Annotated in this window: 107 protein-coding genes, 6 tRNA genes, 1 other RNA gene and 1 pseudogene (2 of these 115 cut by a window edge); 89 read left to right on the top strand and 26 right to left on the bottom strand. The window is 42.9% G+C overall.

Annotated features, from left to right (window positions below):
* The 5 genes from ACOXXR_RS08815 to ACOXXR_RS08795 all read left to right on the top strand — a co-directional run.
* A tRNA-Tyr gene (locus ACOXXR_RS08815) sits at window positions 1-32 on the top strand; it begins 49 nt to the left of the window's first position.
* Between the two features lie 6 nt (window positions 33-38).
* A tRNA-Trp gene (locus ACOXXR_RS08810) sits at window positions 39-109 on the top strand.
* Window positions 110-121: 12 nt separating this feature from the next.
* A tRNA-His gene (locus tag ACOXXR_RS08805) sits at window positions 122-194 on the top strand.
* A 13-nt stretch (window positions 195-207) separates the two neighbouring features.
* Window positions 208-279, top strand: a tRNA-Gln gene (locus tag ACOXXR_RS08800).
* Window positions 280-288: 9 nt separating this feature from the next.
* Window positions 289-372: transfer RNA gene (locus ACOXXR_RS08795), tRNA-Leu, on the top strand.
* A gap of 85 nt (window positions 373-457) precedes the next feature.
* On the opposite strand, the gene ACOXXR_RS08790 is transcribed toward ACOXXR_RS08795, so the two are convergent.
* Genes ACOXXR_RS08790 through ACOXXR_RS08770 form a run of 5 tightly spaced genes read right to left on the bottom strand, consistent with a single transcriptional unit; the run spans window position 458 to window position 3,948 of the window.
* The gene (locus ACOXXR_RS08790; protein WP_009732034.1) at window positions 458-1,591 is read right to left on the bottom strand and encodes a tyrosine-type recombinase/integrase; all 1,134 of its coding nucleotides are present in this window, start codon (window positions 1,589-1,591) and stop codon (window positions 458-460) included.
* 3 nt (window positions 1,592-1,594) lie between these two features.
* Complete coding sequence (locus ACOXXR_RS08785) at window positions 1,595-1,789, bottom strand: DUF3173 domain-containing protein (protein WP_000598356.1); 195 nt, start codon at window positions 1,787-1,789, stop codon at window positions 1,595-1,597.
* A 59-nt stretch (window positions 1,790-1,848) separates the two neighbouring features.
* On the bottom strand, window positions 1,849-2,235 hold the full coding sequence (locus ACOXXR_RS08780) for a hypothetical protein (RefSeq protein WP_009732035.1): 387 nt from the start codon (window positions 2,233-2,235) through the stop codon (window positions 1,849-1,851).
* Between the two features lie 2 nt (window positions 2,236-2,237).
* Window positions 2,238-3,434: a replication initiation factor domain-containing protein gene (locus ACOXXR_RS08775; RefSeq protein WP_123159906.1), complete on the bottom strand. Its 1,197-nt coding sequence runs from the start codon at window positions 3,432-3,434 to the stop codon at window positions 2,238-2,240.
* A gap of 40 nt (window positions 3,435-3,474) precedes the next feature.
* Entirely contained in the window at window positions 3,475-3,948 is a 474-nt protein-coding gene (locus ACOXXR_RS08770) for a hypothetical protein (RefSeq protein ID WP_123159905.1), read from the bottom strand.
* Window positions 3,949-4,269: 321 nt separating this feature from the next.
* On the opposite strand from ACOXXR_RS08770, the gene ACOXXR_RS08765 reads away from it, so the two are divergent.
* The 10 genes from ACOXXR_RS08765 (at window position 4,270) to ACOXXR_RS08720 (ending at window position 13,714) form a co-directional block, all read left to right on the top strand.
* Window positions 4,270-4,716, top strand: coding sequence for a helix-turn-helix transcriptional regulator (locus ACOXXR_RS08765; protein WP_049518301.1), 447 nt, complete (start codon window positions 4,270-4,272; stop codon window positions 4,714-4,716).
* A gap of 80 nt (window positions 4,717-4,796) precedes the next feature.
* Window positions 4,797-5,468, top strand: coding sequence for a type II CAAX endopeptidase family protein (locus ACOXXR_RS08760; RefSeq protein ID WP_154859144.1), 672 nt, complete (start codon window positions 4,797-4,799; stop codon window positions 5,466-5,468).
* A gap of 198 nt (window positions 5,469-5,666) precedes the next feature.
* Entirely contained in the window at window positions 5,667-6,284 is a 618-nt protein-coding gene (locus ACOXXR_RS08755) for a tetratricopeptide repeat protein (protein ID WP_445278450.1), read from the top strand.
* Between the two features lie 448 nt (window positions 6,285-6,732).
* A complete protein-coding gene (locus tag ACOXXR_RS08750) occupies window positions 6,733-7,101 on the top strand; it encodes a hypothetical protein (RefSeq protein WP_445278449.1) in 369 nt (122 codons plus the stop codon).
* A gap of 329 nt (window positions 7,102-7,430) precedes the next feature.
* The gene (locus ACOXXR_RS08745; RefSeq protein WP_445278448.1) at window positions 7,431-9,005 is read left to right on the top strand and encodes an ATP-binding cassette domain-containing protein; all 1,575 of its coding nucleotides are present in this window, start codon (window positions 7,431-7,433) and stop codon (window positions 9,003-9,005) included.
* 604 nt (window positions 9,006-9,609) lie between these two features.
* On the top strand, window positions 9,610-10,047 hold the full coding sequence (locus tag ACOXXR_RS08740) for a zinc-dependent MarR family transcriptional regulator (RefSeq protein WP_048717496.1): 438 nt from the start codon (window positions 9,610-9,612) through the stop codon (window positions 10,045-10,047).
* A complete protein-coding gene (locus tag ACOXXR_RS08735) occupies window positions 10,047-10,751 on the top strand; it encodes a metal ABC transporter ATP-binding protein (protein ID WP_445278447.1) in 705 nt (234 codons plus the stop codon). Before ACOXXR_RS08740 ends, ACOXXR_RS08735 begins: the two co-directional genes overlap by 1 nt.
* Window positions 10,744-11,547 carry a metal ABC transporter permease gene (locus tag ACOXXR_RS08730; RefSeq protein WP_445278446.1) on the top strand — a complete coding sequence of 268 codons (804 nt, stop codon included), beginning with the start codon at window positions 10,744-10,746 and terminating at the stop codon, window positions 11,545-11,547. The genes ACOXXR_RS08735 and ACOXXR_RS08730 overlap by 8 nt, the downstream gene beginning before the upstream one ends.
* 8 nt (window positions 11,548-11,555) lie before the next feature.
* A complete protein-coding gene (locus ACOXXR_RS08725; protein ID WP_236128223.1) occupies window positions 11,556-13,055 on the top strand; it encodes a zinc ABC transporter substrate-binding protein AdcA in 1,500 nt (499 codons plus the stop codon).
* Window positions 13,056-13,168: 113 nt separating this feature from the next.
* Window positions 13,169-13,714, top strand: a complete 546-nt coding sequence (locus ACOXXR_RS08720) for a DUF6287 domain-containing protein (protein ID WP_445278445.1) — start codon at window positions 13,169-13,171, stop codon at window positions 13,712-13,714.
* Between the two features lie 53 nt (window positions 13,715-13,767).
* Here ACOXXR_RS08720 and ACOXXR_RS08715 read toward each other — a convergent pair whose 3' ends face one another.
* Window positions 13,768-15,846: a GH92 family glycosyl hydrolase gene (locus tag ACOXXR_RS08715; RefSeq protein ID WP_445278444.1), complete on the bottom strand. Its 2,079-nt coding sequence runs from the start codon at window positions 15,844-15,846 to the stop codon at window positions 13,768-13,770.
* 193 nt (window positions 15,847-16,039) lie between these two features.
* Here ACOXXR_RS08715 and ACOXXR_RS08710 point away from each other — a divergent pair, with 193 nt between their 5' ends.
* From ACOXXR_RS08710 to ACOXXR_RS08665, 10 genes are all read left to right on the top strand, one after another.
* Window positions 16,040-17,320: a glycoside hydrolase family 125 protein gene (locus ACOXXR_RS08710; protein WP_445278443.1), complete on the top strand. Its 1,281-nt coding sequence runs from the start codon at window positions 16,040-16,042 to the stop codon at window positions 17,318-17,320.
* A 76-nt stretch (window positions 17,321-17,396) separates the two neighbouring features.
* On the top strand, window positions 17,397-20,042 hold the full coding sequence (locus tag ACOXXR_RS08705; protein ID WP_445278442.1) for an alpha-mannosidase: 2,646 nt from the start codon (window positions 17,397-17,399) through the stop codon (window positions 20,040-20,042).
* 84 nt (window positions 20,043-20,126) lie between these two features.
* Window positions 20,127-20,996, top strand: a complete 870-nt coding sequence (locus ACOXXR_RS08700; protein WP_445278441.1) for an ROK family protein — start codon at window positions 20,127-20,129, stop codon at window positions 20,994-20,996.
* Window positions 20,990-22,870, top strand: coding sequence for a beta-N-acetylhexosaminidase (locus tag ACOXXR_RS08695; RefSeq protein WP_445278440.1), 1,881 nt, complete (start codon window positions 20,990-20,992; stop codon window positions 22,868-22,870). The genes ACOXXR_RS08700 and ACOXXR_RS08695 overlap by 7 nt, the downstream gene beginning before the upstream one ends.
* Window positions 22,871-23,081: 211 nt before the next feature.
* The gene (locus ACOXXR_RS08690) at window positions 23,082-24,011 is read left to right on the top strand and encodes an ABC transporter permease (protein WP_126403651.1); all 930 of its coding nucleotides are present in this window, start codon (window positions 23,082-23,084) and stop codon (window positions 24,009-24,011) included.
* A gap of 13 nt (window positions 24,012-24,024) precedes the next feature.
* Window positions 24,025-24,957: a carbohydrate ABC transporter permease gene (locus ACOXXR_RS08685; RefSeq protein ID WP_048717481.1), complete on the top strand. Its 933-nt coding sequence runs from the start codon at window positions 24,025-24,027 to the stop codon at window positions 24,955-24,957.
* A gap of 63 nt (window positions 24,958-25,020) precedes the next feature.
* Window positions 25,021-26,502 carry an ABC transporter substrate-binding protein gene (locus ACOXXR_RS08680; RefSeq protein ID WP_135783139.1) on the top strand — a complete coding sequence of 494 codons (1,482 nt, stop codon included), beginning with the start codon at window positions 25,021-25,023 and terminating at the stop codon, window positions 26,500-26,502.
* Window positions 26,503-26,699: 197 nt separating this feature from the next.
* Complete coding sequence (locus ACOXXR_RS08675) at window positions 26,700-27,311, top strand: YesL family protein (protein ID WP_270616157.1); 612 nt, start codon at window positions 26,700-26,702, stop codon at window positions 27,309-27,311.
* Between the two features lie 2 nt (window positions 27,312-27,313).
* Entirely contained in the window at window positions 27,314-28,960 is a 1,647-nt protein-coding gene (locus ACOXXR_RS08670) for a sensor histidine kinase (protein WP_023027548.1), read from the top strand.
* A 12-nt stretch (window positions 28,961-28,972) separates the two neighbouring features.
* The gene (locus tag ACOXXR_RS08665; RefSeq protein ID WP_445278439.1) at window positions 28,973-30,271 is read left to right on the top strand and encodes a response regulator transcription factor; all 1,299 of its coding nucleotides are present in this window, start codon (window positions 28,973-28,975) and stop codon (window positions 30,269-30,271) included.
* A 71-nt stretch (window positions 30,272-30,342) separates the two neighbouring features.
* Here the strand turns inward: ACOXXR_RS08665 and ACOXXR_RS08660 are convergent, their stop codons facing one another.
* From ACOXXR_RS08660 to tyrS, 4 genes are all read right to left on the bottom strand, one after another.
* On the bottom strand, window positions 30,343-31,230 hold the full coding sequence (locus tag ACOXXR_RS08660) for an IS3 family transposase (RefSeq protein ID WP_081697786.1): 888 nt from the start codon (window positions 31,228-31,230) through the stop codon (window positions 30,343-30,345).
* On the bottom strand, window positions 31,161-31,727 hold the full coding sequence (locus ACOXXR_RS08655; protein WP_023023319.1) for a helix-turn-helix domain-containing protein: 567 nt from the start codon (window positions 31,725-31,727) through the stop codon (window positions 31,161-31,163). Before ACOXXR_RS08655 ends, ACOXXR_RS08660 begins: the two co-directional genes overlap by 70 nt.
* 66 nt (window positions 31,728-31,793) lie before the next feature.
* Window positions 31,794-32,636, bottom strand: coding sequence for a putative RNA methyltransferase (locus tag ACOXXR_RS08650; protein ID WP_445278438.1), 843 nt, complete (start codon window positions 32,634-32,636; stop codon window positions 31,794-31,796).
* 56 nt (window positions 32,637-32,692) lie between these two features.
* Window positions 32,693-33,949 carry a tyrosine--tRNA ligase gene (gene tyrS, locus ACOXXR_RS08645; RefSeq protein WP_445278437.1) on the bottom strand — a complete coding sequence of 419 codons (1,257 nt, stop codon included), beginning with the start codon at window positions 33,947-33,949 and terminating at the stop codon, window positions 32,693-32,695.
* A 208-nt stretch (window positions 33,950-34,157) separates the two neighbouring features.
* Between tyrS and pbp1b the strand changes: the two genes are divergently transcribed.
* From pbp1b to ACOXXR_RS08530, 23 genes and pseudogenes are all read left to right on the top strand, one after another.
* Window positions 34,158-36,608 (top strand): penicillin-binding protein PBP1B, encoded by a 2,451-nt coding sequence (gene pbp1b, locus ACOXXR_RS08640; protein WP_445278875.1) that lies wholly within the window; start codon window positions 34,158-34,160, stop codon window positions 36,606-36,608.
* Window positions 36,609-37,029: 421 nt separating this feature from the next.
* Window positions 37,030-40,599 carry a DNA-directed RNA polymerase subunit beta gene (gene rpoB / locus ACOXXR_RS08635; RefSeq protein WP_023027553.1) on the top strand — a complete coding sequence of 1,190 codons (3,570 nt, stop codon included), beginning with the start codon at window positions 37,030-37,032 and terminating at the stop codon, window positions 40,597-40,599.
* A 150-nt stretch (window positions 40,600-40,749) separates the two neighbouring features.
* Window positions 40,750-44,403, top strand: a complete 3,654-nt coding sequence (gene rpoC, locus ACOXXR_RS08630) for a DNA-directed RNA polymerase subunit beta' (RefSeq protein ID WP_445278436.1) — start codon at window positions 40,750-40,752, stop codon at window positions 44,401-44,403.
* A 387-nt stretch (window positions 44,404-44,790) separates the two neighbouring features.
* Entirely contained in the window at window positions 44,791-45,942 is a 1,152-nt protein-coding gene (wecB, locus tag ACOXXR_RS08625; RefSeq protein WP_445278435.1) for a non-hydrolyzing UDP-N-acetylglucosamine 2-epimerase, read from the top strand.
* 2 nt (window positions 45,943-45,944) lie between these two features.
* Window positions 45,945-46,733, top strand: a complete 789-nt coding sequence (locus ACOXXR_RS08620) for a hypothetical protein (protein WP_023027556.1) — start codon at window positions 45,945-45,947, stop codon at window positions 46,731-46,733.
* Window positions 46,734-46,875: 142 nt separating this feature from the next.
* Window positions 46,876-48,186, top strand: a complete 1,311-nt coding sequence (locus ACOXXR_RS08615) for a glycosyltransferase family 2 protein (RefSeq protein ID WP_445278434.1) — start codon at window positions 46,876-46,878, stop codon at window positions 48,184-48,186.
* Window positions 48,187-48,194: 8 nt separating this feature from the next.
* Window positions 48,195-49,298 carry a glycosyl hydrolase family 8 gene (locus ACOXXR_RS08610; RefSeq protein ID WP_006595140.1) on the top strand — a complete coding sequence of 368 codons (1,104 nt, stop codon included), beginning with the start codon at window positions 48,195-48,197 and terminating at the stop codon, window positions 49,296-49,298.
* A 483-nt stretch (window positions 49,299-49,781) separates the two neighbouring features.
* Entirely contained in the window at window positions 49,782-50,159 is a 378-nt protein-coding gene (locus ACOXXR_RS08605; RefSeq protein ID WP_006595139.1) for a DUF1033 family protein, read from the top strand.
* 105 nt (window positions 50,160-50,264) lie between these two features.
* On the top strand, window positions 50,265-51,206 hold the full coding sequence (gene comGA, locus ACOXXR_RS08600; RefSeq protein WP_445278433.1) for a competence type IV pilus ATPase ComGA: 942 nt from the start codon (window positions 50,265-50,267) through the stop codon (window positions 51,204-51,206).
* The gene (gene comGB, locus ACOXXR_RS08595) at window positions 51,148-52,170 is read left to right on the top strand and encodes a competence type IV pilus assembly protein ComGB (RefSeq protein WP_023022075.1); all 1,023 of its coding nucleotides are present in this window, start codon (window positions 51,148-51,150) and stop codon (window positions 52,168-52,170) included. Before comGA ends, comGB begins: the two co-directional genes overlap by 59 nt.
* Window positions 52,167-52,484: a competence type IV pilus major pilin ComGC gene (comGC, locus tag ACOXXR_RS08590; protein WP_023022076.1), complete on the top strand. Its 318-nt coding sequence runs from the start codon at window positions 52,167-52,169 to the stop codon at window positions 52,482-52,484. The genes comGB and comGC overlap by 4 nt, the downstream gene beginning before the upstream one ends.
* Window positions 52,453-52,878 carry a competence type IV pilus minor pilin ComGD gene (comGD, locus tag ACOXXR_RS08585; protein WP_042507426.1) on the top strand — a complete coding sequence of 142 codons (426 nt, stop codon included), beginning with the start codon at window positions 52,453-52,455 and terminating at the stop codon, window positions 52,876-52,878. Before comGC ends, comGD begins: the two co-directional genes overlap by 32 nt.
* Complete coding sequence (gene comGE, locus ACOXXR_RS08580) at window positions 52,844-53,137, top strand: competence type IV pilus minor pilin ComGE (RefSeq protein WP_006595134.1); 294 nt, start codon at window positions 52,844-52,846, stop codon at window positions 53,135-53,137. The genes comGD and comGE overlap by 35 nt, the downstream gene beginning before the upstream one ends.
* The gene (gene comGF, locus ACOXXR_RS08575) at window positions 53,121-53,573 is read left to right on the top strand and encodes a competence type IV pilus minor pilin ComGF (protein ID WP_040803180.1); all 453 of its coding nucleotides are present in this window, start codon (window positions 53,121-53,123) and stop codon (window positions 53,571-53,573) included. Before comGE ends, comGF begins: the two co-directional genes overlap by 17 nt.
* Window positions 53,539-53,985, top strand: coding sequence for a competence type IV pilus minor pilin ComGG (gene comGG, locus ACOXXR_RS08570; protein WP_006595132.1), 447 nt, complete (start codon window positions 53,539-53,541; stop codon window positions 53,983-53,985). The genes comGF and comGG overlap by 35 nt, the downstream gene beginning before the upstream one ends.
* Before the next feature lie 31 nt (window positions 53,986-54,016).
* Window positions 54,017-54,970 carry a class I SAM-dependent methyltransferase gene (locus ACOXXR_RS08565; protein ID WP_445278432.1) on the top strand — a complete coding sequence of 318 codons (954 nt, stop codon included), beginning with the start codon at window positions 54,017-54,019 and terminating at the stop codon, window positions 54,968-54,970.
* A gap of 48 nt (window positions 54,971-55,018) precedes the next feature.
* On the top strand, window positions 55,019-56,215 hold the full coding sequence (locus ACOXXR_RS08560) for an acetate kinase (protein ID WP_445278431.1): 1,197 nt from the start codon (window positions 55,019-55,021) through the stop codon (window positions 56,213-56,215).
* A gap of 153 nt (window positions 56,216-56,368) precedes the next feature.
* Window positions 56,369-57,043: a CPBP family intramembrane glutamic endopeptidase gene (locus ACOXXR_RS08555; protein WP_224781595.1), complete on the top strand. Its 675-nt coding sequence runs from the start codon at window positions 56,369-56,371 to the stop codon at window positions 57,041-57,043.
* Between the two features lie 159 nt (window positions 57,044-57,202).
* Window positions 57,203-58,159: a dihydropteroate synthase gene (gene folP / locus ACOXXR_RS08550; protein ID WP_445278430.1), complete on the top strand. Its 957-nt coding sequence runs from the start codon at window positions 57,203-57,205 to the stop codon at window positions 58,157-58,159.
* Between the two features lie 16 nt (window positions 58,160-58,175).
* Window positions 58,176-59,480, top strand: coding sequence for a bifunctional folylpolyglutamate synthase/dihydrofolate synthase (locus tag ACOXXR_RS08545; protein WP_445278429.1), 1,305 nt, complete (start codon window positions 58,176-58,178; stop codon window positions 59,478-59,480).
* 1 nt (window position 59,481) lies between these two features.
* Window positions 59,482-60,036 carry a GTP cyclohydrolase I FolE gene (folE, locus tag ACOXXR_RS08540; protein ID WP_445278428.1) on the top strand — a complete coding sequence of 185 codons (555 nt, stop codon included), beginning with the start codon at window positions 59,482-59,484 and terminating at the stop codon, window positions 60,034-60,036.
* 26 nt (window positions 60,037-60,062) lie between these two features.
* Window positions 60,063-60,872, top strand: a pseudogene (gene folK / locus ACOXXR_RS08535) (2-amino-4-hydroxy-6-hydroxymethyldihydropteridine diphosphokinase); the annotation flags it as partial.
* Window positions 60,873-61,124: 252 nt separating this feature from the next.
* Complete coding sequence (locus ACOXXR_RS08530) at window positions 61,125-61,280, top strand: hypothetical protein (protein ID WP_164555426.1); 156 nt, start codon at window positions 61,125-61,127, stop codon at window positions 61,278-61,280.
* 109 nt (window positions 61,281-61,389) lie between these two features.
* Here ACOXXR_RS08530 and ACOXXR_RS08525 read toward each other — a convergent pair whose 3' ends face one another.
* Window positions 61,390-62,874 (bottom strand): DUF1846 domain-containing protein, encoded by a 1,485-nt coding sequence (locus ACOXXR_RS08525; protein ID WP_006595123.1) that lies wholly within the window; start codon window positions 62,872-62,874, stop codon window positions 61,390-61,392.
* Window positions 62,875-63,032: 158 nt separating this feature from the next.
* Entirely contained in the window at window positions 63,033-64,097 is a 1,065-nt protein-coding gene (gene pepA / locus ACOXXR_RS08520) for a glutamyl aminopeptidase (protein ID WP_314837171.1), read from the bottom strand.
* 146 nt (window positions 64,098-64,243) lie between these two features.
* On the opposite strand from pepA, the gene ACOXXR_RS08515 reads away from it, so the two are divergent.
* From ACOXXR_RS08515 to ACOXXR_RS08420, 20 genes are all read left to right on the top strand, one after another.
* The gene (locus ACOXXR_RS08515) at window positions 64,244-64,534 is read left to right on the top strand and encodes a DUF4651 domain-containing protein (RefSeq protein WP_445278427.1); all 291 of its coding nucleotides are present in this window, start codon (window positions 64,244-64,246) and stop codon (window positions 64,532-64,534) included.
* The gene (locus tag ACOXXR_RS08510; protein ID WP_445278426.1) at window positions 64,531-64,848 is read left to right on the top strand and encodes a thioredoxin family protein; all 318 of its coding nucleotides are present in this window, start codon (window positions 64,531-64,533) and stop codon (window positions 64,846-64,848) included. Before ACOXXR_RS08515 ends, ACOXXR_RS08510 begins: the two co-directional genes overlap by 4 nt.
* A 14-nt stretch (window positions 64,849-64,862) precedes the next feature.
* Window positions 64,863-65,489, top strand: coding sequence for a YtpR family tRNA-binding protein (gene ytpR / locus ACOXXR_RS08505; RefSeq protein WP_445278425.1), 627 nt, complete (start codon window positions 64,863-64,865; stop codon window positions 65,487-65,489).
* Between the two features lie 237 nt (window positions 65,490-65,726).
* Complete coding sequence (locus ACOXXR_RS08500; RefSeq protein ID WP_023027578.1) at window positions 65,727-66,122, top strand: single-stranded DNA-binding protein; 396 nt, start codon at window positions 65,727-65,729, stop codon at window positions 66,120-66,122.
* A gap of 221 nt (window positions 66,123-66,343) precedes the next feature.
* Window positions 66,344-67,330 (top strand): substrate-binding domain-containing protein, encoded by a 987-nt coding sequence (locus ACOXXR_RS08495; protein WP_023022091.1) that lies wholly within the window; start codon window positions 66,344-66,346, stop codon window positions 67,328-67,330.
* Window positions 67,330-68,649 (top strand): sensor histidine kinase, encoded by a 1,320-nt coding sequence (locus ACOXXR_RS08490; RefSeq protein ID WP_023022092.1) that lies wholly within the window; start codon window positions 67,330-67,332, stop codon window positions 68,647-68,649. The genes ACOXXR_RS08495 and ACOXXR_RS08490 overlap by 1 nt, the downstream gene beginning before the upstream one ends.
* Window positions 68,646-69,332, top strand: a complete 687-nt coding sequence (locus ACOXXR_RS08485) for a response regulator transcription factor (protein WP_445278424.1) — start codon at window positions 68,646-68,648, stop codon at window positions 69,330-69,332. The genes ACOXXR_RS08490 and ACOXXR_RS08485 overlap by 4 nt, the downstream gene beginning before the upstream one ends.
* A complete protein-coding gene (locus ACOXXR_RS08480; protein ID WP_445278423.1) occupies window positions 69,329-70,636 on the top strand; it encodes an ABC transporter substrate-binding protein in 1,308 nt (435 codons plus the stop codon). The genes ACOXXR_RS08485 and ACOXXR_RS08480 overlap by 4 nt, the downstream gene beginning before the upstream one ends.
* A 134-nt stretch (window positions 70,637-70,770) precedes the next feature.
* Window positions 70,771-71,211 (top strand): PTS sugar transporter subunit IIA, encoded by a 441-nt coding sequence (locus ACOXXR_RS08475; RefSeq protein ID WP_120701339.1) that lies wholly within the window; start codon window positions 70,771-70,773, stop codon window positions 71,209-71,211.
* 17 nt (window positions 71,212-71,228) lie between these two features.
* A complete protein-coding gene (locus tag ACOXXR_RS08470) occupies window positions 71,229-71,723 on the top strand; it encodes a PTS system mannose/fructose/N-acetylgalactosamine-transporter subunit IIB (protein WP_006595112.1) in 495 nt (164 codons plus the stop codon).
* Window positions 71,724-71,787: 64 nt separating this feature from the next.
* Complete coding sequence (locus tag ACOXXR_RS08465) at window positions 71,788-72,630, top strand: PTS mannose/fructose/sorbose/N-acetylgalactosamine transporter subunit IIC (protein WP_023022097.1); 843 nt, start codon at window positions 71,788-71,790, stop codon at window positions 72,628-72,630.
* A complete protein-coding gene (locus ACOXXR_RS08460; protein ID WP_042361448.1) occupies window positions 72,614-73,468 on the top strand; it encodes a PTS system mannose/fructose/sorbose family transporter subunit IID in 855 nt (284 codons plus the stop codon). The genes ACOXXR_RS08465 and ACOXXR_RS08460 overlap by 17 nt, the downstream gene beginning before the upstream one ends.
* A gap of 102 nt (window positions 73,469-73,570) precedes the next feature.
* A complete protein-coding gene (locus ACOXXR_RS08455; RefSeq protein WP_023022099.1) occupies window positions 73,571-73,864 on the top strand; it encodes a hypothetical protein in 294 nt (97 codons plus the stop codon).
* Window positions 73,865-73,991: 127 nt separating this feature from the next.
* Complete coding sequence (groES, locus tag ACOXXR_RS08450; protein ID WP_006595108.1) at window positions 73,992-74,276, top strand: co-chaperone GroES; 285 nt, start codon at window positions 73,992-73,994, stop codon at window positions 74,274-74,276.
* A gap of 23 nt (window positions 74,277-74,299) precedes the next feature.
* Window positions 74,300-75,922 carry a chaperonin GroEL gene (gene groL, locus ACOXXR_RS08445; protein WP_023022100.1) on the top strand — a complete coding sequence of 541 codons (1,623 nt, stop codon included), beginning with the start codon at window positions 74,300-74,302 and terminating at the stop codon, window positions 75,920-75,922.
* A 750-nt stretch (window positions 75,923-76,672) separates the two neighbouring features.
* Window positions 76,673-77,935, top strand: a complete 1,263-nt coding sequence (locus tag ACOXXR_RS08440; RefSeq protein ID WP_042361340.1) for an ABC transporter permease — start codon at window positions 76,673-76,675, stop codon at window positions 77,933-77,935.
* Window positions 77,936-77,950: 15 nt separating this feature from the next.
* On the top strand, window positions 77,951-78,583 hold the full coding sequence (locus ACOXXR_RS08435; protein WP_009731296.1) for an ABC transporter ATP-binding protein: 633 nt from the start codon (window positions 77,951-77,953) through the stop codon (window positions 78,581-78,583).
* A gap of 12 nt (window positions 78,584-78,595) precedes the next feature.
* On the top strand, window positions 78,596-79,972 hold the full coding sequence (locus tag ACOXXR_RS08430) for an ABC transporter permease (protein ID WP_219074917.1): 1,377 nt from the start codon (window positions 78,596-78,598) through the stop codon (window positions 79,970-79,972).
* A 72-nt stretch (window positions 79,973-80,044) separates the two neighbouring features.
* The gene (locus tag ACOXXR_RS08425; RefSeq protein WP_219074918.1) at window positions 80,045-80,698 is read left to right on the top strand and encodes a response regulator transcription factor; all 654 of its coding nucleotides are present in this window, start codon (window positions 80,045-80,047) and stop codon (window positions 80,696-80,698) included.
* On the top strand, window positions 80,695-82,020 hold the full coding sequence (locus ACOXXR_RS08420) for a sensor histidine kinase (RefSeq protein WP_219074919.1): 1,326 nt from the start codon (window positions 80,695-80,697) through the stop codon (window positions 82,018-82,020). Before ACOXXR_RS08425 ends, ACOXXR_RS08420 begins: the two co-directional genes overlap by 4 nt.
* A gap of 179 nt (window positions 82,021-82,199) precedes the next feature.
* Here ACOXXR_RS08420 and ACOXXR_RS08415 read toward each other — a convergent pair whose 3' ends face one another.
* From ACOXXR_RS08415 to ACOXXR_RS08400, 4 genes are all read right to left on the bottom strand, one after another.
* Complete coding sequence (locus ACOXXR_RS08415) at window positions 82,200-82,889, bottom strand: ABC transporter ATP-binding protein (protein ID WP_023022105.1); 690 nt, start codon at window positions 82,887-82,889, stop codon at window positions 82,200-82,202.
* Window position 82,890: 1 nt separating this feature from the next.
* Window positions 82,891-83,994 (bottom strand): ABC transporter permease, encoded by a 1,104-nt coding sequence (locus ACOXXR_RS08410; RefSeq protein WP_445278422.1) that lies wholly within the window; start codon window positions 83,992-83,994, stop codon window positions 82,891-82,893.
* A gap of 607 nt (window positions 83,995-84,601) precedes the next feature.
* Window positions 84,602-85,117, bottom strand: coding sequence for an HdeD family acid-resistance protein (locus ACOXXR_RS08405; protein ID WP_042361342.1), 516 nt, complete (start codon window positions 85,115-85,117; stop codon window positions 84,602-84,604).
* A 222-nt stretch (window positions 85,118-85,339) separates the two neighbouring features.
* Window positions 85,340-85,849 (bottom strand): helix-turn-helix domain-containing protein, encoded by a 510-nt coding sequence (locus tag ACOXXR_RS08400; protein ID WP_023027597.1) that lies wholly within the window; start codon window positions 85,847-85,849, stop codon window positions 85,340-85,342.
* Between the two features lie 207 nt (window positions 85,850-86,056).
* Between ACOXXR_RS08400 and ACOXXR_RS08395 the strand changes: the two genes are divergently transcribed.
* Genes ACOXXR_RS08395 through ACOXXR_RS08380 form a run of 4 tightly spaced genes read left to right on the top strand, consistent with a single transcriptional unit; the run spans window position 86,057 to window position 88,603 of the window.
* Window positions 86,057-86,239, top strand: a complete 183-nt coding sequence (locus tag ACOXXR_RS08395; RefSeq protein ID WP_080551212.1) for a hypothetical protein — start codon at window positions 86,057-86,059, stop codon at window positions 86,237-86,239.
* A gap of 45 nt (window positions 86,240-86,284) precedes the next feature.
* Window positions 86,285-87,271, top strand: a complete 987-nt coding sequence (locus tag ACOXXR_RS08390; RefSeq protein WP_445278421.1) for a replication initiation protein — start codon at window positions 86,285-86,287, stop codon at window positions 87,269-87,271.
* 2 nt (window positions 87,272-87,273) lie between these two features.
* The gene (locus ACOXXR_RS08385; RefSeq protein ID WP_002903611.1) at window positions 87,274-87,462 is read left to right on the top strand and encodes a DUF3173 domain-containing protein; all 189 of its coding nucleotides are present in this window, start codon (window positions 87,274-87,276) and stop codon (window positions 87,460-87,462) included.
* A gap of 1 nt (window position 87,463) precedes the next feature.
* Window positions 87,464-88,603 carry a tyrosine-type recombinase/integrase gene (locus ACOXXR_RS08380; RefSeq protein ID WP_414288795.1) on the top strand — a complete coding sequence of 380 codons (1,140 nt, stop codon included), beginning with the start codon at window positions 87,464-87,466 and terminating at the stop codon, window positions 88,601-88,603.
* Between the two features lie 86 nt (window positions 88,604-88,689).
* Here ACOXXR_RS08380 and ACOXXR_RS08375 read toward each other — a convergent pair.
* From ACOXXR_RS08375 to ACOXXR_RS08365, 3 genes are all read right to left on the bottom strand, one after another.
* Window positions 88,690-88,762, bottom strand: a tRNA-Lys gene (locus tag ACOXXR_RS08375).
* A gap of 2 nt (window positions 88,763-88,764) precedes the next feature.
* Window positions 88,765-88,958, bottom strand: a non-coding RNA gene (gene ssrS / locus ACOXXR_RS08370) — 6S RNA.
* Between the two features lie 66 nt (window positions 88,959-89,024).
* Window positions 89,025-90,296, bottom strand: coding sequence for a replication-associated recombination protein A (locus ACOXXR_RS08365; RefSeq protein ID WP_445278420.1), 1,272 nt, complete (start codon window positions 90,294-90,296; stop codon window positions 89,025-89,027).
* A gap of 114 nt (window positions 90,297-90,410) precedes the next feature.
* Here ACOXXR_RS08365 and ACOXXR_RS08360 point away from each other — a divergent pair, with 114 nt between their 5' ends.
* From ACOXXR_RS08360 to ACOXXR_RS08330, 7 genes are all read left to right on the top strand, one after another.
* On the top strand, window positions 90,411-90,881 hold the full coding sequence (locus ACOXXR_RS08360; RefSeq protein WP_023027600.1) for a DUF3013 family protein: 471 nt from the start codon (window positions 90,411-90,413) through the stop codon (window positions 90,879-90,881).
* 17 nt (window positions 90,882-90,898) lie between these two features.
* Window positions 90,899-91,972, top strand: coding sequence for a site-2 protease family protein (locus tag ACOXXR_RS08355; protein WP_445278419.1), 1,074 nt, complete (start codon window positions 90,899-90,901; stop codon window positions 91,970-91,972).
* A gap of 22 nt (window positions 91,973-91,994) precedes the next feature.
* Window positions 91,995-92,537, top strand: coding sequence for a hypothetical protein (locus tag ACOXXR_RS08350; RefSeq protein WP_445278418.1), 543 nt, complete (start codon window positions 91,995-91,997; stop codon window positions 92,535-92,537).
* A 49-nt stretch (window positions 92,538-92,586) separates the two neighbouring features.
* On the top strand, window positions 92,587-93,021 hold the full coding sequence (locus ACOXXR_RS08345) for an NUDIX hydrolase (protein ID WP_031574864.1): 435 nt from the start codon (window positions 92,587-92,589) through the stop codon (window positions 93,019-93,021).
* Window positions 93,018-93,491 carry a GNAT family N-acetyltransferase gene (locus ACOXXR_RS08340; protein WP_117744950.1) on the top strand — a complete coding sequence of 158 codons (474 nt, stop codon included), beginning with the start codon at window positions 93,018-93,020 and terminating at the stop codon, window positions 93,489-93,491. Before ACOXXR_RS08345 ends, ACOXXR_RS08340 begins: the two co-directional genes overlap by 4 nt.
* Window positions 93,492-93,628: 137 nt before the next feature.
* Entirely contained in the window at window positions 93,629-94,579 is a 951-nt protein-coding gene (prmA, locus tag ACOXXR_RS08335; protein WP_445278417.1) for a 50S ribosomal protein L11 methyltransferase, read from the top strand.
* A 1-nt stretch (window position 94,580) separates the two neighbouring features.
* Window positions 94,581-95,330, top strand: coding sequence for a 16S rRNA (uracil(1498)-N(3))-methyltransferase (locus tag ACOXXR_RS08330; protein ID WP_123159814.1), 750 nt, complete (start codon window positions 94,581-94,583; stop codon window positions 95,328-95,330).
* A gap of 39 nt (window positions 95,331-95,369) precedes the next feature.
* Here ACOXXR_RS08330 and ACOXXR_RS08325 read toward each other — a convergent pair whose 3' ends face one another.
* Window positions 95,370-97,838: a bifunctional 2',3'-cyclic-nucleotide 2'-phosphodiesterase/3'-nucleotidase gene (locus ACOXXR_RS08325; RefSeq protein ID WP_445278416.1), complete on the bottom strand. Its 2,469-nt coding sequence runs from the start codon at window positions 97,836-97,838 to the stop codon at window positions 95,370-95,372.
* A 260-nt stretch (window positions 97,839-98,098) separates the two neighbouring features.
* On the opposite strand from ACOXXR_RS08325, the gene ACOXXR_RS08320 reads away from it, so the two are divergent.
* Window positions 98,099-100,318, top strand: a complete 2,220-nt coding sequence (locus ACOXXR_RS08320; protein ID WP_445278415.1) for a RelA/SpoT family protein — start codon at window positions 98,099-98,101, stop codon at window positions 100,316-100,318.
* A gap of 384 nt (window positions 100,319-100,702) precedes the next feature.
* Window positions 100,703-101,146, top strand: coding sequence for a D-aminoacyl-tRNA deacylase (dtd, locus tag ACOXXR_RS08315; protein ID WP_445278414.1), 444 nt, complete (start codon window positions 100,703-100,705; stop codon window positions 101,144-101,146).
* Between the two features lie 154 nt (window positions 101,147-101,300).
* Here the strand turns inward: dtd and ACOXXR_RS08310 are convergent, their stop codons facing one another.
* Window positions 101,301-101,972, bottom strand: a complete 672-nt coding sequence (locus ACOXXR_RS08310; protein ID WP_445278413.1) for a metal-dependent transcriptional regulator — start codon at window positions 101,970-101,972, stop codon at window positions 101,301-101,303.
* 140 nt (window positions 101,973-102,112) lie between these two features.
* Here ACOXXR_RS08310 and ACOXXR_RS08305 point away from each other — a divergent pair, with 140 nt between their 5' ends.
* The gene (locus ACOXXR_RS08305) at window positions 102,113-103,138 is read left to right on the top strand and encodes a DUF3114 domain-containing protein (protein ID WP_042361347.1); all 1,026 of its coding nucleotides are present in this window, start codon (window positions 102,113-102,115) and stop codon (window positions 103,136-103,138) included.
* A gap of 109 nt (window positions 103,139-103,247) precedes the next feature.
* Here the strand turns inward: ACOXXR_RS08305 and tpx are convergent, their stop codons facing one another.
* The 4 genes from tpx to ACOXXR_RS08285 all read right to left on the bottom strand — a co-directional run bounded on the left by tpx (window position 103,248) and on the right by ACOXXR_RS08285 (window position 106,335).
* The gene (gene tpx / locus ACOXXR_RS08300) at window positions 103,248-103,742 is read right to left on the bottom strand and encodes a thiol peroxidase (protein ID WP_023027611.1); all 495 of its coding nucleotides are present in this window, start codon (window positions 103,740-103,742) and stop codon (window positions 103,248-103,250) included.
* An 87-nt stretch (window positions 103,743-103,829) separates the two neighbouring features.
* Window positions 103,830-104,762, bottom strand: coding sequence for a metal ABC transporter substrate-binding lipoprotein (locus ACOXXR_RS08295; protein WP_445278412.1), 933 nt, complete (start codon window positions 104,760-104,762; stop codon window positions 103,830-103,832).
* An 11-nt stretch (window positions 104,763-104,773) separates the two neighbouring features.
* A complete protein-coding gene (locus ACOXXR_RS08290; RefSeq protein WP_445278411.1) occupies window positions 104,774-105,616 on the bottom strand; it encodes a metal ABC transporter permease subunit in 843 nt (280 codons plus the stop codon).
* The gene (locus ACOXXR_RS08285) at window positions 105,613-106,335 is read right to left on the bottom strand and encodes a metal ABC transporter ATP-binding protein (protein ID WP_048717584.1); all 723 of its coding nucleotides are present in this window, start codon (window positions 106,333-106,335) and stop codon (window positions 105,613-105,615) included. Before ACOXXR_RS08285 ends, ACOXXR_RS08290 begins: the two co-directional genes overlap by 4 nt.
* A 148-nt stretch (window positions 106,336-106,483) precedes the next feature.
* Between ACOXXR_RS08285 and ACOXXR_RS08280 the strand changes: the two genes are divergently transcribed.
* Window positions 106,484-108,379, top strand: a complete 1,896-nt coding sequence (locus ACOXXR_RS08280) for a M13 family metallopeptidase (RefSeq protein WP_445278410.1) — start codon at window positions 106,484-106,486, stop codon at window positions 108,377-108,379.
* 262 nt (window positions 108,380-108,641) lie between these two features.
* Here ACOXXR_RS08280 and ACOXXR_RS08275 read toward each other — a convergent pair whose 3' ends face one another.
* Window positions 108,642-109,418, bottom strand: a complete 777-nt coding sequence (locus tag ACOXXR_RS08275; protein WP_023022128.1) for a glycyl-radical enzyme activating protein — start codon at window positions 109,416-109,418, stop codon at window positions 108,642-108,644.
* Window positions 109,419-109,547: 129 nt separating this feature from the next.
* Between ACOXXR_RS08275 and ACOXXR_RS08270 the strand changes: the two genes are divergently transcribed.
* The 6 genes from ACOXXR_RS08270 to ACOXXR_RS08245 form a co-directional block, all read left to right on the top strand.
* Window positions 109,548-110,291 carry a DeoR/GlpR family DNA-binding transcription regulator gene (locus tag ACOXXR_RS08270; protein WP_023022129.1) on the top strand — a complete coding sequence of 248 codons (744 nt, stop codon included), beginning with the start codon at window positions 109,548-109,550 and terminating at the stop codon, window positions 110,289-110,291.
* Window positions 110,292-110,305: 14 nt separating this feature from the next.
* Window positions 110,306-111,277 (top strand): sugar-binding transcriptional regulator, encoded by a 972-nt coding sequence (locus ACOXXR_RS08265; protein WP_023022130.1) that lies wholly within the window; start codon window positions 110,306-110,308, stop codon window positions 111,275-111,277.
* A gap of 167 nt (window positions 111,278-111,444) precedes the next feature.
* Window positions 111,445-111,768 carry a PTS lactose/cellobiose transporter subunit IIA gene (locus ACOXXR_RS08260; RefSeq protein ID WP_006595062.1) on the top strand — a complete coding sequence of 108 codons (324 nt, stop codon included), beginning with the start codon at window positions 111,445-111,447 and terminating at the stop codon, window positions 111,766-111,768.
* A gap of 10 nt (window positions 111,769-111,778) precedes the next feature.
* The gene (locus ACOXXR_RS08255; protein WP_006595061.1) at window positions 111,779-112,090 is read left to right on the top strand and encodes a PTS sugar transporter subunit IIB; all 312 of its coding nucleotides are present in this window, start codon (window positions 111,779-111,781) and stop codon (window positions 112,088-112,090) included.
* Window positions 112,091-112,101: 11 nt separating this feature from the next.
* Window positions 112,102-113,403, top strand: a complete 1,302-nt coding sequence (locus ACOXXR_RS08250; RefSeq protein ID WP_006595060.1) for a PTS sugar transporter subunit IIC — start codon at window positions 112,102-112,104, stop codon at window positions 113,401-113,403.
* Between the two features lie 141 nt (window positions 113,404-113,544).
* Window positions 113,545-114,834: the 5' portion of a glycyl radical protein gene (locus tag ACOXXR_RS08245; RefSeq protein ID WP_006596971.1), read on the top strand. The gene runs 1,149 nt beyond the window's last position; the window shows 1,290 of its 2,439 coding nt (coding positions 1-1,290); the start codon lies at window positions 113,545-113,547; the stop codon falls past the right edge of the window.

Below are 114,834 nucleotides of genomic sequence, written 5' to 3'. Positions count from 1 at the left end.
CGGGTTCGGGGGTTCGAATCCCTCCCCTTCCATCCTTTACGGGCATAGTTTAAAGGTAGAACTAAGGTCTCCAAAACCTTCAGTGTGGGTTCAATTCCTACTGCCCGTGTATAAGAATATGGCGGGTGTGGTGAAGTGGTTAACACACCAGATTGTGGCTCTGGCATGCGTGGGTTCGATCCCCATCACTCGCCTATTTTATATTATTGGGGTATAGCCAAGCGGTAAGGCAAGGGACTTTGACTCCCTCATGCGTTGGTTCGAATCCAGCTACCCCAGTTATACTTTGCCGGCGTGGCGGAATTGGCAGACGCGCTGGACTCAAAATCCAGTGTCCGCAAGGACGTGCCGGTTCGACCCCGGCCGCCGGTATAGTATTAAAGACAAGGTTTTCGGACCTTGTCTTTTTCTTTTATTTGTTGAATTTGTAACGCTGAGTTACTTAAAATTACTAGTTTTATAACAAATCATCTAATTTATCCGCTAATTTTTGTTGCTTGCTTGGATACAAATGAGAGTATGTATCTATTGTTGTAGTTATAGAAGCATGTCCTAATCTTTCTTTTACGACAAGATAATCTTCTCCTTGGTTTATTAGTAGGGAAGCATGTGAATGCCTGAAGTCATGAATTCTTATTTTTTTTAAAGAACTATCTCTTTGTAATATTTTTTTATATTGTTTTTCGATTGAATCCTTAGTTATCGTAATCGGGCTATTTTGAAATATCTGTAGATCATCTAGGTTGGTTGTAAATTCTTTTAATCTTTCATGCTGTGTTTGCCTCCATTCTTCTAGTGTCTCCACTAGTTTGGTGTTCATGATGATTCTTCGGGTTCCAGCTTTTGTCTTTGTACTACTAATGTGTTCTTCACCTTTTTTAACGTATATTGATTTACTTACATGGATTGTATTTGTAGAAAACTCTATGTCCTTCCACGTTAGAGCAAGAGCTTCTCCGAGTCTTAGACCAGTAAAAAATAGAACTGTGAATAGTAATTTTATATTGTATTCATCGTTGCTAAATAGTGTTAAGAAATGCTTAAATTCTTTTACTGTCCAGAAATTTAATTTTACTTTTTCTATGGGTAATTTTTTCAGTAATCCTACGGGATGTTCCTTGTAAAATCCCTTTCTTAATCCAACATCCAGAATTTTCTTTAGTAAAATTATAATTTTATTAATAGTGTTTGGACTTAGCTTCTTTTCTGAGTTTTGAGTATTTTTATCTCTTAGATGTTCTCTGAATTGATAGATATCTTCATAAGTTAATTTAGCTACATCATCAACTTTTTCAAAATAGTTTTTTATATGCCTGTTATAGTTGTTTTCTTGTGTATCTATATAGCTTTGTTTTCTGTTGTTTATTCTATCCTCTTCTTTTAAGAGATCATAAAGGATATCAATTGATATTTTTGAGTTGAAACTTTTTTCTTTAAGTTCGACACTTCGTAAGTATTGTTCGGCCTCCAATGCTTCTTTTTTAGTTTTGAATCCTTTTCTTACAATTCTACGTTGTTTTAGAGATATTGGATTTATACCATTGGAAACATCAACAATCCAAGTTCCGTCTCTACTTTTACGTAAAGCCATAAGCTACGCTTCTTTCTGGAGTTCAATTCCTAATAGTTCTTCTGCGACACTGGCTGGAATTGTACCAATCCTTTTGTTATCGTAGATGTTAAAACCACGATTCACTAATAGTAATTTGCCGGTATGGATAATCTTTCTTGCAGTTCCTGGAGCAAATCCAAGTTCGATAAGGTCATCTTTTGTTACAGTTTTAATCATGTGATCTCCTTTTCTAATTAGATTAAGTAAGGGGAGGATTAACTCCCCTTGTCTGATATTTATTTTTGTTTTACATCTACTAAATGGATAGCATCTGCCTTGTAATACATTGTCGAACTAATCATAGTAGCTTGTAAATTGTCAAATGTAACTGGTACTTCATCCATTGCTTGGATATAGTCATTATCAACCAAGGCATCTGGATTGTCTACTGAGACTTGGGTTGATTTCTTTTTGAATTGTCCATCCTTAATTGTTACATTGTATTTCCAACCAATGATTCTATCGGTATTAAAACGTCTTTCGCTACCATCTCGGTTTTTGATAATTTCTCCGTTTGCATCTGCTCGGACTTCCGTTTCAAATTTTGGAATAACTTCATCCAATTCAAATTTTGTTCCAATGTTATTAAAATTCCAGTCATTTTGTGAAAGCATTTTTGCCATAGTTAATTTCTCCTTTTGATATTTTCTTTGATTGTAGGGATTAAATCCTCTCTTTTAAAGAGAATTGCCCGTTCTATTAATCCACTTGCTAAATCTGGTGGATATTCCATATTGTTGAGTGCGAGATAGTTAGACTTCTCATACTCATGCAGTAAGTTATTGTCGTATAGAAATTTATACGCTTTTAGAATAGCTCCAGAACCTTTATAGGTAAACCATTCTAATTTTTGTTCTAGTTCTGTTTTTGGTTTTGGAATAATGATAGAGACAGGTTTTGAGTGACCTAAAAACTTTTCCCAAGATCTCAAAGGTTTTGAGAAGTGACTATCACTATAGAACCTCACTTTTTCTTTGAGATATCCCTTGGTAAAGTTGAGAAGATCTATTTCCGAATGCAACCATTCTTGAATGAAGTAGTGAGCTTTTTCTTTCCTAAGTTCTAACTCAGTTCTTATCCAATTTTCTATATACCGCTTGCTGATACCGAGCTTCTCAGCTCGTTCTAAGCGCTTATCGTAAATTCTAAGTCTTTCATCATCATTTGGTTTTCTTAAATATAAGGTCTGACCGATTGTTTCATCTCCATAGGTATTGTAGTAGGTGCTTTTTCCATATATAAAGCGTTTCTTCTGACAGATCTTTAGAAGTTGATTAGGAGTGAAATAGGGTGTTTCATTAAAATCATCTATTGCAATATCAATTCGTCTGATTGAAAAACGATGGAAATTGTAGTAGAGGTTGTCCAGAAACTGTCTTTCGGATAGACTATTTGGATCTAATACCATATCTCTATAGAATTCAAGTGCCTGTCCTGACATGACAAGCATGTAGGACGACTCTTTCGATCCATAGTAGATACGGATATTCCCATAATGAAGCTGGCTATCATAGTTATAGTATTTAAGGCTCCCCTTATTCTCAATAAATAGGTCAAAGTCAAGAAATAGGATATCTTCGATTATTTCTTTTGGTGAAAATTCAGTCTTATCAAACTGAATTTGAATCCAGTCAAATACAGAACGTAAATGCTCATTTTTTGCCATAGATTTTGATTCAACTTTTTGCCTAATTTTGCCACCCTTAAAATCTCCGAAACCCTTGGTAATACTGAATTTTTTCGATGGTACACCTAACTTGCAGAGGGTGGTGTTACTACACACCCTATCGGTCAAAAATGGTCCGTCCGCATCTACGCTCATTTTCGGCTTTCTGCCTCATGGCTCAGCCGAAAACTCGCTATTAGCCGAACCTATTTTTTGACCTCTTCTGAACAAACCCTAATAAGCCGGTTTGCATCGACTCTTCAATATCTTGGATTTTCTTTTTTAGACTGGCATTCTCATTTCTTATCAGTCGTATTTCTCGCTTAAATTCCTGTTTTAAGGCGCTCAGTTCATCGTAGAGCTCATCTATTACTTGGTTTAGGGATTCGTGCTCATTGTCTGCTAGACTCCCAAATACGGCTTGTATAGCCTCTTTTAGACCTATTTCAAGTTTTAGGTTAGCTAACTTTTGAAATTGTCTAAGGTCTTCGTTTGTAAAGTCATAGGCAACTGTATAACTTAATTGATGAGTTCTTGGATTTCTACTGATAGGAATTTTAATTTTTTTAAATTCCTTGCCACTTATCTCTTTAATCAGTTGAATCCAGTTTTTAAGAGTAGAGGTAGAGTTTAGGCCAGAAATTTGATTGACTAACTCTTTATTGGTCATCTTTTTGTGAAACCTCCGAAATTTTCTTGTACAACTGAAGAGTTTTCTGTGGTATAATTGTTACATAATATGTTTTGATCTTGGAACGAACGGCACATTTGTTTCAAGATTTTTTTATTTTGTCGAATCTTACCTCCTTTACTAAATTTTTTTAAATCGAACTACTAGTTACATACGCTTTTACCTCCTTTTATGCTATAATATTCTCAATGGAATATTTAATCTTAAAATAAATATTCCTTATGGAATAATTCTATTTTATACCGTTTAGAATATTTTGTCAAGTAAAAATATACGATTAAGAATATTTATAGGAGACTTATGTATACAGAGGATTATAAATTTTCAGATAGATTAAAAACTCTCAGAAAATCAAAAAAATTAACTCAAGTACAAATATCGGAATTAATTGGAGTTCAACAAGGGACATATTCTCGTTGGGAGAATGGAACGTTAGAACCAGGATTAGAATTCGTTGTAAAGTTAGCAAATATCTTTGGTACTACTACAGATTATTTGCTGGGACAAAAACCTTATTCAATTATCAGTAGTTTACCTCTAGAACAATTAGACCTTACCAATATTGCAAACTTTTCAAAGGATGAGTTTGATATTTTGAAACATTCAATAGCAGTTTCGGTGGCAAGAAATAAAATAAAGGCAACAGAACTAAAAGATAGAGTTATAGAAAAAAATCAGTTGTCAGAAAAAGATGCAGAACTTTTGAATAAGATTTTTGAAGAAGTTAAAACTTATTGGGAAAATTAGAAGGACGCTAGTCTTCAAAATTTCCTCCCAAAATGTGTCTAAAATATTGACGGAATTCCATATAAAGAGGAGAAATATTTATGCTTGATTTTGCTAAAATAGATAAAAAGTCTGTATATACTACGATCATTGGTTTGTTTCTAATGGCAGTATTGTCTTTGACAAAGATAATACCTGAACTTTCTTTGTCAGGTCTCACTGTCCTGATTGGTATTCTCTTTTTCTTTGTTCTTGAACATTTTGATAAAAAATCACATATAGAATCAGGTTTGCGCTTTAAATCATTTTTCGATGATCTGAAAAAACAAGGGGTAATTCTTTTGGTCTTGCTTCCTGTAGGAACCGCTGCAGCAACTTTGCTTGTCGGTGATATGATATTTAAGGGCGCTTTTGCTAGTCATGTTTTGGGAAGAACGGATGGTATGTTATCCTTCGATAAAATACCGCTCCTTATGGTTCAAATAGTAATCGCAGCCTTGGGGGAAGAAATTGCATGGAGAGGTTTCTTTCTTGGTAAGTCAATGAGAATTATACCATTTTGGCTTTGTGCCATTCTATCTTCTTTATTCTTCGCGATAGCCCATATTTCTAGTGGAAGCGTTGGGCTTGTAAGCTACGATATTTTCATGATTTTTGTTGATAGTATCATCTATGCAATGATTTATAAAAAGTCTGGGAATTGTTTGATTTCAACACTTTCTCATATTCTTGGAAATGCAACAGGAATTCTTTTGCTAATGATGTATAGCTAGACAGATTTTAATGTTATCTAGCTAATAAAGGATTTTCATTATAGGGAGGAAATGGTCACTATCAGCAAAAGTGCCCTAGATGACTTGATTTATAAAAGTATGGTTTATTTGATTAAGTTTCAATAGGTAAAGATTAGTATATTATTGTTGAGTGATTTTATTTTATGAAGTTTGTTTATAGTTGAAAGGGGAAAATAGATGGTCTCTAAACTTGATACAGCTTGGGCCTTGTTTCTGGAGGGAAAAACATCAGAAGCTAAAAAGTTGGTTGAACAAGATTTTTCCATTGATACCTGTACAGATTTTAGCCTTTTAAATCTGATGGGGTATTTATTATTGGCAGAAAAAGACTATGCCTCGTGTACCCGTATATTTGAGAAATACATTTTATTAGCTCAACAAAATGAAGATAAAGAAAATGAACACATTGGATTACATCAATTAGCTATGATCTACAGAGATCAGGGTGATTTTCATAAGGCTTTAAAGCTCATTGAAGATGAAGTGAAGATAATTGAAGAGCATTTTCCAAATGATAATCTAAAGAAAGCTGTGAATAACTACGAACAAGGCTATGTGAGATTTAAATTAAACAACCTTGATGAAGCACTTACATTCATGAATCTGTCATTGGAACAATCTTTAGAGACTGATGACGTGATTTCTCAAGGTTGTAGCTATAGAGGGTTAGGTGAAATCTATTTAGCCTTGGAAGATACGGAATTATCCAATAGACATTTCAAACGAGCTATAGAACTTTTCGAAAGTGTTGGAGAGTTTGAAGGGATAAAGGAAATTGAGGAATTGGCCCCTTAAAAGTTTAAAATAGATGAGTTCTGTTAATAAGCAGAGCTCTTTTTTATTTAGAGTTAAAAACTAAAAGTTTATGTACAATTGGTTTAACAAGAGCTAAACCCTTGATACAACTGAATTAGAAGCATAAAGTACATTCTTTAAAAAGTGTACTCTATTTTTGTTTTGTACATTATTCTGGGTTGGAGTTTTGTATGTTTTTAGTACATAATATCCTCTAATCTAAGAAATTGATTTATACATTTTTTTCAATGATAATCAATGTATAATAAAAAATTTAAAGTTCAAATTCTGGAATTAGTTTCACACACAATAAATTGAATTCTAACAAAAGTAATAATATAACGGGGCTGGATGGGGTGGAGGCCTATCCAGTAAAATATAACGATTTTAAAGAAGAAAACAGCTTATTAGTATACTCTTAATAAATAAAAAGAAAGAGGTCTAAAAAATGACTAAAAAAATTTTACCTTTAACATTAACTGTTTTGACTGTAGGATTAATTTCATATGCTTTATTAACCCCTGTTATTGCTAATTCGTTAGGAGCTCAACAAAAAGAAAATCAAACAATTGAAATTTATAAGAACCTTCTAAAAAATAAGTCTGAAAAAGAAATTAATGAATATTTCTCAAACCAACCTGATGACAAATTAATTATTGCGGATAAATCAGGTGGTTTTACGACAAGCTCAACAGATGATTACAGTAGTCCAGTTGAAACTATTGATAAAGATGGCAATAGAGAAGTAAAATCATTTCAAGATAAAACTGTTTCAGCGACAATCGGTGAAATTAAAGAAGCATTAAAGAATAACTAGAGAGTCAACACAATATCCTAGATTATAAGAGTTCTATTTATATGTAGAACTCTTTTTCTGACTAGCTTAATTTTACAAACTGAGGTATAAGAAAATGTACATTTGAAAAAATTTTTAGTTTTCACTTAAATAAAGTACATAATTAAGTATAATTGGCTTAAAATAAATTTTTGGTTACATTAGAAGAACTTTGAATATTCATTGACCAGACTTATTTTTAGATGTATAATGAGCATGTAAAATATATCACAAAGAATAATATGTAATAAAATTTAATGATTACATCTGATATTTCTCAATCATAGGGTTCTTTTTTCTAGGAGAGATTTATGATTAATATCTTTAAATATCTTGATAAAAAAACAAAATACCTAACCATTATTGGGGCACTGGCAAATGGGGGTCTCGCTTTGGGACAACCCTTGGTTGTTGCCAAAGCATTATCGATAGATCAAAATAACCTTACCTATTCTTCTATTTGGAAATTTGCTCTCTTTGGTTTTTCTGTCTATTTCGCTTTGTATAGTCTAATGTTATTTTGTAATCATGCAAATAATGTCTTTCGACGTGAAATTCACATGAATATCCGAACGGCATTGTTTCAGAAGTTAATGGAAGACAGAGAATATAGTGAAGATGAAAAGATTACCATGCTGACACAGGATATGGAATTTCTAGGAGATAACTTTTTTGAACGCTATATGTCTATTTCATGTTGGGGATTTGGAGCACTGATTACGGCGATCTATATCATTGCCCAAAATGTTTTATTGGGTTCTATCTTTGTTTTCTTCACAATCTTACGTCCCATTCCACAATTCTTAATGAATAATAAGCTAAAGAATTCAGGGGATGAAATGTCTCAGGGAAGAACAGCCGTTCATAACCAAATCTCTGATAGTATTCGAGGGGCTCAAACCTTGCGGATGAATCAGGCCTTGCCTGAAAATTCTCAGCGCGTCTGGAATATCAATCTTCGTTATCAACGAGCCATTCAAAAGTTTGCTTTTACCCATAATATTGTTTTCTTTTGTAATGGTTTCATGGTCTTTCTTAGCCAAGTACTCCCCTTGGTATTGGGGTTCTTCCTTGCCATGCATGGTCATCATGTTTCAGTAGCTAGTCTGGTTGCAATGTATATTGCCGCTGGTCAACTGGTAGGTCCTATACAAAATATCATGTATGATGTGGTTGAAGTACAAGGAGCAAAAACAACGGCAGAAAAGATTTTCGGAATTTTAAATCGAGCAGATGATAGTGAATCGGACAATCATTCGATCTCACAAGTAGAAGAACTAGAAATTTCTCATTTAAGTAAATCTTATAACGGTAGAGAGATTATACGCGATCTTAATCTAGCCATTCGACAAGGCGAAAAAGTCCTCATCAAAGGGCCAAGTGGCTGTGGGAAATCAACCCTCTTCCGAATGATCACAGGGGAAGAAAAGCCGGATGATGGGACGATTACTTGTCGGACAAGCGATGGAGCAAAAACAAGTCATTTTATTCGTCAGGTAGGTATCATCAGCCAGCATCCTTTCCTCTTTAATGATACTATTCGCTACAATCTTAGTTTGGGACAAGAGTTTTCAGATCAAGAATTGGAGACTGTTTTGAGACAGGTCAAACTCGACCATGAACTAACTGATGGACTTGATTTTGTAATCACTAATAACGGAGAAAATATTTCAGGCGGACAACGAGTCCGGATTGAACTAGCCCGCTTCCTACTTCGTAAAAAGGATATTTTATTAGCAGATGAGGTAACTGCAGCTCTTGACGTAGAAAATAGCCAGATGGTTAGAGACTTGATTTTCTCACTACCGATGATGGTGTTAGAAATCGCTCACCATATTGATAATGAAAGTCGATACGATCAAGTCATTGAACTAAGAAAAAATTGATTTTGTAATGAACCCAATATGTTGGATAAATAATTTAAGTTAAGGATTTAGTTTCGTATTGCACAGGGCAAAGTCCTTTTTTCTACCATTTATCAGGTATATCAAGGTATTTGATGAAAAATAGTTTGAGTACGATAGTCAAACTAAGAAAATTGTCTTTTTTGTACAAAAAATTATTAAATAATATCTGATGTAGTGTAAACTACTTCACCATTTTTTTATTAGTATTGAGGTTACTATTTGAAGAAGAAAAATGAGTTACCAAAAAGTTACTAAAATTTGAAAAATGAGTCTATTTTGCAAGATTCAAAAGGCTTAAAACCCTATTAAATCAAGGTTGTAAGATTTAAATAATGTAGTTATGGAACTCAAAATCCAGTGTCCGCAAGGACGTGCCGGTTCGACCCCGGCCGCCGGTATAGTATTAAAGACAAGGTTTTCGGACCTTGTCTTTTTCTTTTATTTGTTGAATTTTTGATGCTGAGTTACTTAACAGTTACTAAAAATTGTTTTTATTGTTTTCTGAAAATACTTTGACTATTTTCCTTTACTGTGTTATAATTAACCGGTAAAGTATTTACTGGTTAATAGAAAGGAAGTTCCTATGAAGGTTGCTAATCAGATAGATGAGTTTTTGAATTCTATCTTACTTATTTCTGAGAATCAGCATGAAGTATTGATAGGTTCTTGTACAAGTGGTTTTTCTTTAACCAATACGCAAGAACACATTTTAATGTTATTATCAAAGAATAATTATTCCAATTCTGAGCTTGCTAAATTGCTGAATGTTAGTCAAGCTGCTGTTACTAAGGCTGTTAAACAATTACTTTCTTTTGGGATGTTAGAAGCTCTAAAAGATGAGAAAGATGCTCGCATCGTTTTGTACCGTTTAACAGATTTGGGGCGTCCAGTTGCTGAGGAACATTCTCATCATCATGATCATACTTTGGCTGTTTATAATCAGGTTTTGAGCGAATTTTCTCAAGAAGAACAAATGGTTATTTCTAAGTTTTTATCTCGCTTATTGGAGGATCTTCGTTAATGCGTTATATCACTGTTAAAGATCTTTCTTTTTATTATGATCGAGAGCCTGTTCTAGAAGGTGTGAATTATTACTTGGACAGCGGGGAGTTTGTGACGCTGACTGGTGAGAATGGCGCAGCCAAATCTACTTTGATTAAGGCAAGTCTTGGCATCTTAAAACCAAAAGTAGGGACGGTTGAAATTGCTAAGGAAAATGTAGCCGGTAAAAAATTACGAATTGCCTATCTTCCGCAACAAATTGCAAGCTTCAATGCAGGTTTTCCCAGTTCTGTTTATGAGTTTGTTAAATCAGGTCGTTATCCTCGCAAAGGATGGTTTCGTCGCTTGAATCATCATGATGAGGAACATATTTTAGCTAGTTTAACGGCTGTTGGAATGTTAGAGCATCGAGATAAACCGTTAGGGGCTCTATCCGGTGGCCAGAAACAACGGGCTGTCATTGCACGAATGTTTGCGTCTGATCCAGATATTTTTGTTTTGGATGAACCGACTACTGGGATGGATGCTGGTAGTAAGGATGAGTTTTATGAATTGATGCACCACAGTGCCCATCATCATGGGAAGGCTGTTTTGATGATTACGCATGATCCTGAAGAGGTGAGCCATTACGCGGATCGCAATATTCACCTAGTGAGAAAACAAAACTCTCCATGGCGTTGCTTTAATGTCCATGAGAAAGATGGAGGTGAGGACCATGCTTAGTCTATTTCAGTATGATTTTATGCAACGGGCCTTGTTGGCGATGGTTGCCATGAGTCTCTTCTCCCCTATCTTAGGTGTATTTTTGATTTTGCGTCGTCAGAGCTTAATGAGTGATACACTGAGCCACGTCTCTCTATCAGGGGTTGCTTTTGGCCTCTTCCTTGGTTTCTCTCCAACTATTTCTACAGTCATTGTGGTCATCATAGCTGCGGTATTTCTAGAGTACTTACGAACAGTCTATAAAGATTTTATGGAAATTGGGACAGCGATTCTCATGTCGACCGGCTTAGCCTTGGCTTTGGTGATCATGAAGGGTGGCGGTAAAAGTTCCATGAGTTTGGACCAGTACCTATTTGGCTCTACCTTGACCATTACGGATGAGCAAGTGCTTGCTTTGTTTATCATTGCAGCGATTGTTTTAGTTTTAACGATTCTCTTTATTCGTCCCATGTATATCCTTACGTTTGACGAGGATACAGCTTATGTAGATGGTTTACCCGTGCGTCTCATGTCTATCTTGTTTAATATTGTGACAGGGGTGGCTATTGCCTTGATGATTCCGGCTGCAGGTTCCTTGTTGGTATCTACTATTATGGTCTTACCAGCTAGTATTGCTTTAAAGCTAGGAAAGACCTTCCGTTCAGTCATGATTTTGGCAGTGGTCATTGGTTTTGTGGGGATGGTCAGTGGTCTCATTCTCTCTTATTACCCGGATACACCGGTTAGTGCGACCATTACTCTCTTATTTGTATCCTTCTTTTTGCTCTCAAATCTTTTTGTTAAATTTAGAAAATAGGTGATCTTATGAAAAAACTTGTATGGCTCGTGTTAGCCTTCTGTAGTCTTCTTTTAGTAGCTTGTAGTGGTGGTCAAAATCAGTCAGGGAAATTGAAAGTCATGACGACTTTCTATCCTGTCTATGAATTTACTAAGCAAGTCGTTGGAGACGAGGGAGATGTGGAGCTCTTGATTGGCTCTGGTTCGGAACCCCATGATTTTGAATTGTCTGCCAAGGGTCGCGCAAAAATCCAAGAGTCAGATGTCTTTGTCTATGAGAACGAGAATATGGAAACTTGGGTGCCTCAGTTGCTGAAATCAATGGATGGCAAGAAAACAAAGGTTGTCAAAGCGACGGAGAATATGCTTCTTTTACCAGGTGGTGAAGAAGAGCATGACCATGAGGGAGGGGAAGAACACCATCATGAGTACGATCCCCATGTCTGGCTTTCTCCACAGAGAGCCATTAAAATGGTGGAAACGATTCGTGATCAACTGGTGAAACAGTACCCAGATAAAAAGGCTAGCTTTACAGCAAATGCAGATGCCTATATTGCCAAGTTGAAAAAATTGGATGACAGCTATACGAAGAGCTTATCTGCAGCGAAACAGAAAAACTTTGTCACTCAACACGCAGCTTTCCGTTATTTGGCCTTGGATTATGGCTTGAATCAAGTCTCTATTTCAGGTTTGTCACCAGATAGTGAACCGTCTGCGACTCGTTTGAGTGAATTGACAGAGTATATCAAGAAGAACGACATCAAGGTCATCTACTTTGAAGAAAATGCTTCTAAATCCTTATCGAAAACCTTATCTGCTGAAACCGGTGTGGATCTAGCTGTTTTGAATCCATTAGAGAGCTTGACAGATGAGCAGATGAAAGATGGTGAAGACTACATCTCTATCATGGGAGCTAACCTCAAATCTTTGGAGTTAACAACGACTCAAGCCGGAAAAGAAATTGCTCCAGAAGAGGAAGAAGACACCAAAACAGTGGCCAATGGCTACTTTGAGGACAGTGCTATTAAGGACCGAACTCTTTCAGACTATGTAGGTGATTGGCAGTCTGTGTATCCTTATCTAAAAGATGGAACCTTGGATCAAGTCTTTGACTACAAAGCTAAATTAACCAAGTCCAAAACAGCTGAAGAGTATAAAGCCTACTACACCACAGGTTATAAAACAGATGTCGACCGGATTGTCATTACCGACAAAACCATGACCTTCTATAAGAATGGCGAAGAGAAGAAGTTTGAATACCGCTATGCTGGGAAGCATACGCTAACCTATACAAAAGGGAATCGTGGAGTGCGGTATCTCTTTGAAGCAACTGATCCGAATGCGGGTGAATTCAAGTATGTTCAATTCAGTGACCATCAAATTGCTCCTAATAAGGCAGCTCACTTCCATATTTTCTTCGGAGGGGAAAGCCAAGAAGCTCTTTATAAGGAATTGGAAAATTGGCCTACTTACTACCCAAGTGACCTATCCGGATTCGAAATTGCGCAGGAAATGTTGGCTCATTAATCAATTAGAGAAGGAACCAGTTGGTTCCTTTTTTGATAGTAACAGAAACTTGTCAAATTACTAGAAAAAGGATAAAATTAGGCTTATAGAATAGATTGAATGTGGGGAGATTCATGATGAAAAAGTATCGTTTGCTATTGTTGCTTTCTGCTCTACTGTTTTTCCTTGGAGCCTGTGGTGATAAAAAGCAGAAGACAGGATCTGAAAGTAAAGAAAGTACAGTTCATCAATCGAAGGATAGCTCAGCTACTAGTGAAACAAAGAAAGCTGAGAGTTCGAGTGATAAGAAAGAGAAAACAAAGATGGATATTGAAGCAATCGCTCAAGGGGATTATAGTAGCGTAGCTGGTGTCTGGCAAGATGATAAGGGGAATAAACTCGTCTTTGATCAAAATGGTTTGGTCTCTAACGAATATGAGTCTTATGGTCTTTCCTTGACGGATTATGGAACTGTTTCAGGAGGAGTCTACGGAGGAATCACAGGTGGATTTCTGATGGAATTTATTCCTGCCGGGCTTACGATTGATGACCAAACGGATGAAAATGGAGAAGTCATCTTCCATGATGATTCTGATGCCAGCAAGGATCGTCTCTGGACCGGAACTGGGATGTACAGTTTTACGGAACAAGGTTCTTTCCTTTATAAGGTCGGGGATTAACTAGTATAGGTGTAATGAAAAAGAATGAAGAGTGTCCTACTCTTCATTCTTTTTTAGATTTTAGGGAGCCAAGAAAGGTGGAAGTCTAGCTTCTCCGCTTTCAAGAGCTCTTGGTGGCTCACTCTGTCGATCCTTTTTCCATCAAGAAAAACATCTTGAAGAAAGTGTGCCTGGGCTGTGTGAGCTGTACTATGGATATGAAGCCATTTTTTCTCTTGAGGGAGATAGAGGCGCAAGTGTTTGAAGAGGGGAATTCCTAGGTCATAGACTGGCTTGCCTGGACAAGTTGGATAGAGTCCTAAAACCGACCAGATATACCAAGAGGATAGGCTGCCATTATCCTCATCTCCTGGATAGGCTTTGAAGCTTGGCTGGAAGGCTTCTTTGCGAAGGGCTTGGATCAGGATGCTAGTGTATTCTGGGTGTTGGCTATAGCGGAAGAGATAGGGGATGTGAAAACTCGGTTGGTTTGAAATGGCAATTTGTCCAAAAGGAGCTTGGGCCATCTCACTCATTTCATGAATTTCGTAGCCATAGCCCGTCACTTCATAATGCGGTGCTTGAATGGCTAGTCGAGTTAAGTAATGGGTGAAGCCTCCTTCTCCACCAAAGAGTTGCTTGAGGCCCTCGATGTCGTGAAGGGCGCCTAAGGTTGCCTGAATGGCAGAGCACTCTGCATAGTCGCGTCCCCAACTGATGGGCGAGAAGTCTGGTCTGAAATGTCCCTTCTTATCTTTTGCCCGGATATAACCTGTTTCTGGATCAAAGAGGGTTCGATAGGAAAAACTAGACTGGGTATATTCTTTAGCCAACTCTTCCTTGCCAAGTAGCTGGGCAGTTTGGGCAATACAAAAGTCGCTATAGGAGAAGTCAATGGTATGACTCACGCTTTCGTGATAGTCGGTCGATAGATAGCCTAACTCCTTGTATTCTTTAGCTCCTCGTCGCCCGTAATGACCATTCGGATCTTCCTTCCTAGCTGTATCCAGCATGGCTTCAAAAAGCTCCGTGTGGAGGTCAGGAGCCAGGCCTTTCTGAATGGCATCGGCAATAACCCCATCAATGAGGGTTCCAGGCATCATGCCTCTTTCGTCCGGCGCTAGCCATTTAGGGAGGAAACCGGTATCCCGGTAATGGCTGAGGAAGCCTTCGAGAAATTCTTGGTAGAGCTCAGGATAGACTAGGCTATAGAGAGGGAAGGTAGTCCGAAAGAGATCCCAGAAGCCCAAACTCGTGAAGTATTTCCCTTCTTGAATGCGGTTGTGGGCGAAATCGCGATGGACTGCTTTCCCCTCAGGGGTCACTTCATAACAAGTCTGAGGAAAGAGCAGACTACGGTAGAGACAGTGATCGAAAAAGGTTCGATCCTCTCCGCCCGTATCTAAAATGTCAAATCGGTCCAGTAGCTCTTGCCATTTGCGGCTCGCTTTTTCTTTCATCTCTTCAAAGCTAGCTGTAGGAAGGTGAGATTTGGCCAACTCAGGGTTGATAAAGGAAGTGCCTAATCGAGCTTCTAGCCTAGGGCTGTCAAATTCTAGGATCAAATCCTGTCCTAGCCAGTGAGTGCGAGTGATGGCTTGGTCAAATTCAACATGAAGATAGAAAGGAAAGTCTTGTTGGTCGGTATGATTTTGGTCTAGGATGTGGAAATGTAGATTCGTTTCTCCGAATTCTACTTCAGCTAGTCCATTGGGGCAATGAATGGCCAGTGAAAGTGCAGACGGCCCTCTAAAGTGGAGGATGGCCCCGTAGAGGCTGGGAGTCAGCTCTGTATGGATTTGATAGCGCTCTGAGGTGAGGGCTAAATAATGGGGCTGAAAGACAGCTTCTTGGCCCCGGTAACTGCTCTGTCTGAAATAGAGGTCTTCTTGAGTCGGAATGTCTATTAGAGGAGTGAGGAGACACCAGGAAAAATCTCCAATCCAAGGGCTTGGCTGATGGGTCAAGCGAATGCCTTGAAAGATAGGAAGGTTGGGGTTGAAAAACCAAGCCCCCTGTTCATGTGTCGTCTGTGGGAGAAAATAATTCATCCCAAAAGGAACCCCTGTGTAAGGGAGGGTATTGCCATTGGAATAAGCTGGGTGATTGTCTGTTCCTAAGCGGGTATCAATGTGAGTAATATCGGTCTTCATGCGGGACCTCCTGTGTCATACTAGGGCCTTTAAGCCCTTTTCTTTCTTTATTTTAGCAGAAGCCCCTCAAATGGGAAAGCCTTTTTCAAAACTAGAAAAGTTTGTAGAAAAAGGGCTATAGTTTGCGTATGTATTTCCCATCTGAAATCTTTTATACTGAATAGGAAAGAATCGATACGTGTGAGGAAAAGGAATGACTTATTCAAAAGAAATCGTCAGAGAATGGCTGGACCAAGTAGCAGAACGTGCCAAGGAGTACCCGGAGTGGGTGGATGTCTTTGAACGTTGCTACACAGACACTTTGGATAATACAGTTGAAATTTTAGAAGATGGGTCAACCTTTGTGTTGACAGGGGATATTCCAGCTATGTGGTTGCGTGACTCAACGGCTCAATTGAGGCCCTATCTTCATGTGGCTAAACGGGATCCCCAATTGCGCCAGACCATTGCTGGTTTGGTCAAGCGTCAGATGACCTTGATTCTCAAAGATCCTTATGCCAACTCCTTCAATATTGAGGAGAACTGGAAAGGCCACCACGAAACCGACCACACCGATTTGAATGGCTGGATTTGGGAGCGCAAGTATGAAGTAGACTCACTTTGCTATCCCTTACAATTAGCTTATCTGCTGTGGAAGGAAACTGGTGAGACTAGCCAATTTGATGAAACCTTTGTCACTGCGACTAAGGAAATTCTTCATTTATGGACGGTTGAACAAGACCATAACAACTCACCATATCGCTTCGTTCGGGATACAGACCGTAAAGAAGATACCTTGGTCAATAACGGCTTTGGGCCAGATTTCGCTGTGACAGGGATGACCTGGTCAGCCTTCCGTCCAAGTGATGACTGCTGTCAGTATAGCTACTTGATTCCGTCCAATATGTTCGCAGTGGTTGTCTTGGGTTATGTGCAAGAAATCTTTGCAACATTGAATCTAGCTGATAGCGAAAGCATTATTGCTGATGCCAAACGCCTCCAAGCTGAGATTCAAGAAGGGATCGAAAACTACGCCTACACTACTAACAGCAAGGGTGAAAAAATTTATGCCTTCGAAGTAGACGGTTTAGGAAATGCTAGCATCATGGATGATCCGAACGTGCCAAGTTTGTTAGCTGCTCCTTATCTTGGCTACTGCGCGATCGACGATGAGGTCTACCAAGCTACTCGTCGGACGATTTTGAGCTCTGAAAACCCTTACTTCTATGAAGGGAAGTACGCAAGCGGACTCGGAAGTTCTCATACCTTCTATCGCTATATCTGGCCGATTGCTTTATCCATCCAAGGATTGACAACGACAGATAAAGCTGAGAAGAAATTCTTGCTGGATCAGTTGGTTGCCTGCGATGGTGGAACAGGTGTCATGCACGAAAGTTTCCACGTGGATGATCCAACCAAATATTCGCGTGAATGGTTCTCTTGGGCCAACATGATGTTCTGTGAATTGGTCTTGGATTACTTGGATATTCGCTAATGAGCTGTCGCTCAACAGATTCTGGGAAAGAATCAAAAATATATTTTTAAATTTAAGTTAGAATGAGGTTTTACTCATGGAAAATGTTGTTGTACATATTATTTCTCACAGTCACTGGGATCGTGAGTGGTATTTACCTTTTGAAAGTCACCGCATGCAATTGGTGGAACTATTTGATAATCTCTTTGATCTCTTTGAAAATGACCCTGAATTCAAGAGCTTCCACTTAGATGGCCAAACCATTGTCCTTGACGACTATTTAGAAATTCGTCCTGAAAACCGCGACAAGGTGCAACGTTATATCGACGAGGGCAAGCTCAAGATTGGTCCATTCTACATTTTGCAGGATGATTACTTGATCTCCAGTGAAGCCAATGTCCGCAATACCTTGATTGGACAAGCTGAATGTGCCAAATGGGGCAAATCTACTCAGATTGGTTACTTCCCTGATACCTTTGGAAATATGGGACAAGCTCCTCAAATTCTTCAAAAATCAGGGATTCACGTAGCAGCCTTTGGGCGTGGGGTCAAACCAATCGGCTTTGACAACCAGGTCCTCGAAGATGAGCAGTTTACCTCTCAATTTTCTGAAATGTACTGGCAAGGGGCAGACGGTAGCCGTGTGCTGGGTATTCTCTTTGCCAACTGGTACAGTAACGGGAACGAAATTCCAGTGGATAAAGATGAAGCTTTGGCTTTCTGGAAACAAAAATTGGCAGACGTTCGTGACTATGCATCGACCAACCAATGGTTGATGATGAACGGCTGTGACCACCAACCGGTTCAACGAAACTTGAGTGAAGCTATTCGCGTGGCCAACGAACTCTTCCCTGACGTGACTTTTATTCATAGTTCCTTTGATGACTATGTGCAAGCAGTGGAAAGTGCGCTTCCTGAGCAATTATCAACGGTTACAGGAGAATTGACCAGTCAGGAAACCGATGGCTGGTACACTCTTGCCAATACTTCTTCTTCACGCGTTTACCTCAAACAAGCTTTTCAAGAGAACAGCAATTTGCTAGAGCAAGTGGTGGAACCTTTGACCATCCTTACAGGTGGGCACAATCACAAGGATCAATTGACCTATGCCTGGAAGACACTCTTACAAAATGCACCTCATGATAGTATTTGTGGTTGTAGTATTGACGAAGTTCACCAGGAAATGGAAGTTCGTTTTGCCAAGGTCAATCAAGTTGGAAACTTTGTCAAGACCAACCTTCTGAATGAATGGAAAGAGAAACTAGCGACTCAGAAAGCCCAGAGTGAGCACCTCTTTACAGTCATCAACACTGGCTTGCATAGCAAGGTGGACACTGTCAGCACGATTGTCGATGTAGCGGTTTGTCCATTTAAGGAATTGCACCCGACAGAAGGCTTCAAGAAAATGGCGGCTTTGACTTTGCCAGATTACCATGTAGAGGATTTAGAGGGTCATCTTGTAGAAGCTGAGATTGAAGACTTGGGGGCAAGTTTTGGCTATACCTTGCCTAAGGATAAATTCCGTCAACCTTATATCGCTCGTCAAGTGCGCGTGACGGTGCCAGTTCACCTAGCGCCTCTTTCTTGGACTACCTTCCAGCTTCTGGAAGGAAAAGCTTCCCATCATGATGGTATTTACCAAAATGGGGTTCTCGATACACCATTTATAACCCTCAGTATTGATGATGGCTTGACCCTTTACGATAAGACGACTAACGAAGCTTACGAAGACTTCATCCAATTCGAGGATCGCGGTGATATTGGAAATGAATATATTTACTTCCAACCAAAAGGAACAGAACCCATCTATGCGGAGCTGAAAGCTCATGAGGTCTTGGAAAATAATGCTCGCTATGCCAAAATCTTGCTCAAGCATGACTTGACTATTCCAGTTAGCGCGGATGAACAATTGGATGCGGAGCAAAGAGGTATTATCGAGTTTATGAACCGAGAAGCAGGGCGTTCAGAAGAGCTGACAACCATTCCTCTTGAGACTGAGATGACGGTCTTTGTGGATGACCCACAAATTCGCTTCAAGACGCGCTTCACCAATACAGCGAAGGATCACCGCATCCGTCTCTTGGTCAAAACTCATAACACTCGCCCAAGCAATGACTCGGAAAGCATCTATGAGGTGGTGACACGGCCAAATAAACCAGCAGCTTCTTGGGAAAATCCTGAAAATCCACAACACCAACAAGCCTTTGTCAGCTTGTATGACGACGTTAAAGGAGTGACCGTAGCCAATAAAGGATTGCACGAATACGAAATCCTTGGAGACGACACCATAGCTGTAACCCTTCTGCGTGCTTCAGGGGAACTCGGTGACTGGGGCTACTTCCCAACACCAGAAGCCCAGTGCTTGCGAGCTATCGAAGTTGAGTTTGCAGTAGAATGCCATCAAGCTCAGGATCGTTTCTCGGCCTTCCGTCGTGCCAAAGCCTTCCAGGTGCCATTTACAGCTCTTCAAGTTGCAAAACAAGAAGGTAGCGTCGCTGCAACAGGCAGTCTCTTCAACTATCCAGCCCTCAACTTGCCACAAGTCTGCCCAACAGCCTTTAAAGTTGCTGAAAATGAAGAAGGTTACGTCCTTCGCTACTACAATATGAGCCAAGAAAATGTTCGCGTGTCTGACAAACAACAAACCATTCTTGACTTGCTGGAACGCCCATATCCAGTTCATTCAGGACTATTGGCACCACAAGAAATTCGTACAGAATTGATCAAAAAAGAAGAAATCTAATTTCAAAAAGTAAACATAACAAGAAAGGAGGAGCGACAAAGTAAGAATCGATTGCTGACTCGCTCCTTTTTACAGGTGAAAGCCATGACCCTTGCAACCATTGATATCGGAGGGACCGGCATAAAATTTGCTAGTCTCACACCTGATGGAAAAATTTTAGATAAGGCTAGCACTCCGACTCCAGAGACTCTGGAAGAGTTGCTGGCTTGGTTGGAGCAACGCTTGTCCGAACAGGACTATCGTGGGATTGCCATGAGTGTGCCAGGAGCCGTTAATCAAGAAACAGGAGTGATTGAAGGAATTAGTGCCATTCCTTACATTCATGGTTTTTCTTGGTATGAGGTCCTTGCTCATCACCAACTCCCTGTTCATCTAGAAAATGATGCCAACTGTGTTGGACTGAGTGAACTGCTGGCGCATCCTGAGATTGAAAATGCAGCTTGTGTCGTGATTGGTACAGGGATCGGTGGCGCCATGATTATCAATGGCAAGCTTCACCGAGGTCGCCATGGACTGGGCGGTGAGTTTGGCTACATGACCACCATCGAGCCTGCAGAAAAACTCAACAACTGGTCACAACTCGCTTCCACGGGAAGTATGGTGCGCTACGTCATTGAAAAATCTGGTCAGTCTGACTGGGATGGCCGCAAGGTATACCAAGAAGCGGCAACCGGCAATACCCTTTGCCAGGAAGCTATCGAGCGGATGAACCGTAATCTTGCTCAAGGACTGCTCAATATCCAGTACCTGATCGACCCAGATGTCATTAGCCTAGGTGGCTCTATCAGTCAGAACCCTGATTTTATCAAAGGGGTTCAAAAAGCCGTAGATGCCTTTGTGGAAAGATATGAAGAATATACCATCGCTCCAGTCATTCAAGCTTGCACCTACCAGGCAGATGCCAATCTCTACGGTGCCCTTGTAAACTGGTTACAGGAGGAAAACCAATGGTAAGATTTACAGGACTTAGTCCCAAACAAGCCCAAGCTATCGAAGTATTAAAAAATCACATTTATCTACCAGATGTAGAAGTAGCGGTCGCTCAGTCTGACCAAGCTTCTATCTCTATCGAGGGTGAGAATGGGCAGTATCAACTGACCTACCGCAAACCTCATCAACTCTACCGTGCCTTGTCTGTGCTCGCAACAGCTTTAGCAGAAGGGGACAAGGTAGAGATTGAGGAAAAAGCTGCCTATGAAGATCTAGCCTACATGGCAGACTGTTCGCGCAATGCCGTGCTCAATGTCGCATCTGCCAAGCTGATGATTGAGGTCTTGGCTCTCATGGGCTACTCAACCTTTGAGCTCTATATGGAGGACACCTATCAGATTGAGGGACAACCTTACTTTGGCTATTTCCGTGGAGCTTATTCTGCTGAAGAGTTACAGGAAATTGAAGCCTACGCCCAGCAGTTTGATATGACTTTTGTACCATGTATCCAGACCTTGGCCCACTTGTCAGCCTTTGTCAAATGGAGTGTCAAAGAAGTCCAGCAACTTCGTGATGTTGAGGACATTCTCCTCATTGGCGAAGAAAAGGTTTATGACCTGATTGATGGCATGTTTGCGACGCTATCTAAGCTACAGACTCGCAAGGTCAATATCGGAATGGACGAAGCTCACCTAGTTGGTTTGGGACGCTACCTCATCCTAAACGGTGTGGTTGATCGTAGTCTCCTTATGTGCCAACACTTGGAGCGCGTGCTGGATATCGCAGACAAGTATGGTTTCCACTGCCAGATGTGGAGCGATATGTTCTTCAAGCTCATGTCAGCAGATGGTCAGTATGACCGCGATGTGGAGATTCCAGAGGAAACACGTGTTTATCTAGACCGTCTCAAAGACCGTGTGACTTTGGTTTACTGGGATTATTACCAAGATAGTGAGGAAAAATACAACCGGAACTTCCGTAACCACCACAAGATTAGCCAGGATATCGCCTTTGCAGGTGGTGCTTGGAAGTGGATTGGTTTCACGCCTCATAACCATTTCAGTCGTCTCATCGCAGTCGAAGCTAATAAAGCCTGTCGTGCCAATCAGATCAAGGAAGTCATTGTGACTGGTTGGGGAGATAATGGTGGTGAAACAGCTCAGTTCTCTATTCTGCCAAGCTTGCAAATCTGGGCAGAACTCAGCTACCGCAATGATTTAGAACGTTTATCTGCCCACTTCAAGACCAATACGGGCCTATCCGTTGAGGACTTTATGCAGCTGGATCTGGCCAACCTCTTGCCAGACCTACCAGACAATCTCAGTGGGATCAACCCTAATCGCTATGTCTTTTATCAGGATGTTCTCTGCCCAATCCTTGATAAGCACATGACTCCTGAACAGGACAAACCTCACTTTGCCAAGGCAGCTGAGACCCTTTCTGACATTAAAGAAAAAGCAGGTGCCTATTCTTACCTTTTCGAAACTCAGGCTCAGTTGAATGCTATTTTAAGTAGCAAAGTGGATGTAGGTCGACGCATCCGTGAGGCCTATCACGCAGATGATAAAGAGAGCCTGCAACAAATCGCTAGAGAAGAATTGCCAAAACTCAGAAGCCAGATTGAACACTTCCATGACCTCTTTAGCCACCAATGGTTGAAAGAAAACAAGGTCTTTGGCTTGGATACCGTGGATATTCGTATGGGTGGGCTCTTGCAACGGATCAAGCGCGCAGAAAGCCGCATTGAAAACTACCTAGCAGGCGAAATCTCTCGTATCGACGAACTAGAAGTAGACATCTTGCCATTTAATGACTTCTACGCAGATAAGGACTTTGCAGCAACTACAGCAAACCAGTGGCATACCATTGCGACAGCTTCGACCATTTATACGACCTAATTCAAAAAGGGTGTCTTTAAAGAAAATGCTGTTGAATGAGGAGAAAGATGTCCGATGGAGGCATTTCTTCTCCTTTTTTCTCCATTTTTAAGGCTATGTCATAAATTTGTAGAATTTTTTCTATAATTAGGAGTTTGAAAAAGTTTTCATAGAGTTTTATAATAAAAAATGTAAACGTTACCAAAAATAAAATGACAAAGGGGGGAGTCAGATGAAAAAGTTTGTTAAGACCTTGAGAGAAAACCTTATTTTCTTCTTGATGGTTTTACCAGGTGCAGCGTGGTTGATTTTATTCTTCTACATACCTGTTTTGGGAAACGTTGTCGCATTTAAAGACTATCATATCACCGGAGAGGGATTTATTGATAGTGTAATGAAGAGTAAGTGGGTAGGATTTGATAACTTCAAATTCCTCTTTAGTTCTAAAGATGCTTATATCATTACAAGAAATACCGTCCTTTACAACCTAGCCTTTATTTTCTTGGGCTTGATTGTTTCTGTTGGGATTGCCATTATCTTTAGTGAGATGCGTTCCAAACGGTTGGTTAAAGTGTTTCAAACATCAATGTTGTTCCCCTATTTCTTGTCATGGGTTATCATCAGCTTCTTTACAGATGCCTTCTTAAACGTCGATAAAGGCTTGATTAACCACATCTTAACATCACTTGGGATGAAAGGAATCAACTTCTATACAGAGGTTGCCATTTGGCCAGCGCTTCTCCTCTTCTTAGGAATCTGGAAAGGCTTTGGTTATAGCAGTGTTATGTACTATGCAACCATCATGGGAATTGATCCAACCTTCTACGAAGCAGCAACAGTGGATGGAGCATCTAAGTGGCAGCGAATCCGCCACATTACCATTCCTCAGTTGTCTTCCTTGATTACGGTCTTGACCATCCTTGCCATCGGAAATATCTTCCGTGCTGACTTTGGATTGTTCTACCAAATCCCACATAACTCAGGTGCCCTTTATAGTGTGACAAACGTAATTGATGTCTATGTCTACAACGGACTTGCTAAATCAGGAGATATTGCGATGGCCGCAGCGGCTGGTCTTTACCAATCAGTTGTCGGATTGATTCTCGTTTTACTTTCTAATATTGTAGCACGTCGGATTGATAAGAATGCAGCGCTCTTCTAGAAAGGAGGATACCATGGCAAAATCAAAAATTAAAAAAGAAAAAGTTGATAATGTTGGGATCCACTCCTTCAGTAAGAAAGCAGACATCTTCTTTAGTAGCATCGTCGGCTTGGTTGCTCTATCCTGTATCTTACCCTTCATCTTCGTTGTCATGATTTCCTTGACAGATGAACAAAGTTTGGCAATTCACGGCTTCCAATTTTGGCCTGCTAAGTTTGGTACAGATGGCTATCTTTTCCTTGTTCAATTTAAGGATAAGATTCTTCAAGCCCTCTTCATTACCTTGTTTGTAACGATTGTAGGGACAGCATGTAATGTCTTTATTACAACGACCTACGCTTATGCGATCTCTCGTAGAACCTTTAAGTACAGAAACTTCTTTACTGTCTTTGCCCTCTTGAGTATGCTCTTTAGTGCAGGGATGGTACCAGGATATATCGTTACCACTCAGTTGCTTCATTTAGGAGATACGGTTGGAGCCCTCATCATTCCGATGTTATTGAGTCCTTTTAACATCATCTTGATGCGGACTTTCTTCAAACGGACGATCCCAGAAGCTATTCTTGAGTCTGCTCGGATAGATGGAGCCAGTGAAACACGGATCTTCTTCCAGATCTGTTTACCACTTTCTCTCCCAGGGATTGCAACCATCAGTCTCTTTACAGCCCTCGGCTTCTGGAATGACTGGTTCAACGCTCTCCTCTATATCAAGAGTGAAAACCTCTATCCTCTTCAATACTTGCTGATGCAAATCCAAAATAATATGGATTACATCTCTAAATCCGTCGGTGCATCTAGCCAAATCGCTGGTGCAGTCCAATCCCTTCCTAAGGAAACTGGACGGATGGCCATGGTGGTGGTGGCAACAGTTCCCATCGCTATCCTCTATCCATTCTTCCAACGTTACTTTGTAAAAGGATTGACCATCGGTGGTGTGAAAGAGTAAGCGAACCTTTCTTACCCACCCTTCATAATGTTAATAAAGAAAAATAAAAAAGGAGTTTTTCTCATGAAAAATTGGAAAAAATATGCTTTAGCTTCTGCTAGCGTTCTCGCACTTGGAGCAACTCTTGCTGCTTGTGGTAACTTGACGGGTGATAACCAAAAATCATCTAAGAGTGAAGACGGCAAAACAGTTATCAAAATGTACCAAATCGGTGACAAACCGGATAACTTGGATACCTTGTTAGAAAATGCGAACAAGATCATCGAAGAAAAAGCTGGCGTTAAATTAGACATCCAATACCTTGGTTGGGGTGACTACGACAAGAAGATGAACGTTATCATCTCATCTGGTGAAAGCTACGATATTGCTTTTGCTAACAACTATGTCATCAACGCTCAAAAAGGTGCTTACGCTGACTTGACAGACTTGTACAAGAAAGAAGGGAAAGAGCTCTATGAAGCACTTGACCCAGCTTACATCAAAGGGAATACTGTAAACGGCAAGATCTATGCTGTTCCAGTTGCAGCCAACGTTGCATCTTCACAAAACTTTGCCTTCAACGGACCACTTCTTGAAAAATATGGTATCGACATCTCAAACGTAAAAGACTATGCTTCTCTTGAACCAGTCTTGAAAGCGATCAAAGAAAAAGATCCAAACGTTGTTCCATTCGCAATGAACAAGAGCTATGGTGGACCTTCTGATGACTTCGATTACATCGCAGTAGATGGACTTCCATTCGTTGTCGATTTGCAAGGTGACACAACTAAGATCGTTGACCGTTACACAATCCCACGTTATGTTGAAAACTTGAAGACTCTTCATAAATACTATGAAGCAGGATACATTCCAAAAGACGTAGCTACAAGCGACACTGGATATGACCTTTCTCAAGATACTTGGTTGGTACGTGAAGAAACAGTAGGACCTGCTGACTACGGTAACAGCTTGCTTACTCGTGTAGCAAACCGTAAGATCGAGATCAAACCATTCACTCAACTTTACAAGAAGAACAACACTACTCAAGTTGCAAACTTTGTTATCTCAAACAACTCTAAGAACAAAGAAAAAGCAATGGAAGTATTGAACCTCTTGAATACAAACCCAGAACTCTTGAACGGTCTTGTTTACGGACCAGAAGGCAAGAACTGGGAAAAAGTTGAAGGTAAAGAAAACCGTGTGAAAGTCTTGGATGGATACAACGGAAACACTCACATGTCTGGATGGAACACTGGTAACAACTGGATTCTTTACATCAACGAAAACGTAACGGATGAGCAAATTGCACAATCTAAGAAAGACTTGGAAACTGCAAAAGAATCTCCAGCACTTGGATTCATCTTCAACACTGAAAACGTGAAATCAGAAATCACTGCCCTTACAAACACTTTGAACCAATTCACAAGTGCCATCAATACAGGTACAGTAGATCCTGAAGTTGAAATTCCTAAGATGCTTGAAAAATTGAAATCAGAAGGTGCCTACCAAAAAGTCTTGGATGAAATCCAAAAACAATACGATGAGTACCTTGCTGCTAAGAAATAAGCTAGCATTACTTGCTTAAGTCTATCAAAAGACTTTGAGGTCTTCGCACTTCAAAGTCTTTTCTGTTGATGATTTCGAAATCGAAATCATCAGAGGAAATGTGCTATAATATAGGGTATAATCATCAGTTGTACTAGGGAAACTATACTAACTTGATTGAAGTTCCCCTCTACAGCAAATGAACATGGAGACAAATTATGGGAAGAATGATTGAATTTATTTTTACAAGGGTCTATTTAGCCATGCTGGCAACAGGAATCTTTTGGGCGCTAACTTTTTGTGGAGGCATCCTATTTGGATTTGGGCCTGCTAGTGCAACGATTATGAGTCTATATGCCGAACATGGATCTGATTACAAGCAATATGCTTGGTCTGAAGCTTGGTCGCTCTATAAAGAAAATTTCCGTCGGGCCAACCAGGTTTTCTATACATTTTTTTTGATCGAAGCCATTCTTATTTATGGTATGTATCTGATGGTTCAATTGCCCCACTTGTCCCTGTTTCAGATTTTTATCTTATTGGTCAATTTGATTTTCTTATTGGTGGCTCCCCTGACTTTTGCAGTCTATCTCAAGCTTCAAGTCCATTTTGACTTGTCCTACCTCAACAGCTTGAAGCTGAGCTTTATTGGTGCTTTTCTTGATATTCGTGCAGTGACCAAGTTTCTCTTGGGGACCTTTCTTCTAGGGGTTGTTACCCATTTCGTTCCGGCTTTATTTTTCTTTGTTTTACTGGGCTTGTGGCATTTCTTTGTCAATGATATTTTTCAACCCGTCTATGAAACAATTCGCTCTAAAGTGGTTTCTTAATTATGAAAAAAATATGGTTAGCGACTCTTTTGAAGTTCTATGCCTATATCATGGTGGGGATCATCACGACTTTAGGTGTGACGGTATCGTTGGTCTATTGGCATAATCAACGAGCAGAGACAGATCGAATCGCTCAGTTGATTTCCTCTCGCTTGACTGCTGAGGTGGAGGATATTTATAAGAGATCTTCTCAATGGGGGAAGAGTCTGGTTGAAAATCCAGCCAAACTTGAAGGTGTTTACAAGTATTTTTCAATGACACCTTCTGAATATGAAAGTTGGCGCCTGGACAATTATTTTTCCAACTATATTCAAGTCTCCCTACACCGCAATGTTGAGACTCTTTACTTGGAACACGACGCCCTGGATGAAATTGATTTGGTGTTAAATGACTACACAACGGTCTTTGTCTCCAGTAAAAGTAAAAAAGGAGGGCAACAAGTTCCAGCGGATCAATACGTGGCTAGTTCACAAGCGATTCCGGTTTCCTTGACGGATGTTACGACTGGCGAAGATATTGGACTGGCTTATATTAAAATCAATCCAGCGCTTTTGGATTCTGTTGTCGACAATATTCAAGACACGATTCCAGTTGCCGTCCAGATTTATAATCCCTTGGGGAAGGTTTTTTACCACAGGGGAGACATCAATCCAGAAGATCATAGTCAGTGGATTGTGCGGGATACTGCTTACGGTTATCAAATCTGGGTTGGGATTCCGACCTCTTACACGGTTCGAACAGCCTTATTTAGTTTTACCTGGATGATTTCGGTCGCCTTAATCCTGGTCTTAGTCTTGTATCTCTTGCTTCAACGAATTTTCCGTAATTACCAAAGACAAGTGTTGGATTTGGTAGATACCATGGAAGCCATCAGCCAGGGGGACTCTGAGCGACGGATCAATGTGGATACCAAAGAGCAGGAACTCCTCCTAGTTGCAGAAATGACCAATACCATGTTGGACAATATGGACAAGTCTATTCGGGATATCTATCAGCTACAACTGAGCCAAAAAGATGCCAATATGAAGGCCTTACAAGCGCAGATTAATCCGCATTTCATGTATAATACCATGGAGTTTATTCGCATGTATGCAGTCATGCAGGATCAAGAAGAATTAGCCGATATTATTTACGAATTTAGCAGTCTCCTTCGAAACAATATTTCAGAGGAGAAAGAGACGACCATCGAAAATGAGTTGGAATTTTGTAGAAAATACAGCTATCTCTGTATGGTGCGCTATCCAAAATCAATTGCCTATGGCTTTAAAATTGAACCCGGTCTGGAAGAGATGGTTATTCCGAAGTTTACTCTTCAGCCGCTAGTGGAAAATTATTTTGTTCATGGAGTTGATCACAAACGCAAGGACAATGTCATTAGTATCAAAGTCCGTCGTGTTGGAGAAGCTGTGGAGATTCGTGTTCAAGACAACGGGAGAGGAATGGAACCGAACCAGTTGCAACGGATCCAACAAATATTGAGTCATAGGGATCCTCGAGAAGAAGTAGAAGAGAGTAAGGAACGACAATCAATTGGGATTGTCAATGTCCACGAGCGTTTCCTTCTCTACTTTGGGGATCGTTACCACATTCAAATTACATCAGAAAAAGGAAAAGGTGTTCTCTATACGATTACCATCGAGGACACTTAAGAGGAAGAAATCGTGTATAAAGTCTTATTGGTTGACGATGAATATATGATTACTGAGGGGTTGAAAAAACTGATTCCCTTTGAAAAATGGGACATGGAGGTTGTGTACACAGCAGAGGATGCGGATCAGGCCTTGGCTTATGTTGCGGATTATCCAGTAGATATCGTGATTACGGATGTCAATATGCCAGGAAAAACTGGTCTGGAAATGATTGATCAAATGCAGTCTATTCTTCCCCATGCAGCTTATATCATTATGTCGGGTTACCAAGATTTTGCTTATGTAAAAAAAGCCTTAAACCTCCGGGTAGCAGACTATCTGTTAAAGCCTGTCAATAAGGTGGAGTTGGGGAATATCCTAGAAAAATTATCTCAAACTCTGAAAAAACCAGATCAAGAGACGGCCAATCGGCTCCTTCATGAAGATTGGTCAGAAGAAGAGTTTGAGCAGGCCATCCGAGGAAGAAAGCAACTCTGGATTGGAGTGGATAAGGAAAGGAAAGGCTTTGCCAGTTCGTCTTATCAGGTCTTGGGACAAAATCTTCAACTCTATCTTTCAGATGAGGATGAGGGGGCTTTCCTACAGCGTCGTTTCCAAGCACCTTATAAGGAACATTTTCAACAATTTAAAGAGCTTGTTGAACGAAGTCTATTTTATGGGGATCTCCCTTTGGAAGAAGAAGATGGCGTCTTTAATTACTACGAACCCATCTACCGTGTCATCATCCAGGGGAATATCCAACAGATTTTAGAGGAGTTGAACTGGTTGGAAGAAACCGTGAAAAGCCATACTCCAAAAGTGGCGATAGCCAAGCAACTCTTTATTCAGTTCATTATGGATGTCTTTCATTTATTTGAACACTTGCATGGAGATGACCTGATAGAAGTTGTGAAAACTGTTCATGAGACAACGACTTTCGAGGATCTTGTTACCTGCGTTCGGAACCAATTGGAGAATTTCTTCTCTCAATATCGAATGAACAATAATGTGGCGACTGTCTTGGAAGTTATCGGACGTGACTATCGGAAGGAACTGTCGCTCAAGGATATCAGCAAAGATCTCTATATCAATCCCGTTTATTTAGGACAATTGATTAAACGTGAGACCAATTCTACCTTTGCTGAGCTCTTGAATAAACAACGGATCAAAGCGGCCCAACAGTTACTTTTATCCACAACTGAAAGTATTGAAGATATTTGCTATGAAGTCGGCTACAGTAATGTCGGTTACTTTTACAAGGTTTTCCGCAAGTTGTGTGGCAAGTCGCCCAAAGCCTACCGTCAACAAATCGGCGTAGAGGAAAGTGACTAATCTATAAACATAAAAAAACACCCTCCATTTGTCAATGATATGTACCCAGAATCCTGGACACATGTTATGAACTAAGTGGAACACATGGATGCTATCCTGTACATTACAGGTGGCATCCATTTTGTTTTTCCTTGTATTCTTTCATTGTTGTAATAACTTATGTATTCATCTAGTGCTTTTGAAAAGCTCTCAAATGATTCATATTCTTTCTCGTAGCTGTAGTACATTTCATTCTTTAGACGTCCAAAGAATGTTTCCATAATGCAATTATCTATACAATTGCCACGTCTAGACATTGATTGGATAATTCCCCTGTTTTTTAGTTCCTGACGATAGTAGTTGTGTTGATATTGCCATCCTTGATCTGAATGAAATATTAATCCTGTAAGTGATTTGAACTTTTTAAACGCCATCTCTAGCATTCTCTTGATTTGATTTAGGTTTGGACTCATCGACAAGTCATATGAAATAACTTCATTTGTGTACATATCAATTATCGGAGAAAGGTAACACTTTCCCCATGAAAAGTTAAACTGAGATACATCAGTTGTCCACTTCTGAAGTGGTGCTGTTGCTGTAAAGTCTCTATCTATTATGTTTGGTGCTACTTTACCTACTTCACCCTTGAATGAGTGATACTTTTCTTTAGGTCTTTTGCCTTGCAATCCAAGTGAATGCATGATACGTTGTACTCTTTTATGATTGACAGAATTTCCACGTCTTAAGAGCTCTCTATACACTCTTCTCACACCATATCTACCTTTATGCTGGCTAAATATTTTCTTGATTTCTTCAGTGAGCTTAATATTTCTAAAGTCTACAGTATCAACTTTACTGATTTCGTAGTAGTAAGTTGATTTAGGCATATTTAAACCTTTTAGTAGGTGCTTTAATTGGTATCCTTCTTCTCTGAGCGCTTTGATGATTGCTGCTTTTTCGCCTTGAGTTGCGCAGCCCATCTTTCTTGCCTCAAGGCGATCCTTTTTTTTACTACTTCAATCTCCGCTTTCATTGCCGCAATTTCTTCTCTTAGTCTGATTAACTCTTCACGTTCTGATTCAGTTAAAGGTTTGGGCTTAATCGTTTTCTTTTTCATAACAGGGTTCTTACTCTTGCGACCTTTCTTTTTATTCACAAGACCATTGTAACCTAATTCTTTGTATTTGCGAACCCAGGTATATAGCATTCCATTATTTATACCTGCAGAAACAGCAACTGACTTGTTGGATTGTCCTGCTAATACTTTAGCAACTAATTCATATTTCGCTTCAGGGGTCCACACTTTGTTATTACCTAAGTGCTTTAATGCATCTGGTCCATTTTCTTCTTCGATACGAGCCCAGTATCGAACCATTAGATGAAAGTTTGATGTTTTTATTCCTTCTGGTGTTTCAGGCCATATTCCTTTTCTATATAGCTCAATACACTCTAACTTATACTCATGACTGTAACGCATGAAAATACCCTCCTTACTGGGTGTCCAGTAAAGAGGGTACATATCACAATCAATGGAGGGTGTTTGTTAGTTGTTTCTTCCAACCAAAATAGTGGCAGAAATCGTGATGTGAGTCAAATCACTCCAGTCGATTTGAGATGCATCGACATGAAAGAGGAGAGGCGTCATGCTCAGAAGAGCCTCCCGCAATGCTGGTGTGAGTTCGAAAGTTTCCTGGCAATGGAGGCTTTGTTCAACCGTAAAATGATCAGAGAAATGTCGAATAATCTGCTCATTGGAATAATCGGCCTGATCGAGGTGCTCCTTAACCTTCTGACGAATTTCTTGCAGATGGCTTGCTGTTGGGATAACCTTAATAAGGCGACCGTCTGGGGCCAGGATCCGTTTAAATTCCTGATAGTTCGCTGGCGAAAAGATGTCTAGAAGAAGGTCCATACTCTGGTCTAAAAGAGGGAGGCGAGCTAGGTCCCCGACAAACCACTTGACCTTCCATTCATGGTCGCTCTTAGCAGCCAGCTGGATCGATTCCTTAGACAAATCAAAGGCGTAAAAGGAATGGTCTGGATACCGTTCTTGTAAGATGCGAGAATAGTACCCTTCCCCGCAACCAATATCTAAAATGTTGGATGGATGGTCCAGTGGAGACAAGCATTCTGATAGGGTAGTAAGGATATGGTCGTAGAAGCCGTTCTCTAAAACTAGTTGCCGGTTTTGGAAACTCTCCTTGTCATAGTCCTTAGAGGGCTTCACTTGTGGAGCCAAGTTCACATAGCCAAACTTAGCAAGGTCAAAGGAGTGACGGTTGGGACAAGTCAAGCTTTGTTGGACCAGGTCAAGGGCTTCCTGACAGATGGGACAGGCAAAAGCTGTTGCGGTCTGAAATCGTTGTAATTTTGGTTTGATCGTCATGATACTTCTAGTGTACCAAAAAACCTCTGAAAGTCATAGTTTCAGAGGTCTTCTTTTTAATAAGTCAAGACAAAGTATTTTTTCTTCCCACGGCGGATAACAGTGAGTTCGTTCTCTAACTTATCTGCATCACTTAAGACATAGTCAAGGTCTTGGATGCGGTCACCGTTGACGTAGATAGCTCCGTTTTGTACGTCTTCACGGGCTTGGCGTTTTGAGTTAACTACGCCAGATGATACGAGCAATTCTACGATGTTGTGGTTTTCGTCTGCTTGTACTTGGTAGTTTGGCACACCACGAAGTCCTTGTTTGAGTTCTTTGACAGAAAGGCTTTTGATGTTTCCTGCAAAGAGTTGCTCAGTGATGTTAAGGGCTTCTTTGTAGGCTTCTTCTCCGTGAACCAGAGTCACGACTTCACGAGCAAGGACTTTTTGAGCCAAGCGTTCGTGTGGAGCTACTTCGAATTGTTTGCGGATTTCTTCAATCTCATCCAGTGACAAGAAGGTAAAGATTTTCAAGAAGCGAACTGCGTCAGCGTCCATGACGTTCATCCAGAATTGGTACATTTCGTATGGAGAAGTCTTTTCAGGGTTGAGCCAGACAGCATTCCCTTCAGATTTACCAAATTTCTTACCAGTTGCGTCTGTGATGAGGGGCACAGTGATTACGTGACCAGTCTTGTCAGCCTTCCGACGAAGCAACTCAGTACCAGCTGTCATATTTCCCCATTGGTCAGAACCACCGATTTGCAGAGTGACATTGTGGTCTTGGTTGAGGACAAAGAAGTCGTAGCCTTGCATGATTTGGTAGGCAAATTCAGTGTAAGAAATCCCTGTTTCAATTCGTTTCTTCACAGATTCCTTGCTCATCATGTAGTTGACAGTAAAGTATTTTCCGATGTCGCGAAGGAAGTCAATGAAGCTGATGCTGCCAAACCAGTCATAGTTGTTGACCATGACAGCCTTGTTTTCCCCATTTTCAAAATCTAAAAAACGAGACAATTGCCCTTGGATAGAAGTGACCCAACCGTCTACAGTCTCCTTAGTTTGTAAACTGCGCTCGGCATCTTTGAAAGAAGGGTCTCCAATGAGTCCGGTCGCACCACCGACAAGCGCATAAGGTTTGTGGCCTGCCAATTGTAAGCGACGACTGGTCAAGATGGCAACAAGGTGCCCAAGGTGCAAACTATCAGCAGTTGGATCGTAGCCAGTATAATACGATACTTGTCCTTCTTCTAGGGCTTTACGCAAAGCATCTTCGTCAGTCGTTTGGAAAATCAAACCACGTTCTTTTAGCTCATCAAAAATGTGCATCGTTCTCTCCTTTTCTAAGCTACTGGCCAGATCGATGAAAACAGTCCAGTATCTGTATGGTTTCTCTCTATTTTACCATAATGACTTGAAATAGCAATGAATGGACGAAAAAAATCCAATTGGAAACAGTGTTCTCAACTTTAGGAATTGAAAAGAAAGTAGTCCATTTGGTATAATAGGAAGGACAAGGAGAAATAGAGTGAGTCAAATGAGAGAATTTTTTACAAAGTGCGGGAAGAAAATAAAAGGCTTCTTTGCCAAAATGACTGTTGAAGTCAATGAGAAAGAAAACAAGGAGGGCTGGTCATTAGGAGATTTCGTAGCGACAGTTCTCCGAACCATGAAGCTCCTTTGGGATGTGCTACTAGTGTTTGCTTTAGGTGGCCTCTTGTTTGGAGCAGGGATTGCGATTGGCTATGCGGCCAGTCTATTTAATGCGACAGAAACACCGGATCCAACACAGCTGGTTCAACAAGTACGAAACATTTCCAGTGTTTCAAAGATTTCCTACTCAGATGGGAGTGTCATTTCTGATATTGACAGTGACCTCATTCGGATTCCTGTTCAAAAGGATGCGATTTCGGACAATGTTAAAAAGGCCGTCATTGCCACAGAAGATGAGAATTTTAACAGCCATAACGGGGTTGTTCCAAAAGCAGTAATCCGGGCTACCTTGGGTTCAGTTGCTGGAGTAGGTTCCTCTAGTGGGGGTTCGACTTTGACCCAACAGTTGATCAAACAACAAGTTGTGGGAGATGCACCGACCTTCTCACGGAAAGCTGCGGAGATTATCGATGCCCTTGCTCTTGAGCGGGTAATGGATAAGGACGAAATTTTAACGACCTACCTCAATGTATCTCCATTTGGTCGAAACAACCGTGGACAAAATATTGCTGGAGTAGAAGCGGCAGCTCAAGGGATTTTTGGAGTTTCTGCCAAAGACTTGACCATTCCACAGGCGGCCTTTATTGCTGGTTTGCCACAGAGCCCAATTGTCTACTCACCTTATGCTTCTGATGGAAGTCTCAAAACTCCAGAAAATCAAGCTTTAGGCTTGGATCGGGCAAAGGATGTCTTGTACAATATGTATCGGACAGGGGCTATCACTAAGGAAGAGTACGACCAATATAGTCAATATGATTTAAGTAAGGATTTCCTTCCGTCAAATGGCATCGAGAAGACGCCACACGACTACTTGTATTTCCAAGCCGTCAGTGAAGCGGAAGAAGCCATGTATGAGTATTTAATCAAGAGAGACAACGTCTCTAGCCACGACCTAAAAAACAATTCGACCGTTAAATCTTATCAAGAGTTGGCGAAGAAAGAATTGAGAGAGGGTGGCTATACGGTCCAAACCACTATTAACAAAGCTATCTACAATGCCATGCAAGAAGCAGTTGCCAATTATGGAGGTATCTTGGACGATGGAACGGGTACGGTAGAGGTAGGGAATGTCCTTATGGACAACCGAACAGGGGCTATTCTTGGCTTTGTTGGGGGACGGAATTTTGACGGGAATCAAAATAACCATGCTTTTGACACGGAGCGTTCTCCAGGGTCTACCATTAAACCCTTGCTGGCCTATGGAATTGCCATTGACCAAGGCTTGATGGGAAGCAATAGTATCCTCTCCAATTACCCAACCAACTTCTCTAGTGGAGAGCCAATTATGCACGTGGATAACCGAGGGACTGGGATGATGGACCTCCGAGAGGCCCTCAACACCTCATGGAATATCCCAGCTTATTGGACCTATCGTACTCTTCGTGAAAAGGGTGTCGATGTCCCAGGCTATATGGAAAAAATGGGCTACGACATCGCTGAGTATGGGATTGAAAGTCTGCCAATGGGAGGCGGAATCGAAGTAAGCGTTGCTCAACATACAAATGGTTATCAAACCCTTGCCAATAATGGGAATTACCAAAAGCGCTACATGATTGAAAAAATCATGGATCGCAATGGGGAAGTGGTCTACCAACATGAGAGCAAGGCGACCCGCGTCTACTCAGCAGCAACTGCGACTATCATGCAGGACCTGTTAAGAGGTGTCATCAGCTCTGGTGCAACAACGACCTTTAAGAGCCGAATCAGCCAGGTCAATCCAACTCTTGCAAATGCCGATTGGATCGGGAAAACTGGAACCACCAATGAGAATGGAGATATGTGGCTCATGCTGTCTACTCCAAATCTTACCTTAGGTGGCTGGATTGGACATGACAACAATGCTTCCATGGCTCCGTTGACAGGCTACAATAATAACGCAAGTTACATGGCCTATTTAGCGAATGCCATCTACCAGGCGGATCCAGCTGCTTGGGGCGTGCAAGATCGCTTTACCTTAGATAGCAGTGTTATTTCATCGACTGTTCTCAAATCGACAGGACAACGACCTGGTCGTGTCAATGTCAATGGTCGTGATATCGATGTGTCGGGTGCGACGGTTACCAGCTATTGGGCTAAAAATGGCGCTCCACAAACGACCTACCGCTTCGCAATTGGTGGATCGGATAGTGATTATGCTAGTGCCTGGGCTGGAATTCTAGGCGGTTCAGCTAATACTTCCAATGGAAATCGCAATAGCAACCGGACAAGCAATTCGAACACGCCAAGTAGTTCGAACACGACAGCTAGTTCATCATCTAGTGGACAAAATAGATAAAAATAACGAGTTGCAATACCATAAAATCGTTTTCATGTCTAGAGAAAACCTTGTGTTTTTTATGAAAATACGATATAATAAGGACAAGTAATTTGTCGTGCGCTTTATTTGAAATATTGTCCAAATAGAAGCTTACAGCAGTTAAATCAAACTTTATAAAAGTCGATTTAGCTGCTCTTTTTGTGCCTATTTTTAGAAAAAACGGAGCTTGTCACACAAACTTAATCTTTCTAAAAATTCCAAAAAGGATGAATGATACGGAGGAGATTTCTTCTCACGTGATGTAGATCACACCCCCTTCATAACATCGTTTCGACTGGATCAGAACCATTCTGATATGGTCAGAAGCGATCTAGAAACCGGATTTTCAGAGAGGGTTTTCCCCTAGCTGGTATCCTAGTATAGAAAAGGAGTTAAAACTTTGGCAGGACATGACGTTCAATACGGGAAACATCGGACCCGTCGTAGTTTTTCAAGAATCAAAGAAGTTCTTGATTTACCAAATTTGATTGAAATCCAAACGGATTCATTTAAAGATTTTCTGGATCATGGTTTGAAAGAAGTTTTCGAAGATGTATTGCCAATTTCGAACTTCACAGACACAATGGAGTTGGAATTCGTCGGCTATGAAATCAGAGAACCAAAGTATACCTTGGAAGAAGCACGTATCCATGATGCGAGCTATTCTGCCCCAATCTTTGTAACCTTCCGCTTGGTCAACAAGGAAACAGGCGAAATCAAAACGCAAGAAGTCTTCTTTGGTGATTTCCCAATCATGACCGAGATGGGAACCTTTATCATCAATGGTGGAGAGCGGATCATCGTATCTCAGCTCGTGCGTTCACCAGGTGTCTACTTCAATGATAAGGTGGACAAGAACGGTAAGGTTGGCTATGGATCAACGGTTATTCCGAACCGTGGAGCTTGGCTAGAACTTGAAACAGACTCAAAAGATATTGCTTATACTCGTATCGACCGTACGCGTAAGATTCCATTTACGACCTTGGTTCGTGCCCTTGGTTTCTCTGGGGATGACGAGATTTTTGATATCTTTGGGGATAGCGAATTGGTTCGCAACACAGTTGAAAAAGATATCCACAAAAACCCAATGGATTCTCGCACAGATGAAGCCCTTAAAGAAATTTATGAGCGTCTTCGTCCAGGTGAGCCAAAAACAGCGGAAAGCTCTCGTAGCTTGTTGGTAGCCCGTTTCTTTGACCCACGTCGTTATGACTTGGCTCCAGTTGGTCGCTACAAGATCAATAAGAAACTCAATATCAAGAACCGTTTGTTGAACCAAACGATTGCAGAACCATTGGTAGATGCTGAAACAGGAGAAATCCTTGTAGAAGCTGGTACCGTGATGACACGCGATGTCATCGACAGCATCTCAGAACATTTGGACGGTGATTTGAACAAGATTGTCTACACTCCAAATGATTCAGCAGTATTGACAGAACCAGTCGTTCTTCAAAAATTCAAGATTGTGGCACCAACGGATCCAGACCGCGTTGTCACTATCATCGGCAATGCTAATCCAGATGATAAGGTTCGTACCATCACTCCAGCTGATATCCTTGCTGAGATGAGCTACTTCCTTAACTTGGCTGAAGGTATTGGCCGCGTGGATGATATCGACCACCTTGGAAACCGTCGTATTCGTGCCGTTGGTGAATTGCTTGCCAACCAAGTGCGTCTTGGACTTTCACGGATGGAACGTAACGTTCGTGAACGGATGTCTGTTCAAGATAACGAAGTATTAACACCTCAACAAATCATTAACATCCGTCCAGTAACTGCAGCAATCAAAGAATTCTTTGGTTCTTCCCAATTGTCCCAGTTCATGGACCAACACAACCCACTTTCTGAGTTGTCCCACAAACGTCGTTTGTCTGCCTTAGGGCCTGGTGGTTTGACACGTGACCGCGCTGGATATGAAGTCCGTGACGTGCACTACACTCACTATGGTCGTATGTGTCCAATCGAAACACCTGAAGGACCAAACATCGGTTTGATCAACAACTTGTCATCCTATGGACACTTGAACAAGTATGGTTTCATCCAAACGCCATACCGTAAAGTAGACCGTGAAAAAGGTGTGGTCACCAACGAAATCGTTTGGTTGACAGCTGATGAAGAAGATGAGTACATCGTAGCCCAGTCCAACTCTAAGTTGAACGAAAAAGGTGGTTTTGCTGAGCCGATCGTTATGGGACGTCACCGTGGTAACAACCAAGAGTTCCCATCTGATCAAGTCGACTACATGGACGTATCTCCAAAACAGGTAGTTGCCGTTGCGACAGCATGTATTCCTTTCTTGGAAAACGATGACTCCAACCGTGCCCTCATGGGTGCCAACATGCAACGTCAGGCTGTGCCATTGATCGATCCAAAAGCGCCTTACGTGGGTACTGGTATGGAATACCAAGCAGCCCATGACTCAGGAGCTGCAGTCATTGCGCAACATGATGGGAAGGTTACTTATGCCGATGCTGACAAGGTAGAAGTTCGTCGGGAAGATGGATCTCTTGATGTTTACCATATCCAAAAATTCCGTCGTTCAAACTCAGGTACGGCTTACAACCAACGTACCCTTGTAAAAGTTGGCGATGTCGTTGAAAAAGGCGACTTTATCGCAGACGGTCCATCGATGGAAAAAGGGGAAATGGCCCTTGGTCAAAACCCAATTGTTGCCTACATGACATGGGAAGGTTACAACTTCGAGGATGCCGTTATCATGAGCGAACGCTTGGTGAAAGAAGATGTCTATACATCTGTTCACTTGGAAGAATTCGAATCAGAAACGCGCGACACTAAGTTAGGCCCTGAAGAAATCACTCGTGAAATTCCAAACGTTGGGGAAGATGCTCTCAGAAACCTTGACGAAATGGGTATTATCCGTATCGGTGCGGAAGTAAAAGAAGGCGATATCTTAGTTGGTAAGGTAACACCGAAGGGTGAAAAAGATCTTTCTGCTGAAGAACGTCTCCTCCACGCTATCTTTGGAGATAAATCTCGTGAAGTGCGTGATACTTCTCTTCGTGTACCTCACGGTGGAGATGGTGTTGTTCGCGATGTCAAGATCTTTACGCGTGCAAACGGAGATGAATTGCAATCGGGTGTCAACATGTTGGTTCGTGTTTACATCGCACAAAAACGCAAGATCCGCGTCGGAGATAAGATGGCCGGTCGTCACGGAAACAAAGGGGTTGTATCCCGTATTGTTCCTGTGGAAGACATGCCTTACCTTCCAGATGGTACACCGGTTGATATCATGTTGAACCCACTTGGGGTGCCATCACGTATGAATATCGGTCAGGTTATGGAACTTCACCTTGGTATGGCGGCTCGTAACTTGGGTATCCACATCGCAACACCAGTCTTTGACGGAGCAAGCTCAGAAGACCTCTGGGATACCGTTCGTGAAGCTGGTATGGATAGCGATGCTAAGACCATTCTTTACGATGGCCGTACAGGTGAGCCATTTGACAACCGTGTTTCTGTCGGTGTCATGTACATGATCAAGCTTCACCACATGGTTGATGATAAACTCCACGCTCGTTCTGTCGGACCATACTCAATGGTTACCCAACAACCACTCGGAGGTAAAGCTCAGTTTGGTGGACAACGTTTCGGGGAAATGGAAGTTTGGGCCCTTGAGGCTTATGGTGCGTCTAATGTCCTTCAAGAAATCTTGACCTACAAGTCAGACGATGTCAACGGACGTTTGAAAGCTTATGAAGCGATTACCAAAGGAAAACCAATTCCAAAACCAGGTGTGCCAGAGTCCTTCCGAGTACTTGTGAAAGAATTGCAATCACTTGGATTGGATATGCGTGTCCTAGATGAAGATGACAAAGAAGTTGAACTTCGCGACCTTGACGAAGGGGAAGACGACGATGTTATCCACGTAGATGATCTAGAAAAAGCACGTGAAAAAGCAGCTAAGGAAGCTCGCGCAGCTTTCGAAGCTGAAGGGAAAGAAGATTAATAAAATATGTAGTTCAAGAGAGTAGAAAGCCTGAGAAGGTTGTCTATCTCGAAGCTTTAGGCTTGAAGGTGTGAAGGAAAGTCCTTCTCACCTTCACAAAAAGCAAAAGAACATACAATCGATAATGAACATAAAGAAAGGTAAGAAATAGTGGTTGATGTAAATCGTTTTAAAAGTATGCAAATCACCCTAGCTTCTCCAAGCAAGGTCCGTTCATGGTCTTATGGAGAGGTCAAGAAACCTGAAACAATCAACTACCGTACATTGAAACCAGAACGTGAAGGTCTCTTTGATGAAGTCATCTTTGGTCCTACAAAAGACTGGGAATGTGCGTGTGGAAAATACAAACGAATCCGTTACAAAGGGATTGTTTGTGACCGCTGTGGTGTGGAAGTAACACGTGCCAAGGTTCGTCGTGAACGAATGGGGCATATCGAGTTGAAAGCTCCTGTATCACACATCTGGTACTTCAAAGGAATCCCTTCTCGTATGGGATTGACCTTGGACATGAGTCCTCGTGCCCTTGAAGAAGTCATCTACTTCGCAGCTTACGTGGTTATCGATCCAAAAGATACACCGCTTGAGCACAAATCCATCATGACAGAACGCGAATACCGTGAACGCTTGCGTGAATACGGACCAGGTTCCTTTGTTGCCAAGATGGGGGCAGAAGCGATCCAAGACCTCTTGAAACAAGTGGATTTGGAAGCTGAAATTGCTGTCTTGAAAGAAGAATTGAAGACTGCAACTGGTCAAAAACGTGTGAAGGCTGTTCGCCGTTTGGATGTCTTAGATGCCTTCTACAAATCTGGAAACAAACCAGAATGGATGGTTCTCAACATCCTTCCTGTTATTCCACCAGATCTTCGTCCGATGGTCCAATTGGATGGTGGCCGTTTTGCTGCCTCTGACTTGAACGACCTTTACCGTCGTGTGATCAACCGGAACAACCGTTTGGCTCGTTTGCTTGAGTTGAATGCTCCTGGTATCATTGTGCAAAACGAAAAACGGATGCTTCAAGAAGCGGTTGACGCTTTGATTGACAATGGCCGTCGAGGTCGTCCGATCACAGGACCAGGTAGCCGTCCACTTAAATCATTGAGCCACATGCTCAAAGGGAAACAAGGACGCTTCCGTCAAAACTTGCTCGGGAAACGGGTAGACTTCTCAGGACGTTCCGTTATCGCCGTTGGTCCAACCCTTAAGATGTACCAATGTGGTGTGCCACGTGAAATGGCCATCGAGCTTTTCAAACCATTTGTCATGCGTGAAATCGTTGCGCGTGATATCGTGCAAAACGTCAAAGCCGCTAAACGCTTGGTGGAACGTGGCGATGAGCGTATCTGGGATATCCTAGAAGAAGTCATCAAAGAACACCCAGTTCTCTTGAACCGCGCACCGACCCTCCACCGCCTGGGGATCCAAGCCTTCGAGCCAGTCTTGATTGACGGGAAAGCTCTTCGCTTGCACCCACTTGTCTGTGAAGCCTACAACGCCGACTTTGACGGTGACCAAATGGCCATCCACGTACCGCTTTCAGAAGAAGCCCAAGCAGAAGCCCGTATCTTGATGCTGGCTGCTGAGCACATCTTGAACCCGAAAGATGGTAAACCAGTTGTTACCCCATCTCAGGATATGGTCTTGGGGAACTACTACCTTACTATGGAAGAAGCTGGTCGTGAAGGCGAAGGAATGGTCTTCAAAGACCGCGATGAAGCGGTCATGGCCCTTCGCAATGGTTATGTTCACTTGCATACACGTGTCGGAATTGCGACGGATAGCTTGAACAAACCATGGACAGAAGCTCAACAACACAAGATTCTCTTGACAACAGTTGGTAAGATTCTCTTTAACGATATCATGCCTGCAGAACTTCCATACCTCCAAGAGCCAAATAATGCCAACTTGACAGAAGGTGTTCCAGCTAAGTACTTCTTGGAGCCTGGTCAAGATGTCAAAGTGGCGATTGAACAATTGGAATTAAACGTTCCATTCAAGAAGAAAAATCTTGGAAATATCATCGCGGAAATCTTCAAACGCTTCCGTACAACAGAAACATCTGCTTTCTTGGACCGTTTGAAAGACTTAGGTTACCACCACTCAACCCTTGCTGGTTTGACAGTGGGGATTGCCGATATTCCAGTTGTTGAAGATAAGGCTGAAATCATTGAAGAATCTCACAAACGTGTAGAACAAATCACCAAACAGTTCCGTAAAGGGATGATTACAGATGATGAGCGTTACAATGCCGTTACAGCTGAATGGCGTGCAGCACGTGAGAAATTGGAAAAACGCTTGGTAGATAACCAAGATCCGAAGAATCCAATCGTTATGATGATGGACTCTGGAGCTCGTGGTAACATCTCAAACTTCTCACAGCTTGCCGGTATGCGTGGTTTGATGGCTGCTCCAAACGGACGGATTATGGAATTGCCGATCCTTTCAAACTTCCGCGAAGGTTTGTCAGTACTCGAAATGTTCTTCTCTACTCACGGTGCTCGTAAAGGGATGACCGATACGGCCCTCAAGACAGCCGACTCAGGTTACTTGACACGTCGTTTGGTTGATGTTGCCCAAGACGTCATTATCCGTGAGGATGACTGTGGAACTGACCGTGGACTCGTGATCCGTGCGATTACCGATGGCAAAGAAATGATTGAACCATTGGAAGAGCGTTTAACAGGTCGTTATACGAAGAAATCTGTCAAACATCCTGAAACAGGTGCAGTCATTGTTGGTCCAGATACTTTGATTTCAGAAGACCTAGCACGTGAAATTGTCAATGCTGGTGTCGAAGAAGTAACTATCCGCTCCGTATTTACATGTAACACTCGTCATGGGGTCTGCCGTCACTGTTATGGTATCAACTTGGCGACTGGTGATGCGGTTGAAGTTGGTGAAGCAGTCGGAACCATCGCTGCCCAATCTATCGGGGAACCTGGTACACAGCTTACAATGCGTACCTTCCACACGGGTGGGGTTGCCTCAAATACCGATATCACTCAGGGTCTTCCTCGTGTCCAAGAAATCTTTGAAGCCCGCAATCCTAAAGGGGAAGCGGTCATCACAGAAGTCAAAGGACAAGTTACAGCAATCGAAGAAGATGCTTCAACTCGTACTAAGAAAGTCTTCGTTAAAGGTGAAACTGGCGAAGGCGAATACGTGGTACCATATACAGCCCGTATGCGTGTAGAGGTTGGCGATCAAATCTCTCGTGGTGCAGCATTGACAGAAGGTTCAATCCAACCAAAACGTCTCCTTGCTGTACGTGATGTCTTATCAGTTGAAACTTACCTCCTTGCGGAAGTACAAAAAGTATACCGTAGCCAAGGGGTAGAAATCGGTGACAAACACATCGAGGTAATGGTGCGTCAAATGATCCGTAAGGTTCGTGTTATGGATCCAGGAGATACAGACCTTCTCATGGGTACCCTCATGGATATTACAGACTTTACAGATGCTAACCGTGATGTGGTCATTTCTGGTGGGGTTCCTGCAACGGCTCGTCCAGTCCTTATGGGGATCACCAAGGCCTCTCTTGAAACCAATAGTTTCTTGTCAGCGGCTTCCTTCCAGGAAACAACTCGTGTCCTCACTGACGCAGCGATTCGCGGTAAGAAAGACCATCTCCTTGGACTCAAGGAAAATGTTATCATTGGTAAGATTATTCCTGCTGGTACAGGTATGGCTCGTTACCGTAACTTGGAACCACAAGCAGTCAATGAAGTCGAAATTATCGAAGAAGTTCCTGTTACAGAAGAAGCAACTGAAACTGTTGAACCAATTGTAGTGGAAGAAAATTAACCCTAAAAGAAGCTTTACTGATCTTCAGTAAGGCTTCTTTTTATGCCTAAAAATAACCATATAGGCACCGCTTTTTCCTATAATATCAGTTTAAAAATATGCGCAAAAATAAATATATATTTAAAATAATGAATACTTTGGTAATGAAAATGAAACTTTATAAACGTTTGGATGTTAAAAAAAATAGTATAAAAACCAGCTATTTCAAGGGTTTCAAGGGCTCGAAAGATTCGAATGTTACATATAAATTACAGATTATTAAAATTCGATTAAATGTATTACGAAAGCATTGAGATAGTTTGACTTTTGAAGCTATTGAAGGTAGAATGGATGGGAAAAGTGTTGTCGATTTTGTTAAAAAATTCACAAGGTTAAAAAGGTGAGATGATGAAAAAGATTAAAGTGATGGTTGTTTTTGGAACGCGCCCAGAAGCGATTAAAATGGCTCCCCTGGTTTTAGAGCTTCAAAAGCAAAGTGAGACCTTTGAAACGATTACAGTAGTGACTGCTCAGCATCGTCAAATGTTAGATCAAGTGCTAGAGACCTTCCGTATTCAACCGGATTACGATCTAGATATTATGGGGAAAAACCAATCTCTTCTAGATATTACGGCTAAAATCCTTGAAAAATTTGACCCAGTCGTGAAAGAAATGCAACCGGATATGATTTTGGTCCATGGGGACACAACGACGACTTTTGCAGCCAGTCTTGTTGCTTTTTTTAATCAAGTCCGTATAGGTCATGTAGAGGCGGGGCTCAGAACTTTCGATAAGTATTCGCCTTTCCCTGAGGAAATGAACCGTCAAATGACGGATAACCTAGCAGATCTCTATTTTGCCCCAACCAGTGAAAGCAAGGCCAATCTTCTCATGGAACATCATCCAGAGTCGTCCATTTTCATTACGGGGAATACGGCGATTGATGCCCTGCGATTAACCGTGCAAGAGAATTATCACCACCAGGTGCTTGATCAGTTAGATCCACAGAAGAAACTGGTCCTAGTGACCATGCACCGTCGGGAAAACCAAGGCCAACCGATGCGAGCTGTCTTTGCTGCCTTGAGAGAAATGGTAGATGCTCATCCGGAGTTGGAGGTTGTTTATCCAGTCCACCTCAGTCCGGCTGTTCAAGAGGCGGCTAAGGACATCTTAGGAGATCACGACCGTATTCATTTGATTGCTCCTTTGGACGTCTTTGATTTTCATAACCTAGCATCGAGAAGTTACTTTATTATGTCTGATTCGGGAGGAGTTCAGGAGGAGGCCCCTTCCTTAGGCAAGCCTGTCTTAGTCCTTCGGGATACGACCGAACGTCCAGAAGGTGTCAAAGCTGGAACTTTAAAATTGGTCGGAACGGATCCTGAGCGCGTCAAGGAAGAAATGACGGCTCTGTTGACGGACCCAGATCTGTATCAAAAAATGGCTTCAGCTCGAAATCCATATGGAGATGGGAAGGCATCTGAGCGGATTGTTCAAGCTATTCAGCACTATTATGGCCTCGTTGACTCGGTATCTGAATTTATGGAGGGAGAGATTTAGGAATGAAAAAAAGGAATCATTTAGGAGACTGGATGCTTATTTTAGTCGGCTTTGTATTGGCCGTCCTGATATACTGTCTATTCTTTGCACGGGAAATTATTATTGAGGAAGCTCTCTTTCTTGTGTTAGCCTTGTTTGCCTCTCTTGTCTTATCCAATTTGCTGCTGACCTGGACGATTTTAATTTCAGTCGGTTTAGGAATTGTCTTTCTGGTAGCAGGAGTCGTGTATATCCCTGCAAACCAGGCACTGTTATTGCTTTTCTCTTTCCCTATTCTGATTGGAATACTATCAAAAATTCGCTACTATTTATTTAAAGAAGTTGCAAAGGTTCAAAACCAAGAAGAAGACGCTGAAGTTGCCTACCGTGGCTTGCTGGAACACATGGGTGTTCAACAGGAACAGAAATTACAAGCCCTCTTGATCCATTGGTCTCATGAGGAACTCTTCTATCAAATTCATCCTCGTGAGTACAATCGGACGCTGAACCAAATTCATTATCTGATTGGCCACCATTTGATACAAGATGAGAGACTTTATTATGTTTCAGATGGCAATTTTCTAGTACTTACGAATAGTCAGCAACGAAATTTGCAAGAATATTATCAGTTGTATTTAAAAAATCAATTGGAATCTTTGGTCTTTAAGGGAGAAGACGGTAATCAAGCGATTCAATTTCAAAAAGGATACTTGGTGGTGGATTCGACCAATCGGACGAAATTCCATAGCTACCAGGAAGCTATTAGTAACTTGAAATGTCAACTTGAAACGGATATTATTGTGGAATATTAGGAGGAACCGATGACTCTTACAAATCTATTTTTTGGGCTAGCCTTAGGGATTAGTCTATTCTTTGCGGTGTGCTTCTGTGCATTATTCATTGCCTACTTGGTCATCTACCATCGGGTAAACAAAAACTTTAAGGCGGTGGACCATGATCAGTCAAATTTTAATGATTTTCACCTTGATTTCTATCTGGTTATCTCTAGCCTGGGGCTTGGTAATCTTGATTTCAGCGGTTCAATTCTGGTTGAAACACAGTGATTTTCGAGTGGATACGAGCCCGCTTCTCTATTATCCTAAAGTAACCATTGTGGTACCTGCCCACAATGAAGATGTGGTCATTGCTCAAACTGCTAAGGCGATTTTGGATATGAATTACCCTCATGATCGTGTGGAGTTGCTTCTCTTTGCAGATAACTGCTCGGATCGTACCTATGAGGAGTGTTTGGCTGTCAAGGCCCTTCCGGAATACGCTGGACGTGACGTGACCATTATTGACCGTACCGGTACAGGTGGGAAAGCTGGAGTATTAAATGATGCCTTGAAGATGGCGACAGGAGATTATATCTGTGTCTATGATGCAGATGCTATGCCTGAGAAAAATGCTCTTTATTTCTTGGTTAAGGAAGTTCTTAAAGATCCAGAACGCCATGTGGCTTCATTTGGACGCAACAAGACGAGAAATGCTAACCAGAACTTTTTGACGCGTTGTATCAACCAAGAAATCGTCGTGACCCAGCGGGTTCATCACGTCGGTATGTGGAATCTTTTCAAAATTGGACGGATTCCAGGAACCAACTTTATTATTCAAACAGAATTTGTCAAAAGTATTGGTGGTTGGAAGAATGGTGCCTTGACGGAAGATACGGATATTTCCTTCAAAATCATGCAAAGCGGAAAGTTGATCGCTTTAGCCTACAACTCGGAAGCCTTCCAACAAGAGCCAGAGACCTTAAAAACTTACTATATGCAACGGAAACGTTGGGCAAAAGGAAACTATGAGGTTGTACTTTCTAACTTTAAACACTTATTCGGAAAAGCAAACTGGCGGGTAAAATTAGAGGTCTTCAACTATTCATGTATTTTCTTCTGGTTTAATGCAGCGATTGTCTTGTCAGACTTGATTTTCTTTGCCAATGTCCTTGCCATGTTTATCCATCTCTTTGCTCCGGGTGTACAGATTCCTTTTGCTTTTGACTCCGAAAATATCTACATTGCCCAATTGATGCTCTTTAACTGGGTGCTAATGATTGGTTTGTATTTGTTGCAAATCAACATTGCCATGGCTTCTCAGTTTGGTCAGGCGACGGTGAAACAGATTTGGTTGGCCCTAGCAGCCTACTTTAGCTATTCCCAACTCTTTATCATTGTTTCGATTGATTCGATTTCATCCATCATCATGGATAAATTGCTTCACCGTGAAGGAACCAAGTGGGTGAAAACGAAACGGTTTGCTGGTTAGGAGGACTTATGAGAACAAAAAAAATGAAATATTTATGGTTTGTGGTCATCCTGGCAGTCTTTTGTTTGACTCTCTTCTTGGCTCGGACAAGAAGCAAGGTGGAGATGCGGAACCGCCTCTATCGTCAATGGACGGAACACTACCTCGTGACGGATGGAAAACAGTCCTATGTTCGTACGACTAACAGTGACCAAGAAACGGTTGTCTTATCAGAAGCGCAAGGTTATGGCATGCTAATCACAGTAGAGGCTGCCAAGAAAGACCTAGCCAATCAAGAGGATTTTGACCGTCTGTATCGGTATTATCAAAACAATCGCTTAGACGATACCCAATTAATGGCTTGGAAACAAATCATCAAAAAAGGGGAGCTTTCATCTGAGCATCAAAATGCGACGGATGGTGATCTATATATAGCCTATGCCTTGATGGAGGCAGCAAAACAGTGGCCTGAAAAAGGTAAAGGCTATCAACAGCAAGCCAAGGCTATCTTGGACGATATTCTCAAGTACAACTACAATGAGACAACGGGTGTCTTGACCGTTGGGAATTGGGCCAATCAAGATTCCGAATTCTATCACTTGATGAGAACCTCTGATACCCTTCCATCCTTTTTCCAATCCTTCTATGAGTTGACTGGAAATGAACAATGGTTAAGTATTAAAGAGAAGATGTTGGCCCAGCTTGACGCTATCAGTTCACAAACTAAAACAGGCCTTCTGCCAGACTTTATGTGGGTAGATGAACAAGGAGCGCGTGTAGCGGATCCAGATACCATCGAATCCAAGTACGATGGTGCTTATTCTTACAATGCTTGTCGTCTGCCATACAACTTGGCTCAAAGCCAGGACAAGACCAGTCAAAAATTGGGCAAGAAGATGCTGGATTTCTTCATGAAGCAACGGAATATCTATGCAGGCTATGATCTGAAAGGCAATGCCCTTCATCAGTACCAAGCAGCTAGCTTCATTGCTCCGGTATCTTATGCGGCTGAAAATGGAGATGGCTATCTCAAATTGGTGCAGCAGAACAAGTTTATCTTTATGCAAGATCTATCAACAGAAAATTATTACGATGCAACCATGACAACCATGATTGCCCTTCAATTGTTCTAATGGATCATCATTTGAAAAACTGAGAACTTTAGGTTCTCAGTTTTGAATGCAGACAAACTATTGTTTTTCATAAAACGGCTAGATGATTTTCAAAAAAGTGACTTTTATTTTTTAGCCATTTAAGAAGATTAAAAACTTTCCACAGTGAGAAAAGTGCTAGAAACACTGGTGTTTCTAGCACTCGGGAGTTTTGAGACCTTAGGCTCAAAACTAAGTCATGGAACTTCGTAGAAGTTCGCTGACGTCCGTACTCACCTAAGGGAAGTTTTTCAGAAGTTTTTATATTCAATCTGAACTGAGAACTTTAGGCTTCTCAGTTTTTTCTTGTCAAAAAATAGCCTTTCTCTCCTCCATAAGGGGAGATTTTGAAAGAAAACAGTGAAAATGTTCGGAAAATTTACTGCATTTTTCTTTCATAAGCAGAATTCTTTTGTTATCAAAGGATTTTATATATAATATTGGATACAAAGGACGGAGAGAAATATGTATCAAGTAATTGAAATGTATGGGGATTACGAACCCTGGTGGTTTTTAGAAGATTGGGAGAAGGACATTGTCACTAGTCAGAGTTTTGATGACTATTATGAAGCCCTAAAATACTACAAACGCCAATGGTTACTTTTAAGAGAGCAATCTCCATTATTTAAAAGTAGAAGTGATTTAATGACGATTTTTTGGGATCCTGAGGATCAGCGCTGGTGTGAAGAGTGTGCGGAATACGTGCAACAATATCATTCAGTCGCCTTGTTAGAAAACGATCAGAAGATACCGAGAAGCAAGCGCCGTCCAGGCTACGAAAAAGAGAATGCCCACACGGCTCATCGCTCTTGTAAGCTAGACTACGAGAGCAATAATCTATAGGAAGAGAAATTCAATATGCAGTTGAGTTTCTTTTTTTTGCTCTTTTTTCTAAATCCAGCGCTAGTTGGCCAATTAATTGCGAATTATATAGTGAAAGGAGGAAATATGGTTCAAGAAATTGCACAATCCATAATTCGAATGGCATCGAATGCCGAAGCTCAGGATATTTATTTTGTTCCTCGAGCATCAGACTATCAGCTCTTTCTAAGGGTTGGGGATGAGCGACGCTTTGTCGAGACCTATTCGCAAGAACAAATGGTAGCGGTCATCAGTCATTTTAAGTTTATGGCAGGGATGAATGTGGGGGAAAGGCGCCGGAGTCAATTGGGCTCCTGTGACTATTCTCTAGGGGATAAGGTCTTGTCCTTACGCTTGTCTACTGTGGGAGACTATAGGGGATACGAGAGTTTAGTTATTCGCCTGCTCCACAATGAGGACCGGGAGCTCCGTTTCTGGTTCGACCAACTTCAAGAGCTAGAAGAGAAGGTGAGTAAGCGGGGGCTCTACTTATTTGCGGGTCCAGTCGGATCGGGGAAGACAACACTGATGCATGCCCTGGCCAAGAAAAAATTTTCGGGGCAACAAGTCATGTCGATTGAAGATCCCGTAGAAATTAAGCAAGAAGAGATGCTGCAACTGCAGCTCAATGAAGCGATTGGCATGACCTACGATAGCTTGATTAAACTTTCTTTGCGCCATCGTCCGGATCTTCTCCTTATCGGAGAAATACGCGACACGGAGACAGCTCGTGCAGTTATTCGGGCTAGTCTGACAGGTGTGACAGTTTTTTCCACCATCCATGCCAAGAGCATCCCTGGGGTGTACGAACGCCTGTTGGAGTTGGGGGTGAGTGAGGAGGAGTTAAGGGTTGTTCTTCAAGGGATCTGTTACCAGCGTTTGATAAAGGGAGGAGGTGTCACTGACTTTGTCATCCAAGATTACCAAAACCACTCCAGTCAACAGTGGAACCAGCAAATGGATGCGCTTTATGAAGCGGGACATATTGAGCTGGATCAGGCGCAAGCCGAAAAAATTATCGATTGCTAAGCAAGAACATGTCATTGAACTCTTTCACAATCTCTACAGCAGTGGCTTTCATCTATCAGAGGTCATCGACTTTCTTCGGCGCAGTCAATTGGTAGAGGCAGATTTTGTCGAGAGGATGCAGGTCGGACTTGCCAACGGGAAGCCCCTGTCAGCCATTCTCTCTGATCTAGGTTTCTCCGATCAGGTAACGACTCAATTGGCACTGGCGGAGCAGCATGGAAATGTTACCTTAAGTTTAGAAAAGATCCGTAGCTACTTGGAAAATCTGACCCAGGTTCGAAAGAAACTAGTTGAGGTGGCGACCTATCCCGTGCTCTTGTTGGGATTTTTGATCTTGATTATGCTGGGGCTGAAAAATTATCTCTTGCCCCAGTTGGAGAATCAAAATGGGGCGACACGACTGATTAGTATCTTTCCCCAGTATGTTTTGTTAGGGAGTGTGTTGCTGACGATTGGAGTTTTGATGCTCCTTTTCCTAGGCCGTCGTGCCAAACGGCTGGCCCTGGTTTCATGTTTGGCTAGATTTCCTTTTCTTCGCCCCTTCTTACAGGATTATCTGACCGCTTTTTATGCTCGAGAATGGGGAAGTATGATTGCCCAAGGGTTGGAGCTGAATCAAATTTTTCCTGTGATGCAGGGGCAACGTTCCCGTCTCTTTCGAGAGATTGGACAGGATTTAGAGCGGGCATTGGCTCGTGGCAGGTCTTTTTCTGACCATATTCAGACCTATCCTTTCTTTAAACGAGAGCTGGCCCTCATGATTGAATATGGGGAAGCCAAATCCAAGCTCGGTAGTGAGCTGGAGATCTATGCAGACAAGACCTGGGCAGGCTTTTTCCATCGTTTGAACAAGGCCATGAATGTCGTTCAACCACTGGTCTTTGTCTTTGTTGCTCTTATGATTGTTTTGCTCTATGCAGCCATGTTGCTGCCGATTTATGAAAATTTGGAGGTTCCTTTATGAAATCATTGCGCACACTCAAGGTAAAAGCTTTTACTCTGATTGAAATGTTAGTTGTTTTGCTCATTATCAGCGTTCTTCTCTTGCTCTTTGTTCCGAACTTGACCAAGCAGAAAGATTCGGTAACAGATACAGGAAATCGAGCAGTCGTCAAAGTCGTGGAGAGCCAGGCTGAGCTCTATGAACTCAATCATCAGAATGAAAAAGCTAGTCTTTCTAAGCTAGTCGCAGAAGGACAAATCACTCAAAAACAAGCAGAAGCCTACCGTGCTCACTATGTGAAGAATGCAGGTGATCACCGTGCGGTTGCAGATTAAAGCTTTCACCCTTCTAGAGAGCTTACTAACTCTAGGTATCGTCAGTCTTCTATGTTGGCTGCTAGCTGGGTCAGTCCATCAAGCCTTTGGGCAGGTGGAAGAAACATTGTTTTTCTCGGAATTTGAACGGGTCTATCAGGAGACACAAAAGATGAGTATTGCAAAAGAGGAGAGAGCTCTTCTTTCCATCGACCACGGTGGGGTTCATAGTCCCTATCAAGAATTACCGCTTCCAAAAGGGGTGGAAGTGGTCAGAGAGAAGCAACTGACCTTTGATCCAGCAGGAGGCAATTCAAGCCTGACCAAGATTCAATTTCAGACAGAGAAAGAGGTGGTGACTTATCAGTTGGCAATTGGGAATGGAAAAATTAAAAAATCGACGGCTCCCCGCTAGTCTTTTGTTAGAAGGACTGATTGCCTTAGCGATGTTTGGTGTCCTCACGACCCTTGTGCTGGGAGAGCTAGGGGACTCGCGACAGCAGCGCTTAGAAGAGTTGAGACAAGGAGAAGTCTTGCGAGTCGCAAAAATGGCGATCCAGACCAGGCAGGATCAATTGAGCATCAATCAGGTCAGTGTCCAGGTGGAGAGGTCTGCCAAGTCCTTAAAGGTCTATCATGAAGGAAAGGTTGTGATTGCTGTTGAAAAGAACTAAACTGCCAGCCTTTACTTTACTGGAGGCCTTGGTTGCCCTGCTCGTCATCAGCGGTGGTTTATTGGTGTTTCAAGGATTGACAAGCCTTTTGCGTCAAGAACTCCAGTACCAAAGTCACATCAAGCAAGAGGAATGGTTGCTCTTTCAGGACCAGCTGGACATTGAATTGTCTCGTAGCCAATTTGAAGAGGTCAGAGATAACAAATTCTATCTTGTTCAGGATCAAAAACCCATAGCCATTGGACTGGCTAAGGGGGGAGATATCCGAAAGACAGATGCGACTGGCCGTGGCTATCAACCGATGATAGATGGAGTTGAATCCGCCAGGATTGAAAAAAGAGGAGATCTGGTGTCTATTCAACTGCGCTTTGAAGAAGGGTTAGAAAGGGAGGTGGTCTACCGTGTGGTGGAAAAGGATAAAAAAGAAGCAGATTGAGGCCGGGATCCTTCTTTATGCCCTTTTTATGTCGGCGGTTTTTAGTCTCTTGCTTCAGTTTTACCTGAACAGACAAGTGGCAGAGAGACGGATCCTCCTTGCTAGTCAGCACCGGATCCAGGCTTATGCGCAAGCTCAATTGGCGATTGATACTTGGGATCGGGAAGAAAAAACCATAACCTTCTCAACTGGTCGAGTCGATTTGGAAGAAAAATCGGGCTTTGCCAACGTAACGAGTCACTTACAAGATGGGGGAAGCTATCATTTCACCTTTGCTCTACCTCCTCGTGAAAAGAAAAAAACCGACAAGAAGGAAAAGGAGAAGCAGGCTCCAGATTCGGCCACAGACCACCCGACCACGACTGAGGAAGAGAAGCCTCAGGCCTTCGAAAAGCATAGCGAAAACTCTTAAAATTTGATATGATTAAGAGATGGAGGAAAGCATGAATTTCGAAAAAATTGAGAAAGCCTACGGCTACCTATTAGAGAATACCCAAACTATCCAAAATGATTTGCAGACCAACTTTTATGATGCTCTAGTTGAGCAGAATGCCATCTATCTGGATGGGCAAACAGAGTTGACTCTAGTGAAGGAAAACAACCAGCGCCTGAAGGACTTGAACTTAAACAAGGAAGAGTGGTGTCGTTCCTTCCAGTATCTTTTGATGAAGGCTGCCCAAACAGAGCCCCTACAGGCCAATCACCAATTTACGCCAGATGGGATTGGATTTCTTCTGGTCTTCCTAGTGGATCAGTTGGCGAGTTCCGATCAAGTAGATGTGCTAGAAATGGGGAGTGGAACAGGGAACTTGGCCCAAACCTTGATGAACAACTGTCAGCGTTCCTTAGATTATTTGGGCTTGGAAATTGATGATCTCTTGATTGACCTTGCGGCTAGTATGGCAGAAGTGATGAAGGCGGATGTGAATTTTGCCCAAGGTGATGCCATTCGTCCACAAGTTTTGAAAGAGAGCGATGTGATTATCAGCGATTTACCTGTCGGTTATTATCCAGATGATGCCATTGCGAGTCGTTACCAGGTCGCTTCCCCTCAGGGCCACACCTATGCCCATCATTTATTGATTGAACAATCGCTAAAATACTTAAAACCAGGTGGCGTCGCTATTTTTTTAGCTCCGAATGATCTCTTGACGAGCGAGCAGAGTCCTCTGCTGAAACAATGGATGCAGGATCATGCTCAGGTCTTGGCCATGGTGACCTTGCCAGAGAACCTCTTTCGATCAGCCAATCTAGCAAAAACCATCTTTGTTTTCCGCAAGCAAGAAGAAGCGGTGGTCCAACCATTTGTCTATCCTTTGACTGATTTGCAAGACCAGGAAGACCTCATGAAATTCCGTGAAAGTTTTCAAAACTGGAATAAAGAAAGTGAAATTTAAACAAAATTTTGCTATAATAGGAGTGAAAACGCTTAAAGAGGTAAAAAAATGACGAAAACAATTGCAATTAATGCAGGTAGTTCAAGTTTGAAATGGCAATTATACCAAATGCCAGAAGAAACAGTTTTGGCAAAAGGGCTCATCGAGAGAATTGGACTTAAAGATTCCATTTCGACAGTAAAATTTGACGGTCGAGCGGAAAAACAGGTTTTAGATATCGAGAACCACACACAAGCGGTTAAAATCCTTCTCGATGATTTGATTCGTTTCGATATTATTTCTTCCTACGATGAAATCACTGGAGTAGGGCACCGTGTCGTTGCAGGTGGCGAGTACTTCAAAGAGTCTGCTCTTGTAGATGAAGAAGTCATTCAAAAGGTTGAGGAACTTTCTTTGTTGGCCCCATTGCACAACCCTGCCAACGCTGCTGGGATCCGTGCCTTTAAAGAATTGTTACCAGATATTACCAGCGTTGTTGTATTTGATACCTCTTTCCATACAACAATGCCTGAAAAAGCTTATCGTTATCCTCTTCCAACTAAGTACTATACAGAAAACAAGGTTCGTAAATATGGGGCTCACGGGACCAGCCATGAGTATGTAGCCCACGAAGCTGCGAAGCTTCTTGGAAAACCAATCGAAGAGTTGAAATTAATCACCTGCCACATTGGGAATGGAGCTTCTATTACAGCGGTAGACAAAGGGATTTCTGTCGATACGTCTATGGGCTTCACACCACTTGGTGGCATCATGATGGGAACACGTACAGGGGATATTGACCCTGCTATTATTCCTTACTTGATGGAGCACACAGAGGACTTCAACAGTCCAGAAGATATTAGTCGTATCTTGAACCGTGAATCTGGTCTTCTAGGGGTGTCTGAGCTTTCTAGTGATATGCGCGATATCCACGAAGCCATGCGCAGTGGAAACGACAAGGCACTTTTGGCCAACGACATTTTTGTTGATCGTATTAAGAAATACATCGGTCAATACTTTGCTGTCTTGAATGGAGCAGACGCCATCATCTTTACAGCTGGAATTGGAGAAAATTCTAAGACGATCCGTGGACAAGTCATTGATGGGATGACTTGGTTTGGCTGTGCTGTAGATCCAGAAAAGAATGTCTTTGGTGCAGAAGGCGATATTTCAACAGCGGATGCTAAAGTGAGAGTCTTGGTCATCCCAACGGACGAAGAATTAGTCATTGCCCGTGATGTTGAACGCTTTAAAAACAAGGGATAAGACTTTTATTCTAAAAAAAACAAGAGAGAAGAGGCTGATTCGAAACGCCTCTTTTTTCTATTGTGTGACTACTACTTGGGCTTGCCCCAGTAGCTCATCTATGCTATACTAGAAAAATAGTTTGATAATCGAGGTAAAATAATGGAAAATTGGATGGAGAAAAAATGGGTTTCAAATGGTCTGTGGTTACTAATTGGAATACCGTTATTTATAGCGACTCAACTACCCATGATCGCTTTGATCTTGGGGATTGAAAATGCTTGGTCAAATTGGACGATCAATAGTCTAGTCCTTGGGGTTACCATGCTCCTCGTTTATTTGCTTTGGTGGTTTATGAAATGGAGTCCACTTGATTCACTAGATTTTTCACGAATCAAAGGCAGAGATATTGGGCGAAATTTCCTTTATTTTCTCCTGTTGCTGGCCAATAATGCTCTTGGGGTTAACCTTCTTCGACAGTTGGGAGAGGCGACGACAGCTAACCAAGAGACCATCCAAGGGGTGGCTTCCTTGGCCCCTCAGCTGGCAATGGGTTTGCTCATTGTTGTAGTGGCACCTTTAGGAGAAGAAATTATCTGTCGTGCTGTGATTCCCCGCTTGATCTTTAAGGGGCACGAAAAAATTGGTTATTTGGTTGGGGCTCTTGTTTTTGCCTATTTACATACACCAAGTAATCTTGGTTCCTGGATTATCTATGGGGGCATGTCCCTCATCTTGACTTGGGTTGCCTACCGCTACAAACGAGTAGAATATTCGATTTTATTGCACTTTACCATGAATGCTTTTGCCTTTCTGATAACTATTCTGGTTTCTTTTCTTCCCGCTTAAAATATGGTAGAATGATAGGACCAATGGGTTTTATTCAGAAGCTTTGGTAAGCTACCAAAGAAGCATCTAGGCGCAGATAGAGACAAACTCGGAGGTTGGAAAGATTCTAACCTCTTTTCTATGCTTGGTTGGCATTTCTGTAGAAAGATGAAGGAAGATATGTCAAAGAGTGAATGGAGACAACTAGGCAAGGATAGGACACTTCTATGTGGCATCCTCAATGTCACCCCCGACTCCTTTTCAGATGGGGGGCGTTACCAAACGGTAGATAGAGCTCTCGAGCAAGCTCGAAAGTTAATAGCAGAAGGGGCAAGCATACTGGATATTGGTGGGGAGTCCACACGTCCAGGGAGTCATTTTGTGGAAATTCAGGAAGAAATCCAGCGAGTCGTGCCCGTCATTGAAGCGATTCGAGCAGAGAGTGATATCTTGATTTCGGTTGATACTTGGAAGTCAGAGGTCGCTCGTGCAGCCCTAGCAGCTGGCGCAGACTTGGTCAATGATATCACAGGCCTGCTAGGAGATCCGCAAATGGCTGGGGTGATTGCAGAAGCTCAGGCTGGAGCCATTCTTATGTTTAATCCAGTCATGGCTCGTCCTCATCATCCAAGTTCCGTCATTTTTCCGACCTTTGGTTTTGAGCCGGCCTTTTCATCAGAGGAGTTGGCGCAGTTTGAAGGTCTCTCTATCCAAGACTGCATGTGGACCTTCTTTGCTAAGAGCCTTGAGCGAGCAGAGGAGGCGGGATTGAGTCCGGATCAACTCTTCTTAGATCCTGGGATTGGTTTTGGCTTGACCAAGCGGGAAAACCTCCAACTTTTGCAGGACTTAAAAACCATTCATGCTAAGGGGTATCCAATCTTTTTAGGAGTCTCTCGGAAGCGCTTTGTGGTTAATATTCTGGAAGAAGAGGGATTTGAGACTGACCCTGAAACGAAAGAAGGATTCTACAATCGGGATTTGGCATCCAGTCATTTGACGAGTGTGGCTGCCAGCCAAGGGGTAGAAATTGTGCGTGTGCATGATATCCCCCTCCATAAGATGGCGGTAGCTATCGGTAGTGCGATCTACCAAGCCGATCAAGCGCAGGACCTTCATTTGAAACAATATCGCTAAAGAAAAGAGAAGAGATATGACAGTAGATCTCAGTTGGTTAGCTACTTATCGTTCTTCCGAGCCCCATTTTGGCTTGGAGCGAATGGAAGCCCTGCTGGCCTTGAGGGGAAACCCACACTTAGCCTGTCCTGTAATCCATCTAGCTGGGACCAATGGAAAAGGATCGACCCTAGCCCATTTACGGTCTTTACTAGAGGCGAAAGGGTTGCGGGTTGGTGTTTTCTCCTCCCCCTATCTAGTTTCCTTTCATGAGCAAATCAGTATTAATGGGCTTCCCATCTCAGATCAGGATTTAGAAACTTATCTGTCCCTCTATCAGGACTTACTTGCAAAAAACAGTTCTGATCAGACCTTGCTGGGCTTGACCGAGTTCGAGTTGCTGACCGTCCTGGCTTTTGATTATTTTGCAGCAGAAAAGCCGGATGTGGTCATTTTGGAAGTGGGCATGGGTGGTCGTCTCGATAGTACCAATGTTTGTCAGCCTATTTTGACAGCCATCACGACGATTGGCTTGGACCATGTGGCTCTCTTAGGGCCGGATTTGGCCTCCATTGCTCAAGAGAAGGCGGGAATCATCAAGGAAAAGATTCCGGTCTTGCTAGGCCGGATGGAACTGGAAGCCCAAGAAGTCATTGTGCAGCGGGCGAACTGCTTATCGGCACCAGTAGAGCTGTTAGGTCAGGACTTTTTAGTTAGCTACCAAGAGTCACTGGCAGACGGGGAAGTTTTTGGCTATCAGAGCCAGTATCGGGAAGAAATGCAACTAAAGACAGGGCTCTTGGGACTTCATCAAGTCGACAATGCTGGACTGGCCCTGGCTCTCTGCGATACCTTCTGTCAAGAAAAGGGGCTCTCTTTCTTAAGCCGAGAAGAAATCCTCCAAGCTTGGGAAGGGGTCCAGTGGCCGGGACGCCTAGAGGTTATTTCGACCCAGCCCCTCATCATTCTAGATGGCGCCCATAATCCGCATGCAGTAGCCCCTCTTGTAACCACCATGAAAGAACGTTATGGACAACTGGACAAGCAAGTCTTGTTTACCTGTATCCAGACCAAGGCGATCGAGGAGATGCTGGATCTATGGAGTGGACTAGAAAAGAGTTCGTTGACCTTGACGACCTTTGAAGACCCACGGGCCTATTCCACAAAAGAAATGCAGGAAATAGCCCATCAAAAAGGCCTGCCTTATCATGAGTGGAAGCTATTTTTAACGAATTATATAGAAAAAGAATCGCAACAAACTGATCTCCTCTTAGTGACGGGATCCTTGTACTTTTTGGCTCAAGTGAGAGCCTTTCTAATCGAAGAAATCAGTAGGAGATGACATGAATACAAAGAAAATTCAAGAAGCCGTGAAGATGATTATTGACGCAGTCGGTGAAGACGGAAACCGTGAGGGCTTGCAAGAAACCCCAGAACGCATTGCCAAGATGTACCAAGAGATTTTTGCAGGGCTTAACCAAACTGCGGAAGTCCACCTATCAAAATCTTTTGAGATTGTGGACAACAATATGGTGGTGGAAAAGGATATCTTCTTCCACTCTATGTGTGAACACCATTTCTTGCCCTTCTATGGTAAGGTCCACGTTGCCTATATCCCCAATGGGCGCGTAGCAGGTCTATCTAAGTTGGCTCGGACGGTGGAAGTGTACGCCAAAAAACCTCAAATCCAGGAGCGCTTGACAGTGGAAATCGCGGATGCCTTGATGGAGTATCTGGGAGCACAGGGAGCTCTTGTTTGGGTGGAGGCAGAGCATATGTGTATGAACATGCGTGGAGTGCGGAAACCAGGAACGGCTACTGTGACGACAGCGGCGCGTGGCTTGTTCGAGACAGATAAAGACTTGAAAAACGAAGCCTATAAACTGATGGGACACTAATCCCTAGATAAACTGAGGTGACGATGGTGGATCAATTACGGATCAAAGATTTGGAAATTTATGCTTATCATGGTGTGTTTTCCGCTGAAAAGGAATTGGGGCAACGCTTTGTCCTGGATGTCTGTGTCGATTATGAGATGACAAAGTCTGCTCGGACGGGCGATTTGACGGCTTCAATCCATTATGGAATCTTAGCAGAGCAACTGACAAATTGGGTTCAAGCTGAGAAAATTGATTTGATTGAGACAGTAGCTTTTCAGCTTGTGGAGAAGATTTTTGCAACCTATGACTTTGTCAAAAAGGTTCGACTTGAGCTGAAAAAACCTTGGGCGCCAGTTCCTCTACCTTTGGATACTTGTTCGGTCACGATTGAACGAGAAAAAAGACGAGCCTTTATTGGTCTGGGAACCAATATGGGCGATAAGGGACAACAGTTGGAGACGGCTGTATCTAGACTAGAAGAAAAGGGGCTTACGATTCTCCAAACCTCTTCTCAGATTGAGACAGCACCTTGGGGAGGGGTCGAGCAGGATAGCTTCCTCAACCAAGTCGTAGAGGTCGAAACTTGGTTTACGCCCCAAGACTTGATTGAGACCTTGCTAGGAATCGAACTAGAAATGGGTCGGGTCCGTGAGATCAAATGGGGACCACGGGTCATCGATTTGGATCTCCTTTATATGGAGGATTTGATCCTCTATAGTCCAGATTTGATTCTCCCTCATCCGTATGTGGCAGAACGGGCATTTGTCCTAGAATCCTTAAATGAAATTGCCCCTTACTTTGTGGATCCTGTCCAAAGAAAACAGATCCGACAACTGTGGGAGGCTGTGAAAGAAACAAAAGAGAGTGGAACAGAAATCGGTAATTCGTTAGAATTCGATTTCGTCGTCCCACCTCCGCACAGTTGAGTAGGGCTGTAAAAGCTGATGAAATCAGCGTAGTAGAGCCCACTCAACCACTGCGTCTTGCTCGACAATCCAAAAATAATTGAGAGGCTAGGACTTTTGTCCCAGCCTCTTTTTTTACCTTGACAGGTTAATTGAGCAGGAGTATACTATGCATAAATAGATTAGGAGCAGGAGGGCGTCATGAAATCTTATCTTGTAAAATGGTTGATTGCGATTGTCTTGGCTGTTTTTTTCCTTTGGTTGAGTTTGGAAACGGACTTACTGCCAAAAGAAGTGTATCCCCTTCTCCTTGTCCCGATACTGATTGTGGGCCTCTATCTTTTTAAGGAGAGGTAACTCTCCATCCAATTAAACTATGAAAAATCCCCTGGGTGCCAACTGGTTCAGGCACTCAGGGGATTTTTTGTATATGGAGCTAGGACCAACGGTCTAGCCTTGCTTTTCTTTATTTGCGGTACAAGCGATCGTATTGGTAAACTGGATCCATGGTCACATGAATGCCCAGTTTGCGAAGAACGTTCTTATCTTCGTCTGTCAACATGACTGTTGAATGGGCTTCGCTCCCTTTCAATCGACCCAATTCTTGCATGGCAAGATTTGCCTCTGGATGGTTCATGGCGGTAATGGCGAGGGCGATGAGGATTTCATTTGAGTGGAGGCGAGGGTTGCGACTGCCCAAGTGGTTGATCTTCAAGCCTTGGATTGGTTTCACATATTCTGGCTCAATCAACTTGGTTTCTTTATCAATATGGGCCAATTTCTTGATGGCGTTGATGAGAACAGCTGCCGTTGGACCAAATAAGTCAGAAGTCTTACCTGTCACGGTTTCTCCGTTCGGCAATTCCAGTGCCAAGGCAGGTTCACCGGTTTCTTCCTCTTTTTGACGGGCAAGGACGGTGACTTGGCGGTCTTTTGGTGAAATGCCTAAGTCATTCATCAAGAGTTCAATTTTCTTAATAGCTCCGTTTCCGACACGCTCTGCCTTCACATCTAGAATGGTTTGGTAGTAACGGCGGATAATTTCTTGCTTAGAGGCTTCAATCGCTGCGTCATTGTCCACGATGGCAAAGCCGACCATGTTCACACCCATATCTGTTGGGGAAGCGTAAGGAGATTCTCCAAGGATGCGTTCCAACATCCGCTTCAAGACAGGGAAGATTTCGATATCCCGGTTGTAGTTGACCGTTGTCTCGCCATAGGTTTGGAGGTGGAATGGGTCAATCATATTGACATCGTCAAGGTCTGCAGTAGCAGCTTCATAGGCCAAATTCACTGGGTGATGCAAAGGCAGGTTCCAAACTGGGAAGGTTTCAAATTTAGCATAACCAGATTTGATGCCATTTAATTGGTCATGGTACATGTTGGACATACAAGTCGCCAATTTACCAGAACCAGGACCGGGAGCTGTCACGACAACGAGATTGCGACTGGTCTGAATGTAGTCGTTTTTCCCCATTCCCTCAGGAGAGATGATGTGATCCATATCCGTTGGGTAGCCCTTGATTGGGTAGTGGAGATAAGAGGCGATGCCATTCTTTTCCAACTGTTTGCGGAAAAGGTCTGCAGCTGGTTGACCAGCATACTGAGTGATGACGACAGAGCCAACATAGATGCCCAATTCGTTGAATTTATCAATCAAGCGGAAGACCTCTTGGTCATAAGAGATTCCTAGGTCACCACGCGCTTTTGAATGCTCAATGTTGTTGGCATTAATAGCAATCACAATCTCCACTTGGTCACGAAGTTCTTGGAGAAGCTTAATTTTGTTATCTGGTTCATAACCAGGAAGGACACGAGCTGCGTGGAAATCTTCCAACATTTTTCCTCCAAACTCTAGGTAGAGCTTACCATCAAATTGGTTGATGCGCTCGAGGATGTGATCGCGTTGCAAATTCAAATACTTTTCGGAACTAAAAGCTTGTTTCTTCATTTAAACCTCCAATAAAGAAGCGAGGGTGATCTTTAGCGGTGCTCCGCCTTTCACATAGGGAAAGGGGAGTGCAAAAGAACACCCGTTGCAATATTCATTCAGTATTATATCAAAAAAACCCCAAAATGGGGGTTTAAAACAATTATTTTGGAAAAATATTAATAATTCTTAATTAAATCAACGGTTGAACGATCCAATTTTTGCACCAAGGCTTGAAGGAAGGCTTGGGCTTGAAGGAAGTCATCCATAGCGTAGAGGGTTTGGTGGGAGTGGATGTAGCGTGCGCAGACTCCGATGGTAGTAGATGGCACTCCACCACTTCGTAAGTGGGCTACTCCAGCATCCGTTCCGCCTTTTCCACAGTAGTATTGGTACTTGATGCCGGCTTCTTCAGCGGTGGTGAGGAGGAAGTCCTTCATATTTGGCAACATGAGGTGACCTGGGTCAAAGAAACGAAGGAGGGTTCCCTCGCCGATAGCTCCTTGGCCTCCGTAGACATCTGCAGCGGGAGAACAGTCAACAGCCAGGAAGATTTCTGGATCAAACTTGGTCACAGAAGTCCCGGCACCGCGCAGTCCGACTTCTTCTTGGACAGTCGCTCCGACATAGAGTTCGTTTGCTAGGGCTTGTCCAGAAAGGGCTTGTGCCAATTCGCTGACCATCAAGACCCCATAACGGTTGTCCCAAGCTTTGGAGATGATATTTTTCTGATTGGCTGTTAAGATTGCAGTACTTTCAGGGACCAAGGTGTCGCCTGGACGGATCCCAAAGCTCTCGGCTTCTTCTTTGTTGGCAAAGCCACCATCAAAGACAATATCCCCGATTGCAGGAAGGGCAGGACCGTTTGCGCCCCGTGTCAAATGCGGGGGAACAGATCCAGAAATGACAGGGTAGGAATGGCCATCGCGGGTCAAAAGGGTGAAACGTTGGCTGCTAACCACCATAGGGTTCCAACCACCGATTTCCACCACGCGGAAGGTGCCGTCTGCCTTGATCTCACTGACCATAAAGCCAACTTCATCCATATGGCCTGCGACCATAATGCGAGGAGCATCAGCCGCTTCTGAGTGGCGTACCCCAAAAATGCTTCCCAAGCCGTCTGTGACCACTTCATCCACATGTGGAGTGATCTGTTTGCGTAGATAATCGCGAACAGGCGCTTCGTGGCCAGAGATGGCAGGAAGTTCTGTTACTTCTTTGATTTTAGAAAATAAATCAGTCATAAGTTACCTTCTTTCTGATTGTTATTTTATCACTTTTTTAGTCGAGATGGTAGTGGCAGTTGACGGGAATGAAAGCAGATCGTCATGATGGGGAGATCTATTCTCCTTCGTTGTCCCAGCTTGTATTTTGTGTTACAATATGAGGTATGAAAGCTAAAAAAATCATTTTATCCAGCCTTGCAGCAGCTAGTGTAAGTGCTCTTGCCCTTGGGGCCTATAAAATTGCCAAAGATCAAAAACGTCTACGGACGCAAGAAGAGTTAGTCGCAGAAGTCCGTGAGCAAATGGAGAATATGGGGAAGATTGCGACCCTTTATGTGGAACTCTATGAATCAAGCGAAGAGCGTCTGGTAGGAGGGCTCATTTTTGAAGATGAGCGCCACTATCGCTTTGTCTATGAAGAGGGCCTCCTCCACTATGAAGAGGAAAAACTATGATCATTCCACAGTCTTTAGAGGAATTAGCTAGCTATGTCGAGCGAGAAGGAAAGAAGGTTTTCTTCTTTTCAGCGGATTGGTGTGGCGATTGTCGGTATATCCAGCCCTTTTTGCCAGAGATTGAAGCGGAAAACCCTGAGTTTACCCTCATTTTGGTTGACCGAGACCAGTATCTAGACCTGGCTAAGCTTTGGGATATTTATGGTATTCCGAGTTTAGTGGTCCTAGACAAGGATCGGGAACTGGGTCGTTTCGTCAGTCGTGATCGCAAAACCAAGGCTCAGATTTCAGAATTTTTAGCAGGATTGAAGTAGGAGAAAGAGAAAGAATGATTGTAACCTATAATAAAGAACAAGTCGGCGATGTCTTAATGATTACCTTGAAAAACAGTGGGGATGCCAAGTTAGCAGTAGAGCGTAAAGGCAAAGTAGCCCGTGTCTACCGTGAAGACAAGCAAGAAACTGTAGCCTGGAATATTTTTGAGGCTTCGACTTTCTTTGCCCTTGAAGGCAAGGGGCAAATTTTCTTGAGTGATGAGCAGGTTGCACGCCTCAATCAAGAATTACAAGCTGAAGGATTTGCAGAGGTCTTGGTCAATGACAAGGAGCCTAAGTTTGTCGTGGGGCAAATCGTAGAAATGGTGGCTCATCCAGATAGTGACCACCTCAACATTTGCCAAGTGGCTGTCGGACCAGACAAGACAGTTCAAATCGTAGCAGGTGCGCCAAATGCGCGTGAAGGTCTCAAGACGATCGTAGCCCTACCAGGTGCCATGATGCCAGATGGCAGCTTGATTTTCCCAGGAGCCCTTCGTGGAGAAAAGAGCTTCGGTATGATGTGTAGTCCACGCGAATTGCACTTGCCAAATGCTCCACAAAAACGTGGTATTATTGAATTGCAAGATACAGAAGAGGTGGGAACTCCGTTTGACCCTGCCCGTCACTGGCAAGGATAAGAGAGTGGGACAGAAATCGGTAATTCGTTAGCATTCGATTTCGTCGTCCCACCTCCGCACAGTTGAGTAGGGCTGTAAAAACTGATGAAATCAGCGTAGTAGAGCCCATTCACCACTGTGCCTTGCTCGATAATCCAAAGACAATTGAGAGGCTAGGACTTTTGTCCCAGCTTCTTTTTTATTTTCTTTCTCCAAATGGCTAAAAAACTACGAATTATATAAGTAGGAGGAAGAAATATGTACAATAAAGTAATTTTAATCGGGCGCCTTGTGGCTGACCCAGAGCTTCATAAGACCAGTACGGACAAGTCCGTTGCGCGTGCGACCCTGGCTGTCAATCGTCGTTATAAGGATCAAAATGGCGAGCGGGAGGCGGACTTTATCACCCTAGTGGTCTGGGGGAAATTAGCAGAGACCCTTGTCTCCTATGCCAATAAAGGGAGCTTGATCTCTGTGGACGGTGAGCTTCGAACCAGACGCTATGAGAAGAATGGAACGACCCAATATGTGACAGAGGTACTCTGTCAAGGCTTCCAGCTCTTAGAAAGTCGTGCTCAACGAGCGATGCGGGCCAATGGAGCAGGAGGAGATCTAGCGGATCTCATCCTGGAAGAGGAAGAGCTTCCCTTTTAACAGAAGAGAACGGTGCAGCTGGTCAGCTGTGTCGTTTTTTCTTTTTCGAAACTTCTCACGGAAGTTGCAGGGGTAAGTCATCATATGGATTTATGAGTAAAACGCATTCATTTCCTAAAGACCTTCAAGCTCTTGATAAAAAATGCTATAATACAAGGTATTAAATACGAACAAAAAATCTTTATATAGTAAAATGGTTCGTTCTTTTAAGAGGAGAAGAGATGGGGTTGGAAGAGGGAACTGATCAAAAGAAACGCGATCGAGCGATGATCTATACGATATTTTTGAGCCTGGTTTTTGTGGTAGGGGTCATCTACTTGAATGCTAGTCAACTAAAGCCTGTGCGTGGTCAGATGCGGATTGGCGTGACCTACATGACCATGAACAATGAATTCTATCAAACACTTAATGCAGAAATTGAACGAGTGACTGACGAAAAAGGGGACTTGCTTCTAGTTCGTAATCCAGAGTTAGACGAAGAAAAACAAAGTCAACAGATTGATTATTTTCGTCAACAAAAGGTCAATGTGATTGTGATTAATCCTGTAAAAGGAGATAGCCCTAAAATCATTGCTTCCTTAAAGAGAGCCCAGCAGGCAGGGATTAAAATCATTGCAGTGGACAGTCAGCTCAGCCATTTCACGGTAGATGCCAGTGTGGTGTCGGATAATTACCAAGCAGGGGTCTTGGTAGCCCAGCGCTTGATGAAGCAGAAAAAAGAGGCGAAAATCCTCCTCTTAGAGCATAAGGGGACGATATCGGCAGAGCAACGGATTCAAGGGTTCTTAGATACGATTCAGTCGGAACCTGCCTATCAGATTGTTGGGAGAGAAGAGACTCGTGGGCAAACGGAATTGGCCCTGCCAGCTGTTTCCCAGGTCATTCAGGACGGTCTTGCATTTGATGCTGTCGTGGCCTTAAATGATCGGGCAGCCATCGGAGCTTTAGCAGCGATTAAGGAAAATCAATTAGCTATGCCGATTTCTATTTATGGAATCGATGGCTCTCCGGATATGAAGGTTTTGCTTTCGACGACGGATGATATTGAAGGGACAGTTGCTCAATCTCCTCTTAAAATGGGAAGACAGGTGATGCAAGTGATTGAGTGCATGAGGACAGGTAAATCCTACAAGGAGCAATATAAGATCCCAGTAGAGATGATTGATAAGGATAATGTTGACCGATACGATGTCAACGGGTGGCAGTAATGACCAAGCTCCGCGGCATTCGTTATAGTTTGATTTTCTTAAAAATCATTAATTTCATCGCCATTTTATTTAGCAGTTCGCTCTACCTACATGCGACCAATTACATCATTGCCAAGGGGCAAGGGTATCAATTATTGGAGCAATTAAGAGCAATACCGAGTTCACCAGCTCAGAATTTTTGGATCTCCATTCTTCTCTTTGGAGGGATTCTTCTCATTACCTTTTATCGGATGCGTCAAGGGACACAGGAGTGGTCAGTTTTTGACAAATGGAATATTCTAGAAATACTGCTGATGCTAGGTGTCATGATGGCCCTCAGCTTCTCCTACAATGGGATCATCCTCTTGGTATTTGCTGATATCTTTTACGGTTCCAAAGAGTTTAGTAGTTCCAAAGATAGGCGCTACTGGTTTGCCTTTATCCTTCTGAGTTTTATAGTCCTCCTTGTGACCAATTATGACATTCTTTCTCTAGTTGTGCAATTGCCTTCGCTAGATGCCTATATTGCCTTCTATCCTTCATCGATTCGGATGCTCATCCTATTCGCTAAAAATGCGCTAGCTTCTTTAAATATGGTTGTCTTTATTATTTCTCTTCTCTTTTACATTTTATCGGTAGTGGCAGAGCACCATCGGATTGAAAAAGAGTTAGAAATGGTTTCGCAGGTTAATACGGAATTAAATAGCTACATGGCCCTTTCGGAAAAGATTGCGGAGGATCGGGAGCGCAAGCGAATAGCACGGGAAATTCATGATACTCTGGGCCATGCCTTGACGGGTATTTCTGCAGGGATTGATGCAGTTGGGGTTTTGATTGATATTGACCCTGGTCGTGCCAAGACCCAGCTTCAATCGGTCTCTACGGTGGTACGAGATGGAATCAAGGACGTCCGGGGCTCTTTGAACAAGCTTCGGCCAGGTGCCTTGGAGGACCATACCTTGAGGGATGCGGTTTTGAAATTGGTTCACGAATACCAAGCTATTTCCAACTTACAAGTCGAGCTAACCTATGACTGGGATGATGTAGATCTGGATGTCATGGTGGAGGACACCGTCTTTCGAGTGATTCAGGAGTCCATGACCAATTCTGTCCGCCACGGTCATGCGACTCACATGCAGATTTCCTTTTTGCTGGAAGATGCCTATGTCATGATTCTCAAAGATAATGGGGTCGGCTTTGACCAACTACAGGTCGGCTATGGCTTGAAACAAATGCGAGAGCGGGTCTCTATCTTGGGAGGAAGGATAGAATTTGCCAATCGAAATGGATTTTATACACGAATTGAATTGCCCAAAGAAAAAGGAGGAAAGATCTTATGATCAAAGTAATGATTGCGGATGACCAAGCACTGATTCGCGAGTCGCTCCAAATTATTTTGTCTGCCCATCAAGATATTCAGGTGACTTCTGCAGTGGCGGACGGTCACGAAGTGCTAGAGCGAATCCCCCAAGATCGACCAGATGTCGTATTGATGGATATTCGTATGCCCAAGATAGATGGTGTGATGGCAACAAAAGAAGTCAAGGAACGCTTCCCTGAGGTTAAAATCATCATTCTGACCACCTTTGACGATGATGATTTCATCTTTCGTGCTTTGAAATATGGAGCTTCAGGGTATTTGCTTAAAGGGGCTTCAACAGAGGAGCTCTACCAAGCCATTCAAATTGTTTATCATGGGGGAGCCATGATAAACCCTAATATTGCTAGTAAGGTTTTTCAGATTTTTTCTCAGATGGCTCAGAGCAATTACACAATCTCCGTTTCTGAAGAATATGTGAGCGACTTATCCCTGACTGAATGGCGGATCATCCAGCAGGTTGGTTTTGGGGAGTCTAATAAGGAAATCGCAGCCAAACTTTTCCTGTCTGAGGGAACGATTCGGAATTACCTGTCAACAATTTTGTCTAAGTTGAACCTGCGAGATCGGACCCAGCTAGCTAGTTGGTCTGTTCAAAAAGGTGTGACCACTAAGGATTTTGGAACAGAAAGTGATGGCCGATGAAGAAAAAACGTAAGATACGAGGTACCAGATTTTTTCTAGGGATCTTCTTGCTTCTTCTGCTTGCTGGAGGGATTTGGTGGCGGCGTCAGCCAAGGATTGTCCGTTTGGGGGTCTACGCAGGATCTAGCTGGGATGTACCCACCCAAACAGAAGAAAAAGTCTTGGACCAAGCGATTGCTCGTTTTGAAAAAACGCATCCAGGGGTAAAGATTGTCTATGAAAGCGGGATTCCGAAGAATAAGTATGCGAACTGGTTAGCCAATCAGATCCTCCATGGACAGGAGCCAGATCTCTATATGGTATCCAGTACAGAGTTGCCAGTGTTAGCGGCGCGTGGGGCGGTGGAAGATTTGACCCCCTTGATGGAAAAACAGGTCGATCCTTCTCATTTTTATCCAGTTGCTCTAGAAGCCGGCAAGTACAAGAATCGTCAATATGCCCTCCCATTTGAGAGCAATCCTGTTTTGATGTGTGTCAATAAGGATTTATTGGAAAAGGAAGGGATTGCTATTCCGAAAGAGGGGTGGACCTTGGAGGAATTTTATGCTATTTGTCAAAAAGTGACGAAGGATACGGATGGAGATGGGGAGCTAGATCAGTTTGGAAGTACAGATTATACTTGGCGAGAGGCCTTGGCAGCCTACGGGGGACAGCTGTTCCGCCAGGATAACATTAGTCTGACGAGTAAAGAAATGAAGCGCTCGCTCTATTTTGTCGAAAAACTTGAAGCTCTTCATGGGAACTTCAATGTCACTTCCAAGGATTTTGATGAAGGAAAGGTCGCTTTTTATCCGATGACCTTGGCCCAGTACAGAACTTATAAACCATATCCCTATCATGTTGCCAAATATTCAAATTTCACTTGGACCTGTATCCCTATGCCCGGGGCTTCTGGATCAACTCCGTCAACCTTAGTGGATACGTCCTTGTTTGCTCTGTCTTCTCGGGCCAGTGCTAGCAAGGAGGCCAAGGAATTCATGGAATTTTTGACCCAGGACCAGCAGGTCCAGCAGGACCTCTTCCGGCAGTCGCAGGGGACCTCTGTCCTCCCTTCGGTGGTCAATAGTTCGGAAAGTCGGGACCTTCTTAAAGCGGATGATTTCGGGTCCGACTCCCTGACGAATCGGACCCTGGACCGAATTATGAAAAAAGCTGTCCTAAGCACTCCTGGGAACCTGCCAACTGATATCTGGGATCGATTGGACTATCTCATTCATAATGCCCTTAAAGCAAAAGATATTGATAATCAATTGCCTCAAATTCAAAAGATTATTGAGGAAATGCTTCGTGAGAAGTTTCGTTAAGAAGAACTAGGCATCTGTCAAGTGACAGATGTCATTTTTTTATTGACAGATGTCAACTTTTCTTTGTGACAAATGACAATAGTAAAACGCTTTCAAAAGCAATACAATAAGGTCATCATAAAGGAGGCGAAAGGATGAAGTATCTGGTATTAGTCAGTCATGGTGGACTGGCAGAAGGTCTGAAAAGTTCACTGGCAATGTTTGCTGGGGATAAGATAGATCAGGTGATTGCGGTCGGACTGAAAGAAGGCAAATCGGTAGATGATTTTGCTCATGATTTTCGTCAGGCTCTAGCACCTTTGGCAGATGAGGACTCTGTCTTAGTTCTAGCGGACATTGTAGGTGGAAGTCCTTTGACAACAGCTGCAACGGTGCTAGAGGAGCAAGGAAAGCTGTCTAGAGCCTTGATCTTAGGTGGAATGAACTTGACCATGGCGCTGACAGCAGTTGTGATGAAGGACATGATGGAGGGGGCAGACTTAGTCCAAGTGATTTTATCCGAAGCTTCCACTGCCTTACAAGAATTTGCCCTTGCTTCAGTAGAGGGTGATGATGAAGAAGACGATGATATTTAATTTAGGGAGGTTAGAAAATGGTAGTATCATTTGTACGCATTGATGACCGTATGATCCACGGTCAAACAGTAACTCGATGGGCTAAAGAAAAGCCTTGTGATGGCTTAATCGCCGTCAACGACGCAGCAGCTTCCAATAAGGTCTTGATCCAAGCCTATAAAGGGGCTTCAGATAAGAAAACCTTTGTTTGGACCAAGGAAGCTTTCAAGGAAAAATCTGCAAAAGTAACGGAATCAGAAACTCGCTATTTCTTGATTACCAAGAACCCCATCGATATGAAAGAAATTTTGGTCGACCAAGGATTTGTTCCAGGGGATGTCAAAGAAATCATTGTCGGTCCTGCAAATGACCGTCCGGGTGCTGTGAAATTGGGGAACAACCAATCCATCACCCAGGAAGAAGCAGAAGCTATTGAAGCTATTCAGGCTGCTGGTTACAAGGTAAAATTCCAGTTGTTACCAGATGTGTCGATTGGTTACTGGGATGATTTTAAATCAAAATTCGGATTCTAGAAAGGGGAGCACATTCTAGCTCTTCGTCACTAAACTATATTTACAAACAAAAGGAGCGTTTGTTATGACAATTTCATGGATTCAAGCAATCTTGCTTGGTATTTTCGCCAGCTTGTCTTCAATGCCTGGTATGGGTGGTTCCAGTATCGGGAACTATACACTTGGTCGTCCCCTGGTCGGAGGTTTGATTTCAGGGTTGATCCTTGGAGATGTGACAACCGGTATCATGGTCGGGGTTGCCCTTCAGGTCGTATACATCGCCTTGGTTACTCCTGGTGGAACTGTATCTGCCGATGTGCGGGCTATTTCTTATATTGGAATTCCTCTTTCTATCTTATTTGTTCATGCTAACAATATTACTGGTGAGGCAGCAATTGCAGCAGCAGCAGCCCCAATCGGTGCAGCCGTTGGGACTATCGGTACCGTTCTTTTCTACGGTACTGCGACAATGAATTTGCTTTGGCAACACATCGGTTGGAAAGCCGTTGAAGAAGGAAACTTCAAAAAACTCTACGCAGTTGACTGGGTTTACCCTTGGATCTCTCATTTCCTCTTCTCTTTCCTTCCAACAATGATTATCACCAAATTCGGTGAAAACATGGTGGATTTGATGAAACAATACCTTCCGATGGATGGTTACTGGATGAAAGCCCTCTTTACAGTCGGTGCCCTTCTTCCATGTGTCGGTATTGCCATCCTCTTGAAGCAAATCGTTACAGAAGTGAGAGACTTCATTCCATTCTTTGTTGGATTTACTTTGGCAAAATCTCTTGGCTTGAACTTGGTAGCGAGTGCGGTAGTTTCATTGATTTTTGCGGTGATCTACTATGAACTTGAAGTGATTAAAACAATGAAAGTCGTCCCTGCTGGAGCAAATGACTTTGACGATGATGAGGAGGATATCTAAGATGGCTGATAAAAAGAAAATTTCAAAGAAAACGCTAACCAAAGCATTCCATCATTGGTATTATGGTCACTTGACCTGTTTCTCTCAAGAACACATGCAAACCTTTGGGTATTTGACTTCTATGCTTCCAATCGTGGAAGAAATGTATGATTCTAAAGAAGAACAAAAAGAAGCTATGCAAACCTATACAGCCTTCTTTAATACCGAACCCCAACTAGGATCACTGGTTGTAGGGATTACAGCTGGTTTGGAAGAAGCTCGTGCCAATGGGGAAGCAGTAGATGGCGAAACCATCAACGGGATGCGTGCTGGTCTGATGGGACCAATCGCTGGAATTGGTGACTCCTTGGTTGTTGGGACTTTAATCCCTGTACTTCTCGGTATTGCCCTTGGTCTTTCTAAAGGTGGAAACATTGCAGGGGCTCTCTTCTACATCGTCGTTTGGAACCTCTTGGTATACTTGGGAATGCGTTTCGCTTTCTTCAAAGGTTATCACTTAGGGGACAAGGCGGTTGAATTCCTTGTAGGACCAAAAGGACAAGCCCTTCGCAAAGCGATCAGTGTAGTCGGTGGTATGGTCATCGGTGCCGTAGCAGCGACTTGGGTCTCTGTTACAACAGCCCTCGAATTTAAAAATGCTGACGGAGAGGCCTTCCTCAAAATCCAAGAAAAGATTGATGGTGTTTATCCAGGTCTCTTAACTGCTGCCTTTATCACTCTTTGCTGGTGGCTCATGGCGAAGAAGAAAGTCTCACCAAACAAGGTGATGCTTCTCTTGGTCATCATCGCCTTGGCTGGGGTAGCTCTTGGAATCTTTGATCCAGGTCTCAAATACTAAGAGGAAACTGGAAACAGTTTATTGCAACCGGAGCATTGAGAATGAAGTACGTGACCTCCTTTACGAATACTTCATTCTCAATTTTTATTGAAGGAGGCATCTATGCACACCAGACAAGAATTAATAAAAGGGTATGAGACAGAAATTCGCTACCAACGGCATATGTTGGAAAACTTGGGGCGTTGGTTTAGTGTGCTCTTTCTCATGGCTAGTATCGGTGGGCTGCTGATTTATTTCTTTCACAAGACTTCCCTACTATTTTTGATCTTAGGTAGCTTGATCGCCCTGTTCGGGATCGTGGGGATGTTGGTAGTGGGATATGGGATGTATCGTGGTCGAGCCAACCTACAAAAAGTTGTCCAAGCTTACCAAGAAAAACTAGATCTGGTTGGCTAGAAATCGAAAACACTTCGAAAAGATTGAGGTGTTTTTTTCTTGACTATTTTTGACCAAGTGATACAATAGAAACATGAGTTAGCACTCGATATCAAAGAGTGCTAAAATACAGAAATGGAGGAACGATATGTTAAAACCATTAGGAGACCGCGTGGTCTTGAAAGTAGAAGAAAAAGAACAAACAGTCGGTGGCTTTGTCATCGCAAAAGCAAGTCAAGCTGAAACCAAAACAGCAGAAGTCATCGCTGTAGGTGAGGGGGTTCGAACCCTCAGTGGTGAGTTGGTAGCTCCAAGCGTCAAAGTTGGTGATACTGTCTTAGTGGAAAATCATGCAGGCGTTGAAGTGAAAGACGGCGATGAGAAGTACACGATTGTTGGGACTGCAAGTATTCTTGCCATTGTTGAAGCTTAAAGAATCAGAAAGGAGAAAGATGTATGTCAAAAGAAATTAAATTTTCATCAGATGCTCGTGCAGCCATGGTCCGTGGGGTTGATATCCTAGCAGATACTGTTAAGGTGACCTTGGGACCTAAAGGCCGTAATGTGGTTCTTGAAAAATCATTTGGGTCACCATTGATTACCAATGATGGGGTGACCATCGCAAAAGAAATCGAATTGGAAGACCACTTCGAAAATATGGGTGCCAAATTGGTATCAGAAGTTGCTTCTAAAACCAACGATATTGCTGGAGACGGAACAACGACTGCGACTGTCTTGACGCAAGCCATCGTCCGTGAAGGGATCAAGAACGTTACAGCGGGTGCGAATCCAATCGGTATCCGTCGTGGGATTGAAGCAGCGGTTGCGACTGCTGTTGAAGCCTTGAAAGATAATGCGATTCCGGTTGCCAATAAAGAGGCTATCGCCCAGGTTGCGGCTGTCTCTTCTCGCTCTGAAAAGGTCGGTGAGTACATCTCAGAAGCCATGGAAAAAGTGGGCAACGACGGAGTGATCACGATTGAAGAATCTCGTGGAATGGAAACAGAGTTAGAAGTCGTTGAAGGGATGCAGTTTGATCGTGGTTACCTCTCTCAATACATGGTCACTGATAATGAAAAAATGGTGGCAGACCTTGAAAATCCTTATATTTTGATCACCGATAAGAAGGTATCAAATATCCAGGAAATCCTTCCCCTGCTTGAAAGTATCCTACAAAGCAATCGTCCGCTCTTGATTATTGCGGATGATGTGGATGGCGAAGCTCTCCCAACTCTTGTCTTGAACAAGATTCGTGGAACTTTCAATGTCGTAGCTGTTAAGGCACCAGGATTCGGTGACCGTCGCAAAGCCATGCTGGAAGACATCGCTATCTTGACAGGGGGAACTGTTATCACAGAAGATCTCGGTCTTGAGTTAAAAGATGCGACCATCGAAGCGCTTGGGCAAGCAAGTAAAGTGACAGTAGATAAAGACAGCACAGTCATCGTAGAAGGTGCAGGTAATCCTGAAGCTATTGCTAACCGTGTGGCCGTGATTAAATCACAAATTGAAACAACCACTTCAGAATTTGACCGTGAAAAATTGCAAGAACGCTTGGCCAAATTGTCTGGTGGCGTTGCAGTGATTAAGGTCGGAGCTGCAACCGAAACAGAATTGAAGGAAATGAAACTCCGTATCGAAGATGCCCTCAATGCGACACGTGCAGCGGTTGAAGAAGGAATTGTTGCCGGTGGTGGTACGGCCCTTGCCAACGTTATTTCTGCAGTGGCAACCCTTGAATTGGAAGGGGATGAAGCGACAGGACGCAACATCGTGCTTCGCGCCTTGGAAGAACCTGTACGCCAAATTGCCCACAATGCAGGCTATGAAGGATCAATTGTCATTGATCGCTTGAAACATGCAGAAGTCGGAACAGGCTTTAATGCTGCAACAGGTGAGTGGGTCAACATGATTGAAGCAGGAATTATCGACCCAGTGAAGGTGAGTCGTTCAGCTCTTCAAAATGCCGCTTCTGTAGCGAGCCTTATCTTGACGACCGAAGCAGTGGTAGCCAACAAACCAGAACCAACTCCAGCTGCACCAGCTATGGATCCAAGCATGATGGGTGGAATGATGTAACCTGCTTATCCCAATGGGTGCTGAAGCACCTCATTAGGATACGGCAAGCACCATGATGCCTTGCCTAAGCATCTTACTAAGAAAACAAAGAAGGCATTATCGACCTTCTTTATTTTCTGTCGTAACTTGTGTGTTTGATTGAGGCTTCGCCTCTATTCATTTGGGTCAGGCAGAATGCATTTATATATATATATTGCAATTGCTTGTGAAGTGCAATTATTGAAATTTATTTTTCTGCAAATTAAGCTTTAACGACTAGGTTAAAAAACTGCGATTGGATGAAAAAAAACAAAGTGTGATTGAATTGTCGATTTTCTTTAAATGTAGTGATATCAGTGCGTTCTTTTCAATTGAACAAACATCTATAGAAATTTTCTTTTTTAGTGATCCATCCGTTTTATATTTGGAACAAAAATGCAATACAAATTCCTTTATTTTGTAACAAAGATAGGTTAAACTATATTAAGTAGAAAAGTTCTACATCAGAGCAAGGGAGGAAAACTTCCCACATACATGTCTAAAGACAAAAACTTGATCGAATAAATTGAAACTTTTTGATCCTTAATTTTTATCGACCTTTTTCATATTAAAAATGTTTCATACTACCTTGCTAAAAGCTCCTCCAGATTTTTCTGGGGGAGTTTTTTTGTATTTCATAAACATTTCACATTTCTCCTCTATAATGAAAGCAACAAATGATGAAAGCGTCCACACTGTATCGCTGTGGACCTTGAAATGGAGGGTAAGATCATGCTCTTACAACAGGCAATCGCCTATATTTCTCGAAAAAGAACGAGGAATCTGGTCCTCTTTCTGATTCTCCTCTTGATCCTCTCTTGCTTGTATTTCTGTTTTTCACTGATGCAAGTGGGAGGAAAACTGGAGGACCACATCAAACAGTCGGCGGGGACCAGTTTTGCTCTGACCAGTAAACAAGGGGATAAGCCCTTTGCTCTGAAGGAAGCTGAAAAGGTGCGGCAACTGGACGGGGTGGGATCCATGGTTCCTCAATATGAAAGTCCCGTTCGTATTCTTGGTAAAGAAGCGGTGACGGGACAGCAGTCGGTAGAAAGGGATGATCTGGGACAGGAAGCCAAGCAAGCACTAGGCGCTGTCTTCACCCAGAAGACAGACCAGCATCTGGATTTCCGAAGTGGCAGTTTCCAATTGGTGCAAGGCAAGCACTTATCCGATAAAGCGAGCGGACAGATCTTGATCCACGAAGAGTTGGCTAAGAAGAACAAGCTAAAGGTCGGAGATCAGTTAACCTTATCCAGTTTTCAGATGGGAGAGACTCCTGCCAAAGAGCAAACCTTTGAAATCGTTGGGATCTTTTCAGGTAAGAAACAGGAAAAATTCACAGGAATGACCTCTGATCTGAGTGAAAACCAAGTCTACCTTCCTTATGAGGATGCGACCAAGCTCTTAGGTCTCAGTCAGCAAGAAGTGACCCAGGTTACCTTTGGCGTTAAAGATCCTGAGAAAATTGATGCTCTCTTGAAGCAAGTCAAAAGCTTGGATCTGGATTGGCAATCTCTCCGCTTGGTCGAAGATCGCAAGGCCTTTGACCAGATGAAGGAATCCTCTCAGACCCTAGAAGGCCTGGTACGGATCATGATGATCGTCCTCCTGGTGACGGGAGCAGGTGCCCTATCGCTCTTACTGAGTCTCTGGACACGGGAGCGGATCCATGAAATCGGGGTTCTCTTATCCATTGGAAAGAGCAAGGGACGGATCTTTGGACAGTTCCTCTTGGAAGTGGTGCTGGTATCCTTACTGGCAGTGATTCCGGCCTTTCTCATCGGGCGGATGGTTAGCCAACGTTTCTTAGAACAATTTGTCGGAGAGACGGGACAACAGCAAACCCTTGACCTACTTCATCAGATCCCTCAAGGCCTTTCCTTAGGAATCGCCTATGCTAGCCTCTTGGGCTTGATCCTTCTGTCGCTCGGTGCAACCACCAGCTTGATCTGGCGCAAGACACCAAAAGAAATATTAACAAAAATGAGTTAAGGAGAAATGACACATATGTTAGAACTCAAAAATGTAGCCTATAGTTACCAAAGCTATAGTGAAGATATCCTCTCAAATGTGAACTATCAGTTCGAAAATGGGACATTTTACAGTATTATTGGCCAGTCAGGAACTGGGAAATCAACCCTCCTCTCCCTCTTGGCTGGTTTGGACAATCCCAAGAAGGGGCAGGTTCTCTTTGATGGGGAGGATATCCAGACCAAAGGATCTAGCTACCACCGCAAGCACCATGTTTCCCTGGTTTTTCAGAATTACAATCTGATCGATTATTTGACACCACTTGAAAATGTCCGCCTAGTCAACAAACAAGCTGGGAAAGAGATTCTCTTGGAATTGGGGCTGGACGAAACGCAAATCAAACGCAATGTCCTCCAACTATCTGGAGGGCAACAGCAACGGGTGGCCATTGCACGTGCGCTCGTTTCAGAAGCGCCTGTCATCTTGGCAGATGAGCCAACAGGAAACCTAGACGAACAAACAGCAGGTGATATCATTGCAATTTTGAAGAAGTTGGCCAAGGAACGCCAAAAATGTGTCATCGTCGTCACCCACAGCAAGGAAGTGGCAGAGGCCTCCGATGTGGTCTTGGAATTGAGTCGCCGTAGCCTCGTTGAGAAGAGCAAGTAAGGAGGGAATGCTATGTTGCGAAATGCTTTTGCTTATATCACACGTAAATGGCCCAAGTCTCTCTTGCTCTTTGCCATCATTCTCCTCATGGGGACCTTGAGCTTGATCGGACTCTCCATGAAGGGGGCGACCCAAAAAGCTTCATCAGAAAGTCTAGGCTCCATCACCAATAGCTTCTCGATGCAGATCAATCGACGGACCAATCCGGGAACCCCTCGGGGAGCTGGGAATCTCAGAGGAGAGGATATCGAAAAAATCAGCCAGGTAGAGGGGATCACCTCCTCCATCAAGCGGATCAATGCCATCGCGGATATCCTAGACCACGAGATTATTGAGACCGAAGAAACCCTGCAAAATCAATCTCCAGAGCGGGCCAAGCACTTCAAAAACACCTTGATGGTGACAGGGGTCAATGACTCTTCAAAAGAAGATAAATTTGTCTCTGGAGCCTACAAACTGGTCCAAGGGGAGCATCTGACCGATAAGGACAAAAACCAAATCCTCATGCACGAAGATTTGGCGAAAAAGAATGGCCTCAAGGTGGGCGATAAGGTGCGTCTCAAGTCCAACCTCTACGATGCAGACAATGAAAAAGGGGCCAATGAAACCGTCGAAGTGACCATTAAAGGCTTGTTCTCAGGGAAAAACCAAGCTCCTCTCACTTACGCCCAAGAATTGTATGAAGATACACTCATTTCTGACTTGGATACAGCTGCCAAACTCTATGGCAATACCGTCCAAACAGCTACCTATGAGGATGCGACCTTCTTTGCAAAAGGGGATCAGGACCTGGATAAATTGATCGAAAAAATCAAAGCCTTGGATATCCCATGGAATTACTATGACCTAGTCAAGAGCTCTTCCAACTACCCAGCCTTGCAAAAATCGATCAGCAGTATGTTCCAAGTGGCGAACTACTTGTTTATCGGTAGCCTCATCTTTGCTAGCTTGCTTCTCACCCTTCTCCTTGTCTTGTGGCTCAATGCCCGTCGCAGAGAAGTTGGTATCTTGCTGGCTCTAGGACTCTCCAAGGTGCAGATTGCGGGACAATTCGTGGCAGAATTAATCATGATTTCCATCCCAGCCTTCCTCCTCTCCTATGGAGTCGCAGGTCTTCTTGCCAAAGGAGTCGGAGATACGGTGCTTAAGAACGTAACCAGTGGCATTGCCAAACAAATGGCTCAAGAATCCTCTGCAGCTAACCTTGGTGGAGGAGCTGAGGCAGAGAGCTTCAGTAAGACCCTGACAGATATCCATATGGATATCCAACCGAGCCAATTGCTGGTGATTGTTTTGGTCGGTGGGCTTCTCTTGATTCTCGTATCCATCCTTTCTTCTCAATGGCTCTTGCATAAGAAACCAAAGGAACTCTTGGTGGATGTCGAATAAGAGATTGTTTCCTAAAATAGAAATAAGGTATAATAGGAGGTAGAAGAAGTTTCTTAGATAAAAGGAAAGTGTATGAAGATACTAATTGTAGAAGATGAAGTCCTGATTCGAGAAGGGACGAGCGACTATCTCATGGAATGTGGCTATGAGGTCGTTGAAGCAGGCGATGGGCAGGAGGCTCTGGACCTCTTTCACAGAGAAGCGCCGGATCTAGTTTTGCTGGATATCCAGCTTCCTATCCTCAATGGCTTGGAAGTCCTCAAGGCCATCCGAAAGACTAGCTCAGTCCCTGTCCTCATGCTAACGGCCTTCCATGATGAGGACTATAAGTTGACGGCCTTTGGAGAGCTGGCAGACGGCTACCTTGAAAAACCCTTCTCCTTGTCCCTCTTGAAGGTCCGGATCGAAGCTATTTTTAAAAAGCTTCAACCTTCCCGGGTCTTCACCTATGGAGAGGCACGGGTGGATTTTGAGAGTTATACAGCCAGCCTAGCTGGGCAAGCTATTTCCATGAATGCCAAGGAGTTGGAAATCTTGGAATACTTGCTCCAGCATGAAGGCAAGGCCCGGACCCGCACTCAGATCCTCGATGCCGTCTGGAAGGAGACGGAGGAGATCCCTTTTGACCGGGTGATTGATGTCTATATCAAGGAACTACGAAAAAAACTAGAGCTGGACTGTATCGTTACGGTACGCAATGTCGGCTATAAATTGGAGAGACCATGACCAAACGGAGTATCTTTGCAAAGATCTTTCTGATCACCTTTGCCCTTTTTAGTAGCCTAGTCATCCTTCTACATGCTTCGGTTTACTTTATTTTCCCGTCGACCTATATCGAGTCCCAGCGCCAGACGATTTTGAAGAAATCAGAGGCCCTGGCCAAGAGTTTCCAAGGCCAGGCAGAAGGGACCATTGAGTCAGTCATCGCCCTTTATTCCAAGACCAATGATATCAAGGTCTCTATCAAGGGCAAGCAAAAACAAAATGCCATAGAGGTCAAGGATGATCTGCTCGTGAACCCTGATAGCCAGAACAATTCCCTGGTGATTGAAGAGCGAAAGATTGAGACCAAAGAAGGGAAAGACCTGACCTTGCAATTCTTAGCGACCGTCGATTCGCAAAAGGAAGCGCGGGACATCAGTCTGGGCTTTCTTCCCTATAGTCTTCTTGCCTCCTTTGTTTTGTCGCTGATTGCCTCCTATCTCTATGCCCGCATGATTTCTGCTCCGATCCTTGAGATCAAGCAGATGACCAAGCGGATGAAGCGCTTGGATCGGACAGCCAGTCTTCCTATTCACTCACAGGATGAGATCGGCGTCCTCAAGCAACAAATCAACGACCTCTATCACCATCTCCTAGAAGTGATTGACAATCTAGAGCAGCAGAAACAGGAAAATCTGAAGTTGGAGCAGATGAAGGTCGAATTCCTAAGAGGGGCTTCGCATGAGCTCAAGACTCCTCTGGCCAGCTTGAAGATTATCCTCGAAAATATGCGGGATAAGATCGGTCGCTACAAGGATCGGGACCGCTACCTGTCGGTTTCCCTCGATATCGTCGATGAGATGAATCAGATCGTCCTAGAAATCCTGTCCCTGTCCTCTGTCCAAGAACTGGCTGGTGACAAGGAGTGGATCCAGCTGGACCAGGTCTTAGAGCAGATCCTCGACCAGTACAAGGTCTTGGCTCAATCCCGCTCGCTCACGATTGACAATCGAATCCCTGACAAACCAGTCTATATGGATCCAGCCATTCTGAAATTGGTCCTCTCAAATGTCATCAGTAATGCTGTCAAGCATTCGGATGCCGGTGGAGAGATCCAACTCCGTCTCGAAGAAGAAGGGACGCACTTGGCTGTTGAAAATACCAGCCAGGAAATGGTAGAGACCGCTGAGATGCCAATGTCCGCTAGCCGCCAGAAGAAGGAAGGTGGCTTGGGACTCTTCGTGGTTCAACACTTGCTGGATCATGAAGAACTGGCCTACCAATTTGATAAAACGGCTATGGGCTTACGCTTCCGTATGGAACTGCCCAAAGATCCTCAAGACTAAAAAAATAGAGAGTGGGACAGAAATCGGTCATTCGTTAGAATTCGATTTCGTCGTCCCCCCTCCGCACAGTTGAGTAGGGCTATAAAAGCTGATGAAATCAGCGTAGTAGAACTGCGTCTTGCTCGACAATCCAAAGACAATTGAGAGGCTAGGACTTTTGTCCCAGCCTCTTTTTGTACTTAATCAAGCTGTTCTACCTTTAGCAATTGGCCATGTTTTAATTCATAAATGGTATCCACATAGGTCAGGATGGAGCGGTCATGGGTCACCATGATGGCGCTCTTGTTTTTGGATTTGACTTCTTTCCGGATCAACTGGGCGATTTCTTGCCCCCGATCAGGGTCTAGGCTAGCGGTTGGTTCATCGGCTAAGATGACCTGCGGATTTCCGATAAAGGCGCGAGCAATAGCTGCCCGTTGTTTTTGTCCACCAGACATCTGATTAGGGTATTGGTGGTAACAAGCTTCGATGCCCAGATCTGCCAGCAAGGCTTTGACTTCCTCTTGGCGTTTTTTCTTGTCCTTTTCTCCTTTCAATTTGGCTACCAGTTCTAACTGATCACCGATTTTCATGTAGGAGAGGAGCTGGTGATCTTGAAAGATGAAGCCAAGCAATTCCAGCCGTTTTTGTGTCCACTGGCCTTGGTTGAGGCCGGTCAAGTCTTGGCCAGCGATACGAATCCGGCCCTCGTCTGCTGACAAAAGCAAGCCAGCGATGGCTAAGAGAGTGGATTTACCAGATCCTGAAGGGCCCAAGATTGCGACAAATTCGTTGGGTTCGACGCTTAAATTAAGTTGGTTAAGGACATGGTGCATCTGGCTGCCATCGGCGTAGGATTTTCTGATATTTTCTAATGCAATAATGGCCATCTTATTCTCCATTTCCACCAATGACTTCGATTGGATCTACTTTTTTGATTTTGACAAGGGACAAGGCACCACACAACATAGAGGTCAGGATAAAGCTAATCGAGATGGTGAGGTTGTCTTTCAGGGTCATAAAGGAAGGGACACTATTGGGTAAAAATGGTGCCATCATAGTTGCCAAGCCAAGTCCCAGCAGTACTCCGATGAGGGAGATGATGGTGAGCTGGGATAATTGGACATAGGTAATCTGGCTCATGGACATGCCAATAGCCTTTAAGACGCCAAACTGTTTCAACTTCTGCAGGGTGAGAATATAGAAGAAGACCCCAAGGATAGCAGAGGAAGCGAGTAGCAGCACCCAAGTAATCATCCGTAGCGTCAAGTTTTGAGCCTTGTAGCCAGGGATTTTATCGATCACTTGCTTCTTATCCGCCACCATTAAGTTACTGGATAGATCATTAGAAGTGATGCTCTTCTTGGTCACAAGGGTTTGGGCTTGCCATTGATAGCTTGGATCTGTTTTTTGCCGCATGCCTGTGTAGGTCTCCGAGCTGATAAAACCAATCTCGCTATAGCCGTATTTGGCATTTTTTGCGAAAGCCACGACCTTGAGTTTTTGCTTAGAAGTTTTATCGATCACTTGATCGCCGACTTGGATCCCCTCATCCTCTTTGAAAGAACTGTCCAAAATGACCTCATTTTTCTTTAAGTCGGAGATCTTGATGTCACTATCTTCCATGGTTGGATTGAGGATCTCTTCTTCATTGTGGTCGGTTGCGAAGTAGGTGATATCTAGGGTATTGGAATCCTCTGATTTTGAGATAGTTGCCCGCTGGATCGACAAGCCAGAATAATCCAATCCTTCTATCTTGTTTATCTCATCTAAATCCTTAGCCGTAATGGTTGAAAAGGGGATAATCCCTTCTGAATCTGTCGAAAGGATGTAGTGCAGGGCCCCATAGTTATCGATTTGGGCCGATACCGAACGGCCCAGTCCATTTGTCAGTCCGGACAAAAACACCACCATAAACATGAGAATGGTAATGAGGAGTTCAATCAGGATAAACTTCTTGGGTTGGTATTTCATTTCATTCCATGCGATTTTCATATTCGTTCTCCTTTTAGCACGGAGGTGCTCGAGCAGGGTTGCTAGCACCTAAACATACTCTACCATCATACCACAAGTGGGGGGATAATAGGGGGATGGTGTTTGGTAGAGTATGAAAGGATCGGATTTGTTTACTGTGTTCAATTTGATTCTCAATTATTAATCGTTAATGTATACAAAAAAGAGATATGCTATAGACAAACAAAAAAGCCTTTTAAATCAAGGCTTTTTCCTGTTGTTTAGATGCCCCCTGCATGGATTTGTAAGAACTTTTCATATTGAAAATAAACAAAAATGTTGAAATATAGCTGATTTTAGGGAAATACTTTTAGGTATTTTCAATGTCAGGATTTAAAAATGGGGCAAAAGTGGGGCAAAAACGAATGACTCGTATTTTGTTTGAAAACCTATAATACCTAATGATTATGCTATTCTAGATATATAGTTTTGTTATAAATAAATGTCAGTGCGAGATCAAATTGGAGAATAAAATGGAAAAACAAATTTCTACGCAGAATGGAATGCGAAAAAGTGATAATTAAAGAGACAAAAAAGCTGAGAATATGATTTCCCAGCTTTTTTGAATGCGATAGAAATAGCAACTAGACTATTTACGAAAGGCCTCAATAATGTAGGTGAAGCCAGTAACTAAAACTGAAAAGGCAATGACATAAACGACAAAGACACCTGTAGCCACTGGATTGAACAGAATCACTAGACCTAGTAAAAATTCAAGCAAGGCTACCCACGTGATATTGCTACCAATAATAGGGAAATTCAATCTTAGACGATTGCCTTTAAAGAAAGCAATAATGGCTTCTACAATTAACCAAATTCCTACAATGGTCGGAATGACGACCGGCAGGGTCACAAAGCCATAAGCAACGAGGTAAAGAGCTAAGAGAAGACTAACAAATCCTTGGAAAAGATAAACAGGTGAGCGAAGCTCTTTTGGTGCAGAGAAATAGCCTAAAATAGCTGCTATAGAAGAAACCAGTAAACCAAATGAAATCCACCAGCTGTAAGCAACAAGATTAGCTACTGGGTTTGTAAATAGGAAAAGTCCTAAAAGGACAAAAACAACTCCTGCAAGGAATAGCAGTAAACGATTAGAAAATTTCATTTCAATACCCCCTATATAGTATAGTTTTCTAATAAAACTATTATACTTATTTTTATAGAAAATGTCAATAAAATAAATAAACAATTTGGAAGTTTCAGTCTGACTTACAAAAAGAAAAGGAGTTTTCACTCCTTTTCACAGATTTAAGACAAAGTCCTTATAAAAGTGTCTTCTAAAGATTTTAACTTCAATCTGAAGCGAGGATATCCTCGCTTTTTTTATTTAATCTAATAGCTCCTTATTTTCAATTAAGAGCTCTAGTGGAGATTTATCCCTTGCTTCAATAAAACCAGGTTCATATTGGTTATGAAGTGTTCTTTTCTGAGAAGTTGGATCAATATACAACTCATCTCCATCTTCTGTGTATAGTTGGTTGCCTCTTGTTAAGTAAAGTAAATCCTCTAAGTACTGTCCATCAGTTTCTAGAAAATCTTCGATATATTTGACAGCTTTTAAAATCTCACTTACTTTATCAGAGTATTCATTAGATTCAAGAACACTCTTTTCTAATTCAATCTCTTTACTCGTTCCAAAAAGTTGAGTTGGAGTTGCATTAAAATATTCTGCTATCTTATCCAAATTTGCAAAGGTAGGATAGCTTTTTTGTTTTTCGTAATCAGAGATGGACTGTTTACCGATTCCTAAATCTTCCGCAAGTTGAGTTTGACTTACTCCTTTTTCTATGCGTAGGCGTGCCAAATTGGGTCCAAAATTTTGAATAATAAAGGTCATGATAAACTCCTGTTTTTATTTTTAACTTATTTTATCACCTGTAAACTTACAAATCAAGTTTTTAGTTGACTACCCCAAATATTTTTTATAAAATATATTTATAACTTATAAATAAGTTATAAATGATACAAAATAGCTCATATGTTTAGGAATAGTGAGTGAGGAGGAAGTTGAAGACGAGACTATGACTTATGACTATTCGAAGCCTTGGAGCTAGAAATTGTGTGGACAAGGACAAGGGACGAGCCTGACGGGAAGTCAGGCGAAGTCCTGCGGACTGCCGTCCAGACAATTTCTAGCCAAGCAAAAGCTGGCTATTCTAACAGCCAGCAAAAAGGGACACTTAGGACAACGTCCAAAGAACGACGGAACGAGCAAACGTTGATTTGACGGTGTTTCTGAGGCCTAAAAAATCTAAAAGAAGGGGGGACAATTTTGTTGGTTTCTATACAAGATTTAAGAAGCATTCAAGAACGATGTGATGTAGGAGAATTAGTACAGCGGTTAGATGTCAGTATTGATAGATTAACGGTTATCTGGGATACAGACACTGGTTCCCTAAGACGAATTTTCAAAAATCTGAAACAGGCAATAAGTACAAGAGTTGATTCATTTGAAATACATGATAACGTTCGAGATGATGTCTTTACTTTAACTAAATATTTTAATGAGTATGATTCGATCAATATTATATTTTCCCAATTAGCCATTTATGGAAGTGAACAATTGATTCGAATTGATTTCAATCCTAATACTTTAAAAGAATTTGATGGAATGAAAGTATGGAGGCAATTAATGTACTTTGCTCGATTGAATTCATTGACGGTACGTTTGTCTCGTTTTGATTTGGCATTTGACATTTTCAACAAGCCTGAAATCGTTAATTTGCAACATATTAAAGGTGGTGTTACCCATAAGGTCTTCTATGGTAGAGGGGGTGAATTAGAGACGAAATATTGGGGTTCTAGCGGTAGTAATGTACAAGTTAGGTTATATGATAAGAATAAAGAAATCATTGCTCACAAGCGCGATGAGAAGCTAGATTTGGCTGTAAATCCGTTTTGGTGGAGACTGGAATTCCAACTTAGAACCAAAGCGATTGGTGAGGAGATGGTCCAAGATGTTATGAATCGACTTGATAATTTCGGATTTTATAAGCTAGAACATATTCGAGTGGAGCAAAGAGCATTTACAATTATCTTTCTCAACAATCCTGAACTGTTATCATTGGCTTTTCCAAATTTAAAATCAGACAGCATCAAAAAGAAAAAAACAAGAGTCCGCAAACTATTGAGAGAAGAAACGAATCAATTTGCGGAAGAATTAAAAGAAGTATTAATACAGAATCTCCCTAAATTAAATACAGAATTACAACTACTTGTAGGCGAGTTTCTGAATTTAGAAAATAAATCAGGAGGATAACTATGGATCATAATTTAATTAGTAACAAAGAATTAATTGAAATGGGCTATCGCCCTCATACAGCCAATGATATCATTCATCAGGCAAGAGAATTACTTGTATCACGAGGATATACATTTTATAATCGCAAACGTTTGATGGTTGTTCCAAAAAGTGTTGTAAATGAGATTCTAGGAACAGAGGTGGCGTAATATGGCAAGTGTTCGTTACCGAAAGCGAGGAGATAGTAATTTATGGACCTATGAAATCCGTAACGAAGGAAAGACTGTTGCTCATAATAGCGGTTTTAAAACAAAAAAACTTGCAGAGTCAGAAGCTGAACCGATTCTGCAAGAACTTCGTTTAGGGAAAAGAATTTCTGGAGATATTTCTCTTGTCGATCTATATCAAGAATGGCTTGAACTAAAAATTCTACCGAGTAGTAGATCGGAAGAGACAAAGAAAAAATATCTTCTCCGTAAAAACACAATTGAAAGATTATTTGGAAATAAAAAAGTCACTCAAATTCGTGCGAGTGAATACCAAAGAATTATGAATAAGTATGGGCAAACAGTTGGTAGAAATTTTCTTGGTAGATTGAATACTGGGATTCATCAGAGCATCCAAATGGCAATTGCCGACAAAGTTCTAATAGATGATTTTACACAACATGTCGAGTTATTTTCATCCAAAGAACAACAGATGACCGAAGAGAAATATTTACATACAGAAAAGGACTATCTGGATTTACTTTTAGCAGTAAAGAGAAAATTTGATTACCAACGATCAATTGTTCCTTATATCGTCTATTTTCTATTAAAAACAGGCATGAGGTTTGGAGAGTTAATAGCGTTAACTTGGAATGAAGTTGATTTTGACAGAGGACTGCTAAAAACATATAGGAGGTTTAATACCCTTTCTCATAAATTTGTCCCTCCAAAAAACAAAACGTCTATTCGGATGGTACCGATAGACGAAGAATGTATTAAGATATTACAAGTCCTAAAAATTGAACAAGAGAAGGCTAATAAAGAGCTAGGAATCAAGAATAGGTATAAAATGATTTTTCAACATTATGGATATATTCACTTGGTACCAGACATTGCAAGTGTCAATAAAGCTTTGAGTGTTCTTTTAAATGAATTAGATATTTATCCAATTATCACGACAAAAGGAGCACGCCATACCTATGGAAGCTACCTCTGGCACAAAGGATTTGACCTTGGAGTTATTGCAAAGATTTTAGGGCATAGAGATATTTCAATGTTAGTAGAAGTATATGGACACACTTTAGAAGAGAAAATTTTTGAAGAATTTAATCAAATCAGAGATGTTTGGAAAGATTGCTCATAAAAAAATGTGGGGCAAATGATGGGGCAAATCAGTTATAGACAAGCAAAAAAGCCTTGTAACTCAAGGCTTTTTCCTGTTGATTTAGATGCCCCCTGCAGGGCTCGAACCTGCGACCCATAGATTAAGAGTCTACTGCTCTACCAACTGAGCTAAGGAGGCAAAAAAAAGCTGTATTGGTGCCGAAACTTCACGGTTTGTATTGAACCCGCGCAATTAAGCAGGTGGGCAACTTGCTCTAACTGAAGCTGCTTCCGCGTGATACGGCCTGCATGCTGTTAGAAGTCCTTTGTTTCCCTAATAATACAAAAAATAGTCGGTCAACACTTAAGTGTGAAGTCGTACACCACAGCGTTTCTATATGTATATGATACCATATTTCAAAAAAATTTCAAGGGAAAATCTCAATTTTTTGGAACCGATATCACCTTTTCTTGAGTTGATCAATCTTCTCTTTTGTCGCCCCTAGGGCTCGCTCGTATTTGCCATTTTCATTGGGAGTGAAATAAGAGACCCCCTTAAGCTTGTCTGGTAGGTAGTCCTGTTGGACCCAATTGCCAGGATAATTGTGAGGGTACTTGTAGTCTTGGGCATTTCCCAAGGTCTTGCTTCCAGCATAATGACCGTCACGGAGGTGGCGAGGGATAGGAAGATTGCCCGATTTCCGGAGATCAGACAAGGCCTTATCCATGGCGACGTAGGCCGAGTTGGACTTAGGCGAAAGTGCCAGGTCAATGACGATGTTGGCGATGAGGATGCGGGCTTCGGGAAAGCCGATGCGCTCCGCTGCCTGAAGGGCTGTCACCGTATGGATCTGTGCATCTGGATTGGCCAGGCCGATATCTTCGTAGGCAATGACCGTCAAGCGACGGGCTAAGCTAGGGAGATCGCCCGCTTCAATCAAGCGTGCGGCGTAGTGGAGACTAGCATCGACATCGGATCCGCGGATGGACTTTTGCAGAGCAGAGAGGACATCGTAGTGACCGTCTCCGTCCTTGTCCATGGTGATATAGCTGCGCTGGAGGCTGTTTTCCATGATGTCGAGACTGATGTGGCGAACGCCATCCTCCCCTTCCTTGGTAGAGAGAACAGCCAAATCGAGAGAATTATAGGCAGAACGCAGGTCTCCATTGGTCGAAGTGGCGATGAAATCCAAGGCCTCCTCGTCGAGGGTAACAGGAAAGTCAAAGCCCCGCTCAGAGTCGCTCAGCGCCAACTGGATAGCCTCTTTGACCTGCTCATTGGTCAAGGGTTCCAACTCAAAAATCTGTACCCGACTGCGAATGGCAGGCGTCACGGAGAAGAAAGGATTCTCAGTCGTTGCGCCGATCATGATGACCAGACCGCTTTCGAGCAAAGGCAGGAGAAAATCTTGTTTGGTCTTATCCAAGCGATGGATCTCATCCAAAAGCAGGACTAAGCCACCTGAAAACTTGGCTTCCTCTGCGATCTCTTGCAGGCGTTTTTTGCTGTCGACGGTTGCATTGAAGGTCCGAAAGGCATACTTAGTCGTACCCGCGATGGCAGAAGCAATACTGGTTTTGCCAATCCCTGGTGGGCCAAAGAGAATCATGGACGAGAGACGATTGGCCTCCACCATACGGCGGATGATTTTCCCTGGGCCGACCAGGTGTTCTTGTCCGATGACCTGATCGATGGTTTTGGGGCGCATGCGCAGGGCGAGATTGTCCGGCATGAGGGTCTCCTTTCTAGCTTTGTCTCCTTTAAAAGAGGCAGTTTTTATGGTAAGATTGTAGTAACTATTGTATCATATTCCGCTCTAAGAGTGGGAAATTAGAAAGAGGACACGATGTCTAAATATGGATTTTTGGATGTTTTAGAAGAGGAAATGGAAAAGGTCTTTCCCTTTGACTTTGAGATCAATTGGGATAAGAAGAATCATGCGGTAGAAGTGGCTTTTCTCTTAGAAGTGCAAAACACAGGTGGAGTTGCCTTGGTCGATGAGTCGGGCGAAGAATCTGACGAGGATATCTTCTTTGAAGAAGCCGTCATCTTCTACAATCCAGCCAAGTCGCATGTGGAAGAAGATGCCTATTTAACAGCCCTTCCGTATGAGCCGAAAAAAGGCTTGTCTCGAGAGTTTCTAGCTTATTTTGCGACCTTCCTCAAAGATACAGCCGAGCTGGCCTTGGATGACCTCATGGATTTCTTAGCAGACGAAGAGGCAGAGAGCTTTGAGATCGTCTGGAACCAAGAAGTCTTTGAAGAAGGAAAAGTCGGCCTAGAAGAAAGCACCTTTTACCCTTATCCGAGATATTAGGAATAGTGGGAGACTTTATGAAAAAAATTGGGATCTACCTGGTTTACGGTCTATCGTTTCTTCTCTTGATGGCTGCTTTTGCCTTGGGGACGATCGCCTTTACGGAGTTAGGTTTTCAACTGGTTTTTGTACCGGGCTATCTCTTCACTTTTTCTAGCATTTATCTCATTTTCATTCTCCATGAACTGGGGCATGCTTTTTGTGGCTATCTGACGGGCTATCGGCTCGTCGCTTTAGGCTTGGGAAATTTTCTCCTGACTAAAAAAGCAGGGAAGTTTCGTCTTAGCCGCACGGCCACTCTGAAAAATGTCGGTGCCCAGTATATTGGACTAAAAGAGAATGAAAGTGACCAACGAATGATTCTGATGCTTTCAGGTGGTTTGCTGGTTCATTTGACTTTACTTATTGTATCTATCCTATTTGGAGTTCTGACACAGAGTTGGTATTTTGCAGGCACTTGGATTTGTCTTAATCTCTCCTTCATTTTAGCCAATGCTCTACCCTTTGGGATCACAGATGGAGCCAAAATATTAGAATTGATACGCCATCCTGAAAATGTACCCTATGCTTATCTAGGACTCCGCCATTCTGCTCAGACCTTGCTAGTGCCAGAAGACTACGATCTAAAAGACTTTGTTAGACCTGTTCCTGAGGAGGCGCAAGGAGGCTTTGTGGAGGGGTTCTTAGCCCTTCAGGGAGAAGTCTACATCCTAGAGGGCAATCGAGAGGCGGCTAAAGAGCAGTTTCAGTCTTTACTGGAGAGGGCAGATAATCCGATGATTCAAACGGCCGCTCAGTTATCCCTCTTGCATATCGCCTTATTGGAAGGAGATGATGAGAAAGCAGAGGAGTACGCGACCATTCGGCGAGTCAAGTCTTTTTTGTCGATGAAAATGACCAATATACAAGCGGTCCAAGCTTGGTATCAATTTATGGTCAAGAAGGATTTGGACCGGACACACAAGGCGATCAAGCTTGCCAGACAGAAAATGGATGTAAGTCGCATGTTGCGAGATGAGAAAGCCTATTACCAGCAGTGGTTAGATGAGTTGGAACAAGCCATACAGGAAGAACAGACTCAGGTAGGCTGATAAAAGGAAAGAGAGCTGTCCGATGTTTCAGATATTTAAGCGGTTATGTAGTAAAAAATTCCAAACATCACAAGAGCGTGCGTCGATCCTTCCTCGCAATCGCTTTGCGGATCTAGATTTCGAGCGAATATTGAAGTCTGGAACTCGTCGTCTTGTCGATGAGGAGGGGCGCTATGCAGAAGATGGTACAGTCACAGAACTTGAATTTCCTGAAGATTTTGCGGAATTTGAATTTCTAGTTGGTTTTAATTCGGAGGAAGAAGAGCAGTTTCAGCAACTATTAGCTCGTTTAAATAGTATTGACAATGCCATTCAGTCCCATTTGGAAAGTGAGATGCAACAACCTATCCCTCAGTATGCCAAGAATCTCGGTTATACTCAGAAGAGGTGGGAGAAAACCTTTTGCTTCCATCCTTGGATATTAAGCGGTGAGGAAAACCCGCCTAATCTTCGCTATGTTGCAGATTATGTAAACGATGAGTTTACGGTTTATTTTGCGAAAAGACATGGCAGATGGCTGGCGTACTGGGATGCAGAGTGCCAAAAAGTAATCGAAGAAAGCTAGCTCGTATTTTCCTAGAGAGTAATTGTTATCATAGAAAAGAGTAAATATCATGGAATTATTGGATAGCAGAATGGATTTCCAAGGTTGCAAGATTGCCTTGATTTGTGGGGATAAGGTCTTGACTATCTTACGTGATGACAAGGACGATATCCCTTGTCCCAACATGTGGGAGTTGCCAGGTGGTGGTCGTGAAGGAAACGAAAGCCCTTTCGAGTGCGCAGCGCGTGAAGTTTATGAGGAATTGGGAATTCATTTAGATGAAGACTGTCTGCTTTGGAGCAAGATTTATCCTAGCGTAATCTTTAAAGACAAGCAATCGGTCTTTATGGTTGGTCAGCTAAGACAAGAACAATTTGACAATATTACCTTTGGGAATGAAGGACAGGCCTATAAACTGATGCCTATTGAGGAATTTTTGAAGTCTAAACAGGCAGTGCCTCAGCTACAGGGGAGATTGAGGGATTATTTGGAGGAAGGTTTATGATAACACTTGTTCGAGCGGGAGCAGAGGATTTAGAAACTATTATTGCAATTCAGAGAGCTAGCTTTAAGGCTGTTTATGAAAAATACCATGATGAATATGACCCTTATCTCGAGGACCGCGAACGAATCAAATGGAAACTAGTCGAACGTCCCAATAGCTATTACTACTTTGTAAAAGAAGATGAAGAAAACATCGGATTTTTACGAGTTCAGACCAATGCCGAGTTAACGGAAGCTTGGTTGGGGACCGCAGCGATTCTGCCTCCGTATCAGGGAAAAGGGTATGGATCTGAAGGATTGCGCTTACTAGAAGAGGAATTTTCAACTGTTAGACAATGGGACTTGTGTACGGTGTTACAGGATGCAGGCATGGTTGCGTTCTACGAGAAGAATGGCTACCATCAAACCCATATCGAGCCTGAAAAAGAAGGCATGGATATGGTCTACATGAAAAAATTGATAGAGAAATAGAAAGGACGGTTCAGTTAAATTTTTAAACTGAACCCGCCCTAAACACGGTGCCAAAAAGATAAACTTCTCTTAGACACAAACGTCTTCAGAGAGTTTCCTATTTTGGCTTTGTGTTTTACGGGCTTGGTATCTTAATAATGGAAACATGGCAAGAGTTAAAAGTTACAGTCAAGCGTGAGGGAGAGGAGTTGGTCTCCAATCTCTTGATTGAGTTAGGTGCCCAGGGTGTTGCGATTGAAGACAGTATGGACTATGTGGGCAACGTCGATCGCTTTGGTGAGATTTTCCCTGAGGTCGAGCAACAAGAAGAAATTGTGGTGACAGCCTACTATCCTGAAACGGTTGATGTGGTAGCGGTTGAAGCGGACTTGCAGGCTCGCTTAGCAGAATTGACGGATTTTATGGACTTAGGAGAAGTCAAGATTGGTACTACTGCCTTGGCGGAGGAAGACTGGGCCGACAACTGGAAGAAATACTATGAACCAGCTCGCATCACTCATGACTTGACAATTGTGCCGTCATGGACGGACTATGAGGCGACTGCGGGAGAAAAGATTATCAAGTTAGATCCAGGTATGGCCTTTGGAACTGGGACCCACCCAACAACCAAGATGAGTCTTTTTGCCTTGGAGCAGGTTCTTCGTGGTGGCGAAACAGTGCTAGATGTGGGGACTGGTTCAGGAGTTCTTTCTATTGCTAGCTCACTTCTGGGTGCCAAGGAAATCTTTGCCTATGATCTAGATGATGTGGCAGTTCGCGTCGCTCAGGAGAATATTGAACTCAACCCTGGCATGGAAAATATCCATGTGGCGCCAGGCGATTTGCTCAAGGGGGTGGAGATTGAAACAGATGTCATCGTGGCCAATATCTTGGCGGATATCCTCATTCATCTGACAGATGATGCTTATCGCTTGGTCAAGGATGAAGGTTACCTGATCATGAGTGGCATTATCAAGGACAAGTGGGACATGGTGCGCCAGTCGGCTGAGTCAGCAGGTTTTTTCCTTGAAACCCATATGATCCAAGGAGAATGGAATGCCTGTGTCTTCAAAAAAACAAGGGATATCTCTGGTGTGATTGGAGGTTAGCATGCAACAGTATTTTGTAAAAGGTAGTGCTAGCTCACCAGTCACTATCGAGGACAAGGAAACCAGCAAGCATATGTTTCAGGTCATGCGCTTGAAGGAAGATGATGAGGTTACACTAGTCTTTGATGATGGGATCAAGCATTTGGCGCGCGTGCTAGATGTGGAAGCACGTCAGTTGGAGCTAGTTGAGGAATTGGCTGACAATGTGGAACTGCCTATTCAAGTGACCATCGCATCAGGTTTTCCCAAGGGAGACAAGCTGGAGTTTATCACTCAAAAGGTGACGGAACTAGGTGCTAGTCAAATCTGGGCCTTTCCCGCAGACTGGTCAGTCGCCAAGTGGGATGGCAAGAAATTGGGCAAAAAGGTCGAGAAGCTAGAAAAAATCACCCTTGGAGCAGCCGAGCAAAGTAAGCGGAATCGGGTTCCAGAAGTAACTCTCTTTGAGAAAAAAGCAGACTTTTTAGCACAACTGGATCAGTTTGACCGCATCGTGGTGGCCTATGAAGAGTCGGCCAAAGAAGGCGAAAGCGCTGCTCTTGTACAAGCTGTAAGTGGTCTTGAAAAAGGGAGCAAGGTTCTCTTTATCTTTGGTCCAGAAGGTGGTCTATCACCTGCGGAAATCGAAAGTTTTGAAGCCAAAGGAGCAGTTTTGGCAGGACTTGGCCCTCGCATCCTGCGGGCAGAAACAGCGCCACTTTACGCTCTCAGCGCAGTGAGTGTTGTCACAGAATTAATGAAAAACGCGTGAAGTTGATCTTCACGCGTTATTTTTTTGACTAGGAAAGAATTAGTTTTCTTCTTTCTTACGAGATGGAAGAAGGAAGCCAAGACTAGTCATCACCAATCCGACAAGGGCTAAGATAGAAGCACGTTCTCCTGTTTCAGGCAAGCTTTTTTCGCTGATAGAAGAAGCGAATGCTGGCTTAGCAGTTTCTTGGCGAGCTTCTACAGGGCGAGCTCCTTCTTGACTTGGAGCAGGAAGGGTAATGGTTTGTTGGCTATGAGACAGGGTGATGGTTTCATCTTGTGCCGGTTTCTGATGGTTCGGTACAAAGACAAATGAAGGGGTTCCTGTTTCAGGACTTGTTGGTTTTTCTGGTTTTGTTTCAGGTTCTACTTTTGGTTCCACATAAACAAAGCGGAATTCTCCAAATCCTTCTTGTTTTGATGGTTCAAGGTAGACGACATCTCCGTCTTTACCAATTAGCTCCTTGGCTTTATCAGCGGTCAAGAAGCGGACATCCACACCCTTGATGCTGCTTGTAAAGCGCCAGTTACCGTCTGCACTTGGGTTGATGTTCTTTTCTTCCAAGATGTAGTTAATGATAGCTTGGCGGTTTTCCAATCCAAGGAGTTGGTTCAGGCTAGCATCGCGAACGCCTGGGAATTTTCCGTTTGCCCGGTAGTTGTTGGTAACAACGATAAATTCTTGATCCGCAGTTACTTCTTTGCCTTGGTATTTCAAATTGCGGACACGGCTAGCGTCTGGGTTAACTGTTTTTCCTTCGCGGTCGTATTTATTTGGCTGGGTCACGTCGAACTCATAGGTCACGCCATCGATGACGTCAAAGTTGTAGGTCCGGTAGTTAGGGTTGACAAGCTGTTGAGGCTCTTTGCTAGTCGGGTCAATCGTGTTGAATTGACCAGCAGACATTTCCAACCATTCCTTGAGTTGGGCACCAGTCACCTTGAGGATGGCAGTGACATTATCATAGAGATAAAGGTCAGCGACGTTCTTGATAGCGATTGGACCAGCTGGGATATCTGTGTAGGCAGTAGCATCTCCACGTGTCCCCGCCTTAAATGGTGCCGCAGCAGAGAGGATTGGAAGGTTGGCTTCTGGAGTTCCTGCCAACTCTTTCTTAGCATACCAAATCTGTGCATTGTTCACGATTTGAACAGATGGATCATCCTTCACAAGGGCAAAGTAGCTAGTGATTGGAGCAGAAGTAGTTCCGACTTGTTGGCGAACGTATTTGACGGTTCCTTCATGTGCTTCTTTCGCGATCTCGGTGATGCGCTCATCGGCTACTTTTGATTTGGTGTCGATCTTGCGGATGGCAGCCTTGCTTCCAACAACAGACCATTTGCCATCCGTGTAGCGCAGGTTGAGGTCGATCACGCCAAGGTGGTCGCCGTATTTTCCAGCCATGGTAACCGGTGTGCCATTGATTTTACCGTTTACACCGTCTACACCAGCATATTTTTCGTAGAAGCCAGTTCCATTTCCACTAGGGAATTCTGCGTGTGAGTGTCCTGTTACGACGGCATCAACACCTGGGAGGCTGGCAATTTGGTAGCCTTCGTTCTCTTCACCTTTTTCGTACTTGTCATCTCCGATACCAGAGTGAGAAAGGACGAGGACGACATCTGCTCCGGCTTTGCGCATTTCTGGGATGATGGCTTGGATGGCTTCGACGGAGTCATTGACCTTGACCTTGCCTTCGAGGTTGGACTTGTCCCAGCTGAGGATCTGTGGAGGGACGATCCCTGTTACCCCAATATTAACATCGACTGAACGACCGTTTTTGTCAGTATAGGTCTTTTTAATGATCTTATATGGGTCGTAGACAAATTTACCAGTCTTTGCATCCACAACGTTTGCATTGACGATCGGCATACCAGCTGTTGCGATGACCTTTTTAAGGTAGTCTAGTCCGTAGTTAAATTCGTGGTTTCCAAGCGTTCCTGCATCAAAGCCCAATTTTTGAAGAGCTGTATACATCGGGTGTTGCTCACCGTCTTTGATAGGATTGACGATGGCCTTGTAGGTCCCAAGAGGAGTTCCTTGGATAGTATCTCCGTTATCAACGAGGAGGACATTGCTGTTTTCTTTTTTTGCATCTTCGATCAAGACAGCAGTTTTTGCCAGACCGACGTTTTGTGAGGGTTTGTCTTGGTAATAGTCATAGTTGACCAAGTTGGTATGAAGGTCCGTTGTCGCAAGGATACGGACATCGACTTCTTGCCCCTCAACTGGAGTGTTCGCTTTTGCGTCACTTGCGGTATTTTGAGGTGCAGCAGGAGTCGCTTCGGTTGCTGTAGCAGTGGCTTCTCCGCTAGCTATCGGATTGCTATTGCTAGCTGTTGCTTCAGAGCTAGTCGCAGGAGATGCAGAAGTTGCGGCCTCTGTGACAGCAGTTGCTGACGAATCAGTTGCGCTTGAGCTTGTCGCTTCATCTGCCTGGGCAGTAGTCGTTGCCAAGAAAGCAGCAGCAAGGCTAAATAGGGCAGCCTGTTTACGGAATGATGACATGGTTGTCCTCCTAAATAAAATGATGTCTTTCTATTATATCTTATTTTGTTCAGAATGGATTCGTTTTCTTATTTTTTATATATTACAAATTGATGAATTTAGTAAAAAAATGGAGTCTTTATGAAAAAAGACAACCTACGTTCGGGATTTCTGGCTGATAGTGCTGGAATGCTCCTCAAATAGCATGAAAGTCAATCGGACTAGTTTTCATATAGAGCTAAAAGTGATAGAATAGAAGGCAAGAAAGTGGAGAAAACTAGATGCCGAAAGAAGAACCTTTAACAGGGGGCCAGGTTATTGCCCTTACCAAAAAATACTTGTCGGGAGAGGATGTTGCATTTGTAGAAAAAGCCCTCCTTTATGCGGTTGACTGCCATAGTGGGCAATTCCGTAAATCAGGTGAACCCTATATCATCCACCCTATTCAAGTTGCCGGCATTTTGGCAAAATTGAAGTTGGATGCTGTGACCGTTGCCTGTGGTTTTTTGCACGACGTTGTCGAGGATACAGACGCGACCCTAGATGATCTAGAGCGCGAATTTGGGCACGATGTTCGAGTGATTGTCGATGGAGTGACCAAGCTCGGGAAGGTCAAATACAAGTCCCATGAAGAGCAGTTGGCAGAGAACCACCGCAAGATGCTTATGGCCATGTCTCAAGATATCCGTGTCATCTTGGTCAAGCTAGCAGACCGCTTGCACAACATGCGGACTTTGAAGCATTTACGCAAGGACAAGCAAGAACGGATTTCCCAGGAAACCATGGAAATCTATGCACCGCTAGCCCACCGTCTCGGGATTTCTAGCGTCAAGTGGGAATTGGAAGATCTATCCTTCCGTTATCTGAACGAAGTCGAATTCTACAAAATTTCCCATATGATGAAGGAGAAGCGTCGCGAGCGGGAAGCCTTGGTAGAAGAAGTTGTCCAAAAGATCGAGTCCTATGCGGCAGAACGCCACCTCTATGGGAAAATCTATGGTCGTCCTAAGCATATCTACTCCATCTACCGCAAGATGCAGGATAAGAAGAAGCGCTTTGATGAAATCTATGACTTGATTGCCATTCGCTGTATCCTGGAATCACCGAGCGATGTCTATGCCATGCTGGGCTATATCCACGAGTTGTGGAAGCCCATGCCAGGCCGTTTCAAGGACTACATCGCCAATCGGAAGGCCAATGGTTACCAGTCCATCCATACCACTGTTTACGGTCCAAAAGGTCCCATCGAGTTCCAGATCCGTACAAAGGAAATGCACGAGGTTGCTGAGTACGGGGTTGCAGCGCACTGGGCCTACAAGAAAGGGATCAAGGGCCAAGTCAATAGCAGAGAATCGGCTATTGGGATGAACTGGATCAAGGAGATGATGGAACTCCAAGACCAGGCGGATGATGCCAAGGAATTTGTAGATACTGTCAAAGAAAACTATCTAGCTGAAGAGATTTATGTCTTTACCCCAGATGGAGCAGTTCGATCACTTCCAAAGGACTCTGGACCGATTGACTTTGCCTATGAGATTCATACCAAGATCGGGGAAAAAGCGACTGGAGCCAAGGTAAATGGCCGTATGGTTCCCTTGACTACCAAGCTGAAAACGGGTGACCAGGTTGAAATCATCACCAATCCAAATTCATTTGGACCAAGCCGTGACTGGCTAAACATCGTCAAGACCAGCAAGGCGCGTAATAAGATCCGCCAATTCTTTAAGAACCAAGACAAGGAACTCTCTATCAACCGTGGACGAGAATTGCTCATGGCCCAATTCCATGAGCATGATATGATTGCCAACAAGTTCATGGATAAGAAGCACATGGACAAGGTCTTGCAAAAGACCAGCTACAAGACCGAAGAGGCCTTGTTTGCGGCCATCGGTTTTGGAGAAGTGGGAGCCATCTCTGTCTTTAACCGTTTGACGGAGGAAGAGCGTCGAGAAGAGGAAAAGGCCAAGGCGCGTGCAGAAGCTGAGGAGCTGGTCAAAGGCGGCGAAGTCAAGGTTGAAAACAAAAAAGACACCCTCAAGGTCCGCCATGAAGGTGGTGTGGTCATCCAAGGGGCTTCTGGTCTCTTGATCCGGATTGCCAAGTGTTGCAATCCCGTGCCAGGAGATGAAATTGTCGGTTACATTACCAAAGGCCGTGGGGTTGCTATTCACCGTCGAGACTGTATGAACTTAAGGGCTCAAGACAACTACGAGCAACGTTTGATCGACGTCGAGTGGGAAGACAATAACACGACCAAGGACTACATCGCCCATATTGATATTTATGGCCTCAACCGTGCAGGCCTTCTCAACGATGTCCTCCAAGTCTTGTCCAATACGGCTAAGATGATCTCAACCGTTAATGCCCAACCAACCAAAGATATGAAGTTTGCCAATATCCACATTTCCTTCGGGATTCCAAACCTGTCCATGTTGACAACGGTGGTGGATAAGATTAAGAGTGTGCCGGAGGTATACTCTGTTAAGCGTACTAACGGCTAGTATTCTGCGAAAATCGACTTCATACTGCGTTAGTTTCGACTGGCCTAACTACAGTTATGCCTGCGTCTCACTGCCTTGTCTGAAGTCGATTTTCTTTGAAGCAAGTAGAACATGGTTAGAACTCTTTTATAGCTTCGTTAGCTCGCCTTGCCGTACTTGAGTACTGTCTTCGTCTCGCTGCCTCGCTCTAAAAGTAACTGAATGGCCTTGATAGTCTGCCTGCGTCTCACTGCCTTGTCTGAAGTTGATTTTCTTTGAAGCAAGTAGAACATGGTTAGAACTCTTTTATAGCTTGGTTAGCTCGTCTGGCTACCTTGCCTGAGGTCAATCTTCTTTGAAGCTTAGCAGTGAATGCCCAATAGATTGTATAAATAGGATAATAAGATGAAATTAGTGATTCAACGGGTCAAAAGGGCCTCTGTTTCCATTGATGGTCAAGTTTATAGTCAGATTCAAGAAGGGCTTCTTCTCTTAGTGGGAGTGGGGCCGGAGGATGACCAGAAGGACCTGGAATACGCGGTGCGCAAGGTCACCCAAATGCGGATTTTCTCGGATGAAGAAGGGAAGATTAATTTATCTGTCAAGGATATTCAAGGGGAGATCCTCTCTGTTTCGCAGTTTACCCTTTTTGCCCAGACAAAAAAAGGCAATCGTCCAGCCTTTATTGGGGCAGCCAGTCCAGAGATGGCCAGCCAACTCTACGATGACTTCAATGAGTTGTTGGAAAAGGAAGTCCCTGTCAAACGAGGGATCTTCGCTGCAGATATGGCAATTGAACTCATCAACGATGGTCCAGTGACCATCATCCTCGATACGAAAAATCCGTAGAAAGAAAAAAGAGGCTGGGACAAAAGTCCTAGCCTCTCAATTGTCTTTTGATTGTCAAGCAAGACGCAGTGGTTGAGTGGGCTCTACTGCGCTGATTTCATCATCTTTTACAGCCCTACTCAACTGTGCGGAGGTGGGACGACGAAATCGAATTCTAACGAATTACCGATTTCTGTCCCACTCTCTTTTCTATGTAAAGTTGTTGGGCAATCAGATGATTGATCTGGATGTCTTGGTCTTTGATCTGGAGCTGATAGAGGCCAGTGTAATCGTCATAGCCTTTGAAGAGAATATCATCTTCAATGGATAGCTGGATCTGGTCTAAAAAATTCAGCAATTCAAAGCTATCCTGGATTCTTCGCAAACGATAGGTTCCCGGTTCGCTGACATCACTCAAACGGTCCTGGTAAGCCTCGATGAGAAGTTGTCCTTTTGGTGGAATGGTTCCTCCGTGGGGGCAGGTCTTGGGAGTGTCTAACATCTGGTCAAGTTTATCGATAAAGCGGTCGGAGACAGTATGTTCGAGCACTTCAGCCTCTTCATGGACTTCTTCAGTCGTATAGCCCAGTTTTTTGAGCAAGAACACTTCAATCAAGCGGTGCTTGCGAAAGAGATCGGAAACCGTTTGGAGGCCGAGCTTGGTTAGCAGATAGCCGTGGGTCTTGTCCTTGATGAGGAGATTCTCCGAGATCATGCGTTTGACCATCTCAGTCACGGCTGGAGGCGAAACCTGCATCCGGGCCGCAATCTCTTTGTTACTAATTTTTTCATGTTGCGTGCCGATTTCATAGATGCACTTGAGGTAATCTTCTTTATTTGGTGTCATAGGGTCCTCTTTTCTTCGCTCCTTCTAGTATATCAAAAAAAGCGCAAAATGGCTTGGCCAGTGGATAGGAATTGTCTGGGAGAGCGAAAGATGATAGTATAGAAGCATAAACAAACAGCAATGCGGAAAGGAGGGGGCAAATGCAGCGACAGGAATTGGAAAAACTGGGCTGGACGACCAGAGGTCTCAGCTACTTAGAAAAACAACTGCAGTCTTGCGAAGATGAAGCAACAAGGCAAGACTCTTACCGCTCTGTCTTCGTCTTTGCCAGTCCTCTTTTCCAAGAGATGTGGCAGAGAGAACTGCAAGGGTTGACGGAAGGCCGTGCCCAGGCCCTCTTAAGAGGGGTCATGCACCTCTGTCTCATGCCACGGGATTTATCGGGAACCTGTGAGGAGACTGCCTTCTTACTGAAGCGGTTCTGGCCAGATTGCCCGCCTCATTCGTCTTTTTGGTCCTCTTTTTCAAGAGTGGTTCAAGTAGCATTTGCTCAGGATCCATTAGCCAGCAAAGCAGGAGATCAGCTCTTAAAACGACAGGTTCACCAGTTTCGCTATCTGCTCTCTGCCTACCAGGCCCAGTGGATTCGGGAGCATTATGCCAGAGCGGGGCAGACTGATGAAGAGGCGCTACAAGCTTACTTGCAGGAGACAAAAGGGATCAAAATCGATGCTTATGCAGCAGCTCGTCTCCATAATAAGGTCTATGTGGATCAAGATGGCCAACTTGCTTTCCCATCTCGTGCTCAGGCCCAGTTGAATTTTAAGGTATTGCTCAACTTTCATACAGAGTATATCCTGGATCAGGGTGGCCAGTTTCTCAACGAAGTGGATCCGTATCAGATTTCTGAAAATGGCATTGTCAATGGAGCCAGTTTCAACTATGGCTTAGCCAAAGGCCATACCCATAAGGACTTGGATATCGATCCCGTTAAACCGTGGGATCCAGCTTTTCGCAAGAAGGTTCTCTATCAGCAAGGTGTTCGCTATCTAGCTCCGAAGAATGATCGCAGTATTGAAGGCTACTGGAGTCGGAAGGGAACCTTTGCACAAGGAGGCAAGAGCTATAAGCAACAAGTAGCAAAGCGCGTGCGGAGTTTCCTCAGAGGCATCCCACGCTTACGCTGGCGACTTTTACTCAAGAATGGGCTCCATCGGATTTTATAGTAGTCCTCTTTCGGATTGAAGAAAAAGGCCTCTTAGAAACTCACCTAAGGAAAGTCTCTGAACAGATTTTGTAGATAAAGTAAAAAGAGGTCCTAGACCTCTTTTTACTTTATCCAAGTGCTTTGACGGCTTCGATTGCCGCGTCGTAATTGGGTTCGCTGTTGATGTTGTCTAGGTATTCGACGTATGTGACCTTGTTGTCCGCATCTAGGACCAAGACAGCGCGTGCGAGCAAGTGCCATTCATTGATCAAGAGACCGTAGGCTTTTCCGAAGGAATGGTCGAAGTAGTCTGAAAGCATGATGGCATTTTCGATCCCTTCTGCAGCACACCATTTGCCTTGGGCGAAAGGAAGGTCGACGGAAACTGTCAAGACCACAGTATCTTCCATGTCAGAGAGGGCCTGGTTGAAGTGACGTGTTTGAGTGGAACAGATACCTGTGTCAATGGATGGGATCACGCTGAGGACTTTTTTCTTCCCAGCAAAATCAGCCAAAGATTTTTTCTCCAAGTTAGGAGTGGTCAGTGAAAAGTCGTGAGCAGTATCGCCAACTTGAAGTTGAGATCCGGTAAAGGTAACAGGGTTTCCTAAAAATGTTGTCATAGCAAAGACTCCTTTTTTCTTTTCATTGTACATCAATGAAGGGGGAAGAGCCACTGATTTGTTTGAGAATCTAGTCAGTTTAGAACCTTATTTGTTCAAACCTTCTGCGATTTTCTCCAAATTCCATTTCATCATGCTGTAGTAGCTGTCGCCTTCTTCTCCTTCTTTGGCAATCGAGTCAGTAAAGATCTTTGCAAAGATAGGGATATTGGTATCCTTAGACACAGTTTTCATAGGTCGTTCATCGACACTGGATTCGACAAAGAGGGACGGTACCTTGGTTTGACGCAATTTCTCTACCAGTGTTTTGATTTGTTCGGGTGTCCCTTCTTCTTCCGTGTTGATTTCCCAGATATAGGCAGATGGGACGCCATAGGCTTTGGAGAAGTACTTGAAGCATCCTTCACTGGTCACGATCATCTTCTTGTCTTCTGGGATGTTATTGAATGCTTGCTTGGCTTCTTGGTCTAGCTTACTGAGTTTTTCAGTGTAGGCTGCTAGATTTTTTTCGTAGAAGTCCTTATTTTTTGGATCTTTGGCGATCAATTGTTTAGCAATATTTTTAGCGTAGATGATTCCATTTTCGAGATTGAGCCAAGCGTGAGGGTCTTCTTTTCCAGCTTGGTTTTGGCCTTCCAGGTAGATGACCTCTACGCCATCGCTGGCAGCGAAATAGTCCTTGTTTTCTACTTTATTGGCATTTTTGACCAATTTAGTAAACCAAGCATTTCCACCGGTTTCGAGATTGATACCGTTGTAGAAGATCAGGTCTGCTTGTGAAGTTTTTTTAACATCTTCTGGTAGCGGTTCGTATTCGTGGGGATCTTGACCGACAGGGACAATACTGTGTAGCTCGATTTTATCCCCTGCAATATTTTTGGTCATATCTGCGAGAATGGAGTTGGTGGTGACCACTTTCAATTTATCGGATGAGGACTTGGAAGAAGAGTCTTTGCTACAGGCCATAAGACCAAATAAGAGCGCCACAAAGAGGGCGAGGACAGAAGCGATTTTTTTCATGTGTTTCTCCTTTAATGAGATGAAAGAGCGTGCTTATTCTTTCTCTGCTTAGGAGCGATAAAGAAGCTGATGAGAAAGAAGATGGCAGAAGTGAGGACAATACAAGACCCAACAGCGATGTTGAAGCTATAGCCAATAAAGAGTCCCAGGATGGAGGCAAGAGCACCTAATCCGGATGAAAGGAGCATCATGGACCAGAGGCTATTGGCATAGAGATAGGCTGTCGCAGCAGGTGTGATGAGCATGGCGACAATGAGAATGGTTCCGACACTTTGCATAGCAGTGACAGAAACCAAAGTCAAGAGCACCATGAGGAGGTAGTGATATATCTTGACCCGGACGCCCATGGATTGAGCCAGAACGGGGTCAAAAGAAGTGAGCAGTAGGGGACGAAAGAGCAGGACAATCACCAGTAAGACTGCCACCCCAACACCGATGGTTATCCACATATCCTGGTCTTGCACGGCCAAGATATTTCCAAAGAGGATGTGGAAAAGGTCGGTGGAACTTTTAGCGACTCCGATCAGAATGACTCCTAAGGCGAGGAAAGAAGAAAAGGTAATCCCAATTGCAGTGTCGCTCTTGATGATGGAGTTGCTCTTGATATAGGTGATGAGGATGGAAGCTAATAGCCCAAAGGCAATGGCGCCAATAAAGAAATTGATGCCCAGGATAAAGGACAGAGCCACCCCTGGAAGGACTGCGTGCGAGATGGCATCTCCCATAAGAGACATGCCTCTTAAAATAATGAAGCATCCAACAGCTCCAGCGACAATCCCGATGGCAATAGCTGTAATCAGGGCATTTTGTAAGAAGTGGAATTGCTGTAATCCATCGATAAATTCTGCAATCATCCGACGCCACCTCCTATAAAGAGTTCATGCCCATAGGCTGCATGCAGATTTTCCTTGGTAAAAGTTTCCTCTGTTTTCCCAAAAGCGATCAGCTTGCGGTGAAGGAGGAGGACCTGGTCAAAATAAGCTGGGACCTTGCTGAGGTCATGATGGACGATCAGAATGGTCTTGCCTTCTTTTTTCAAGGTCTGAAGGGTCTGCATAATGATGTCTTCGCTGACAGAGTCAATCCCTGCGAAGGGCTCATCCAAAAAGATGACATCCGCTTCTTGGACCAAGCAGCGGGCGATCAGGACCCGTTGGAATTGCCCTCCCGAAAGCTGGCCGATCTGGCGATCCGCTAGATCAAGAAGATTGACAAGTTTCAAGGCATTTTCTACTTTTTTCAGATCCTCTTTGCCTTTTCTCTTGAAGATAGAAAGATGGGGGTAGAGGCCCAGTGAGACACACTCCCGCACCGTGATGGGGAAGTGGAAATCAATAGCGGATTTCTGTTCGACGTAGGCCACTCGTTGAAGAACTTGGCCGAGGTCCTTTTGATCGAGCTGGACCTTTCCCGAATGGGGGAGAAGTCCTAGCATGGCCTTGATTAGGGTTGATTTCCCAGCTCCGTTGGGCCCAAGAATTCCTAGGATAGTTGGACCCTGGATGGTGAGGGAAAGATCCTCCAAGGCCAGTGTTTGCTGGTAGGCAACACTTAGATGTTCAATTTGAATCATGATTTTACTCCTTTACCATTAATATACATAAATAAAAAAATTAAGTCAAGTTAATTTTTAAAATAATTTAGGTTAAATCTCTTGTAATCATTGAAAAATAGACCTATTTTTGATAAGGTTATTAGAAAAGAATGAAAGCGAGAAGATCATGGTACGTTTACAAGATGATTTTTATGATTACGTCAATGGGAAATGGGCTGAGACAGCAGTGATTCCTGATGACAAACCGTCAACCGGTGGTTTTATGGACTTGATCCAAGACATCGAAAACTTGATGTTGGATATCACTGGGAAATGGCAACGGGGAGAAGAGCTACCTGAAGACAGCATTCTGCAAAACTTCGTCAAATACCACAAAATGGTGGCAGATTTTGATGCGCGGGAAGCAGCCGGTGTGGCTCCAGCTATGCCTTTGATCAATGAAATCAAGGCCCTTTCTTCCTTTGAAGACTATACCAGCAAGTTAGGCACCTATGAACTAGCTGGCAAACCAAATCTCTTGCCATTTAGCGTATCACCAGACTTTATGAATGCCCAAATGAATGTCTTGTGGGGAGAAGCACTCGGTTTGATCTTGCCTGATACGACCTACTATGAAGAAGGCAATGAAAAAGGCCCAGAGTTATTGGCTGTTTGGCGTCAAATGGTTGAAAAGCTTTTAGCAAAATTTGATTTCTCAGAGGAAGAAATCAAAGATATCCTGGATAAGGTGATTGCGGCCGATGCAGAATTGGCCAAATATGTCTTGTCAAACGAAGAAAAATCCGAGTACAACAAACTCTACCATCCTTATGAGTGGGCAGATTTCAAGGCCTTGGTTCCAGAATTGCCACTCGATACCTTCTTTACAGAAGTGATCGGGCAAACGCCAGATACTATCATTGTTCCAGAAGAGCGCTTCTGGAAGGAATTTGCGCCAAAATTCTACTCAGCAGCCAACTGGGAAACCCTTCATGCCAAGTTGAAACTCAGTGCAGCTCTTTCTTGGACGTCTTTCTTGACTGAAGAAATCCGTGTCTTATCTGGTGAGTATAGCCGTACGATTACAGGGACACCAGAAGCACGTCCGAAAGAAAAAGCCGCTCTGGCCTTGGCGGAAGGGCCTTATAGCCAAGCGCTTGGACTCTGGTATGCGGGCGAAAAATTCTCACCAGAAGCGAAAGCAGACGTAGAGCATAAAGTAGCGACCATGATTGAGGTTTACAAGGATCGCTTAGAAAAAGCGGATTGGCTCGCTCCTGAAACTCGTGAAAAAGCCATTGTCAAGCTCAATGTCATCACACCACATATCGGCTACCCTGAAAAATTACCAGAAACGTATGCCAAAAAGATCATCGACGAGAGCAAGACCTTGGTGGAAAATGCTCAAGCCCTTTATGAAATTTCCATTGCCCATACTTGGAGCAAGTGGAACCAACCAGTTGATCGGAGCGAATGGCACATGCCAGCTAATATGGTCAATGCCTACTATGATCCGCAACAGAACCAAATCGTCTTCCCAGCAGCAATTCTGCAAGCACCTTTCTATGACCTTCACCAATCGTCATCAGCCAACTACGGTGGAATCGGTGCAGTCATTGCCCATGAAATCTCCCACGCCTTTGACACCAATGGTGCTTCCTTTGATGAGAATGGTAGCTTGAAAGACTGGTGGAAGCCAGAAGATTATGAAGCCTTTACCGCTCGCACGCAAAAAGTCATCGATCAGTTTGAAGGGCAAGACTCTTACGGTGCTAAGATTAACGGGAAATTGACCGTTTCAGAAAACGTGGCAGACCTCGGAGGGATCGCTGCAGCCCTTGAAGCCGCTAAGAAAGAAGCAGACTTCTCTGCAGAAGAATTCTTTACCAACTTTGCTCGCATCTGGCGCATGAAAGCTCGGACAGAGTACATGCAACTCCTCGCAAGTGTTGATGTGCACGCACCAGGAAAACTCCGTACCAATGTTCAATTGCCAAACTTTGATGAATTCTTTGAAACCTTTGATGTCAAAGAAGGCGACGGCATGTGGAGAAAACCAGAAGACCGCGTTATCATTTGGTAAACTAAGATACTAAGCCCGTAAAAAAAGCGAGAAGAAAATAGGAGATTGACGATGTGGGCCATGCCCACAAGTCAATCTCTCTTTTTCTCGACGCTTTTAGGGCGAGTTCAATTTCGCGCTACTGATTTTGTTGATCAAAGGAAGTAGTCTCGACTTCAGTTAAGCAATTGATTGATTTTCTTGATCGCTCGTGAAAAAAACTAAAAATCCCTGAAGCCAAGTTTCAACTGACTGAAACTAACTTTGGGGATTTTTGAGTGGATTAGAAATAACAGTGAATGTCATGATCTAAAAAAACTTGCTGGTAGTCATATAAATCTTCTGGATGCAGAGCCTTTATTCCTTCCATTTCATAGCGACGTCCTAAAAGCTTGTATTTGTTTTCTCCAAACTGGTGAAATGGGAGAAGCTGTACTTCATCGATGTTGAGAGAATTAAAAAGAGAAGCAAATTCTTCAGCATCGTTTAAAGAGTCATTGAAATTAGGAATGACTGGAATACGTAAAACGATTGTTTTGTTTTGAGCAAAGGCATAATGAATATTTTTAATAATCAGATGATTGTTGACTCCGACAACCCTCTTATGTTTAAGTGTATTGTAATGTTTAAGGTCTGTATAAATAAAATCGACATACTGAATGAGATCGACAAATTTTTCATGTTCAACAAAAGCTGTCGTTTCGATTGCAGTATGAAGTCCAACTTCTTTCGCAGCTTTTAAGATAGATTTGGCAAATTCAAATTGAGCAAAGATTTCTCCACCAGACAGGGTAAGGCCACCACCAGATTCTTCATAGAAATCAACGTCTTTTAAGACATCGTCTATGATTTCTGTGACTGTTTTTTCTTCTCCCGCGATAGTTTCCTTTTTAGTAACAGCATCTAACATTTTTTCAGGATTTGCACGCTGGGATTCAGGATTGGAGCACCATGGACAACGTAGGGGACATCCTTTTAGAAATACAGTAGTTCGGATGCCAGGGCCATCATGGATACTAAAGTGTTGGATGTTAAAGATAATGCCACGATTTTGTTCCATATTTTGCTCTCCTATCAATCTAGTAAATCTATTATACATTATTTAAGAAACTAATTCAATTACGAACGAAAGTTTATTTTGTTTTGAATTCACTCAGAAATTTGCTAAAATAGAGAAGAGGTAAAAACAATGCAACGTTTAGATGAAATATTGAAATTAGTATCGGAGTTTGAAAAGATAGATGTCAATAGCTTGTCGGAGAAATTACAAGTCTCTAAAGTAACCATTCGAAAGGATTTGGACAAGCTAGAATCAAAAGGATTATTGCATAGGGAGCATGGCTATGCAGTTTTAAACAGTGGAGATGATATCAATGTGCGATTGTCCTTTCAATATGATACCAAGAAAAGAATAGCCCGGGAGGCCGCTAAATTAATTAAGGATAACGACACGGTTCTGATTGAATCAGGCTCTACGTGTGCCCTACTAGCGGAAGAAATTTGCCAAACAAAAAAGAATGTCAAGATTGTGACAAATTCTTATTTTATTGCAGATTATATTCAGGAATATGATTCCTGTAAAATCATATTACTGGGTGGTGAGTTTCAAAAAGAGTCGAGAGTGACTGTAGGTCCGCTTTTGAAAGAATTAATTCGCTCGTTTAGAGTTCCCTTTGCTTTTGTAGGGGTTGACGGATATGATGATGAACTTGGCTTTACTGGGAAAGATATGATGAGAAGTGAAGTTGTTCAAGCTATGTCCGATGTTTCTAAAGAAGTGATTGTCTTGACAGATTCAAGTAAATTTGAGAAATGTGGGACTGTCAGACGATTTGCACTTTCACAAGTTTCTAGAGTCATAACGGATAAGAATATATCTCAAGAAGCGAAAGAAAAACTTGAGGATTCGCAAACGATTTTAAACTTAGTATAAGAAGGAGAAGTCAATTGAAAGATGAACGGAAAAAGTTACTTGCTAAATTAGCCTATCTATACTATGTTGAAGACAAAAGTCAATCGCAAATCGCAGCAGAAACTGGAATCTACCGTACAACTGTCAGCAGAATGTTAGCGGAGGCTAAAAAAGAGGGAGTTGTAAAAATTGAAATTGAAAATTTTGATACTCGCCTCTTCCATTTAGAAAATTATATCAAACAAAAATATGGCTTGAAAGCTATCGAGATTATACCAAATCTAGTTGATGAGCCACGAGAAAGCCTTGAAAAGCGGCTAGCGCAAGCTAGTGCTGTCATGCTTCGAAATTTGATTGAAGATGGAATGACAGTTGGTTTTTCATGGGGCAAGTCTCTCAGATTAATGGTGGAACAAGTTGGAACTAAGCGTTTGGATGGTGTTCAATTTTATCCCCTAGCTGGAGGTCCCAGTCATATCCATGCTCGCTACCATGTCAATACTCTAATCTACAGTATGGCGAGTAAATTTCATGGAGAATGTCATTTTATAAACGCGAGTGTCATTCAAGAAAATTCTGAGGTAACGGAAGGCATCTTATCTTCTAAGTATTTCGAGGACTTGAAAGCTAGTTGGCGTTGTTTGGATGTTGCTGCTGTAGGGATTGGTGGCCATGCAGATAGCAAGAATCCTCAGTGGTTTGATATGCTAACAACAAATGATTTTAAGAAATTGGAGTCGGAACATGCTGTAGGAGAAGTCTGCTGTCGTTTCTTTGATCAAGAAGGTATCCCCGTTTATCCTGAATTACAGGAAAGAACAATATCTATCACATTGGAGGAATTGAGAAAGGTTCCGAATACCATCTCGTTAGCCTACGGTGATCAAAAAGCAAAAGCAATTTTATCGGTTTTGAAAGCCAATTATATCAATCATTTAGTCACAGATGAAGCGACGATCTTAAAAGTTTTAGAATTAGATGGTGATCAGCAATTTACTAAAAAATAGGACAGCGAGGATGCAGTCCTTATTTTTTTGAGTTAAATAGCACAAATGTGCAAAAACTAAAAACAATAATCAAATGTTGTAGTTTTTTATTGACCGGCAAAAATATAAATGGTATATTGACAATAGAAAAAGCGCTTTCATTAGATTGACAAAGGAGTGTAGTGCACATGGAAATAATTGTTGCAGACCAAATTATTATGGGCTTAATTTTAAATGCGGGTGATGCTAAACAGCATGTTTACCAAGCTTTATCATATGCTAAGGAAGGTGATTTTACATCTTCTGAAGGCGAAATTGCAAAAGCAGATGCAGCATTGCTAGAAGCGCATAACTTGCAAACCCAATTTTTAGCCCAGGAAGCAAGTGGGACAAAGACAGAGATTACAGCTTTGTTTGTGCACTCACAAGATCACTTAATGACTTCAATCACAGAGATTAACTTGATTAAAGAAATGATTGACTTACGAAAAGAACTTTCAGCGAAACAATAAGGAGGAAAAGATGATGAAAATTGGATTGTTTTGTGCGGCAGGATTTTCAACAGGAATGTTGGTAAATAATATGAAGGTAGCGGCTCAGGAATTAGGTATTGATGCTGAAATTGAGGCATATTCTCAAGCGAAATTAGCAGATTTTGCCCCAGAAATAGATGTCGCTTTGTTAGGGCCTCAAGTAGCTTATACTTTGGATAAATCAAAAGCGATTTGTGAGGCAAACCATATCCCTATTGCTGTCATTCCTATGGCGGATTATGGGATGTTAGATGGTAAGAAGGTACTAAATCTAGCTCTAGAATTGCTAGGAGAAAAATAAGGAGGCTTCCCATGTCTAATTTTAATTCTCAGAAAATTATCGCTCCAATCATGCGTTTTGTAAACATGAAAGGAATTATTGCTCTTAAAGATGGGATGTTAGCGATCCTTCCATTAACGGTAGTTGGTAGTTTGTTTCTGATTATTGGACAATTACCATTTGAAGGCCTTAATCAGGCTATTGCTAGTGTATTTGGCGATACATGGACAGAGCCATTTATGCAAGTTTATTCAGGAACATTCGCCATCATGGGCTTAATTTCTTGCTTCTCCATTGGGTATTCTTATGCTAAAAACAGTGGAGTAGAACCCTTGCCAGCGGGAGTTTTGTCCCTGTCTTCATTCTTTATCTTGTTAAAATCTTCTTATGTACCAGCTAAGGGAGAACCGATTGGCGATGCCATTTCAAAAGTATGGTTTGGTGGTCAAGGGATTATCGGGGCCATTATTATTGGTCTGGTAGTTGGTGCAATTTATACTGTGTTTATCCAAAGACACATTGTTATAAAAATGCCAGAACAAGTACCTCAAGCCATTGCCAAACAATTTGAAGCGATGATTCCTGCTTTCGTGATTTTCTTACTATCAATGATTGTCTATATCGTATCAAAAGTAGTGACAAACGGCGGTACCTTCATTGAAATGATTTATGATGTCATTCAGGTTCCTCTTCAAGGTCTAACAGGATCACTTTACGGAGCGATTGGGATTGCTTTCTTTATTTCATTCTTGTGGTGGTTTGGTGTTCATGGCCAATCAGTTGTCAACGGTGTAGTAACAGCCTTGCTACTTTCTAACCTAGATGCCAATAAATCAATGTTGGCAGCTGGGAAGCTATCCGTTGAAAATGGTGCCCACATTGTAACTCAACAATTCTTAGATAGCTTCCTTATTTTGTCTGGATCAGGTATAACCTTTGGGTTGGTTGTTGCCATGCTATTTGCTGCTAAGTCAAAACAGTATAAAGCTTTGGGGAAAGTTGCAGCATTTCCTGCAATCTTTAATGTCAATGAACCCGTCGTATTTGGATTTCCGATCGTAATGAACCCAGTTATGTTCCTTCCATTTATTTTGGTTCCAATTTTGGCTGCAATAATTGTTTATGCATCAATTGCTATTGGATTTATGCATCCATTCTCAGGTGTGACTCTTCCTTGGAGTACACCAGCCATTATTTCTGGATTTATGGTTGGAGGTTGGCAAGGTGCTTTCGTTCAAGTGCTAGTTCTTGCGACCTCGACTGTCGTATATTTCCCATTCTTCAAATTCCAAGATAATCTTGCCTATAACAATGAATTACAAGCTGAAAAATAGTGCGTTTATCATGTATGCACAGATGTGCGACTAGAATAGAATTTATATGTATAATTCATAATTCATTGAAATTCGTAAAATTTAATGCTACTATAGTTACGAAAGAAAACAAAATAATTTCAAAAGAAAGGTTTTGAAAAAATGAAACAAGTAGAAGTAGCAAGTACAAGCATTAAAACAGAATATTTTGGAAGCCTCACTGAACGCATGAATAAGTATCGTGAAGATGTCTTAAATAAGAAGCCTTACATCGATGCTGAACGTGCTGTTCTTGCAACTAAGGCATATGATCGTTATAAGGAACAACCAAATGTTCTTAAACGTGCCTATATGTTGAAAGAGATTCTTGAAAATATGACAATCTACATTGAGGATGAATCCATGATTGCTGGAAACCAAGCATCCTCTAATAAAGATGCTCCGATTTTCCCAGAATATACTTTAGAGTTCGTTCTGAAGGAATTGGATCTTTTTGAAAAGCGGGATGGTGATGTCTTCTATATTACGGAAGAAACGAAAGAACAGCTCCGTAGTATCGCACCGTTCTGGGAAAATAATAACTTACGTGCAAGAGCTGGCGCTCTTCTACCTGAAGAAGTATCTGTCTATATGGAAACAGGATTCTTCGGTATGGAAGGGAAGATGAATTCAGGAGATGCCCACTTAGCAGTCAATTATCAAAAATTATTGCAATATGGCTTGAAAGGTTTTGAAGAAAGAGCTCGCCAAGCTAAAGCAGCCCTAGATCTAACGGATCCAGCTAGCATTGATAAGTACCATTTTTACGATTCTATCTTTATCGTAGTTGATGCTGTTAAGACCTATGCTCAACGATTTGTGGAACTTGCTAAACAACTTGCTGAAACAGCAACTCCTGAACGTAAGAAGGAATTGCTTGAAATTGCAGAGATTTGCTCAAAAGTTCCATACGAGCCTGCAAGTACATTTGCAGAGGCTGTTCAGTCTGTTTGGTTTATCCAATGTATTCTTCAGATTGAATCAAATGGACACTCACTTTCATATGGCCGTTTTGACCAATATATGTATCCATACGTTAAAGCTGATTTGGAAAGTGGACGGGAAACTGAAGAGAGTATTGTTGAACGCTTGACTAACCTTTGGATTAAGACTATTACAATTAACAAAGTACGTAGTCAAGCACATACCTTCTCATCTGCAGGTAGTCCGCTTTATCAAAACGTTACGATTGGTGGTCAAACACGTGATAAGAAAGATGCCGTCAATCCATTGTCTTATTTGGTGTTGAAGTCAGTTGCTCAAACTCACCTTCCTCAACCAAACTTAACTGTTCGTTATCATGCTGGTCTGGATGCCCGCTTCATGAACGAATGTATTGAAGTTATGAAGCTCGGATTTGGTATGCCTGCTTTCAATAATGATGAGATTATTATTCCATCCTTTATTTCAAAA

The sequence above is a fragment of the Streptococcus sp. KHUD_013 genome (assembly GCF_052588545.1).
This window is presented reverse-complemented; position numbering and strand designations above follow the sequence as displayed.

Excerpts from the sequence above, each read along its gene's own strand:
- ACOXXR_RS08790 (WP_009732034.1), bottom strand. The coding sequence starts at position 1,591 with ATGGCTTTACGTAAAAGTAGAGACGGAACTTGGATTGTTGATGTTTCC.
- ACOXXR_RS08785 (WP_000598356.1), bottom strand. The coding sequence starts at position 1,789 with ATGATTAAAACTGTAACAAAAGATGACCTTATCGAACTTGGATTTGCT.
- ACOXXR_RS08780 (WP_009732035.1), bottom strand. The coding sequence starts at position 2,235 with ATGGCAAAAATGCTTTCACAAAATGACTGGAATTTTAATAACATTGGA.
- ACOXXR_RS08775 (WP_123159906.1), bottom strand. The coding sequence starts at position 3,434 with ATGAGCGTAGATGCGGACGGACCATTTTTGACCGATAGGGTGTGTAGT.
- ACOXXR_RS08770 (WP_123159905.1), bottom strand. The coding sequence starts at position 3,948 with ATGACCAATAAAGAGTTAGTCAATCAAATTTCTGGCCTAAACTCTACC.
- ACOXXR_RS08765 (WP_049518301.1), top strand. The coding sequence starts at position 4,270 with ATGTATACAGAGGATTATAAATTTTCAGATAGATTAAAAACTCTCAGA.
- ACOXXR_RS08760 (WP_154859144.1), top strand. The coding sequence starts at position 4,797 with ATGCTTGATTTTGCTAAAATAGATAAAAAGTCTGTATATACTACGATC.
- ACOXXR_RS08755 (WP_445278450.1), top strand. The coding sequence starts at position 5,667 with ATGGTCTCTAAACTTGATACAGCTTGGGCCTTGTTTCTGGAGGGAAAA.
- ACOXXR_RS08750 (WP_445278449.1), top strand. The coding sequence starts at position 6,733 with ATGACTAAAAAAATTTTACCTTTAACATTAACTGTTTTGACTGTAGGA.
- ACOXXR_RS08745 (WP_445278448.1), top strand. The coding sequence starts at position 7,431 with ATGATTAATATCTTTAAATATCTTGATAAAAAAACAAAATACCTAACC.
- ACOXXR_RS08740 (WP_048717496.1), top strand. The coding sequence starts at position 9,610 with ATGAAGGTTGCTAATCAGATAGATGAGTTTTTGAATTCTATCTTACTT.
- ACOXXR_RS08735 (WP_445278447.1), top strand. The coding sequence starts at position 10,047 with ATGCGTTATATCACTGTTAAAGATCTTTCTTTTTATTATGATCGAGAG.
- ACOXXR_RS08730 (WP_445278446.1), top strand. The coding sequence starts at position 10,744 with ATGCTTAGTCTATTTCAGTATGATTTTATGCAACGGGCCTTGTTGGCG.
- ACOXXR_RS08725 (WP_236128223.1), top strand. The coding sequence starts at position 11,556 with ATGAAAAAACTTGTATGGCTCGTGTTAGCCTTCTGTAGTCTTCTTTTA.
- ACOXXR_RS08720 (WP_445278445.1), top strand. The coding sequence starts at position 13,169 with ATGATGAAAAAGTATCGTTTGCTATTGTTGCTTTCTGCTCTACTGTTT.
- ACOXXR_RS08715 (WP_445278444.1), bottom strand. The coding sequence starts at position 15,846 with ATGAAGACCGATATTACTCACATTGATACCCGCTTAGGAACAGACAAT.
- ACOXXR_RS08710 (WP_445278443.1), top strand. The coding sequence starts at position 16,040 with ATGACTTATTCAAAAGAAATCGTCAGAGAATGGCTGGACCAAGTAGCA.
- ACOXXR_RS08705 (WP_445278442.1), top strand. The coding sequence starts at position 17,397 with ATGGAAAATGTTGTTGTACATATTATTTCTCACAGTCACTGGGATCGT.
- ACOXXR_RS08700 (WP_445278441.1), top strand. The coding sequence starts at position 20,127 with ATGACCCTTGCAACCATTGATATCGGAGGGACCGGCATAAAATTTGCT.
- ACOXXR_RS08695 (WP_445278440.1), top strand. The coding sequence starts at position 20,990 with ATGGTAAGATTTACAGGACTTAGTCCCAAACAAGCCCAAGCTATCGAA.
- ACOXXR_RS08690 (WP_126403651.1), top strand. The coding sequence starts at position 23,082 with ATGAAAAAGTTTGTTAAGACCTTGAGAGAAAACCTTATTTTCTTCTTG.
- ACOXXR_RS08685 (WP_048717481.1), top strand. The coding sequence starts at position 24,025 with ATGGCAAAATCAAAAATTAAAAAAGAAAAAGTTGATAATGTTGGGATC.
- ACOXXR_RS08680 (WP_135783139.1), top strand. The coding sequence starts at position 25,021 with ATGAAAAATTGGAAAAAATATGCTTTAGCTTCTGCTAGCGTTCTCGCA.
- ACOXXR_RS08675 (WP_270616157.1), top strand. The coding sequence starts at position 26,700 with ATGGGAAGAATGATTGAATTTATTTTTACAAGGGTCTATTTAGCCATG.
- ACOXXR_RS08670 (WP_023027548.1), top strand. The coding sequence starts at position 27,314 with ATGAAAAAAATATGGTTAGCGACTCTTTTGAAGTTCTATGCCTATATC.
- ACOXXR_RS08660 (WP_081697786.1), bottom strand. The coding sequence starts at position 31,230 with ATGGGCTGCGCAACTCAAGGCGAAAAAGCAGCAATCATCAAAGCGCTC.
- ACOXXR_RS08655 (WP_023023319.1), bottom strand. The coding sequence starts at position 31,727 with ATGCGTTACAGTCATGAGTATAAGTTAGAGTGTATTGAGCTATATAGA.
- ACOXXR_RS08650 (WP_445278438.1), bottom strand. The coding sequence starts at position 32,636 with ATGACGATCAAACCAAAATTACAACGATTTCAGACCGCAACAGCTTTT.
- tyrS (WP_445278437.1), bottom strand. The coding sequence starts at position 33,949 with ATGCACATTTTTGATGAGCTAAAAGAACGTGGTTTGATTTTCCAAACG.
- pbp1b (WP_445278875.1), top strand. The coding sequence starts at position 34,158 with ATGAGAGAATTTTTTACAAAGTGCGGGAAGAAAATAAAAGGCTTCTTT.
- wecB (WP_445278435.1), top strand. The coding sequence starts at position 44,791 with ATGAAAAAGATTAAAGTGATGGTTGTTTTTGGAACGCGCCCAGAAGCG.
- ACOXXR_RS08620 (WP_023027556.1), top strand. The coding sequence starts at position 45,945 with ATGAAAAAAAGGAATCATTTAGGAGACTGGATGCTTATTTTAGTCGGC.
- ACOXXR_RS08615 (WP_445278434.1), top strand. The coding sequence starts at position 46,876 with ATGATCAGTCAAATTTTAATGATTTTCACCTTGATTTCTATCTGGTTA.
- ACOXXR_RS08610 (WP_006595140.1), top strand. The coding sequence starts at position 48,195 with ATGAGAACAAAAAAAATGAAATATTTATGGTTTGTGGTCATCCTGGCA.
- ACOXXR_RS08605 (WP_006595139.1), top strand. The coding sequence starts at position 49,782 with ATGTATCAAGTAATTGAAATGTATGGGGATTACGAACCCTGGTGGTTT.
- comGA (WP_445278433.1), top strand. The coding sequence starts at position 50,265 with ATGGTTCAAGAAATTGCACAATCCATAATTCGAATGGCATCGAATGCC.
- comGB (WP_023022075.1), top strand. The coding sequence starts at position 51,148 with ATGAAGCGGGACATATTGAGCTGGATCAGGCGCAAGCCGAAAAAATTA.
- comGC (WP_023022076.1), top strand. The coding sequence starts at position 52,167 with ATGAAATCATTGCGCACACTCAAGGTAAAAGCTTTTACTCTGATTGAA.
- comGD (WP_042507426.1), top strand. The coding sequence starts at position 52,453 with ATGCAGGTGATCACCGTGCGGTTGCAGATTAAAGCTTTCACCCTTCTA.
- comGE (WP_006595134.1), top strand. The coding sequence starts at position 52,844 with ATGGAAAAATTAAAAAATCGACGGCTCCCCGCTAGTCTTTTGTTAGAA.
- ACOXXR_RS08565 (WP_445278432.1), top strand. The coding sequence starts at position 54,017 with ATGAATTTCGAAAAAATTGAGAAAGCCTACGGCTACCTATTAGAGAAT.
- ACOXXR_RS08560 (WP_445278431.1), top strand. The coding sequence starts at position 55,019 with ATGACGAAAACAATTGCAATTAATGCAGGTAGTTCAAGTTTGAAATGG.
- ACOXXR_RS08555 (WP_224781595.1), top strand. The coding sequence starts at position 56,369 with ATGGAGAAAAAATGGGTTTCAAATGGTCTGTGGTTACTAATTGGAATA.
- folP (WP_445278430.1), top strand. The coding sequence starts at position 57,203 with ATGTCAAAGAGTGAATGGAGACAACTAGGCAAGGATAGGACACTTCTA.
- ACOXXR_RS08545 (WP_445278429.1), top strand. The coding sequence starts at position 58,176 with ATGACAGTAGATCTCAGTTGGTTAGCTACTTATCGTTCTTCCGAGCCC.
- folE (WP_445278428.1), top strand. The coding sequence starts at position 59,482 with ATGAATACAAAGAAAATTCAAGAAGCCGTGAAGATGATTATTGACGCA.
- ACOXXR_RS08530 (WP_164555426.1), top strand. The coding sequence starts at position 61,125 with ATGAAATCTTATCTTGTAAAATGGTTGATTGCGATTGTCTTGGCTGTT.
- ACOXXR_RS08525 (WP_006595123.1), bottom strand. The coding sequence starts at position 62,874 with ATGAAGAAACAAGCTTTTAGTTCCGAAAAGTATTTGAATTTGCAACGC.
- pepA (WP_314837171.1), bottom strand. The coding sequence starts at position 64,097 with ATGACTGATTTATTTTCTAAAATCAAAGAAGTAACAGAACTTCCTGCC.
- ACOXXR_RS08515 (WP_445278427.1), top strand. The coding sequence starts at position 64,244 with ATGAAAGCTAAAAAAATCATTTTATCCAGCCTTGCAGCAGCTAGTGTA.
- ACOXXR_RS08510 (WP_445278426.1), top strand. The coding sequence starts at position 64,531 with ATGATCATTCCACAGTCTTTAGAGGAATTAGCTAGCTATGTCGAGCGA.
- ytpR (WP_445278425.1), top strand. The coding sequence starts at position 64,863 with ATGATTGTAACCTATAATAAAGAACAAGTCGGCGATGTCTTAATGATT.
- ACOXXR_RS08500 (WP_023027578.1), top strand. The coding sequence starts at position 65,727 with ATGTACAATAAAGTAATTTTAATCGGGCGCCTTGTGGCTGACCCAGAG.
- ACOXXR_RS08495 (WP_023022091.1), top strand. The coding sequence starts at position 66,344 with ATGGGGTTGGAAGAGGGAACTGATCAAAAGAAACGCGATCGAGCGATG.
- ACOXXR_RS08490 (WP_023022092.1), top strand. The coding sequence starts at position 67,330 with ATGACCAAGCTCCGCGGCATTCGTTATAGTTTGATTTTCTTAAAAATC.
- ACOXXR_RS08485 (WP_445278424.1), top strand. The coding sequence starts at position 68,646 with ATGATCAAAGTAATGATTGCGGATGACCAAGCACTGATTCGCGAGTCG.
- ACOXXR_RS08480 (WP_445278423.1), top strand. The coding sequence starts at position 69,329 with ATGAAGAAAAAACGTAAGATACGAGGTACCAGATTTTTTCTAGGGATC.
- ACOXXR_RS08475 (WP_120701339.1), top strand. The coding sequence starts at position 70,771 with ATGAAGTATCTGGTATTAGTCAGTCATGGTGGACTGGCAGAAGGTCTG.
- ACOXXR_RS08470 (WP_006595112.1), top strand. The coding sequence starts at position 71,229 with ATGGTAGTATCATTTGTACGCATTGATGACCGTATGATCCACGGTCAA.
- ACOXXR_RS08465 (WP_023022097.1), top strand. The coding sequence starts at position 71,788 with ATGACAATTTCATGGATTCAAGCAATCTTGCTTGGTATTTTCGCCAGC.
- ACOXXR_RS08460 (WP_042361448.1), top strand. The coding sequence starts at position 72,614 with ATGAGGAGGATATCTAAGATGGCTGATAAAAAGAAAATTTCAAAGAAA.
- ACOXXR_RS08455 (WP_023022099.1), top strand. The coding sequence starts at position 73,571 with ATGCACACCAGACAAGAATTAATAAAAGGGTATGAGACAGAAATTCGC.
- groES (WP_006595108.1), top strand. The coding sequence starts at position 73,992 with ATGTTAAAACCATTAGGAGACCGCGTGGTCTTGAAAGTAGAAGAAAAA.
- groL (WP_023022100.1), top strand. The coding sequence starts at position 74,300 with ATGTCAAAAGAAATTAAATTTTCATCAGATGCTCGTGCAGCCATGGTC.
- ACOXXR_RS08440 (WP_042361340.1), top strand. The coding sequence starts at position 76,673 with ATGCTCTTACAACAGGCAATCGCCTATATTTCTCGAAAAAGAACGAGG.
- ACOXXR_RS08435 (WP_009731296.1), top strand. The coding sequence starts at position 77,951 with ATGTTAGAACTCAAAAATGTAGCCTATAGTTACCAAAGCTATAGTGAA.
- ACOXXR_RS08430 (WP_219074917.1), top strand. The coding sequence starts at position 78,596 with ATGTTGCGAAATGCTTTTGCTTATATCACACGTAAATGGCCCAAGTCT.
- ACOXXR_RS08425 (WP_219074918.1), top strand. The coding sequence starts at position 80,045 with ATGAAGATACTAATTGTAGAAGATGAAGTCCTGATTCGAGAAGGGACG.
- ACOXXR_RS08420 (WP_219074919.1), top strand. The coding sequence starts at position 80,695 with ATGACCAAACGGAGTATCTTTGCAAAGATCTTTCTGATCACCTTTGCC.
- ACOXXR_RS08415 (WP_023022105.1), bottom strand. The coding sequence starts at position 82,889 with ATGGCCATTATTGCATTAGAAAATATCAGAAAATCCTACGCCGATGGC.
- ACOXXR_RS08410 (WP_445278422.1), bottom strand. The coding sequence starts at position 83,994 with ATGAAAATCGCATGGAATGAAATGAAATACCAACCCAAGAAGTTTATC.
- ACOXXR_RS08405 (WP_042361342.1), bottom strand. The coding sequence starts at position 85,117 with ATGAAATTTTCTAATCGTTTACTGCTATTCCTTGCAGGAGTTGTTTTT.
- ACOXXR_RS08400 (WP_023027597.1), bottom strand. The coding sequence starts at position 85,849 with ATGACCTTTATTATTCAAAATTTTGGACCCAATTTGGCACGCCTACGC.
- ACOXXR_RS08385 (WP_002903611.1), top strand. The coding sequence starts at position 87,274 with ATGGATCATAATTTAATTAGTAACAAAGAATTAATTGAAATGGGCTAT.
- ACOXXR_RS08380 (WP_414288795.1), top strand. The coding sequence starts at position 87,464 with ATGGCAAGTGTTCGTTACCGAAAGCGAGGAGATAGTAATTTATGGACC.
- ACOXXR_RS08365 (WP_445278420.1), bottom strand. The coding sequence starts at position 90,296 with ATGCCGGACAATCTCGCCCTGCGCATGCGCCCCAAAACCATCGATCAG.
- ACOXXR_RS08360 (WP_023027600.1), top strand. The coding sequence starts at position 90,411 with ATGTCTAAATATGGATTTTTGGATGTTTTAGAAGAGGAAATGGAAAAG.
- ACOXXR_RS08355 (WP_445278419.1), top strand. The coding sequence starts at position 90,899 with ATGAAAAAAATTGGGATCTACCTGGTTTACGGTCTATCGTTTCTTCTC.
- ACOXXR_RS08350 (WP_445278418.1), top strand. The coding sequence starts at position 91,995 with ATGTTTCAGATATTTAAGCGGTTATGTAGTAAAAAATTCCAAACATCA.
- ACOXXR_RS08345 (WP_031574864.1), top strand. The coding sequence starts at position 92,587 with ATGGAATTATTGGATAGCAGAATGGATTTCCAAGGTTGCAAGATTGCC.
- ACOXXR_RS08340 (WP_117744950.1), top strand. The coding sequence starts at position 93,018 with ATGATAACACTTGTTCGAGCGGGAGCAGAGGATTTAGAAACTATTATT.
- prmA (WP_445278417.1), top strand. The coding sequence starts at position 93,629 with ATGGAAACATGGCAAGAGTTAAAAGTTACAGTCAAGCGTGAGGGAGAG.
- ACOXXR_RS08330 (WP_123159814.1), top strand. The coding sequence starts at position 94,581 with ATGCAACAGTATTTTGTAAAAGGTAGTGCTAGCTCACCAGTCACTATC.
- ACOXXR_RS08325 (WP_445278416.1), bottom strand. The coding sequence starts at position 97,838 with ATGTCATCATTCCGTAAACAGGCTGCCCTATTTAGCCTTGCTGCTGCT.
- ACOXXR_RS08320 (WP_445278415.1), top strand. The coding sequence starts at position 98,099 with ATGCCGAAAGAAGAACCTTTAACAGGGGGCCAGGTTATTGCCCTTACC.
- dtd (WP_445278414.1), top strand. The coding sequence starts at position 100,703 with ATGAAATTAGTGATTCAACGGGTCAAAAGGGCCTCTGTTTCCATTGAT.
- ACOXXR_RS08310 (WP_445278413.1), bottom strand. The coding sequence starts at position 101,972 with ATGACACCAAATAAAGAAGATTACCTCAAGTGCATCTATGAAATCGGC.
- ACOXXR_RS08305 (WP_042361347.1), top strand. The coding sequence starts at position 102,113 with ATGCAGCGACAGGAATTGGAAAAACTGGGCTGGACGACCAGAGGTCTC.
- tpx (WP_023027611.1), bottom strand. The coding sequence starts at position 103,742 with ATGACAACATTTTTAGGAAACCCTGTTACCTTTACCGGATCTCAACTT.
- ACOXXR_RS08295 (WP_445278412.1), bottom strand. The coding sequence starts at position 104,762 with ATGAAAAAAATCGCTTCTGTCCTCGCCCTCTTTGTGGCGCTCTTATTT.
- ACOXXR_RS08290 (WP_445278411.1), bottom strand. The coding sequence starts at position 105,616 with ATGATTGCAGAATTTATCGATGGATTACAGCAATTCCACTTCTTACAA.
- ACOXXR_RS08285 (WP_048717584.1), bottom strand. The coding sequence starts at position 106,335 with ATGATTCAAATTGAACATCTAAGTGTTGCCTACCAGCAAACACTGGCC.
- ACOXXR_RS08280 (WP_445278410.1), top strand. The coding sequence starts at position 106,484 with ATGGTACGTTTACAAGATGATTTTTATGATTACGTCAATGGGAAATGG.
- ACOXXR_RS08275 (WP_023022128.1), bottom strand. The coding sequence starts at position 109,418 with ATGGAACAAAATCGTGGCATTATCTTTAACATCCAACACTTTAGTATC.
- ACOXXR_RS08270 (WP_023022129.1), top strand. The coding sequence starts at position 109,548 with ATGCAACGTTTAGATGAAATATTGAAATTAGTATCGGAGTTTGAAAAG.
- ACOXXR_RS08260 (WP_006595062.1), top strand. The coding sequence starts at position 111,445 with ATGGAAATAATTGTTGCAGACCAAATTATTATGGGCTTAATTTTAAAT.
- ACOXXR_RS08255 (WP_006595061.1), top strand. The coding sequence starts at position 111,779 with ATGATGAAAATTGGATTGTTTTGTGCGGCAGGATTTTCAACAGGAATG.
- ACOXXR_RS08250 (WP_006595060.1), top strand. The coding sequence starts at position 112,102 with ATGTCTAATTTTAATTCTCAGAAAATTATCGCTCCAATCATGCGTTTT.